This is a genomic window from Clostridium sp. MF28 (assembly GCF_002969175.1).
In the GTDB taxonomy this organism is placed as follows: Bacteria; Bacillota; Clostridia; order Clostridiales; family Clostridiaceae; genus Clostridium; species Clostridium beijerinckii.
In genome coordinates this window covers 3065553-3180895 of sequence record NZ_CP014331.1, presented here as the reverse complement: position 1 = coordinate 3180895, position 115343 = coordinate 3065553, and the positions used below count along the sequence as shown (strand labels likewise).

Genomic DNA, 115343 nt, shown 5'->3' with positions numbered 1-115343 from the left:
ATAACAAAAAGCTTAACTTATCAACAAAGGAATTTCAAATATTGTCCATGCTCATGCATAACCCCAATAATGTATTGACTCGTGAGCGGATATATGAATATGTCTGGGGAGACGAATACGGAGAATTAAATACTGTAACGGTTCATATAAAAAATATCCGTAAGAAACTTGGTCCTGAATATGATTTTATTAAAACAATTTGGGGAATTGGATATAAGTACAAGGAAAGAGAGTGATAATATGAAACTGAAAATAAAGCTTCCTTTACTATTTCTGGTTATGTTTATAGTTTTTATGGCTTCAATTGGAATCTATTTGAAGTTTATCTTTGCAGAATATTCACCTATATCTAGTTCATTACTGGATCCATCATATATAGTATTACTCCTTCCCATATTTGCTATTGCCTGTTTCATCTTTATTATTTTAATTATGTATATCCATTTTTGTATAGAAGAACCAATAAGATTACTTAATTCCAGACTAGAAAGAATAAATATTGTGCATCCATTGCCGCCACTTGCGCTAAGGAGTAATGATGAAATTGGAGACCTTTATAATCATTTTAATAATATGGAAAAGAGGCTCCAACTAGCACATAAAGAGCAAATGGATATGATTGCTGCCATTGCTCATGATCTAAAAGCACCATTAACATCTATTAATGGTTTTGCTGAACTGTTAGCCATGCAAAAGGGTCTACCAGAAAATGAAAAGCAGGAATATTATGAGTTGATTCAAAAAAAGTCAAAATATATGGCTGAACTTATCAACGACTTTGTAAGCTTCATCAAAGAGAAACTGAATTTAGAATCCATGACCGTGAAACCCGTTAATGCATCAAAATTATTTGAGAACATTGCCCTAGAATATGAACATGAGCTATCAGGATTTGACTATGAGCTTATTTACAAACATTTATTTAAGGAAAATATGATGCTTATGGTCAATGAGATTATGATAGGTCGAGTCTTTGGTAATCTATTCAGTAATGTTGTAAGATATGGAGGAAAAAATGAGTTGAAAGTGTATATGACTGGATACTCACAAGGGGCTTATGCCTATTTTGAAATTGAGGATAATGGGATTGGAGTACCGGATAAGGATATATCTTCACTATTTCTTAAATTTTTCACTGTGGATAAATCCAGGCAAATTGAAAATGGTGGGATAGGACTTGGACTAGCAAGCTGTAAATCAATTATTGAATATCATGGTGGAGAAATCTATGCATATTCTTCTGAATATGGTGGCCTGGGTATAAAGTTCAGCCTTCCACTTGTACAATACTAATTTTATTTCTCTAAAATAAATTAAAGGTCACTGTTGGTTGAACGTAGAGAACACCGGCAGTGGCTTTTTTGCTTCCTAATACTTTATAATTTTTTACATTCTCTTTATAAAGATTTATTTTCCTTTTAGGGCAGCTTTATTTTTATATCGTAAAATTTACTTGTAGCTTAAAAACTACAAGTAAATTGATAGGAGGAAATGATATGGTAGAGAATCAAGTTCGTGGCACGGACATAGATAGGTGCCGCTATTTCGAAACATGTACTCTTATGCTTAATCAGAGAAGGATGGAAGTAATAAATATAACTAGAGAAGGAGGATACTGCAATGTCAATTGAATTTAGCCGTTGGCCAAACAACTATATGATGTCATATCAAGTAACTAAAGCTCTAGGTTTGGCAAGTCTTGGTGCTGCTGACGTCACCGAAATTTATGAAGCATGCAAAAAAATAGATCCAAATGATAAGGAAACATGGCATAGGGAATGGCTCATAACAGCAGATGCTTTGGAAAGGCATGGTAAGGAGGCAGAAGCGGTTGGAAACTGGTATACAGCACGTAACTGTTACATTCGTGCTTGCAATTACCACCGAATCGCTGAATATGCTGTGATGGATAATGATGCCGAGAAACTCCGTATATTTAGGAAAGTAAATGAACTCTTTGAAGCTGCTGGAAAGTACTTTGATGTAAAACCAGAGAAAATCCAAGTAGATTATGAGGATGTCAAGTTGGATGGGTACTTTTTCTCACCTCCTTGGATAAAAGGTCCGAAGCCCACAATTTTGGCCCTCAATGGTGGTGATGAGTGGTCAATTGAGAACTATTTCTGGTTAGGACCTGCCTTTATTTCGTGTGGATATAACTTTATGGTCTATGATCAGCCTGGAACTGGTCTTTCAATGTACGAAAAAGGAAAGGGCAGAAGAGCTGACAGCGAGGCTTTTCATTCAAGAGCAATTGACTTTCTTCTAACTAGACCGGAAGTGGATCCTAACAAGATTATTGTTCATGGTGAGAGTTTTGCGGCATATGACTCCCTTAGATTTGCTGCATTCGACAACAGGATTGCTGCCGTCATCTCTGACGGAGGAACCCACGCGTTCGACTGGGAGGCAATGCTAAAATGGATGCCACCAAGTTTAGCTGCTCACGGCATGAGAATTTTGGGTGCAAGAAGCTTGGATGACTTTGCTGGAAATCCTCGTTTTGCCTACAATCTTGAGGGCGTGCTTCACCAGATAGAATGCCCACTTCTTGTGATGCACGGTGCGGAAGAGATATTGGTTCAGCCCAATCCGCTAACACAAGCTCTTAAAAATTACGAGCAGGCTGGTTCGAAAAACAAGACGTTCTTCGCCATAGAGGATAGAAGACTTGGCGGATTAGAACACTGCCAGGTAGACAACATAAATGTGCTGCATGAGGTAGTACTGAATTGGCTTTGTTCTATTGGTCTTGGACCTTCTGCACCTAGACCAAGTGATTTCTAGGATATTTTTAAGTTAATCAGAAGGTGGAGCTTATGAAACTTACATTTATACAGGTGGAACCGTGCTTGTTAGAAAGCATATAGCGAGATATTTTAATTTAAGGATACGGAAGATATTAAAGAAAATTTAGATGATTATTTTAAAGAATTAACTTATGTAGTAGTAGGATAGCCATTTGCCACTGTATTTAAAATATAATGATGATGAAATTCCTGTTAAGATAATTGGAATTAATGGAAAGCCTGGAACTGGAATAAAGAAAGCAATGATCACTTGTTTTTATTTAGTTCATGTTAAGTTAATTATAAATAAGGTATATCATATGCCAATTTTTAAAATTCATGATAAATTAGAAAATATTGATTTAATGGAGTTAAGTAATATCGTTAAGGAGACACGTAACTTTGAGGGCCAGTACATATTTCTAATTCTGAATGATGGAATTGAGAAACTTGGAATAAAAGGAATACTTAGAGTAATAGGAATTTGAGTATTCCTTTTTCTATTTTGAAGAGGTACTAACGATGATGAAATTATATATATAAAAGAATTTGGATCCAGAAATGTAAAAGCGATGAGGAATCAAGAGATAGTGTTTTTCTCTCAAATCTACCAACAAGCTATTTCAATATATGTAATTATTTGTATGGAATAGAAATTAGGTGTATAATTTAATATTATTTACAACAAGAAAGGGGGCTGTCAATAAAAAACGAATGATAACAGAAGATCATTTTTAATTATTATTAAAAGTGGACTTGCAGTGATATCAAAAAAATGAAAAGTTATGTGGGAGGAATAAGATAATGAAAAAAATAAAAGTAGGTTTTCGAAATAAAAAATCTAAAAGTTTACTTATTGGAGCAATTGCACTTATTTCAGTAATTACTGCAGGTAATTGCCAATATTCTAGTGCTGCAGTAGTTAATAATACATCTGCAATTCAAGATGCTAGCGGAAATTCTGTTTCAGAAAAAGAAAATTATTCAATACCTGAAAAATCTAAAATAGTGATTGGAAAAACTGTTGAAGATAAGGGAATTAAGGTTACTCTATCTGATTGTTATGCAGATACTCATATGCTTACTTTTACAACACATTTGGATAGTAGAGAAAGAGGTGATTATGCACAAGAGTTGAAACCAAGTATATCTATTAATGGAAAGATAATGAATAATGAAACAAATGAATTTAAGTACGATTACATCCATAACGATGATGGAACTTGTGATATAGTGACACATATTTACTTAGACAATATAGATACAAGTCAAAATTTAAATATTTTAATAGATTATGATAGGATAGGGGTAACTAGTACATCCAATATTGACTCGTATGTAACAGGGAATTGGAAATTCAATTTTGCAATTGGCGCATCTCAAATAGACAAGCCGATTTTAGCCAAGGATATTAATCAGACTCTAGTAATAGATGGCCATGAACTATATGTGCACAATATAAAAATATTCCCATACAGAATTGAATTTACAGGAGGCAGTGATATCGATAGTTTTAGTGATACTACAGATATGGCATCATGGGAACTTACGGATGATAAAGGAAATAAGATTAAGGAATCAGATGGTCATGGATCTGATAAAAGTATAATGTTAAATTATTTTGTTGACACAACTGATATGAGAAGTGTAACGATAATCCCAAGAACTTCTTTTAACAACCCTGATACAGCATATCCTAGAAAATTTCCTACTATTAGCAATTATGATAAAGCCATTACAATAAATATAAGATAATAAGTAAAAGAAATACTTAAAGTAATAAGAACTTTAAGTATTTCTTTACTTATGTAGGAGAATTATCATGAGAAAAAGATTAAGTATATTATTGAAAATACTTTAGATTTGGATTATATAAATAGACTAATTTCGCAGTGAGGAATATCCAGCGTTCATATAAGTTAATAATATGTTTTTCATATTTTGATACTAAGAATATAAATAAACTTCGAGTAGTATGTTTCTATATCTATAATTACATATAGATTAAGAAGTTATATTCTAAGTAGATAAAATAAAATTTTTGTAAATTAAATGTTGTGTATATTGTATAAACAAGCAATACAGTACATATTTTTCTAGGTAAGATTAAGGATATTTGGACTTTGTATAAGGTAATTGATGTATAAAAACCATACTAATGACATAAAAAAGAATACTGAAATAAGTATTACGTTTGGATAAGCAATTTATAAGTAGATTATATTACAAATGCCATATAAAAGTATTTGAATAGAATATAAGAACAAGAAAGTAGTTATGACAACATATATAATAGTGTGCTAAGATTGAATAATAAGATAGTAATGTATTACAATAATGTTATTGCAACTATTGAAATCGTATAATAATTAGAGGATGATTAAAAATGAAAGTTGATCTAAGCAAAATTGTTAATAATAAAAAAATCACACCGATAGAAGAACAAGTATTAGAATATATAATCAATAATATTGATAGTGTAATGGATCTTGGCGTTAGAGGGGTTGCTGCCGAAAACTACACATCTACATCAACTATTATGAGACTTTCAAAAAAATTAGGTTTTACAGGATTTATAGATATGATTTATAATATAACACCACTAATAGATGGTGGTGGCACGGGAATTATAGAAGAGTCAGAAGCATTAATAGGTACTGATATTAAGTTTTTATCTAAATATACAGATGAGGAAAATGTAAAAAGGTTTATAGAAATATTAGCAAGTGGAACCAAAAAGTATATTTTTATTTATGCAAGAGGCTACTCTGAAATCACTGGAGAATACTTTAACAAAAAGCTGCTTGGGGTAGGGATAAAGAGCATATTAATAGATTCTAAGGGGAGTTTTGAAAATAATCTAGAAGACATGGAAACATTAATAGTAATATCAAAGTCTGGAGAGACTAAAGAAGTATTAGATAAGGTTCAAGTGGCGAAGAAGAAAAATAAAGTAGTAATTTCCTTCACAAAGGAAGTAGAAAACAGTATTTCAGCTCTTTCGGATATTTCATTTAAGATATTTGATATGCATAAATTAGATGACAGTAATGTGCTGCCTAACTCGTTTTTTGCAAATATGCTTATGTTTATGGAATACTTAATCTACAGATATTATCAAGAAACAAGAAAAGAAAATAAATAGTCAAATTAAGAAACCTGTTATCTTTTAAGCTAACAGGTTTCTTAATGCTTGCAATCTATTTCAATTAAATGAAAACGTATATATAATGAGCCTATGGATGACACAATAATTGATAAGAGGTGGAATATATGAAGGATAAAATTATGAATGCTATGCAAAGATTTTCTAAGGCTATGTTTATTCCAGTATTAATACTTCCGATTGTAGGTATATTAATAGCTTTTGGAAATATTCTCACAAATACCAAATTAGCAGAATATGCACCGTTCTTAAAGAATAGTGTGATATTTGGATTTGGAAAAATATTATCAGGATCCTTGGTTCCTATACTATCAAACCTTGGAATAATATTCTGTGTTGGTTTAGCTGTAGGACTTGCGAAAGAGAAAAAAGCAGAATCAGGTTTCACATCAGTATTAGTATATTTAATATTTAATAATGCCATGAATATTTTCTTGAGTTTATCAGGGAAGTTAGTAAATCCAGATAATTTAAGAGGTTCTGGTCAGGCGATTGTACTAGGGACTCAAGTTTTGGATATGGGAGTTTTTTTAGGAATAATTTTAGGTATAGTGGTAGCGTATTTTCATAATAAATATTGCAAGAAAGAATTTAATGGAGCATTTCAAATATATGGGGGTTCAAGATTAGTATTCTTAATATTAATTCCAGTAGTTGTTGTATTAGCTGTTATACTTTCTTATGTTTGGCCATCAGTACAGTGGGGAATATCAAGTTTAGGATATTACATACAAAAGAGTGGTAATTTTGGAGTATTTATGTATGGAACACTAGAAAGACTTTTAATACCAACAGGATTGCATCACTTGGTATATACTCCATTCTTATATAGTCAGCTTGGAGGAATAGAGACTATAGGGGGAAAGGCGATAGAAGGAGCAAGAAACATTTATTTTGCACAAATTGCAGATCCTTCAATTAAAGTTTTATCCAGTACAGTTATATGGGATGCTAGAGGATTATCAAAGATGTTTGGATTAGTAGGAGCGTGTTTAGCACTTTATCACACAGCTGATGCTGATAAGAAAAAGAAGGCTAGAGCGATTCTTATACCAGCAGCAGTAACTTCAATAATAGCAGGTGTTACAGAACCTATAGAATTTTCATTCTTATTTACAGCACCAATATTATTTGGAGTACATGCAGTTTTAAGCGGTCTTGGAATGGTAGCTTTAAATATATTAAACGTAAGGGCTATAGCACCTAATGGATTTATAGATTTCTTACTTTATAATTTACCATTAGGTATAGAGAAAACAGGTTGGCCAATGTTTATTTTAGTAGGTGTAGTGCAATTCACAGTTTACTATGTAATATTTAGATTTCTAATAGTTAAGCTTAACTTAAAGACTACTGGAAGAGAAGAAAGTAATGAAGAAGTTAAACTTTATACTAAGCAAGATTATAAGGATAAAGTAACAGGAGGCCAAGGGTCTGGAGATAAAGAATCAACATCAGGAAATGAAGCACTTGTAATAATAGAGGCCCTAGGAGGAAAGGAAAATATTAAAAAAGTAGATAACTGTTTCACAAGACTAAGATTAATCCTTGATGACACATCAAAAGTTGATGAAGCTACATTAAAGGGAACAGGAGCTACAGGAGTAGTTAAAAAAGGAGAAAATGTTCAAGTAATTTATGGATTACATGTAACTAGAATAAGATCGATAGTGGATGAAGCACTAGGAATTGTAGGAGAATAATAATATAAATCGTAGAAATATTTGAAGAATAGTATAAATTAAAGGAAAGAGGTAATATATATGAAAAAACATTCTATTGTTATTGCAGGAGGCGGAAGTACATTCACTCCAGGAATAGTTATGATGCTATTAGATAATCTACACCGTTTTCCAATTAGAAAATTAAAATTATATGATAATGATGCTGAGCGTCAAGGTGTCATTGGTGAAGCTTTAGAAATTGTATTAAAAGAAAATGCACTAGATATCGAATTTTCTTATACAACAGATCCTAAAGAAGCATTTACAGATGTTGATTTCTGTATGGCCCATATACGTGTTGGAAAATATGAAATGCGTGAGAAGGATGAAAAGATTCCTTTAAAATATGGAGTGATTGGTCAAGAAACTTGTGGAGCAGGAGGAATTGCTTATGGAATGAGAAGTATAGGAGGTATGTTAGAGTTAATAGATTTGATGGAAAAATATTCACCAGACTGTTGGATGTTAAATTACTCTAACCCAGCATCAATTGTTGCTGAAGCCTGTCGTAGATTAAAACCAAATTCGAAGGTATTAAACATTTGCGACATGCCGGTTGGAACACTTCGTCGTATGGCTGGTATTGTGGACTTAGAACCAAGTGATTTGGAAGTTAAATACTTTGGATTAAACCACTTTGGATGGTGGACTAGCGTTAAAGATAAACAAGGTAATGATTTAACAGACAGAATTAAAGCTTATGTTGCAGAAAATGGCTACTTAACAGTAAAAGAAGTAGAAACACAACATACAGATCCAAGCTGGCAGGAAACTCATAAAAAAGCAAAAGATTTATTAGCAGTAGATCCAAGATTTTTACCTAATACTTATTTAAAATACTATCTATATCCTGATTATGTTGTAGAACATTCTAATGCAGAATATTCTAGGGCAAACGAAGTAATGGATGGAAGAGAAAAAGATGTATTTAATGCAGCACGTGCTATTACAAAGGCAGGAACAGCAAAAGGCGGAGAATTCCATATTGATGCTCATGCAACTTTTATAGTAGATTTAGCTAGAGCAATTGCCTATAACACACATGAAAGAATGTTATGTATAGTAGAGAATAAAGGTGCAATATCTAATTTTGATCCAACAGCTATGGTTGAAGTTCCATGCATTGTTGGAAGTGATGGGCCAGAACCTTTAGCACAAGGAGAAATTCCACAATTCCAAAAGGGATTAATGGAGCAACAAGTATCAGTAGAAAAATTAGTTGTTGAGGCATGGATTGAAAATAGCTATTTGAAATTATGGCAGGCACTTACTTTATCTAAGACTGTACCAAGTGCTAGAGTTGCTAAATTATTATTAGATGATCTTATTGAAGTTAATAAGGGCTATTGGCCGGAATTAAAGTAGGAGTATGTATGTTTAAGAATTTGTTTAATAAAAATAAGAATAAAGTATTTTATGCTTTTGCTAATGGTGTAAGTGTTGACCTAAGTGAGGTTAATGATGAAGTGTTCTCACAAAAAATGATGGGGGAAGGAGTTGCGATTAAACCAAGTGAAGGAAAAATATATTCACCTTGTGATGGAACGATAGCGGCAGTTATGAAGGAAAGTAAGCATGCTGTTGGAATAAGGACCAAAGATGGAGTAGAATTTCTAATTCACGTGGGAATTGATACTGTAGCTCTAAACGGAGAAGGTTTTGAACTATATTGCGAAGAAGGAAACGCAGTAAAAAAAGGTGATCTTCTTTTAAGCTTTGACAGAAAATTTATTAAGGAAAAGGGCTTAGACGATATTACTATGCTGGTAATATCAGAACTTAATAATCATAAAATTGTGGATATCCATATTGATTTGGATATGAAGGCAAATGAGATAATCCTACTAGAGTACAACTAGTTTATTAAAGATACAATAAATTAAAATGATAAATTATGAAGGTTGATTTAAATAATCTAGAGTATAATATGCGAATATATGCTCTAGATTATTTTTTATTCTCTAAGATTATAGTTGTTAAATAATCCTTTGTATAAATCAATATACTGGCAAGAGAGTCAAGTCTATATACTGGAGTAACTTACGCAAGTGATAATGTTTATATAATATAAAAAACAAAATACGAAAGAAGTCGAGAGATTTTATAATTTTTATGCTATATTTTTACAAAAAATGTAAAACAAGTGTGATATTGTATGTAATGTATAAATCGTAATTACATTATATACATTACGTAGAATGGGGGGATACGATGAAAGATGCTACCATAATGCTCAGAGTTACAACAGAACAGAAGCTAGCTATAAAAAGAATGGCTAGAAAGCAAGGAATGACTATTACAGAATTTATGCTATTTAATATGATGAAATCGATTAGTGAATCTGAATTATCTGAAATAAACGGAGATATTAATTTGAATTTAGAATCCAAAGAATAGTAAGTTGATCTTGAGTTTTACCTGCTTGTATATAAAGTATAGACAAGCAATACATTGTACAAATACTGTTTAATGGCCTAAGATACTAGCAGTATGATAGCTATATAAACTACATACAAAGGAATATTAATGGAGAAACATTTCATAAGGATAAATAATTTTTAGGTGAACGGTGGTATAAACGCCATAAAAAGATATTCAAATAGAATGTAAAAGTAAAAAAGGGGGATTAAAAAATGAGAATCAGTGCAGACATAGGCTACAATACAACAAATTTTATTGGACATAACATAGAAGGCTCCTTTTCATCGACAGTAAAAGAAAAGATGCACGAGTTAGAGACGGCTAAATATACTGTTGAGTACAATAATAAAACATATTTAATTGGTAATGATGATGGATTTACCAGCATAGAACATTCAAGAGATAAGGATATTATATTTCATATTTGCCTATATACAGCTATAGCAGCTACAATGAGTTCAACAATAGATAACAATGTAAGGGTTATAACAGGACTTCCTGCTCAATTTTTTGCAGAACAAAAGAATTCTCTGATAAAAGCTCTTGAAAATAGACGAGTCTTTATGAAACTTAATGGAGAAAATAGAAGTTTTACAATTACCAAAGTAATTGTATTTCCTCAGTCGGCAGGATTATTTTTATATGATAAATCATTAGTAGAAAAGGATACGCTAGTAGTAGATATAGGTGGTGGTACACTAGATATAGCATATATGAGCAATGGCCAATTTAAAGAAGGTAGAACGTATCCATTGGGAGTGAATCCGACATATGATGTACTTCTACAAGAGTTAACCAAATATGGAGTCAACTACTCTAATCGTATGAAAGCAGAACAAATAATTGCAGATAAAGCTATATTTGTAGAAGGAAAGGAAATAGACGTAAGCAAGGATATTGATAATGTATTAAGTTTGAGAGCAGGAGAAATAATAAATGCCATAAAACAGGCATTTCCAGAGCAATCGAAATATTCGAGATTTGTTTTCATAGGTGGGGGAGCCTTATTGCTTAAAAATTATTTAAAAGACTATAGAGTATTAGATGATGCACAGATGATTAATGTAAAAACTTATGACATAATAGGTAAGAGTAAGAATGTGTAAAAAGTTAAAAACTACAATTACTTTAGCTCCCCATATTAAGGAATTTGCATCTAAAGAAGCTAAATCTCTGGGTTTAGATTTTTCTGCATATATAACTGTACTAATAGGTGAAAAAATGAGAGGCACTATGATACCTTCAACGATTAAAAAAGTTAGTGATGATAAAATTGATGAGGCAGCTATATCCATAGACGAAAAAGAATCTATAAAAATAGATAGTGAGCAGGAAAATGAGATAGATAGATTGCTTCAGTGGTAAAGAACAGATGAAAATTTTCATCTGTTCTTATGCATCTCGTTATTAATAAAAGGATATGAATGTATAGTTGCTGGATTATAGAAATTTATATGAAATCTATGTAATATTTCACAAAAAGTAAAAGAACTAATATAATTAATTGCTATTAGTATGTATAATAGTAATTAAGTAATGATAAAATGAAATTTTCATTGAAATAAATTTTGATTTTATGCTTACTACATGATATAAATTAATTTAAAATATTTACTATAGATATAACTGTTTAAAGGGGGAGTGAGAATATGGAAGTTGTTTTAGAACAGTTTATTCCATCAGATAAGCCTAAGAGAATTAGTAACATACTCCAAAAGATTTCAATTGTTTTTTTTGTAGTTGGATTAATGATTGTTTTTGCATCACCAATAATCGGAATAGCGCTAATAATAGTAGCATTAATATTTTTTGTGGGAAGTTACTTTATGTATATTGATTATGAGTATGAGTTATATAATGGTGATATAACAATAACTAAGGTCTATAATGCAAGTAGAAGAAAGATTGCTCAAAAGATTAGTAGAGATGATGTGAGAAAAGTATACATTACAGAACGGAAAGATGCTCTTAAGAGCGGGGTGGCAGCATATTATAATACTAATATAAATGGACTAAAGATTTATACTTTTGAATTAAACAACAATAAAATAATACAATTAGCCTTAAATGAAGAACTTGAAAAAATAGTTAAGATAATTTATGTTCAAAAAATTACATTTTAAAAATACAGTATAGTTAATAAGTGTATTCCTTAAACTACAAAAAGGAGTACACTTTTTTTATGTTCTAAGAACTAATTGTTTTATATATAAATTTAATTCTTAAAATTAGCAATAATAGTGGGAACAGTACCACATAAGATGAATTATAGTTTTTGAAAATATAAATCATATGAATAGGAAGGCGTAATGGATAATGTATTAGAAACCATGAATTATACATGGGGGAGAAAGGAAATTTATATAATTTATTATTTAGGTAAAAAACGTATTGACACATTATATATGGAACTGGTATCATATGAATATGAAAACGGTTTTCGAGGTTAATTAAATTAGGAGGGGACATTAATGAAGGAACAAATAGTAGCAAAAGAAATTCTAGAAAACATTGGTGGAAAAGAAAATATAAAATCAGTAGAACATTGTGCAACTAGATTAAGACTTATACTTAATGATAAGGAAAAAATAAATGAAAAAGCTATTGAAAACATTGATGGTGTAAAAGGACAATTTTTCTCGGCAGCGCAATACCAAATAATTCTTGGAACAGGATTTGTAAATAAAGTTTATGATGTCATAGTTGGACAAAATTCTGACTTAGTAACTGGAAATAATAAAGAGGAAGCTTATAGCCAAATGACATTAATCCAAAAAATATCTAGAACTTTTGGAGATGTATTTGTACCTATAATACCAGTATTAGTTGCAACAGGTTTGTTTATGGGACTAAGAGGTCTTTTGACAAATCTAGGAGTCCAAATGAATGAGAATTTTATTCTCTTTACTCAAGTATTAACAGATACTGCTTTTGCATTTTTACCAGCATTAGTTGCATGGTCAACAATGAAAAAGTTTGGAGGTACACCAGTAATAGGTATAGTAATAGGATTAATGCTCGTATCACCAAGCTTACCAAATGCTTATGCTGTGGCAGCGGGAACAGCAACTCCAATTAATCTAACTATACTAGGATTAAATATTCCTGTAGTTGGATATCAAGGATCTGTATTGCCAGCATTAGTATTAGGAATTATTGCAGCTAAAACTCAAAAAGCACTTAAGAAAGTAGTTCCAGATGTATTGGATCTAATAGTAACTCCATTTATTACATTATTATTTTCAATGGTACTAGGATTATTAATAGTTGGGCCAATCATGCATAATGCTGAGCAATTAATATTTGGAGCAATCAAAGGATTCATGGGGCTTCCATTTGGATTAGGTGGACTAGTCGTAGGAGGAGTACATCAACTTATAGTTGTTACTGGAGTTCACCATGCATTAAACGCTTTAGAAGTTGAATTACTATCTAGCACAGGAAAAGATGCATTTAATGCAATGATAACTTGTGGTATTGTAGCACAAGGTGCGGCAGCTTTAGCAGTAGCATTCAAAACAAAAGATAAAAAGAAGCGTTCATTATATATTTCATCAGCAATCCCAGCATTTTTAGGTATTACTGAACCAGCAATATTTGGTGTTAACTTGAGATTCATAAAGCCATTTATATTTGGATGTGCAGGAGGAGCAGTTGGAGGGATGCTTTCAGGAATACTTCACCTAGCAGGTACAGGAATGGGAATTACAGCATTACCAGGTATGCTATTATATGTGAACAATCTTGGAAGTTACATTTTAGTTAACGTTGTGGCTATAGCGGTTGCTTTTTGTTTAACATTGTTCTTCTTCAAGCCAGAAGAATAGGAATAATAATAAATATTTAGATGAATTACAGATAGATTTAGTAGGGATAATTTTGCTTGCTAAATCTATCAAGCTATATAAAGCTATATTTTATATATTAATATCCATATAAGTTTATAAGTTATCTTTTCAATAATATGTATTAATGATATATAATAATATTTATATAAAACATATATGGAGGATAATATGGATCGAAAAGTCACAATTCAAGATATTGCTAATATGGTTAATGTTTCAAAGAGTAGTGTTTCTAGATATTTGAATAATGGATATGTGAGCGAAGAAAATGCTAAGAAGATAAAAGAAGCGATTGAAAAGACCGGATTTGAAACTAATTTTTTTGCAAAGAGATTAAAGACTAAAAAAAGTGGATTAGTTGGAATTGTAATTCCTAGAATCGATTCTGTTACAATAGGCAAAGTATTAACTGGTATCAATAAAAAATTAATGGAAAATGATTATCAAGGAATTATTTTGATCAGTGAATTAGATATAGAGAAAGAACTAGCAAACATTAATAGCCTTTATCAGCAAGGGGTTGATGGAATAATCATTAATTCTATGGCTATTACTAAAAAGCATATTCAATTAATTAGTAGGCTTAGTATTCCAACTATATTTACAGGACAAAAAAATGAGTTTACTAATTATATAAAGATAGATGATTATGAAGCAGGAAAAATACTTGGAAGTTATTTTAAATCTAAGGGGCATAAAAATATAGTGTTTTTAGGAGTAAATGAATGGGATATAGCAGTAGGAGTGGATCGTAAAAATGGATTCATTGATGCTGTGAAGAAAGATAATCCAGATTGTAATGTTCAATTTGTTGAAACTGATTTTTCATTTACTAATGCATACAGTAAGGCTAGCCAGATATTAGAATATAAGCCCACAGCAATAGTTTGTGCAACTGATAATATTTGTTTAGGAGTACTTAGATATTTACATGAAAATAATATTAAAGTTCCAGAAGAAATTTCAGTAGCTGGATTTGGAGGATATGATATAGGAAGTGTTTCATACCCTACACTTACAACAGTAGCTTTTGATTATGAATTAATTGGTATAAAAGCAGCTCAAGGAATCCTAGATTTAATAGAGGGAAAAGAGTTAGAAGAGAATAAGGATACTTCCTTGAAGCTAATAGAAAGAGAAAGTGTGGGTGGGATTAATTAAATTAATAGGAGAAGAGGAAAGATGCCAAACCCAAAATCATACCAGGAAATAAACCAAAAATTAAATAATTATTACAGTAATAAAGAAATGAGTATATGGCGAAACAACTTTCACATTGAGATGCCATTTGGTTTGATCAATGACCCAAATGGATTAAGTTATTATGACAATAAGTTTCATATATTCTATCAATGGAATCCATTTGGATGTGAGCATAAAACAAAGCACTGGGGATTAGTAACAACAACCAACTTCATTAACTTTACTAAGCCCCAAATGGCGTTAAAACCTCAAGATTGGTTCGATAGAAATGGATGCTATTCAGGTTGTGGAGTGGTTAAAGATAATGAGTTAAAGTTATACTACACAGGAAACGTAAAAGGTCCAAATGGAGAAAGAGAGTCATATCAGTGCTTAGCCATTTATCATAAAGATGGAATAATAGAGAAACATGGAGTAATTATAGATAAACAGCCAAATGGATATACAGCTCACTTTAGAGATCCATATGTATTTATAGAAGATGACACTTATTACATGATATTAGGGGTTCAAAGTGAAGACTTAAAAGGAAGAGCTTTAATTTATGAATCAATAGATTCAGTTAAATGGAACTTGCTTGGTGAGTTAAAAACCGATATGAAGGACTTTGGATACATGTGGGAATGTCCCAATATAATAAGGATAAGTAAAGGCAAACATGCATTTATATTTTCACCACAAGGTTTAGAAAAAGAAGAATTGAAAAATCAAAATTTATATCAGTCAGGGTATGTAATTGGTGAGCTAGATATAGAGAGCATTGAGTTGAAAAATCATAGTAGATTTAAAGAATTAGATATGGGATTTGATTTTTATGCTCCACAAATATTTAAGCATAATGGTGAAAATATAATGATTGGATGGATCGGAATGCCAGATAGGGACTCTGAATACCCGACATATGAGCATGGATGGATGTATTCATTAACTATGCCTAGAGTTTTAGAGTATAAGAATAATGTCCTTTATCAAAAGCCCATTAATGAAATGAGAAATTTAAGAGAAAATGAATTAATAAATATTAAAGGGCTAACTTTGAATAACTACAATTTAGCTTTAGAGTCTCGTTCAGTAGAAATAATGATAAGTATAGAAGTTGAGGATATTGAATCTACAGAAGTTAAATTTAAATTTAATGACGAATATATTCTGATAACATATGATAATAAAAGACAACTATGTACAGTTGATAGAAGTAATATGAATATTGGCGGAAAAGGCATAAGAAAATTCAAATTAAATTCTTCAAAAGAATTAAAAATGAATGTATTCATTGACAATTCTGTGATGGAAATATATTATCAAGATGGATTAGAAGTAACAACATTAACATATTACCCTAAGAGTGAAGGATTAGAACTTCAAATAAGAAATGATAGCAAAATTACAATTAATGAGCTAAATATGTGGAACTTAAGGAGTGTGAAGTATGAATAATAATGTTTTTTGCATTGGGGAACTTTTAATTGATATGGTTTGTGTAGATAATAAAGGTTTAAAAAATGGAGAGAAATTTGAGAAAAAAGCAGGTGGAGCACCAGCAAATGTAGCGGCGAGTATTTGTAAATTAGAAGGTAATGCTTATTTTTTAGGACAAGTAGGTAATGATTTTTTTGGTAAGCATTTAGTTGAGCTGCTAAAAAGCTTGAATATAAATACTGATATGACTGTAGAAAGAGGAAGTACAACAATTGCATTAGTTGGAATTGATGCAAATGGTGAACGTAACTTTGACTTCCTAAGAGGTAGTGATGGGGAATATTCGTTTGATAATATAGATTTATCAAAGATAAGTAATTCAGATATAATTCATTTTGGGTCTGCAACGGGATTTTTAGATGGAGAGTTAAAAAAGACATATTTTAAACTATTAGAATATGCGAAATCTAATAACATATATGTATCATTTGATCCTAATTACCGCGATGCACTAATCACTCAAGACAAGTTAGAGTTGTTTGTTGAGGATTGTGTTAAATTCTTGAGATACAGTAACTTTACGAAACTAAGTGATGAAGAATTATATTTAATAACAAAAGAAAAAGATATAGAAAGCGCTGTTAACAAGTTACATGAAATTGGAGTTAAGGTTGTAACGGTTACTTTAGGGTCTAAGGGCACATACTTAAGTGTTAATGGAAAAAATGAAGTAATACCATCTATAAAAATTAAGCAAGTAGATTCCACTGGTGCGGGAGATGCATTTGTTGGAGCAGTATTAAGGCAGGTATCCGATATTGATGACAAAGAGAGTATAAGTTTTGATAGATGGAAAGAGATAGTTTCATTTGCAAATAAGGTAGGGGCGATAACATGCACGAACTACGGTGCTATAGCTTCAATGCCAACACTAAATGAATTAAATTAAGACGGGTTAGATGAATTCATATATAGAAGGGAGATATTTTAAGTATATCCCTTCTATATTTTTGGTTTTTTATTTGATTGTTGAATATAAGTTGATAATAATGAGTATGAAACTTATGATTTTATATTTTTATTATATGGTAGAATATTGAGAAAGGAACATATATAATATTAAAAATCTTTAGTCAAGAAAATTTATGATGGGAGCATTACAAATGGTTGATTTTCTAAAAATTGCAAAAGAAGAAGCTAAGATGGCAATGAAAAAAGGGGAGATTCCAGTAGGAGCAGTAATTGTATTGGATGATAAAATAATAGGAAGAGCTCATAATTTAAAAGAAACTTTAAATGATAGTACTGCTCATGCTGAAATTTTAGCGATTAAAGAAGCTTCGAAGTTTATTGGAGATTGGAGATTAAATAGAGCTGAAATGTATGTTACATTAGAACCTTGTCCCATGTGTGCAGGGGCGATAATTCAAAGTAGAATATCTAAAGTATATATAGGAACATTTAATAAAGATATGGGAGCTTGTGGTTCAGTAATTGATGTTACAGATAATAAATGGTTAAATTCTTTTGTAAGTACTAAATGGCTATATGATAAAGAATGTTCTGATATCATGTTGGAGTTTTTTTGCCAGAGAAGAAATAAGTATAAATAAATTATAAAAAATATATATAGTTAAGAATGGAATTAATTTTAAATTTTATTGCAATATAGAAATAAACTATGCACTTTAAATCTTAAAAGTATTAGATTTAAGGTGCTTTTCTTATTTAAAGAGATTAGTAAAGATATAGGTAGTTAGTGAGAGCCAATTGGAAATATGGGGAATAAAATCACATTTTTAGAATATTATGAAGTTGAGATATAAAAATAAATATGATATAGTAATAGCAACTGGTCAGACCACTATACCAATGATTTTTAAACAAGAGGTGATTTTTAGTTGAAGTATTTAAAGCAGTTAATGATTATTCTAGTATCATATTTTTTAGGAACAATAGTACAAGTAGTTTTTAAATTACCTATACCAGGCACAGTTTTAGGTCTCATTTTTCTTTTCTTAGCGTTATATTTTGGAATTGTTAAAGTTGAGATGATTGAAGATATATGTGAGGTATTAATAACTCATATGTCATTCTTATTTATCCCAGCAGGGGTAGGGTTAGTGACATCATTTCAAGCAATTAAAGGCAAGATTATACCTTTCTCCACTATAATTGTTATTTCTACATTTGTAGTTTGGATTGTGACTGCCTACGTTGTTAAATTTTTAAGGAAGGTGACTTCAAAATGAATGATATGATAAATTCACCTGTTTTTGGAGTCTTAATATCTATTATTGCTTATGAAATAGGTCTTTTAATAAAACAAAAACTTAAGCTTTCAATATTTAATCCATTACTTATAGCAATAGTAATTCTAATTACATTTTTATTAAAATTTAATATTAAGTATGATGATTACAACAGCGGGGGACAAATAATTTCTTTCTTTTTGGCTCCAGCAACTATTGCATTAGCATTACCATTATATAAAAAGTTTTCTTTGTTTAAAGAAAATGCTCTGCCTATTTTATCAGGTATTTTATTTGGAGCTGTATCTGGGATGATATCTGTAATTCTGCTTTCGAAGGCATTTAATCTTTCAAGCGAGCTTACAAAATCATTAATTCCTAAATCCATAACAACTCCTATAGGAATGGCGCTATCTAAACAGTTAGGGGGGCTTCCTTCTGTAGCTGTTGTTGCCATTATAATTACTGGAATATTGGGCTCTATCATTGGACCATTTCTATATAAAATATTAAGGATAAATGATAAAGTAGCAATGGGAATTGCCATGGGAAGTTCATCACATGCTGTTGGGACAGCAAAAGCTATGGAAATAGGTGAAATTGAAGGCGCTATGAGTAGTTTAACTATTGCAATTTCTGGGATTGTGACTGTACTGATAGCACCTGTATTATGGAGTTTATTTTCAGTATTTTTAAATTAGTTAGGGGGGATTATCTTTGAATGGAGATAAAAATAACTACAAAAAGGGAGAGAGTCCAATTAATAAGTTATTTAGTTCTATTGATAATTTATTAATTGAAGAGAGAGAACAGAGGCTAAAAGTAAAGTTAGGAAAAGAGATAAAAAATAGCATATTCACAGATGAAATTATAATGAAACTTAATGAAAATGACTTCTCTGGTTTAATTGATGAGGAAGATAATAATATGGCGATGCTTTTTTCAAGTATATTTCCAGTATTTATAAAAAGTAGAGATGTTGTTTTTAGACTGTATAAGCATAAAATAGAAGTTAATTTATCTGATGAAATGAGCGATAGATATATTTATATCTTTTCTGATGGGAGGTTGACCTCTGGATTATTTCAATGTTTTAAACTAAGTGATGATGAATATGTATATGGAATAAAGAGAATAATTGATAGTATTCCTCTTTTTAAAATTGCTATTATGAACACATTGGATAGCTTTAGAAAAAATATTAGTATACATAATCATAAAATAGAGAATTCAAAAAATAAAGAACTGTTAGCAGAAAAAAATTACAACGAATTACTTAACTACTTATCAAAAGCAAACATATAAAGTTTTGAGAGGATGATATCGATGTTAAGTCCTGTGAAGAGTACAAAAATATATGAAATAGTAATAGAGCAAATAAAAGAAATTGTTAAAAGAGGAGAACTAAAGAGTGGAGATAAGTTACCATCTGAGAGAGATTTATGTGAGAAGCTTGAGGTTAGCAGGGCATCTGTTAGAGAAGCACTAAAATCTTTACAAATGCTTGGACTTATAGAATCTAAGCACGGGGAAGGGAATTTTATCAATGAAAATTTTGAAAATAGTCTGCTTGAACCTTTATCTATTGTATTCTTACTTCTAGGAAGCAAAAGTGAGGATGTTCTTGAGCTTAGAAAAATAATTGAACCAGAAACAGCAGCTATCGCTGCTAAAAATATAACTGATGAACAACTTATAGAATTGAAGGAAATAATGGACGAATTAAATAATAATTCAGATATTGAAGCCTGTGCTATATTAGACAAAAAATTTCATTATAAAATAGCGCAAGCTACTGGCAATCACTTAATTTCAACTATAATGTTTTCTATATCTTCTTTGGTTGAAAAATATATTGAAAATTCAAAAGTCCATACTATTAATAAAATACCTGTAAAAAATCATCATGAAGAAATATGGAGAGCTTTAAAAGATCATGATTCTAATGCAGCTTCAATTGCGGCACAAAAACACTTGGAATTAAATCAGATTGTTTAGGATCTGTTTAGAAATTTAATTTGCATATTTCTGTTTAAAGTTCTATATTTAATAATTAATTTTAAATAGGGAGATGATTATCGATGATTATTGATAAAATATTTTACAAAACATTATTTAAGAACTTATTTTCAGATACTTTTGAATTAAAACTTTGGGATGGAAGTTCAGAAATTTATGGGGAAGGGAATCCAGAATTTAAAATAATATTTAATGAGCCTATTCCTAAAGCCGATATTATAAAGGATCCTTCATTAACATTTGGTGAAGCTTATATGACTAAAAAAATAGATATTGAAGGAAGCATTCAAAAGGTTATAGAATCTTTATATAATAATCAGGAAAGTTTTTTGAGTAATAGTGACAAATATGCAAATTTACTAAGGATGGCTACAAATAGTATCAAAAATAGCAAGAAAAATATTGAGTTCCACTACGATATTGGAAATGATTTTTATAAATTATGGTTAGATGATACTATGACATATTCATGTGGATACTTCAAATCAAAAAGTGATTCATTAACTCAAGCACAAAAGAATAAAGTAGAGCATATTCTTAAAAAGTTAAACTTAAAAGAAGGAGAAACACTACTTGATATAGGTTGTGGTTGGGGTGAACTGATAATATCTGCGGCAAAAAAATATAAGGTAAAAGCGATGGGCATAACTTTAAGTTCTGAACAATTAGCAAAAGTTAAAGAAAGAATAAAAAGTGAAGGATTAGAGGATCTTATTGAAGTTGAACTTGTAGATTACAGAGAACTAAAAAATAGAACATTTGATAAAATCGTTAGTGTGGGAATGTTAGAACATGTAGGGCAAGATCATCTTGCAGAGTATTTTTCAAATGTCAATAACTTATTAAATGATAAAGGTGTATCTTTACTTCACTGCATAACATCAACAGAGGTTGGAGGAAATAATACATGGATTGATAAATATATATTTCCAGGTGGATATGTTCCAGCAGTTAGAGAGCTAATCAATTGTATGTCGGATGAAAAGTTCACTTTAATCGATGCAGAAAACTTAAGACTTCATTATGGAAGAACTTTGGAGCATTGGGCAAAGAATTTTGAGAATGCATTGCCAGAGATAAGGAAGACTAAGGATGAAACATTTATAAGAATGTGGAGATTGTATTTAAATGCTTGTGCAGCATCTTTTAACTCCGGAAATATAAGTATTCATCAATTTGTATTCAATAAAGGAGTAAACAACGATTTACCATGGACTAGAGAGTATATGTATAAATAAGTCCATATAAGTACTTTAAGAGATAAATTTGTGGTATTACTAAATTATAGCTAATTAAATAAGAAGTAATTTATAGTAGGCAAAAGTACTTAAATTTTAAGTATTTCTGCCTATTATTTGCATTAATTACGAAAATGGAAGGATGATGGTTTATATTAAATATGAATAAATAGATTCTATTATATTAAATGATAGGATTTCTATATAGAAAATATTCAGTTGAATCGATGACAATTATATGATATTATAATAAAGCATTAAATACTATATGGAGAGATGTCCGAGTGGTCGAAGGAGCACGCCTGGAAAGCGTGTATAGGGGCAACTCTATCAGGGGTTCAAATCCCCTTCTCTCCGCCATATTGCTAAAGTGACTTATACCACCACTTTTTACCTATTTAGTATGAATTTTAGTTAGTTATAAACTATACACGATTTTTTCTTAGAAATAAGAAGGACGTGTATAGTTTTTTTATGTAAAGGTGGTAGATATTTTGAAAAGAAAAATAATAGAAGTTAGCACTAAAGGTATAACCTTTGATAGAGGCTATGACGAGTTTATCTTTAACTGCAGAGCTAAGAATTTAAGGCCTGCAACAATACAATTCTATGATAATTCAATAAAGAGTATTTATAAGTTTATTGATCCTAAGATGCCAATAAGGGATATAACCAAGGCTACGGTAGATAGTTTTATTATTGGTCGCCAGAATGAATTAGATATAAAGGACATAACTATACATACTTATCTCAGAACTCTAAAAGCCATCCTATATTATTTCATGAAAGTAGGATACATGGAGAAGTTTCATATACCTTTAGTGAAATATGATAAGCCAGTAATAGAAACTTATACAAATCAATTTGATGATCTAGTACAGGCTGGAACTGTTGGTTTAATTAATGCGGCTAATAAATATAATAACGAATTAGAGAATAAGGCTGGCTTCATTACTTATGCATTCCAATATATAAAAAGAGAAATATTTTCATGTGTTAATGGAAGAAGTGAAAAAGAAATTAGCAATAATAGGCTTTATAATAGTTGTGTAAGCCTTGATGTACCTATACAGGAGGATAATGATATACAATTAAAAGATACTATTGAAAGCATTGATTATGGCTTTGAGAATGTTGAAGAGACGATTTATATTAAGCAACTAAGAGAAGAGTTAGAAAATGCAATGCTAAATAATAATACTTTAAAGGAAAGAGAAATATTGCAGCTATGCTATGGGTGGGATTATCAAAAGGCATTTACATACAAGGAAGCTGCAGAAGTTTTAAAACTAAATCAAAATAATATTCCTCAAATAGAATTTAATGCACTTAGAAAGCTAAGAAATAGTACCTGGGGCAAAGAAAAAGTTAAAGAATATATGAGAGATAAAGTTGAATCTATAATGGAGAACTCAAGATATAATCAGGATAAAGTTATAGATAAAATTAATCTCATAGATAAGTATTTTAGTGGGGTGATTTAATGGACTATAAGGATATATTTGAACAAACTAAGAAAGACCTAAAGGAATTTAAAACAATAATTGCAAGATTAAAAACCAGTAAATTAACATTAGAAAAAGATATTTTCCTAAGTGATGAAGAAAGAAATTTACTTGAGAGAAAAATAAAATCAGATGAAATTAAGCTTGAAAAAATAAAAGCAGCTTTGGAGTTCTTAGACGATACAAATCTAAAGATAATAACATCTATATTCTTTGAAAGGGTAACTAATAAGGATATGGCTGCTCAATTAAATGTATCTAAAGAGTTTATAAATAGACATAAAAGAGAATCTACAGAAAGAATAGCAGATATAATGTATGGTCATTTAGTGGGAAGTAACTTAAATAGTTCTTATTTACAGGATTAAAATTGAAAATAAAACCGGATGAAGCGGTTTTTATAACTATATAACATGATCGGATCATGACATCTATAGAAATATAGGTGTTTTTGTTATAGCGTAAGATATTATATTACAAAGAATTAGTGGCTTATGAAAGTTAGAGTATAATTTTAGTAGGCAAAGATAATAAAGAATACTATATAAATAATAAAGGAGATGCAAAAGCATCTCCTCAATACATAAATTATCCATTATAATTAAGTTGACGAAACTAAATAGAATAGAGTTAGATTTATGTATGAATTAAGTTTAAATGATAATGGATTTACTTTCAAGGAGTTAGAGAAAAGAATTTATAAATATGCTTGTGATGAAGCTTGCAATGCATTAAAAAGCATATTAGAATCCTTGGATGAAAAACTACTTAATGAAAGAGATAGCAAGGTTTACCGTAATAAAGGCCGTAAGCAAACTTGTTTGAGGACTATTATGGGGAATGTAGAGTATTCTAGGCGTGTTTATGAATTAAAACTTGAGGATGGTAAGAAAGCAACTAAATACCTTTTGGATGAGTATTTAGGAATGGATACTATAGGAAATGTTTCTATAAATCTCGTAGAAACTATTTTGACTAACGTGGCGGATGTTTCTTTTAGAAAGACATCTGAGAATATTAAAACTATGTGTAATCAAGAAATTAGTGCTCAAGGCGTTTGGAACGTAGTTCAAACAGTTGGAGAAAAGATTAAAGAACTAGAAAATCGTAAAATTGAACTAGATGATAAAGGTGTGTTAAAAGGCGAAAAGGAAGTACCAGTATTGTTTCAAGAGCAAGATGGAGTTTGGCTCTATCTTCAAGGTAAAGATAGACCAAAAGGGAAAAATAAAAAGAAAGAGTTAAAACTAGCAGTATCATATACAGGCTGGACTTTACGTCCAGGAAGCAAAAAAGAATATGTAGTTGTTGATAAAACTGCTTGTGCAAGTTTTAGTAATTCTAGCCACTTTAAAAAGCTTGCTAGCGCAACAATTTCAGAAAAATACAATGTAGACGAAATTCAAACTAGAATATTAAACGGTGATGGAGCAAAGTGGATTAAGGCAACTTGTGAGGATCAAGACATTCATTTTCAACTAGATCCATTTCATGTAGGTCAAGCAATTATGCGTAAGGTAAGTGATAAAAGAACCCAAAAGCAATTATTAAAACTATTTAGAGAAGGTAAAATTGATGAAGGTCTAGAAGCTATTGTAAATATGATGACACTTACAAATGAAGAAGATGTTTCATTTAAGAAGCTTACTGAGTTATATGATTACTTAGCTCACAATAGAGATGGATTAACACCATATAAATTAAGAGGTAACATAGACATGCCTACGGCGCCGGAAGGCATAGAATACAGGAATTTAGGTACAATGGAACATAATATTTGTGATGTATTAGCTCAAAGGATGAAGGGCAGAAAAATGAGCTGGTCTATTAATGGTGCAGATAATTTATCTAAAATATTATCTGAAAAATTTAGTAATAGGTTGTTTGATACTGTGGATAAAATCTATAGAAATATTATTCCTGATAATGTTATTGATACAATAGTTACAAAACTACCATTAACAGTATTTCAAGCAAATAAAGAATCTAATAAATGTAAGGTATATAAGTGTAATAGCGCACAAATTCCGTACAGCGGAGCTGCCACAACGCTAGGTAGAAAAATAGTGCGTGATTTATGTGGATTAAAATCATTTAGTGATATTAGTTATAGTTAAGTATAAAGCGTGTGTAGGGAAATTCTAAAAATATGATGTAAAATAATGGATAATAAATTAAATAAAATTCTTGCCAACTTTTACTTGACTCAAACCTTATGAAATAAAGTCTTAAATTATTGGTCATTCTCTGATATAATAATCTAATGGTGGCTAACATTACCACCTTGGGCTATTAGCAATAGTAGTCTAAAGGGGAGATTGGATAGTGATTAAAAAATTTAATATAGTTTTAATGTTTTTTTTATTAATGCTGCTGATGTTTAGTGCTTTATATAGTTATAAAGATTGCAGTATAAAAATCAAAGCGAGTATTGAATCCTTTGAATTTAATTTTAATACAAAAGAAAAGAACGCTCACTCATACCAAGATTAAGCGTTCATAGTCTTGAAAAATCAATTATCTAATAGCCCTAAAACAAAAATGTTAAAAGTTATAGAATTGCTTAGTGTTCTCAGCACTAAGCTTTTCTTTTTATATTAGATAAATTATAAGCAATTTATCAGCTATTAAGCTTGTAAAAAAGTATTGCTTTCCAATACATTATATCAAAGATGAAATAAAATATAAATAACTTGTTTTTCTAATTATTTATATTTTATTTGCATGTAGCTTTAACAGAGAAACTTAATTAAGAATTTTTATAGGAATTTTAATATTTTTTACTGTATATTTGTAATTTTTAGAAGGAATATACCAGCTTTTGTATAATTGCATTATATGGAAGGGGTGAAATTAATGAAAGATGAAAGTATAAATATAGATGAGATTTATCACTATATAAAAAATTCAAATCCGGACATGATAAATATGTTAAATCAACAAAAAGATATTTCACAGTATTATACAAAACCTAATCACTATAGCTCAATGCCTGATTATATAAGACAAGCAGAAGAAGGTTTGTATGAGAAATTTAGAAAAGAAGAAGAATATAAACAGAATATATTAACTACATTAATGTCAATAGAAAAGAATACAGCAAGCTTACAAAACATTGTTGAATTAGTAAAAGATAGTAATGAAAACCAAGAAAAAATACTTGCTATTGTTAATGATTTATTATTGCTCTCAAAAGAAAAAGACAAAGAAGTTGTTGAAAATAAATATACAGCAATAATGAAGAAAATATCTAATATTGGAGAAAATGCAGATACAATGAATAAATTATATACATTTGGAACTACAATATATACAATTATAAATTCATTTGGAATAGGACAATAAAATATAATGAACTCCAGAAATGGGGTTCTTTTAGTTTAATAAAATTTTATATAATAGTAGCAAGAGCTAATCCAATTACAGTATATTTTAAATTTAATTGGATAGGAGTAATGTATTTGACAAATTTTACAGATAATATACAATAATATTATAATTGTAAAATTAAAGGGGGATAAAAATGAAAAAAGTCATAGGTATTATTAGTATTGTTTTATTTTTAATAGTGGAGTTTCAATCGTGTGCAGCTGGATTGGCTAATGCTATAGGTGGATCAAAAGATGCAGGTGGTAGCGCAGGATTGCTTGTAGGGTTTGCAATGTTGATAGCAGGTATAATAATATTAGCATCTAGAAAAAGCAAAGGTATGGTAATAACTTCCATAGTTTTTTATGTGTTAAGTGGATTAATAGGTCTAGGAAATGCAGCAGTATATAAAGATTTAGCTATTTGGGGTGGATTAAATATAGTATTTGCGATATTATTAATTGTACATCTTAAGAGAAACAAAGAATTATATATTAAGAAATAATTTTTTTCTAAAGGCTAGGATTAATTTCCTAGCTTATTTTTTGTCTAATAATGCAATAGAAATTATATTATTTACTTCAAAATGTTGACATTAGTATCACAAAAGTGTAGTATTTTATTCATTAACAACGTGAGGATATTTAAGAATAGAAGTCGTGTGAAGGCTTAGAAATACTACGTTTTAAACTTATATTTTTGAAATTTGCGCCTGGAAAGCGTGTATAGGGGCAACTCTATCAGGGGTTCAAATCCCCTTCTCTCCGCCATGAAATAAGATGTGAAGAATGCCTGAGTGCTAAGTAAAACTAAGCACTCAGGCATTTTTTAATATTTTTAAGTTGTCCAAATCATACCTCAAACTACCGTATAAGACGTTAATTTTCCAGCTATATTCTAATCAAAATAGGGTGATGCAACCAACGCTTTATGCGAGCGTGGATGGGAGATAATACTACAATAGGTTGATTAGTCAACTTGACGATGATAAAGTATTGTTGACTAATCAATTATATTGCAATATGATAAGATGATAAATTTTAAAAGTATAAATTTGATAATGTTTATAAGTAAATATGGACAATGAGCTGTTATATTATCACTTTGTAGTAAGAGATCAATTATCATGTTTTCAATAATTAAAAAGATTATTCAAAAGTAATTTATATAAGTCTGTTGTGAGAACGGGTTGTATGATGATCAAGATTATGTGAATATAAATAGAATATTTATATTCTATTTAGTAAAAATGTTCCATTATAAAAGTTGACAAGTCAACATAGTGTAAATATAATATAGTAGACTAATCAATTATATTATAAGGAGAGAATGATTATGGATGTTGAAAGCATGAACCTCATAATGATTACAAGTAAAATTTTTAGATATAAGCAAATGTATTTAGAAAAGGCCTTAAAAAAATATGGATTAAGTAGTGGTTCCAGCCCATATTTATTTAATCTTGAAGGAAATGAAGGTATAAGCCAAAACCGCTTAAGCAGAGAACTTGGTAATGATAAGGCAATGTCTGCAAGAACAATTACAAAATTAGTAGATCTTGGTTATGTCTATAAAAAGCAAGATGAAAAAGATAGTAGATCTTATAAATTATATTTAACAGAGAAAGCTAAAGAAGTATTGCCAAAAATTCATGAAGATGTTCAAACGTTGATGAGTTTAATAACAGAAGATGTATCAGAAGCAGAAATGTTAATTACAATGCAGTCTTTAAAAAAAATTCTAATCAATATTCGAAGATTAAACGAATTTGAGAATTAAGGTAATATGGTTATGTAAGTTAAATAGTGACAAGTAACAAGGGAGGAAAATTTATGGAAAATGTAAAAAATAGAAGCAAATGGTCCATATTAGTAATAGTTTTAATGTTTACAGTTATGTCTGCCCTAGACGGTAGCATTGTAAATGTAGCATTACCTAAAATGGCTACTGCTTTAAATGTAACAACATCTAGTATACAATTAGTTGCAACAAGTTATTTAATAGTAATTGCTGGGACAGTATTGATTTTTGGAAGACTTGGAGACATGCTTGGAAAATCCAAGATGTTTACATTCGGATTAGGATTATTTACCCTTGGATCGTTACTATGTGGTATAACAAATTCTTTTCCAATACTTATTTTAGCAAGAATAGTACAAGCTATAGGTGCTGCTGGAACTATGGCTAATAATCAAGGGATTATTACAGAAACATTCCCTCCACATGAAAGAGGAAAAGCTCTTGGATTTTTAGGTACCTCTGTAGCTTTAGGATCTCTAATAGGACCAGGACTTGGAGGACTAATAGTAGGTGCAGCAAGTTGGGAATATATTTTTTTAATAAATGTACCTATTGGAGTAATAGCATTATTTTATGCTATTAAATTGTTACCGAAGGGGAATAAAACAGTTAAGGGAAAATTAGATATCTTAGGAGCTGTATTATTTATGTTTGCAATAGTTCCACTCTTTGGAGCTTTAGATGAAGGTTTGAACATTGGCTTTTCAGATCCAATGATTTTATTGAGCTTTGCCATCGCAATTATCTCATTTATAATGTTTATTTTTGTGGAAAAGAAAAAAGAAGATCCTCTATTACAATTAAATATATTTAGCAATAAATTATTTTCTTTAAGTATATTTTGTGCATTTGTAACTTTTGTGGCAATCTTCTGTAACAATATTATTCTGCCATTTTACCTTCAAGATGTAATGAATTATACGCCAGAACATACTGGATTAATAATGATGGTTTATCCATTACTCTTAACTGTAGTAGCACCTCTTAGTGGAAGCTTATCAGATAAAATTGGTTCAGAGCTTTTAACCTTCATAGGTTTGATACTTATAAGCCTAGGTTTAATATTAATGTCCACTTTAAATGTAAATTCAACTGTAATAATCACAATAATATTCATAGGAATTATGTCTATTGTTATGGGATTATTTCAATCGCCTAATAATTCTTTGATAATGTCAACAGTACCGAAAGAGAAACTTGGAATTGCAGGAAGCGTAAATGCTCTTGTAAGAAACTTGGGAATGGTATGTGGGATAGCTTTAGCTACAACGCTTTTATATAGCATGATGAGTTCTATAATTGGATATCGTGTTACAGATTTTGTAGCAGGGAGAAATGATGCTTTTATATATGCTATGAGAACTGTATATATAGCGGCTGCAGTAATAAGCTTAATTGGTGCTGCCTTGACTTTTTTAAGACTAAGAAGTAAAAAGCTGAAAAGCTCTAATATGCATTTGAAGCACCAGTTTAAAGTTTAATATGAACAAAGGTAAATATATACCTTTATTCATAGAAACATATTTAAAAAGATAACTATATTCCTATGTAACTATAAATATATGTAAATATTTATAGGACACATAAGAACTTCAGACATCATTGTGTAAAATAAGAGTTTATGAAATATAAGCTCTTATTTTTTTGGTGTGCCCAGCATGGGCACGTACTAATCGGTGAAAGTCCGCAATGGGGGCTGATAGTGCCAGAATCATAATTGTAAGGAATATACGAACATATGTTTGAAATTAATGCATTTTTATTGTATAATATGGATAAAGTATAAATTTAAGGAATAAGGAAGAACGAAAGCTATGGGTATAAAGAGTGAACTTGAAAGAACTAGAGAGGAATTAAATATATTAATTAAGAATAAGGAAATAATTACAAATGATAAGGAATTATTAGAGCTTAGTATAAAATTAGATAAGTTGATTAATGAATATATGAATAGTATTAATAAAAGTATTTAGGTATTTTTTTTATCGCAAAAATTCGAACTGATGTTTTTATATTATCTGTAGATTAGTATTTCTAAATCATATAGTTTTATGAATATATAAAAACAATGATATTAGCCAGAAAATAATAAAACATGTTCTTACCATTTGCACTTAAGTGAAAATAGCAAGGCATGTTTTTCTCTTACAAGGGTAATATTAGAAATAAAGGCTTTACAAATTTATAATTTTAATAGTTCATATAAAGATAAAATAAAGTAAAATAGTCCAAGTATTAACCCCAGAGAAGAATAACTTTTAATTTTTATATCAGTTTTTTTAGATTTTATTAGGGATATCAAACTAATTATTATAGTAACAGTTGGGATAATTATTATATAACGATTTAGGATGGTATTCAATAATCCACCCATAGTGAATAATGTTAAGCCTAGCAATGCCCCGACTAAAGAAAGTCTAGTGTTTATTTTATTAGATTCCATTTGAATACCTCCTATTACAATTATATCCATTGTGATAGGATTTTCAATGCTAATTTATGAAATTTATTATGAAAGGTGAATGTGGAAGTTACGAGCCATTGATTGAGCATTAACTAGTGCATATAAATTAATATGATGAAAAAAATTATAAGCTTTTTAATGGAATGAATAATATCATATGGGATATATGGCTTTATATTCTAGTATATTTAATTTTATATTACACACAATAATAACTGAAAGAGGTGGTTCTCATGGACATTGATTTTAACAATAATATTTTAGGATTAGTCCGAAAATGATTTTAAAGTCCCCATAAGTACACTTGTTTCGAAACAGACCAGGGTTTAAAAATAAACCCTGGTTTTATATTTTTTGATACTCTTGATTTTAATTATTTATAACCAAGAATATCAATATGAATAAGTTGAAATTCATACAATGGACAAAATAGTAATCGCATTTATGGACGTTTGGGAATACTGGAATTGCTATTGTAGTGGTATTTAATTAACTGTAGATTAAAAGTTTCTATAAGTTTTTGGAGTCATATTCATAATCTTAAGAAAGTTTCTATTAAATGAACGGATGCTTGAGTAGCCACATTTATAAGTAATATCAGTAATCGGGTCCTCTGTATTTTTTAATAAATATGCCGCGTAATTAATTCTATTCTGATTAACAAAATCAACAAACGATATTCCGAGTACATTATTTAAATACTTGGATAGATAATTGTAACTGTAGCAAAATTCATCTGCAATGCTTTTTAATGAGATATCTTTAGTAAAATTATTTTGAATATAGTTAAGTATTTTATGTAATAATTCATAATCATTTTTCACGCTTATAAGTACTTGCGTATGTTCCATAACTTCAGAACAAAGCAAATAAAGACAAGCTTTCATCTCGAGAACATTGACATTATCTCTGAAAATTTTGTCTAGTATAAGAGCTCGCGCGTTATGTGATAAATTAAAGACTGGATTTTCGAGAAATTTACCATAGATCATGCTGTCAAATGTTTTTACATATTCGGGGGAAAATATGCAAATACGAGCATCAGAGTACTTTTTAGTTGAGAGAGAGTGGATTTCGTAAGGCAAAATTAATATACATTCATCCTTTTTTACTTCAAGATTTCTATTATTAACAGAAATTTGAAGATCTCCATCAATAACAGATATGAACTCGAAGCTTCGATGTAGATGAACAGGGTAATTAAGATTAATTGGATGGTAGTGGGAAAAAAGAGTGTTTTCTCCAAAGTGGTGCGACTCGTATTTTAACATAGAATACCTCCAAGAGAGTAAATTTTGTCTACAATTATATAAATACTTTCTTGTTAAGTCAACCATAAATTTTATATTATTAAATTACAAATTGAATATTGTATTATAGATTTTAATCTCCATAAATATTTAAGGAATAGAGGGATATAGATGAATGGTGAGCAAGAAAATACTCATGAATTTGCAGTAAAGGCAGCAAAAGAATTAGTATCTAAGATGACATTACAAGAAAAAGCGGAGCAATTAACTTATCAATCACCAGCAATAAAGCACTTAAATGTACCTGAGTATAATTGGTGGAATGAAGGTCTTCATGGGGTAGCTAGAGCTGGAACAGCAACTGTGTTTCCTCAAGCGATTGGTTTAGCCGCTATATTTGATGATGAATTCCTGGGAAAGGTTGCAAATATTATTGCTACAGAGGGACGTGCTAAATACAATGAATACAGCAAAAAAGACGACAGAGGCATATATAAGGGATTAACTTATTGGTCTCCTAATATAAATATTTTTAGAGATCCTAGATGGGGACGTGGACATGAAACTTACGGGGAAGACCCTTATTTAACATCTAGATTAGGGGTTGCATTCATAAAAGGATTGCAAGGAGAAGGAAAATATTTAAAGTTAGCTGCTTGTGCAAAACATTTTGCAGTTCATAGCGGACCAGAAGGGTTAAGGCATGAATTTAATGCGGTAGTTAACAAGAAGGATCTATATGAGACATATTTACCAGCATTTGAGGCATGTGTAAAAGAGGCAAATGTTGAAAGTGTAATGGGAGCATATAACCGTACAAATGGGGAGCCATGTTGTGGTAGTAAGACTTTGTTGAAAGATATCTTAAGAGGCAAATGGGGATTTAAAGGACATGTAGTATCTGACTGCTGGGCTCTTGCAGATTTTCATTTACACCATATGGTTACAAGTACTGCAACTGAATCAGTAGCATTGGCTATAGAAAATGGCTGTGATCTTAACTGCGGAAATATGTATCTTAATTTGCTATTAGCTTATAAAGAAGGTTTAGTAACTGAAGAACAAATAACTACAGCAGCAGAAAGATTAATGACAACAAGATTTAAATTAGGTATGTTTGATGAAGAGTGTGAATATAACAAGATACCATATGAAGTAAACGATTCTAGAGAACATAATGAAGTTGCGTTGATAGCATCTAGAAAATCCATGGTATTACTAAAAAATAATGGAACGCTTCCATTAGATAAATCAAATTTAAAATCAATTGCAGTAATTGGTCCGAACGCAAACAGCGAAATAATGTTGAAGGGAAATTACTCTGGAACAGCATCTAAGTATACAACAATATTGGAAGGAATTCATGATGCAGTTGGTAATGATGTGAGAGTATATTACTCTGAAGGGTGTCACTTATTTAAAGATAAAGTGGAGGACTTAGCAAGACCAGATGATAGATTATCTGAAGCGATTTCAGTAGCAGAAAGATCTGATGTAGTTGTATTATGCCTAGGATTGGACTCTACGATTGAAGGAGAGCAAGGGGATGCGGGGAATAGCTACGGGGCAGGAGACAAAGAGAATTTGAACTTGCCAGGAAGGCAACAAAATTTACTCGAAAAAGTACTTGAGGTTGGAAAGCCAGTTATTGTTGTCCTTGGAGCTGGAAGTGCTTTAACACTAAATGGTGCAGAAGAAAAATGTGCAGCCATTTTAAATGCATGGTATCCAGGTAGCCACGGAGGAACTGCTGTAGCGGATATATTATTTGGAAAATGCTCACCGAGTGGGAAATTACCAGTAACTTTTTATAAAGACACAGCTAAGCTTCCTGAGTTTACTGATTATTCAATGAAGGGAAGAACTTATAGATATTTAGAACATGAGAGTTTATATCCATTTGGGTATGGTTTAACTTATTCAACAGTAGAATTATCTAATTTACAAGTGCCTTCTGTTAAGCCTAGCTTTGAGAGTTTTGATATTAGCATAGAGATTAAAAATACTGGGGAATATGATATTGAAGAAGTAGTTCAATGTTATGTAAAAGATATAGAATCAAAATATGCTGTATTAAATCATAGTCTAGCAGGATTCAAACGTGTTTCATTGAAAAAAGAAGAAAGCAAAACTGTAACAATAAAATTGGATAAGAAATCATTCGAAGTTGTAAATGATGACGGAGAAAGGCTTCTTGATAGTAAGAAATTCAAATTATTTGTAGGGGTATCACAACCAGATAAGAGAAGCTTTGAGCTTACCTCAGTAGCGCCATTGGAAGCAAATATTGAATTAATATAGAGATTTAAATTATATATTAAACAGACAAATTATAATTACAAAAATGTAAGTTAGTATGGAAATAAATATTCAAAGAAAAGATAGGAGAGAATCATATGAAAAATATTGCAAAACAAAACGAGCCTCTAGTAACTCATATTTATACGGCAGATCCTTCTGCTCATGTGTTTGAAGGTAAGATCTACATCTATCCTTCTCATGATCTTGACCAAGTACAGATTTCAAACGATAATGGTGACCAATATAACATGGAAGATTACCATATTCTGTCTCTTGATGATACTAATTCACCTTGTATCGACAACGGAGAAGCACTGCACTTAAAAGATATTCCATGGGCAAGTAAACAATTATGGGCTCCAGATGCTGCTTATAAGAATGGAACTTATTACTTGTTTTTCCCAGCAAGAGATAAAGAAGATATCTTTAGACTTGGAGTAGCTACTAGTGAATCTCCTTCTGGACCATTCAAAGCGCAAGAAAGTTATATACCTGGCAGCTATAGCATTGATCCTGCTGTTTTAATGGATGACGATAATAGATCATATGTTTATTTTGGAGGTCTTTGGGGAGGACAGCTAGAAAAATGGCAAACTGGCACTTTTAATCCAGATGGAGAAGGTCCTGCTGCTACAGCACCTGCTATAGGACCAAGAGTAGCTGAATTAAATGATGATATGCTTACATTTAAAGAAGCTCCAGAGGAGATATCAATTGTTGATGAAGATGGAAATCCTATACTTGCTGGTGATGAAGAAAGAAGATATTTTGAAGGACCATGGGTTCATAAATATGATGGAAATTATTATCTTTCATACTCTACTGGTAGCACACATTGCATAGTATATGCTATGAGTAAGAATCCAAAGGGACCTTATACATTTAAAGGAAAAATACTTGATCCTGTAATTGGTTGGACAACTCATCACTCAATTGTTGAGTTCCAAGATAAATGGTATTTATTCTATCATGATAGTTCTTTATCAGGTGGAGCAGACAACAAACGTTGTGTAAAATACACTGAAATAAAGTACAATGATGATGGTACTTTACAAAAAGTAGAGTTATCTCAATAATCTAAATTATAATAAATATGTATCTTGAAAGTTTATAGAAAGGTACTTCATATTTGAAATTCACCCTGTCAAGTAGACAGGAGAAATAATGAAAAATTATGATGCTAAGGTCTGATTTCAATAGTCCATTGGAGTCAGGCCTTTTAATATTTTAGATAGTCTGTTTATGTATAAAATTCTTAACTTAGGAGGAGAATTATGTTAAAAATTAAAAACCCAATCTTAAAGGGCTTTAATCCAGATCCATCTATATGTAAAGCTGAGGACAACTACTATATTGCAACCTCTACTTTTGAATGGTTTCCAGGAGTTCAAATTCATCATTCCAAAGATCTAGTGAATTGGGAGCTTATAGCACATCCATTGAATAGAGTCTCTCAGCTAAATATGTTAGGAACCCCTGATTCAGGTGGAATTTGGGCGCCATGTTTGTCCTATAATAAAGGTATCTTTTACTTAATATATACAATAGTAAACAACAATGGACATATTAAAGATACCCATAATTATCTGGTAACCTCAAGTGATATTTGTGGTGAGTGGTCAGAGCCTGTTTATCTTAATTCGAGTGGTTTTGATCCATCTCTATTCCATGACGATGACGGAAAAAAGTGGCTTATAAACATGAAATGGGATAATCGTATAGGAAAGAATAATTTTGCTGGTCACCTTTTACAAGAATATGATGAAAAAAACAAATGCCTTACTGGCCCTGTAATTAATATTTTTAAAGGGACAGATTTGGGTTGCTCTGAGGGTCCTCATATATATAAGCATAATGATTACTATTATTTGATGGCGGCTGAAGGAGGCACTAGTTATGAACATGCAGTAACACTTGCTCGTTCGAGAAAACTTACGGGTCCCTATAAGGTTCATCCACAAAATCCAATTCTTACTTCTGTGGGAAGTGATATGCATAAAGTTCTTCAAAAAGCAGGACATGCAAGCATTGTGGAAGGTCCTAATAATGAATGGTTTATGGTTCATCTTTGTGGAAGGCCTCTTCCTGAAACAGATCGCTGCATTCTAGGAAGAGAAACGGCTATACAAAAGGTGGAATGGCGTGAAGATGATTGGCTTTATCTATGTTCTGACACAGATAACTTACCTTCTTGGGAAATAGAAATTAACAATGACAGTGAAAGTGAATCAAATAATGAAGAAGATGTCTTAGTTTCACAGTATGACGATTTTAATAATACTTTATTAAATATAAATTTTCAGTCCTTAAGAGTTCCAGCAGATACCTTTATGTCACTTACTGAAAGGCCAGGATTTTTAAGGTTATATGGAAAAGAATCAATGTTTTCCAAGTTTACACAAAGTATGATAGCAAGACGTCAGCAGAACTTTGTTTATTCTGCCGAAACCTGTGTTGAATTTGAACCTGAAACAACGTTGCAGCTTGCAGGATTAATTTGCTATTACAACACAGAAAACTATTATTATTTGAGGATAAGCATGGATGAAGAATTAGGAGGCAAATGCATAGGGGTTCTAGCTAGCATAAATAATGATTTATCAGAGTCCATGACTCAGGATGATAACATCTTGATAACTGATGTAGAACGTATTTATCTAAAAGTGGAAGTGAATTTTGGGCAACTTAGATTTTTCTTTGCTACCAATAAGAACGAGTGGAGGCCTATAGGCAAAGTTTATGACGCAAGTACATTGTCAGATGATGCTATCAAAGGTTCATGGGCTTTCACCGGTGCTTTTATAGGAATTGCGTGTCAGGACTTATCGGGTATGAATAAGTATGCAGATTTTGATTATTTTTCATATGTAGAGGGGAGATAAGTTAAAATTCCAATTGCATTATCATAAATGGTTCACATGTCAAAACAGGTGGTTTCAATATAGATTTAAACCACCTGTTAATATATAATATACGGAGATAAATAAGAAGTATTTTAAAAATTTATTTATCAAGTTTAAGTTGATCTTCGCCCCATACATATAATTCCTTTAATGTAGGAAGTAAGGCTTTTCCTCTTTCTGTCAAAGAATATTCAACCCTAGGGGGAATAGTTTCATATTGAGTTCTAACAATTAGCTTATGTTCTTCTAATTCCTTTAAGGACTTTGTAAGCATCATGTTAGTAATACCTTTAACTTTTCGTTTTAATTCATTATATCTAGTAGAATCTTTACTTGATAAATACCACATGATAGGTAATTTCCATTTTTGACCTAAAATATCAAGTGCATATATAACAGGACACTCTGTTTCATAGATATTATCATCAGGGAATTCTTTATTATAACGCATATAATCACTCATAAGTATAGCTCCTTTGAATCTTATAGTATACTTTTTATACTGACACAGAAAAAACTGCATACTTGTATATTTATACCTTTATGTTATATTGATTATAACAGAAAAATAAAACATTAAAAAGAGGAGTGTTATTTGTGAAGGTTTATGCTATCAATGGAAGCCCAAGAAAAAATAAAAATACGGCTACATTACTTCAAAAAGCTTTAAATGGAGTGAAAGAAGCGGCGAAAGATAAAGAAATTGAAACTGAAATAATTAATTTATATGATTATAACTATACTGGATGCAAAAGCTGCTTTGCTTGTAAGAGACTTGAAGGGAAAAGTTATGGGAAATGCGCAGTAAAAGATGATATTCAAGAAGTTTTAGAAAAAGTGTCTCAAGCTGATGGAATTATTTTTGGATCTCCAGTATATTTTTTAGATATAACAGGTCAATTGCGATCATTCATCGAAAGATTATTATTTCCTTATTTAGTGTATGATAAAAATTATTCTTCACTGGCACCAAAAAAAATGCCAACAGCAATAATTTATACAATGAATGTAACAGAAGAGATAATGAATAAGTCTGGTTACTTATCAACTTTTAATAATGTAGAAGGAGCGATTGAAAGAATATTCACAAAACCATTAGTTATGTATTCAAATGATACTTATCAATTTAATGATTACTCAAAATACAAAATGGAAGTATTCTCTGAGGAATCAAAAGCGGCACATAGAAAAATTCAATTTCCTATAGATTGCCAAAATGCATTTGAAATAGGGGCTAGTCTAATAAAGTAATATATATAAGTTTAATCATAAAACATTTTACAAAGTCATAATAGATGAGGTATAAAGATATTAACTTAAATGAATGGAGATGTATATATGAAATTTATAGAATTAGCTGCCAAAAGATATTCTGTAAGAAGTTTTGATACAAAGAAAATCAGTCAGGAGGATTTAAATTTAATTTTAAAAGCAGGACAATTAGCTCCGACTGCTGCAAATCGTCAACCACAAAGAATTTTGGTACTTGAAAGTGAGGATGCTCTTGCCAAACTACAAACTTGCACAATTTATCATTTTAATGCACCGGTAGCCTTACTTATATGCGCCGATAAAAATGAAGCATGGGAACGCAGCTATGACGGAAAAGTCCACACTGATATTGATGGAAGCATTATTGCTACGCATATGATGTTACAAGCTGCTGAACTTGGAGTAGGTTCAACATGGGTTGGTCATTTTGATCCTGCGGCTATACGTGAGGCTTTTAATATACCAACAAATCTTGAACCTGTATGTCTTTTACCAATTGGTTATCCAAGTAGCAAGGCTAAGCCAAATCCTAACCACGAAAAAAGAAAGGATATTTCCAAAACTGTCTTTTACAATAATTTTTAATGTATGATTTATTTATTAGGATAATTTAATTGTATAGGAAATTATAGAATTTTTAAGAGTTTAAAGCTAGATGAAATCTGGCTTTAGGCTCTTCGGTATGTTAAGAAGTAACTATAAAATTAAGAGGTATACAAATGAAAAAGGATAAAATAAATAAGATACTAGAAGACTATTGGAATAGTTTTGTGAAATTGTATGGTAAAAGCAAAAATAAAGAAAGCCCGACGTGCAAGCCGGGCTTTAAATATGTGCAAAAAATGAGCTACTACAAACTTAGTTAATTACTTTTGTAGCAGCTCTTTTTATTTTAATTTAGTAAATAAGTACTTTTTAAAACTTATTTAAGAAGTAAAGATTTCAAATGTAGAGGTAAAGATATTACATATAATTAATTAATGCATTACTGTAAAATAACAAATGTAAACGATGTTAAACACTTTGAAGATGAGAGTTTAGCAAACGTATTCTTAGAGATTTAATAACTTTTTAATCATTATTTAAAAAGTAAAAATTTCAAATGTAGAAGTAAAGATATTAAATATAACTAACTAATATACTATTGTAAAATGTTCATGAAAACGATTAGTGAAAGTTGAGGTGGTTAGAATTGAGTAATGTATTTTTAGAAATGAAAAATATACATAAAAGATTTCCAGGAGTTTATGCTCTTAAGGGAGCACAGTTGGAAATTAAAAAAGGTGAAGTACATGCTTTATTAGGAGAAAACGGTGCTGGAAAATCAACTTTAATGAAAATACTTGGGGGAGTTCATACACAGGATGAAGGTCAAATATTTGTTGAAGGAGTTGATTGTGGAGTTATTAATCCAACTAAAGCTGCACAATTAGGTATTGGATTTGTTCATCAGGAGCTAAATCTAGCAGAGACATTGACGGTTGCAGAAAATGTTTATATGGGAAGACTACCATATAAAAATGAAGCCTTGGGTATTGTTGACTACAAGAAATTACACGAAGATACAGATTCCATAATAAAAAAATTAGGAATAGATATAAAAGCTACTGACCTAGTTATGCAGCTTCCAACTGCAAAGAAACAGATGGTAGAAATAGCAAAGGCAATAAGTTTAAATGCAAAAGCGATTATTTTTGATGAACCGACAACATCGTTATCTCAGAAGGACGTTGAAAACCTTTTTAAAGTTATAAAAACACTAAAAAATGAAGGTGTTGCAGCAATATATATATCACATAGATTAAAAGAGGTTTTTGATATTTGTGATAGAGCTACAGTACTCAGAGATGGTACTTATATTGAAAGCTGTGAACTAGAAGGGATAACTCAGGAAAGACTTATAAATATGATGGTAGGAAGAGATTTGACAGAGCTATTTCCTAAGGAGATTTTTGAGCCTAAAGAATACGTTTTAGAAGTAGAAAATATTAGTGATAATGTTGGCAGAGTTAAGAATGTTAGTTTGAAAGCAAGAAAAGGTGAAATTTTAGGACTAGCTGGTTTAGTTGGATCAGGTAGAACAGAACTTATGAGGCTTGTATTTGGCGCTGATAAAATAAGTGAAGGTAAGATAAGAATCAATGGGAAGGAAGTTAAGATTAATTCACCTATGGATGCAATCAATAATGGTATCTGCCTTTTAACAGAAGATAGGAAGAGCCAAGGATTATCTCTAGTAATGAGTGTGCTTGATAATATAACTTTAACTAACTTAAAAGATTTTGTGTTAAATCATAAAAAGTTAAGGGAAACTGGAGAAAGATTTAAGGACGCACTTGAGATTAAAACAGCAAATCTTGATGTTATGGCAGGAACATTATCAGGTGGAAATCAACAAAAATTAATACTAGCTAAGTGGTTAAATACTGACTCGGAAATATTTATTTTTGATGAGCCAACTAAAGGAATAGACGTTGGTACTAAAGCTGAAATATATCACATAATGAATGATCTAGTTAGAAAGGGCAAAGTAGTTATAATGGTGTCTTCTGAATTACCTGAATTATTAGGCATGTCAGATAGGATATATGTTATGTGTGAAGGAAAACTCACTGGAGAACTTAGCAGAGAAGAAGCGACACAAGAAAAGATTATGAAATTAGCTACGCTTGGAGGGATTAATAAAGATGAATCAAACAATTAATAATAAAATTGTACAAGAAGAAGGTATTAAGATGAAAAAGGAAGGGTTTAATATTAAAAACTTATTTCTCAAATATTCAATCTATCTAGTACTTGTAGTGCTTATTTTAGTATTCTCAATAGCAAGCCCGGACTTTTTGGGAGCAGCAAATGCTTCAAATTTCTTAAGACAGATTCCTACAGTGGGAATTTTAACTGTTGCTATTACTATGGTAATAATAACTGGAGGTGTTGATCTTTCCATTGGTGCAATAGCTGCATTTTCTGGATGTACAGTAGCCTATCTATCTGTAAAAGGGGTTAGCGTACCAGTTTCTTTACTTGCTGGGTTATTAGTAGGTGCAGTTTGGGGATTATTTAATGGAGTATTAATTACAAAATTTAAATTAGAATCTTTTATACTTACTATGGGTACAAGTTATTTAATAAGAGGATTAATACTATTTTTTACAAATGGGATTTATATCAAGGGTGTTCCGGATTGGTTCTATAATATTTCTAACACAGAAGTTGGAATATCAATAATACACACTAACACTATAGTATTCATCATAATAGTATTAGTAATGGCTTACTTAATGAAAAACACAAGATTTGGTAGATACTGCTATGTGGTTGGATCAAACAAGGAAGCAGGAAGATTATCAGGAATAAATGTAAACAAGCATGTTATAAAGGTATATGCAATAGAAGGTGTTTTAGCTGCAATAGCTGGTATATTACTAATGTCTAGCATAAATGTTGGTGCTCCAAGTGAAATAAATGGTCCAGATCTATTTGCAATGGCTGGTGCAATCATGGGTGGAGTACAATTCGGTGGAGGAGTAGGAACTATCGGTGGAGCTATGGTAGGAATATTTACTATACAAGTATTCCAAAGTGGATTAGCAATCCTTGGAATTAACTCATTCTTACAACAAGCTGTAACAGGAGCTGTTATTGTACTTGCTATAGTTGTTGACTTCTACAGAAAAGGAAGTTTATTTAAGAAAAAAGGCTAATCATAAAAAGTCGTTTGAGCGTAATTTGGTAGACTTGAGGCTTAAGTGTTTACTACTGAATAAGGCTTAAAATATAAAAACATATCTAAAAAATTGGAATTACGGAAGGGGAAAAATTATGAAGAAGAAAATAATTGCTTTATTATCAACAGTGCTTATTGTTGGTAGCTTAGCAGGGTGTGGAACAAAGACACAAGCAGGGGGAACAGCAAGTACAAGTGGAAAAAAGGTTATTTATTTTATTCCAATAGTTGATACAGGAGCTTACTGGTCACCTATGAAGAAAGCAGCCGAGGATGAGGCTAAGGCATTAGGATATGATTTAGTAGTTAAAACTTCACCACCAAATGAAACACAAAAGAACGAAAAGCATATAGGATTCCTTGACGAAGCTATAAAGAATAAAGCAGCAGGAATAGCTATTGCTCCAATGGATCCAGATATGTTTGATAAGAAGGTTAAGGAAGCAAATGATAAGGGAATTCCAGTAGTAACTTTTGATGCTGATGTAAAGACAAAAGAAAATAGAACATCTTATATAGGAACAGACAATAAGCTAGCAGGAGAACAACTTGGTGAAAATGGTGCTAAAGCTTTAAAGGAAAAGGGCATCACAAAAGGTAAAATTGCGATGGCAGCAGTAAACTTAACTCAAACCACTATGACATATAGACAAGATGGAATAAAATCTGGATTTGAAAAAGTTATGGGAGCAGATGCTAAGAATTTTGAGTGGTTAGAACCAATCCAAGATAATGACCAATCAGCAGAATCTAAAAGACAATTAGAAGGACAAATAACTTCAAATTCTGATATGGTAGCTGTATTCTCATTAGGATCAGAAGGACCAGATACAGGTGTAATGGAAGCAATAAAATCTCAAGGTAAATCAGGAAGTATCTATCACTTTGGTTTTGACTATACTCCAACTTGGGAAAATGGTGTAAGTAGCAATTTAATATCAGGAATTGTTGACCAAGACTCTTATGCAATAGGTAAAACTATAATTGATACTTTAGATAAGAAAATAAAAGGTGAAAAAGTTGATGATGTTTATCCAGTACCAGTTAAATGGGTAACTCCAGATAAAATTGTTGAATACGGAAAAGAAAAACAAAAGCAATTTACAACAGAAACTAAATAATAATTAAATACAGATAAAATTAATAAGGGCTAACTCAAATGATTAATGTATTCAAATTTACTTTAGTATATTTTCAAATTGAGTTGCCCTTTTTATTGCTATTTAATTAAATAACGATACATATTAATTGGTAATAGGGAATGATTTATAAGTGATTTAAGATACATATGAAAATCAAGCTTTGAACTAAAGGTTACAAGGAGGTTTAGAGGATGAATTTTGGGAATAATTTTAGTGTAGGCAAAAGATTGGTAATTTCATACACGCTATTATTCATAATTATAACATCGGTAGGAGTCATAGGTTTAAAGAGTTTAAGTAAAGTTAATAATGCATCAGATAGTATGTACAATACAGATCTTGTATCTATAGATGTTTTACATAGATTAAACGCAAATTCATTGGAAATAAATAATAACATATTAAGCTTAATTTATGATAGAGATGAATTAATGATGAAAAAATTAAATGATGACATTTCAAAAGGATTTGAACAAGGAAATATACTTATAGATGAATATAGAGGGTTAAATTTAGATGAATATCAAGAGAATGAGCTCGCAAATTATAATGAAATTTATAAGGATTATAAGGAAAAAAGTGATTTGTTACTAAAGCTTGTAAAGGAAAATAATTATGATGAAGCTATACTTGATTATCGAAATTTATCAGTATCGCGAAGCAAGGTTGCAGCATCACTAACTAAATTATTAGAGTATAGCTCGATTAAGGCAAAGAATGAGAATATTAACAATGCTGATTTATACAGTAAGGTAGCGATACAAATATTAACTTTTATAATAGCAGGGTTGATGCTTACTATAGTTTTAGGATATGCAATGACTAGAAATATGATAGTACCTTTAAAGAAGATAAAGAATTATGCGAATAATCTTGCGCAGTATAATTTTTCAGAGGAAATTATACTTAAGGGAAAAGATGAATTTGCACAAACAGGAGACGCTCTTAATATAGCATTGAAAAATGTAAGGGAACTTATTAGGACAATCCTAGATAACTCAACAGAACTATCAGCATCATCTGAGGAATTAGCTGCATCTGTTCATGAAATAAGCTCAAAGCTTTCTTTTATAAATGAATCGACAGATGAAATAGCAGTAGGAGCTGAGCAGACGAGTTCATCAACCGAGAAATTTGTTTTATCTATTCAAAAGATTAATGAAAATATAAATAATCTAGCTGGAATAGTAAATCAAGAGCTTAAAAAATCAGTAGATATAAAAACTAAATCAAGTAGCATGATGGAAAAAAGCGAAGATTCCATACAATTATCCAGAAAGATATATGAGGAGAAAAATAAAAAAATTAAAGATGCTATAGAGAGGGGAAAGGTAGTTAAAGAAATAGAAGTTTTAAGTGAATCTATAGTAAGCATTGCTTCAGAGACTAACCTTTTAGCCTTAAATGCAAGAATAGAGGCAGCAAGAGCGGGAGAAATGGGAAAAGGTTTCTCAGTTGTTGCAGATGAAGTTGGAAAGCTAGCAGAAGAATCTATTACTACTGTAAGTGGTATTCATGGAATTATAGAAGAAATAAAAAATGTATTTGAATATTTATCAGAAAATTCAAAAGGAATTTTAAAGTATATAGAACAAAACGTAAACGATGATTATGAGTTTATGATAGAATCTAGTAAAAGTTATGAAAATGATGCTAGATTTATAAATGAAATGTCTGAGGAAATTGCTATCATGGTAAAGGCAATAAATTCAAATATTGATAATGTAGATAGTACAATGAGAGAGTTTTCAAGTAATATAGAGAAATCTAAAAATAATTCTAATGAAATATTAGATAGTATAAATGAAGTAACCAAAGAAGTAGAGCAAATTTCCTTTAATACGCAGAATCAAAGTGAATTAACAGTAAAATTGAATGAGGTCATTAATAGATTCACTATATAGATGAGTTGTGTTAAAAGAGAGTTTTGGTTTTATTAAAATATAAAGTATATTTATATTTTAAGAGGAATTTGAAGACTTGCAGTAAAAGCATAATACAGATATAGTTAAAGAAGGAAAATTTAAATGATTGATCATCATCGACCTAATTATCAGTTTTTTTGGGGAGGGATAATTATTAAAAAAGTAATTTTATTTCCTATAATTTTAATATTTTTAGTTAGTTTAAATGGCTGTTCTTTAGATAAAAAAAATGACACAGAAAATAAAGAAAAAATAACATTAACAATGTGGCATATATGGTCACAAACTACAATGGATGCTAATGGAAGGATAATTCAGGATACGGTGGAAGAATGGAATAAGGCTAATCCTAATGTCCAAATTAAAGTTGAGGCTGTAGAAAATGAAAGATATAAAGCAAAAATAAAGACAGCATTTGCCGTAAACGAGTTACCTGATATATTTTATTCTTGGGGAGGTGGCTTTAGTAAGCCATTCATAGAATCTGGAAAGGTATTAAATCTTAATGAATATATAGATGAAGATACAAAAGATAAGATTAATAAAGATATGCTTAATAATGTAACCTATAATAACAACATATATGGATTACCAATGACTTTATCAGTTGGAACATTTTATTGTAATACAAAGCTCTTTTCACAAGCAAATATTAAAGTACCAGAAAATTATGATGAATTCCTAGATGCAGTAAAAGCTTTTAGGAATAAAGGTATAACACCTCTTTTAGTAGGTGAAAAAGACAATTGGACAGGAATTCTCTATTATGATATCTTAGCGTTACGGGAAGGTGGAATAGGTGGAGTCAGTGATCCGCATGTAGGTGCCAATAAAAGTGATACAATATTAAAAGCTGCATATAGATTAAAGGAATTAATAGATTCAAAAGCTTTTAATGAATCAAATATGGAGCTTACAAGAGATGAATCTGAGATCTTATTTAAACAAGGAAAAATTCCTATGTATTATACAGGAAACTGGTTCATTGGTGAGATAGGGAATATGGATCCGTCTATAAAGGACAATGTAATCGTTAAGAAATTCCCGGTAGTTAAAGAGGGAGATGGGAATGATAAAGAATTTTTGGGTGGAGCAGTGGATCACTTAATGGTAAGTAATAATACAAAATATAAAAAAGAAGCTGTTGATGCGGCAAAATTTATAGCTGAAAGAATATCAAAAAGATATTTTGAATTTGGTTCAGGGCTTCCAGCGTGGAAATACACTGATGATAAGAGCAATGTAAATAAATTATCTAAGGAATTAGAGACATTAACAGAGAATGCATCATATAGCTTATACGGAGATATTTACTTAGGAGAAGAAAAGGGAAACAAAGAGAAGGAGCTAGTTAGTAAGCTATTTAAAGGACAAATAAGTCCAGAAGACTTCACAAAGGAAATGGTGAAAATAGAATGATGAGGATATGATTAAATGTATAATAAATTTTTTATATTAAAGAATTTGAAGGATAAATATTTAAATTCAAAAATAAGTATAAAGATTATTGTATATTTTTCAATAATTTTTGTGCTTTCAACAGTCATACTTACCTTTGCATATAAGAAAATAAATTCTATTTATAATATAGAAAAAATGAAACAAAGTTCAGTTGAGGTTTTGGAAAGTGCAGAAACTAATACGAGCATGATAATTGATAATGTTAATAACGTATCAAAGATGATTATATCAAGTGACAATGTTCAAAATACATTAAAGAGAGTTCAGGAAGAAGGGATTGCCTATGATAATATTAGTAATTATCTGATACAATTCACTAATTTTAGCTCTAATATATCTTCAATATATGTATTAGATAACTATGGCAATAAGTATTATTCTGAAAATGTCTTTTATAAGGATTTTCAGATGGATAAGATTAAAAATTCTGAATGGTATAATGAATTACTAGAGGGTAAGGGTAAATATATACTAAGATTAAATGGCGGAGGATTTTTTGAGGGTTATGGTAATAATTATGTATCCCTCATAAGAGAAATAAATGATATAAATACTGGTGAAAAAATTGGTTTGATAATTATAAACATGAACGAGAATGCATTCTATAATTTAAGTTTGAAGCTAAATAATCAATATGGAACAAAATTGATTATAAAGAATGATAAAGATGAATTGATAACAGGTTCAGAGGTTGACTCTAAAATACTAAGTAGAATAAAAAATTATAATGATTCTAAATCAAAAGTGTTTTTTTTAGAGGAAAAAATACAAGATAAAGATTATATAATATCAAATCTTAAAAATTCAGACTATAACTGGAATCTGACGACTGTGGCAGAATACAATGAATCTCCGGAGCAAACAAAGTATACTAATTATTTTCTTTTGTGTTTTAGTATAATAAATTTCCTATTAATTATTATTGGGTCTATAGTAATATCTAAATTTATAACAATGCCTTTAAAGAAGCTTAGTGAATCAATGAAGGGGATTCAAAGTGGAGAGTTTAATATTGTTAATATAAAAACGTACAACGACGAAGTAGGAGAATTAAAAAAGGGATATAACATTGCAATTTCTCAAATTAATTTACTTTTGGATAAAATACGTAAAGATGAAAAGATAAAAAGGCAAAATGAATTGAATTTGTTAATGTCACAAATAAAGCCTCACTTTCTATACAATACGTTTGATACTATTAATTCTTTAGCTCTACTCGGAAAAAATAAAACAATATATGAAATGATAAAAGCCTTGGGTAAATTCTATAGAACAAGCTTAAATAATGGAAAAGATATTATTACTGTAAAAGAAGAAATAAATACGGTAAAAAGCTATCTGATAATTCAAAATATAAGATATGAGGATATGTTTGAGGTTGAATATGATTTAGATCCACGATGCGACGATTTTAAGATAATAAAATTAGTATTACAACCGCTAGTTGAAAATGCTATTTATCATGGAATTAGAAGCAGCAAGAATAAAGGAAAGATAAGAATATCTACCTTTCAAGAGGAAGAAAAAGTTATATTAATGCTAGAAGATAATGGGAATGGCATGGAGGAATCACAAGTTAGAAATATAAACGAAAATAAAACTACTGGCATTGGAGTAAGAACTACAAAGGAAAGATTAAGAGTGTTCTATGGAGACGAGCACGAATTTATTGTTGAAAGCAAAAAAAATGTTGGTACCAGAATAACTATTAAGATGCCTAGAATTAAGAAATAGATTAAGTTTTCTAACGAATATTCTAAAGGGAAGTGGATTATTTTATGGATAACATTATAAAAGTTATGATAATTGATGATGAACATCTTATAAGGGATCTAATAAAAAATTGCATTGATTGGAATGAAATTGGAATGGAGATAGTAGCTGAAGCTTCTAATGCGGTTGAGGGATTGAATCTAATAAATAAAGAAAAGCCAGATATTATTTTAACAGATATAAATATGCCTGTAACAGATGGATTGGATATGAGTAAAAGCATATTAGAAAGGTATCCAGATATAAAAGTTATTGTAATTACAGGTTACAATGAATTTGAATATGCTAAAAGAAGTATAAAAATTGGTGTGAATGATTTTATTCTTAAGCCTATAGATGAAGATGAATTAAGAAATTCAGTTTTAAAGCTAAAAGACGAGATTCAAGATGAATATCTAAAGAAAAAAGAATACAAGGATATTAAAGAAAAGATGGTTGTATATAATAATATAATAAATCTAAATGATGCTAATGAAACTGAGGATAAAAATTTAAGTATAGAACAAATTAAAAAATTTATAGTGAAAAATATATCTAATCGAGATTTATCTTTAAAACTGGTAGCTGAATATTTTTATGTTAATCCAAGTTACCTAAGCAGAATTTTTAAGGAAAAAACTGATGAGACTTTTTCAGAATATATTGTAAATACTAAAGTAAAGATAGTTACTGAAATGCTCAAGAACCCTAATGCGAAGGCTTATGAAATCTCAAAAAAAATTGGTATCGATGATCCTAACTATTTTAGTAATTGGTTTAAGAAGTGTACTGGTCTATCAATCAAAGAATATAAAAAACAAAAGTCATGAATTTACAAGAGTATAGGGATATGAAGTAGAAATGTAGGAATATGTAGTTTGTAAAAACTGGATATTATTACATTTCTTTTTTTGGTATATTTAAGTTTCAATAGCCTGAAATCAACACATAGATAATAAAGAATAGAAGTAGAAAGTTATAATTTTCACGATAATGTTCATGTTCATTAATTAATGAATATAAAATAATTCACAAGAATAAAAAATTTAAAGTCACAGATAATAAAATAAGTTATGAATGATTAGTCTATGTTTAATGCAGTTACGCATTTAAACAATAAAGCAAGAAAAAGGAGAATAAAAATGTTTAAGGAATTCAAAGAATTTGCTATGAAAGGAAACATGGTTAGTCTAGCGATAGGTGTTGTTATTGGTGGAGCTTTTAGCAAAATTGTTACATCTTTAGTTAATGATATTATAATGCCACTAGTTGGCTTATTGATGGGAAGAGTTGATTTCTCTAATTTATTTTTTACTTTAGGAAGTGGAAATTTTAAAACTGTTCAAGAAGCTAAAGATGCAGGAGTGGCTACAGTTAACTATGGAATATTTATAAATAACATAATAGATTTTCTGATTGTAGCATTCTCAATTTTTATTATTATACAGCAAATAAGCAAACTTACTAAGAAAAAGGGAGAAAATATTGTTCCTGATAAGAAAAAATGTAAATACTGCTACACCGAAATTAATTCGCAGGCAACAAGATGTCCTAATTGTACGTCAGAATTGAAAGAAAATTAGATAAATGAGATGGTGTATAAATACAGAAAAATGAAAGAAAAATTTTTTTATATTTCATATTTGTGAAAAAAAATAGCTTGCAGGCATAGTGAGAATTATGTAAAGATTCATAGAAAAGATAAATAATATGTATCATTTAACGTCAAATATGTTATAATCAATATATTAATTTTTTAATGAACAAAATTTGTATTATGACAACTTATGAGTTATAAAAATTGCATAATTGGTTTCTAACAACTAACACATGCATTAAAAGATAATTCATATGAAATAAAAATAATAAGCATTGAAGGAGTTGTATTTTAATTGGGGAAAAAATTTAAAAGAGTACTGGTTGCAAACAGAGGCGAAATAGCAATAAGAATTTTCAGAGCTTGTCATGAACTTGGAATAAGAACTGTGGCTATATACACAGAAGAAGATAAGTTTGCTCTTTTTAGAACTAAGGCTCATGAAGCATATCAAATTGGAAAGAATAAGGGGCCAGTTGAAGCTTATTTAAACATTGACGAAATAATAAATCTTGCATTAAAAAAACATGTAGACGCTATCCATCCAGGATATGGATTTTTATCTGAAAATCCAGACTTTGCTAGAAGATGTGAAGAAGCTGGTATAGAATTCATAGGTCCAAAATCAGAAATGATGGAAAAATTGGGGGATAAAATTAAATCAAAAATAGTAGCTAAAGAAGTTGGCGTTCCAGTAATACCAGGGGTAGAAAAACCTATATCTTCTGAAGAAGAAGCAATTGAAATTGCAAAAATATGTGGTTTTCCTGTAATGATAAAAGCTGCTGCCGGTGGTGGTGGTAGAGGAATGAGAATAGTAAGAAGCGAAAATGAGCTTCTACCTTCTTTTAGAAATGCTAAGAATGAAGCAAAAAAAGCTTTTGGTAATGATGATATGTTCATTGAGAAATATATAGAAGGACCAAAGCATATTGAAATACAAGTGCTTGGAGATAAGTATGGTAATATAGTACATCTTTATGAAAGAGACTGCTCTATTCAAAGAAGACACCAAAAGGTTATCGAAATTGCTCCAGCATTATCATTAACACAAGAAAAAAGAGAAGAAATCTGCGTAGATGCACTTAAAATAGCTAAATCTGTAGGTTATAGAAGTGCAGGAACTCTAGAGTTCTTAGTTGATATGCACGGAAATCATTACTTTATAGAAATGAATCCAAGAATCCAGGTTGAACATACAATTACTGAAATGGTCACTGGAATTGATATAGTTCAAAGCCAGATTTTAATAGCAGAAGGCTATGAGTTAGGCTCTGCAGAAGTAGGTATACACTCTCAAGACGATATACAGCCAAGAGGATATGCAATCCAATGTAGAATAACTACAGAAGATCCTGCAAATAATTTTTCACCAGACACAGGTAAAATTGATGTTTACAGAACAGGATCAGGTTTTGGTATCAGACTTGATGGAGGAAATGGATATAGTGGCGCAGTAATAAGCCCATATTATGACAGTTTACTTGTAAAGAGTACTGCATATGCAAGAACTTTTGATGATGCTGTTAGAAAATCCATACGTGCAATCAAGGAGCTTACAATTTCAGGGGTTAAAACTAATGTAGACTTTTTAATTAATGTGTTAAATAATGAAACCTTCAAAAGAGGTGAATGTGATACTAACTTTATATCAAATAATCCACAATTATTTGATATAAGGCCTAGAAGTGATGAAGAATACAGAGTATTAAAGTTCATTGGTGAAAAGATCGTAAATGAAACTAAGGGTACTAAGAAAGAATATGACGTGCCAGATATTCCAGCTATAGCATCTTTAGAAGGCTTAAGCGGAACTAAGCAGATTTTAGATGCAGAAGGTCCAGAAGGTGTAGTTAAATGGATAAAAAATCAAAATAAGCTGCTTCTTACAGACACAACTATGAGAGATGCTCAGCAGTCTTTAATGGCTACTCGTGTTAGAACTCAGGACATGAAGAATATTGCAAAGGCAACAGCAGTTTTTGGAAATGATTTATTCTCACTTGAAATGTGGGGAGGAGCTACTTTTGATACTGCTTATAGATTCTTAAAGGAATCTCCATGGAAGAGACTTGAATCGTTAAGAAAGAGAATTCCAAACGTAATGTTCCAAATGCTTGTTAGAGGAGCAAATGGTGTAGGTTATAAGAATTATCCAGATAATGTTATAAGAGAATTTATAAAAGAATCAGCTGACAGCGGAATAGATGTATTTAGAATTTTTGATTCTCTTAACTGGTTAAAGGGCATAGAGGTATCTTTAGAGGAAGTATTAAAATGCAATAAGGTAGCTGAAGTTGCGTTATGCTATACTGGAGATATTTTAGATGAAAAAAGAGATAAATATAGCTTAGAGTACTATGTAAATAAAGCTAAGGAAATTGAAAAAATGGGAGCTCATATTCTTGCAATAAAGGATATGTCAGCACTACTTAAACCTTATGCAGCTAAGAAGCTTATAACTGCGTTAAAGAATGAAGTTTCGATCCCTATTCATCTTCATACTCATGATACTACTGGTAATGGTGTTGCTACAGTATTAATGGCAGCAGATGCAGGAGTTGATATTGTTGATACAACTTTCAATGGAATGTCAGGACTTACAAGTCAGCCGGCTTTAAACTCAGTTGTTGCTGCTCTTCGTAATACAGATAGAGATACAGGTATTAATTTAAGCGGAATTCAAAAGATATCTGATTATTGGGATACAGTAAGACCAGTATACAGCCAGTTTGAATCAGACTTAAAATCAGGAAGTGCTGAAATTTATAAATTTGAAATACCTGGTGGACAATATTCAAACTTAAAGCCACAAGTTGAGAGCTTTGGTCTTGGACATAGATTTAATGATGTAAAATACATGTATAAAGATGTAAATGATATGCTTGGAGACATAATCAAGGTTACTCCATCATCAAAAATGGTTGGAGATTTAGCTATCTTCATGGTTAAGAATGATTTAACTCCTGAAAATATAGTTGAAAAAGCTAAGAATATGGCCTTTCCAGATTCTGTAGTTTCATATTTCAAAGGAATGATGGGTCAGCCAGAAGGCGGTTTCCCTAAGGATTTACAAGAAATTGTATTAAAAGGAGAAGAGGCTATAACTGTTAGACCAGGTGAATTATTACCACCAGAAGACTTTGGAAAGATTGAAGCATACTTAAAAGAAAAGTATAAGTTCACACCATGCAAAAAAGACGTAATAAGTTATGCATTATATCCAGATGTATTTGAAGCATATATAAAATCTATATTAGAGTACGGTGACGTAAGTCGTATGGGCAGTGATGTATTCTTCCATGGACTTGCAGAGGGAGAAACTAGTGAAATTGAAATAGCAGAAGGAAAGACCATGATTGTCCAACTGGTTAAAATCGGAGATCTTGATGCTGAAGGAAATAGAACCTTAGATTTCGAAATCAATGGAAATAGAAGAGAAATTAAAATAAAAGATAAAACTGAGAGAATTATCAGTAATTCAGGTAAGGATGATTCATCTAAGATGGCTGATCCTGATAATAAGCTAGAAGTTGGAGCTAGTATCCCAGGAACCATAATCAAGGTGCTTGTAAAAGAAGGAGACGGTGTAAAAGAAGGAGATAGTTTACTTGTGGTAGAAGCAATGAAGATGGAAACAAATATTGTTGCATCTAGTGCAGGAACTATTGAATCTGTTTTAGTAAGTGAAGGACAACAAGTTAAAACAGGTGAATTATTAGTAAAACTTAAATAATAAGCATATATAAAGGGAGTGTCGCAAAATGATTAAATTTTAATCAGGAGCGATGCTCCTTTTCGGTTTAAGCCAGCAAATCTCCAAATATTTGAAATACAATATTAATTATTTAAAGAATTCTGATTTTTAAGCACACTAAAATAAGCCTAGTTAATTTATTCCATAATTAGGCAGTAGGTTTCAATTCATGAAGATGATTCTGAGTTTTTTCATTTTGTATTTTTGAATGTAATTTGTTAATATTATAACCAAAACAAAGCAAAATAAATTCAGTTTGAACGCTATTTTTTCCACGTGTTAAAAATCTATTGAATTCATAATCACTTTTTAGAACTCCAAATGCTCCTTCGACCTGAATAGATCTATTCATTCTTAATTTAGTTCCAAATTCAGTTGTAATATTTTTATAGGATATTTCACGCTTTTCCACAAAAGTTTTTGAAACCTGCATTTTTCTATTTCCTTTTGCTTTTGTGCATTTTACTTTGTAATCGCAATTATCACAGTTTTCGCATTCATACACAGTTACTTCTGATTTGTATCCACTTGCGGATTTTCTATAAATAATAGAGGTAGGTATTAATTTTCTATTGTTATGACAAATATAAAAATCCGATTCAGCATCATATTTCATATTTTCGCGCTTACTTATATCATTTTTAAAACTTCTTTTTTTCCACTTCTCATAAGTTTGTGGTTTTATATAAGGAGTTTGCTTATTTGATTCTAAGAATAAATAGTTTTCTTCGCTTTCATAACCTGAGTCTGCAATTATATTAAGATATTTACGACCGATTTTTTCTTTCATATTATTAAGCATAGGTATTAATGTTGCTATATCATTTCTATCATCAAATATTCCGACGCCGGTTACGTATTCACTTTCAACTGCGATTTGCACATTATATGCAGGTTTTAATTGACTATTTCTCATATGATCATCTTTCATATGCATGAAAGTTGCGTCTGGATCAGTTTTAGAATAACTATTTCTTTTTGAAAATATTTTTTTACTCAAATTATATTTTTCTTCTCTCTCTTTATATTCAGATAGTTGCTCTGTCCACTTTTGAATTTTGGTTTTTCTTTTACCAATTCCATGAACAAACTCTATGTTTCTTTTCTTTTTTTCATATTCAAGCCATTGAAGAATTTTATCAATATCATCTATTAATGTTTCTTTCTGAACAGTAAATTTTTTTAATTCTCCAAGGTTAATATTTTCTAAAAGAACAAGAATTTTATCAAACATTTTTTCTTCATTTTTTAAAATAGTTTTTTTCCAAACAAATGTATAACGATTAGCATTCGCTTCGATTTTAGTACCATCAATAAATGCATTTTCAAATAGTATTTCATTTTGATTTGCTAAATAATTAACTTGTTGATAAAATAAATCTTCAATTACCTCATTTGAAATATAGTCTTTACGAAATCTACTGATTGTAGCATGATCCGGTGCCTTATAACATTGAAGTAACCACTTAAAATTTATATCTCTTTTGCATGCTTTTTCGATTTTCCTGCTTGAATAAATATTTTGAGAATAAGCATATGATATTATTTTGAACATAATTTTAGGTTCCACTGCCGGTTTTCTTCCAACGGAAGAGTACGCCTTATACAACTTCGTGTAATCTAATCCCTCCAATACATGGCTTAGCAAGCGGACTGAATCATCTGATGGTATTAAATTTTCTAGATTTAATGGTAATATAAGTTGAAAATTATCATTAATCTCAGTATAATCTTTATTGTGTAATTTGGTTTTTAGCATAAGTAAATTATACAATGAATGTGAGTTCTTCGGAATTCACATTTTTTATATCTAAAAAAATGAGCCGCTACAAAACTAACTATGTTAGTTTTGCAACAGCCCCTTTATAGTGGATGGAATATTAATTATACAGAAAGTGACAAGCTCAAAATATAATATAAATATGAAATAAAAAATAGGGTGATTTACTGATTTTTATCTTAACTAGAATGTGTATTAATATGATAAATTTATTATATTATGTAGAAATTTCGTTGAGTATTAGTAGAATTTAAAATATAATGATAATATGATTAACTTACAAAGCATATTAAATTTAATGGTTATTTTAAGAAGGAGAATTGTGAGACAGATTGATATTAAAGTTAGGTAGGTTGATTGTATTTATAAATAAAGGGGTAGGTGGTGTAATTATGAAAAATGTGAATATTGTTATAGTGGATGACTCGCCTTTTCAAATTGCTTTATTGAGAGATTTATTGACAGAAAGTGGATTTAATGTTGTGGGTGAAGCAGGTTCCTTAGAGGAAACTATTGAGGTTGTTACAAATATGAAGCCGGATTTAGTAACAATGGATATGACTATGCCAGGAACTGATGGATTTGAATGTACAAGGGAAATACATAAAATTGATCCTAATATTAAAGTTATAATTGTTAGTTCTATGATGGATGATGAAATAGTAAGAAAAGCGAAAAAGAATCACGTATGTGGGTACGCACAAAAGCCAGTAGATGCAGAAGAATTAACATTATTAATAAATAGAGTTATGGCAGATGAAGAATTGTTTTTAGAATTGGAAGGTCTATATTCATCAGTGTTTAGAGAGGCTCTATTAGATGTCTTTAATAAGCTTACTAAAACAGTGCCGGTGATTACACATGAAAGTAATGAAAATGTTGAGAAAATTAGTAAGGGAATTTCAATTGTCATGGGGGTTATAGGAAAGTATTCAGGAAGAATAATTTTCGATATGTCATTTGAAACTGCTAATAGCATAGGAAAAGCATTGCTTAAGAGAGAGGTAAAGAATACTGAAGAAATGCTTAATGTTATGTCTGAGATAACAAATATGGCGGCAGGAAATGCATGTTCAATGATAAATAAAAGAAATAGGATATTTGGATTAAGGGTTGCTCCGCCAACCACATTCCATGGAGAATCAATTAGTATATCGAAAGCAGAATTAGAAACTACTTATTCTGCGAATGCAAAAACTCAGTTCGGAGATTTATCAATTAGTATAGGCTTTGGAAGAGGTGAAGGAGAATGGATGTCAATTATATAAATCCAATATTAAATTCTTTTGCAAGTGTATTGCCACAGTTAGGGTTACCTGATGTAGAGAAAAAGGGAATAAGTCTAAGAGGTAGATTCATAGAGAGTCCTGGAGTTGTCATTATTGTTGGTATTATAGGTGACATTAAAGGTAATGTTATTTATGGGTTAAGCTTAGATGATGCAAAACGAATAGCATCTACAATGATGATGGGAATGCCGGTTGAACAATTTGATGAATTGGCTCAAAGTGCAATTTCAGAACTTACAAATATGTTAACTGCAACTGTAGCAACTAATTTTTCAAAAGAAGATATTAATATAAATATATCTACACCAACTCTTGTACATGGAAACTTTACTGCAAATGCGAGTTCAGATAAAGTTGTATGTGTGCAAATGGGTGTTGGAGATATGAATATTGAGGTTAACATTTCAATGGAGAAAAACACAATTTAGAATATTTATAATTTTTATAATAAAACCATTTGTGATTTTGGATCATAAGTGGTTTTATTAAAGGTGAATTAGATTATTTAAGGAAGTGAATTCATATAAATAAGAGTATATTTTCAAAATTTTTAAGAATAGCTTTGGGGATTTCTAGAGATATATTTTATGCGATATCAATTATATCCATTATAGTTTTAAGTGTTTTAAATACAACTAGTATATATGGTTATGCAATACAAAGATATAAATTAAATGAATACACTGGATTATCAACAGAAATATTAATGGATAACTATAAAAGAGTAATTTATTATGTTCAGAATCCGTTTATTAAGGAATTAAAGTTTAATAGTATACCTATGAGTGAATTCGGAAGGATACACTTTTTTGAGGTGAAGAGAATATTTATAGCGCTATATGTATTTAGTATAATATTTATTGGCGTTATAATCTTTAAAGCATTGGCTAATAAATCAAATGATTTAAAAAAGAGGCTTATAGCAAATTTCAATAGTGGTGTAAATATGATGGCAGTAATATTCATATTTGTTGGTGCAATATCAGCAAAGGATTTTTCCAAAGCATTTATTTATTTTCATAAAATATTCTTTAGAAATAATTACTGGATATTTGATCCTAGAACTGATCCTATAATAAATGCATTACCAGAAGAATTTTTTATGCTTGAATTAATGAGTATAATAATTTTGTTGATAGTAGTTACTGTCGTTATAAAGTTACTTTATATTAGAAACAAGTTAGGTTCGAAAAGTTAATTATAATTTACTTTTGAAACTCTCTGGTATATAATAACATTTATAAGAAAAACTGATTAAATATAGCGAGGTTAATACTACATACGCTATGTTAAAAGACTCTTGCTTTAAAAGGCGGGAGTTTTTTTATTATTAAGGAGGAGATTATTTTGCAAAAGATTATTTATGTTGGAATAGGCGGTTGCATTGGAGCTGTAATGAGATACCTAGTGACCATGCAATCGGCAAAAATGATAAATTCTAATATTCCATTAGGAACATTAATAGTAAACGTAGTCGGAGGTTTCCTTATAGGAATGATAATGGAACTAAGTGTTTCAACAGATTTGATATCGCCCAATTTAAAGCTTTTTTTGACAACAGGTGTTATGGGTGGGTTAACAACATTTTCAACATTTAGCTATGAAACAATAAATTTAATTAGCGACGGAAGATACTTATTTGGAATTGCTAACATTTTATTAAATGTATTTTTAAGCATAGGGGGAGTCGCCTTGGCTAGATTAGTATGTAGTATATCAATTTAGAAAAAAATAGTTATTTTAAAAAACTAAAAAAAGATGAAATTAAAGCAATGAGTCTACGAAAAGTATGTTAAAATATATATGAAATTTAAGGGGGATGGACTATTTGAAGTGTAAAATATGTGGTATGGAAATAAATGAAAGAAATTTTAATTTTAATGAAGAAGCTTTTATTAATAAGAATTCGATAGACAATATTATTCATTGTCCATTTTGTGGTGTAGGTAAGGAGTATTTGAGTGAAAGTAACGAAATAATTACAGTACAAAGTGACTCGTTTGATGAAAATACTTTGAAGATTTTAGATCATGCTGTTAAGCTTGAGCTCTTTAATGGTGACTTTTATAATACGGCAGCTATGAGAGCTAAAAATGATAAAGTCAAAAAAGTATTTGGAGCATTATCAAAAATAGAAATATGTCATTCAAAAATACATCAAAGACTAGGTGATTTTATAAAGGCTCCTAATTTAAGTAAAGTCAGCTATGATAGATATGATAGTGATAGTGCACTTTTACAATTAGCAAAACAAAAAGAAGAACATGCTGTTGGATATTATGAAAAATATAAAAATCAGGTTAATGACAGCAATTTATTTGAAATATTTGCAGCTTTAGCTGGCGTAGAGAAAGAGCATGTCATTCTTGTTGAAGAATAGACAATCTTTAATTTGAAAAGATTTAAAGCTTATTTAAATAAAAAATATGAGGGAAGAATTGATGTAAAGTTAATTTTGTTATTGTATTATGGTATGTATGGAATAAATTTAACATAAAGACAGTAATAATGTTCTTGAATTTAGACTTTTTATGTGTTATCATTAACAAGTATCGAAAATGACCTTTAATAAATTAATAATAATTTTAAAAATGTGTTTTTGATAAAAGCAATGATTAACATGGTTTGACGTCTGAGAAGAGACGATTTTCTCAATAGGAGAAATTAAGGTGCAAACCCTTATCATTCCACCATTGCCATGCTAGATGGGGAGTTAGCGGTGCCCTGTAACCTGCAATCCGCTATAGCAGGATTGAATTCCTCGCTTAGGTATTAGCGATTTATAGTCTGACTTTTGTAAGTGGTGTTGATGACTGGGTCCCACGCAATGGAAGCCCATGAACCTCGTCAGATCTGGAAGGAAGCAGCGATAAGTGGTTCCTTCCATGTGCCGTGGATCAATCTGGTCTGAGCTAACTGCATTAGTAACGTATAGAAAACTAATAGCGAAGCGAGGTGCATGGTTTATTTTAATGTTTAATTATAGCATGGAAATGAAAAATTAATTAGGTTATTCTTCAATAGGATTAACATAGGACACAATAGGATAAGAAAGTGAGGGCATTTCAGCAATGAAATACCCTCATTTTCTTATCCTATTTAATTTAAATTTACTATTTACTTTACAATATTTTTAAGACAGCCTATACCTTCAATTTCGCATTCAACTATATCGCCAGGCTTTAGGAATTTAGGTGGTATGAATCCCATGCCCACACCAGCTGGAGTTCCCATTGCAATAATAGTTCCAGCCTTTAAAGTAATTCCCTGAGACAATTCATGAATTACGTCTTGTATTGAAGTAATCATAAGATCAGTAGTACTATTTTGTCTTAGCTCTCCGTTAACTCTAGAGCATATCCTTAATACTGGAGGATTAACAAATTCATCTTTAGTGACGATACAAGGCCCCATTGGAGTAAAGCCATCTAAACTTTTACCAAAATACCATTGTTTATGTCTTGTCTGAAGGTTTCTTGCACTCACATCATTTATTATAGTATAACCAAAAACATAATCAAAAGCTTTTTCTTTAGGTACATCTTTAGCGTCTTTTCCAATGATCAACGCTAATTCAGCCTCATAATCTAGACTATCAACTATTTGTGGATAACTAGGGATATAATCACCATCAGCAGTCGCAGTATTAACTCTTTTAGAAAAATATACTGCATATGGTCTATCCCCACCAAAGGCTTCGTTTTTATATCGAGCAGATTCAACTGCATGTTCCATATAGTTGATACCTAAACAAATAATATCTTGATTAGGATTAGGTATTGGAGGCATTTTAGAAATATCCTCTAAGGAGATATATTCTTTATCATTATTAGTTAATGATTTTTGTAAAAGATCCATTTCATGATCTGTTATGTTTTCTATTAAACTGATCATGCTATCATAATTAATGCCAAGAGATTTTATAGGATAAACTCCTTGCTCATTGAGAGCTAGTATTCCTACTTGCTCTATACCTTCGTGCTTAAAAGTTACAAATTTCATAATACATTCCCCAATTCTAAAGATTTTTTATTTTAAAGTTGTATTGTAGCCCATTTCTAAAATAGAATGTAATTCTTCGTAATTATGATATAGTAATATGAATTTAAAACTGATATTACCGTATATTTATGCCTGTATTAAATTTACAAAAGTATAATGCAATCTATTCTTTTCATCAATAAATTTCTCTGATGTGTATTCAATATTATAATTTGAATAATTAATTCCAGGGAAATATGTATCGCCTTCAAATTCTTCATCTACTTTTGTTAAGTATAATTTCTTTGCATAAGGGAGAAATTGTTTATAAATTTCAGCACCTCCAATTACAAAGACTTCATCTTCACACTTCAAATATCTTTGAAGTACTGAATTAAAATCGTGCTCTATTGTCACCTTATCTGAATCTACATTAAAATTATTATCTCTAGTTAGAACTATATGTTCTCTATTTGGTAAAATTCCAGGCAATGATTCAAAAGTTTTTCTGCCCATAATCATTTTTTTGCCTGTAGTTATTTTTTTAAATCTCTTTAAATCCTCTGAAATATGCCATAATAATTTGTTATCTTTTCCGATTACATTATCTTTAGCAATAGCAACAATTATTGAAATCATTTATTATCCCACCTATCTTAGGCACAATCAAAAAGTATATTATTTTCTTTCATATGCCTTAAATTTAATTATACTGATACGTCCATTTTTATAGATTCATGATGCTTATAATCTTCTAATTTTATGTCGTCAGGAGTAAAATCATAGAAATTTGTAATTTCTGGATTGATCCAAAGTTTTGGAGCATTATATGCATCATTTTTTCTTGTAAGTTGAAGTTTCAAACCATCTACTTGATTTTCGTATATATGAGCATTATTTATTACATGAGTAAATAATCCTGGCTTAAGTCCAGTAACTTGAGCTAACAGATGAACTAATACAGCATACTGAGATGTATTAAATGGAACACCAAGTCCCCAATCTCCGCTTCGTTGAACAAGCATACAGTTGAGCTTCCCATCTGTTACATCCCACATTGTAAGAAAGCAGCAAGGATATAAAGGAGCGCTATCTAGGTATGGAATCTGCCATAAATTAATCATCATTCTTCTATCTTGTGGGTTATTTTTCAATGCATCTATTAATTTATCCATTTGATCGAACTTTTTCACTATCCAACCATAAGAAGTTCCGATAGTTCCGTCTTCCATCATCCATTCATCCCATATTTTTACGTTTTGAGATTGAAGTTCTTTTACACTGTTTGATTGATCTTTAAAGATCCAAAGAAGTTCTTTAACGGCAGTTTTAAATGCCACAAATTTTGTTGTTAGTATTGGAAATTCTTTTTCTAAATTAAATTGCATAATTTGATGAGGTAGTTTATAAGTCTTGACTCCAGTTCTGTTATTATCGAAGTAACCATTTTCTAATATATCATTAGCAATGGCTAAATATTTATCATCGTATAAACTCATTATAGATATGCCTCCTTATATTTAAAAACTATTTTTATAATAAAATTATTCAATATACATTTTAACCTAAAGTATTTAACAAGTCATCCAATATATTTTATATAAAAGCATATTAAAAGTATATGGCCTTCAGAAGGAGTTCAAATTGAAGAAACTATTAGTAATTATTTTTAAAGATTTTTGTATTATAAATATTTATTCAAATATATGTAATATAAGACTAATTGTGTATTTTGCATTGCATAAGCAATAGTGTATAATAATGTTATATTTAAGAGAAATGGCGAGGTGGTATCCCGTGGGTTATACAGCACTATATAGAGAGTGGAGACCAAAGAATTTTGAAGACGTTGTTGGACAGGAACATATAACTACAACGCTAAAAAATGAAATTTTAAACGATAGAATTGCACATGCTTATCTTTTTTGTGGAACTAGAGGAACAGGAAAAACATCAACTGCAAAAGTAATGGCAAAGGCATTAAATTGTCTAGATTTACAAAATGGAGAACCATGCAACGAGTGTGAGATGTGTAGAAAAATAAATGAGGGATTAGCAATTGATGTAACAGAACTTGATGCCGCTTCTAATAATGGTATAGATAAAATTAGAGACATTATAGATGATACAAAATATCCGCCCCAGGAAGCTAGGTATAAAATATATATAATGGATGAGGTTCATATGCTTTCAGTAGGAGCAGTTAATGCGTTCTTAAAAACTTTAGAAGAGCCTCCTAAGAGAGTAATATTTATATTAGCAACAACAGATCCGCAAAAGTTACCTATAACTATTCTATCTAGATGTCAAAGATTTGATTTTAAGAGAATAAGCCAAAAAGAAATATCTAGCAGACTTAAAAAGATAACAGATTCTCAGGGAATAACTTATGAGCAAAAAAGTTTGGATTTAATTTCAAGAGTCTGCGATGGTGCAATGAGAGATGCATTAAGTATATTAGATCAAGCGATTGCTATGGGTGAAGATAAAATTAACTACGAAGATTTAGTTAGTATATTGGGACTTGTGACAAATGAATATTTGTTTGACATAACTTATGCCATTATAGATAGAAGTATTGAAAAATCCATGATTATAATTGATAAGCTTGTTTATTCTGGTAAGGATATGCAATTGTTCATTAAAGATTTAATAGCACATTTTAGAAATTTACTTATGGTAAAGGTTACAAATAATCCAGAAGAAGTTTTAGACATGTCTCTTGAAAATATTCATTTAATTAAAGAGCAGGGAAGAAAGATTAGAGTAGAAGAAATAATGAGAGCTATTAGAATACTTCAGGATTCGGAAACAAATTCAAAAGCTAGCAAGCAAAGTAGATTATATTTAGAGCTTGCTATTATAAAGATGTGTAAAATTGAGTATGATACTTCAAATGAGGTTATTTTATCAAGAATAAACAAGTTGGAGGAATCATTAAAAACTGGCAAGATTCGAATGGTTCAATCAGAAAATATTAATGAAGAATTAAAATCTGCACATAATAATATAGGAACTAATTCAAATAATAATCAAAGTAGAAATGCTATTAATAAGGGTAACATAAATAGTAACAGTGTTAATTTAGAAGCTAATCCAAATTCATCGTTAACAGTAGATGATGTTGGGAGAGTATGGACAGAAATATTAGAAAAGTTCAAGGCAAAGAGGGCAATGATTGTTTATGCTTCAATCGTTACAGCAAAGCCATATAGCTTAAAAAATGGTATAGTTACACTTGAATATGATTCAATGTATGCATTTAATAAAGAAAGGCTACAGAAGGCAGAATACAGAGAAATTGTGAATACCGTATTTTCAGAAGTTCTAAAGGAAAAAGTAATTGTAGATTATGTAGTAAAAAATGATAATGAAGTAAAAGATCAAGAAGAGCTATTAAAAGAAACAATAGAAGGAATACCATTTGAAATATATGATGAATAGGAAGTTACTTATTCATTAAACTTGAGTATTAATAAAAGATGTTTTATAATTAATGAATGAGATTCAAGAAAGAGGAGGATTTTTTATGGCAAAAGGTGGATTTCCAGGAGGCTTTGGTGGCGGAAATATGAATAACCTTATGAAGCAAGCACAAAAGCTTCAAAAGCAAATGGAAGATATGCAAAAGGAACTTGAGACAAAGGAATTTGAAGCATCAGTAGGTGGTGGTGCTGTAGTTGTAAAAGTAACTGGTAAAAAAGAAGTATCATCAATTAACATAAAACCAGAAGTTGTAGATGCAGATGACGTTGAAATGCTTGAAGACCTAGTAATGAGTGCTGTTAATGAAGCACTAAGAAAAGCAGAAGAGGAAACTTCAAGCAAAATGGGTAAACTAACAGGCGGAATGCCAGGCGGGTTATTCTAAGAATTTCAATAGTTATTAATAAGTTAGCATACAGGATTGTAGAAGAAACTTCAGCCTGTATGCTTTTTATAATAGGCTAAAAATATAGATAAAGGAGAATTATAAATTATGATGGAGTTTTATCCAGTAGCCATAGAAAAGTTGATAGAAGAATTCGCTAAGCTACCAAGTATTGGACAAAAGACGGCTCAAAGATTAACATTACATATATTAAATCTTCCGGATGATGAAGTTAAGGAATTTGCGGATGCATTAGTTAAGGCAAAAGGAACGGTTAAGTATTGCTCGGTATGTGGAAACTTTACAGATAAAGATCCTTGTGCATTATGTGGGAATCCTAATAGAGATAAGGGTACAATATGTGTTGTAGAGCAGCCAAAGGATATTATGACAATGGAAAAGGTTAAAGAATACAATGGAGTATATCATGTATTACATGGAAATATATCTCCAATGCAAGGAAGAGGTCCTCAAGATATAAGAATTAGAGAGCTTGTTTCTAGAATGAACGAAGATGTAAAGGAAGTAATATTAGCAACGAATCCTAATATAGAAGGAGAGGCAACTGCAATGTACATATCTAAGATACTTAAACCTCTTGATGTTAAAGTTACTAGGATTGCTTCAGGTATACCTGTTGGTGGTGATTTAGATTATGCAGATGAAGTTACATTATCTAAGGCACTAGAGGGAAGAAAAGAGATATAAAATAAAGGAACCTAAATAAAATTAGGTTCCTAAAAAGTGTTACATAGATGGGAGTTAGAAGTTTCTATCTGCATGAGTGAAAAGCTTCTTAAGCATAATATATATAAATTTGAAAAAGTGTTACAGTATTAAAATAAATTATGAAATCAAATTATGTATATTTTTACCATTGAATGGATAAAATGGTAGTAAGAAGTTTTTTGGAGGGATTTACATGAATAAAAAAAATATTGTAGAGTACCTGATGAACAAGACTAATGACTCAACTATGTATGCTAAGTTATTACATGATATGGAAATTGCAAAAATGGAAATAAATGTGGCTCGTAGCATGTTTAATAATGTTAACGATGACAAATTAATAGAAGTAGCTATTTATTCAGAAAATGTTGCAAGAAAAAGATATGATTACTTATTATCAATAGCAAGAGAAAAGGGGATAAGAGTAGAACATAATTATGTAGTAGAAAATAATGTACGAATTGTTGAATAAATAAAGTGGGGGAGCTAAATATGGAGGGACAATATTTAATATACGGATTAGCAGGGATAATATTATTATTTTTAATGATAAGATTATTAAAATGGCCGATAAAAATACTTATAAATGGTATCATAGGGGTTGTAATATTATATTTAGCTAATTTTATAATTGCAAATCTCGGATTAATAGGCATAAATGTTAATTTTTCGCTGGCGATTAATCCAATTACCGCTTTGATAGCAGGTTTTTTTGGAGTTCCTGGTGTTATTGTTTTGATTATAATAAGGTTATTTCTTTAATTGAGTTTTAGAATTTTCATTTTAGAGGATTTTGACATTGCAAAATTTAATAATTGTTTAAAGATTGTCTGTATTTAGAAATATAAAAAGTTCATTATGTTTCTAAATACAGATTTTGTTATTTTTAATTATAATTATGTTTGTTAATTAAGTGATTTTGAGTTAATATTTAATGTATAAGGATTAAAATTCCTAGAGTATTATTTATTTTCCAAGGAAGGACTCTTTTAACTTATTGAGATTAGTTTTATATTGAAATTAATGTAGTAATTTTTATGTATAAACAATAAAAGAGTATATTATGAGTTACGTATAAGAAATAATTTATGAAGGGGAAAAGAAAGTGAACAAAGAATTTCTTAAAAAGATTATAATAACGGGAATGACAACTCTAATGGTAACAAACATGTGTTATATCTCAGCATCAGCTAAATGGATTAATGATAAGAACAATGGTTGGAGCTGGTTAGATGGAGATATTAAAACTACTGGTTGGAAAGAAATTGATGAAAAGTGGTATTATTTTAATACAGATGGAATAATGAAAACAGGATGGCTTAGTGATAATGGAAAATGGTACAACCTATCTAATAGTGGAGAGATGACTATAGGTTGGAAAAAGGTTGGTGAAAAGTGGTATCACTTTAATAATGATGGGGTAATGAGCATAGGATGGGTAAATGACAATGGCACTTGGTATTATACTAATTTTAGTGGAGAAATGGAAACTGGAACATTAGGCATAAGTGGCAAAGTTTATACTTTCTCTGATAGCGGAGAAATGCTAAATGGTAATACTGAGCAAATAGAAAGTGGATCAGAGAATGTAAATGGTGTAAAGGATGACACGAATTCTCGTATTGCATATGTTGCGACAAATAATGATTCATTAAACGTTCGATCAGATGCATCAACTTCGTCAGATATAATTGATAATATATACAGAGGTGCACAGGTTAAAATTGTTGATGATGAAAAGAATGGATTCTATCCCATAATAATAAATGGAAAAAGGGGATGGGTAAGCTCTAAATGGGTCACGTTTAATAAACCTGAAGATGAGACAACAAAGAGTCCAATCTCTTCTAATATACCTAATTCTAGTGTAGATACTCCATCAGTAGATAATAAAAATTCTAATGCGATCAGTGGTTCTCTTAGTGATATAAGGAATACACAGCCAAGTACAGATAATAAGTATTACTATTCTGATGATAATCTTTTTTATAAAGTTAAACTTTCGCCACCATTTTATAGTGGAGGAAAACCGATTAAAGGAAATTGTACATGGTATGCTTGGGGACGCGCTTGGGAAATTACAGGAGTAAAGCCAAGTGATGCAGGATTTATAGGAAATGCCTATGAATGGTGGGACGCAAATCAAAAAAGCGGTAAATACCAGTATGGTTCTCAACCTAGAGTAGGAGCTATTGCAGTTTGGAAATCTAACATGCCTAATTCTGGAGGCGATGGACATGTAGCAATAGTTGAAAAAATAGATGGTGGTAAAATTTATATATCAGAATCAACTTGGAATGGTGTAACTTTTAGGTATAGAGAAATATATGATACCAATTATTTATATGGATATATTTATCTGGACAAGGCAAATCACTAAGAATTTCATAAGCTAAAGGGGCTAGGGAGTAGTTTTTATTAGTGAAACATAATAAATATTATTGCACATGTAATATAAACAGAGGTTAATAGTAAGTTATAAACGCTAATTATAAAAAGCTATCCTGAAAGAGAGGTGTAGTAATGAAAAAAATTAAAAAGTTAAGTATAGTAGCAAGTATAGTAGCATTTATGCTGGTTGTATCTAATGGATCACATAATGTTGCAATGGCAGAAGAATCATCAGTAACAAACAATAGTCAAGGAGTAAGATTAAATGATGATTTTTATGATGCAGTAAATAGTGATTGGATTAAAAATGCTAAAATTGAAGATGGAAAATCTACTGCGTCTACTTTTGATGATGTTGAGAATAAAGTAACAGAACAAATCAAAGATATAATTAACAATTTGTTGATTAATAAGGATGCGTATAAAGAAAATAGTGATGAGAAGAAATAATAAATATTTACAATAATACTTTAAATATAGAAGCAAGAAATAGAGAAGGGATAAAACCAGTAAAGGAAAATTTAGATGAAATTAAATCAATTGGAACAATAGATGATATTACTAAGCTCTGGAAGGATAAGAGGATATTAAACTCAACAATAAAGTTTTCTGTAGAAAAAGATATAAAAGATGTGAAAACAAATATACTTTATATAAGTCCTACTGCGCTTAGTTTAGGGGATTCAGATGAATATACTAATCCAACAGAGAATAGCAAAAAAGAGCGTAAGTTAACGGAAGATTATTATAATAAAATATTGATGTTAAGTGGATATACTCAACAAGAATCTCAGAAAAAAGTTGATGATATGTTTAAATTTGAAGAAATGGTAGCTCCGTATATTAAAGGAAAAAAGGAAAAGGCTACAACTAAGAATTTGATTGATGAACAATATAATGTATATACAGTAGCAGAATTAAATAATTTAGCTCCTAATTTAAATCCATCAGAAATTATGAATTATATGGGAATAGACAAAGCTAATAAGATTATTTTAGAAGATCCAGAATGGTTGAAAGCATTTAATAAATTATATAATCAAGAAAATTTACCTCTCATTAAAAATTATATTGAAATAGTTAATTTACTATATGCATCAAATTATTTAAGTGAGGATTTTGAAAATGCCAATAAAGAATACGCAAGTAATATGCTAGGCATAACTGGTAATGTATCAAAAGAGGAAGAGGCCGTTGATAATGTAAATTCTATGATGGGAATGGCTATTGGAAGACTTTATTCTGAAAAATACGTTCCTGAAAAGACTAAAAAAGATGTAGAGTCTATAACAAAGGATATTATAGCAGTTTACAAAAAGAGAATTGATAATCTTGATTGGATGAGTAGTCAAACTAAAAAGAATGCTATTGATAAGTTAGATAAGTTAAAGATAAAGATAGCATATCCTGATAGTTGGAATGATTATTCAAAGTTAGATATTAAATCATACGAAGAAGGTGGATCACTTTTCCAAAATGCAATGACACTTAGAATATTTGAGCGTGATAAGATGTTTAATAAAATAAACAAACTAGTGGATAAAGATGAAGATCAGTTTAAACCTCAAACAGTCAATGCTTTTTATAGTGCAACAGAAAATTCGATTATTATACCAGGCGGAATAATTCAAGGCCATTTTTATGATGTAAATGCACCTAAGGAAGTTAATTTAGGTGGAATTGGAGTTATTATTGGTCATGAAATTAGCCATGCTTTTGATAATACTGGGGCCCAATATGATTCTGATGGTAACCTTAATAATTGGTGGACCGAAGAGGATTATAAAGAATTTATGCAAAAGACTCAAAAGGTTGCAAATTTTTATAGTCAGATTGAAGCAATGCCTGGTGAAAAGTTAGATGGCAATCTTACTGTGGGAGAAAATATTGCAGATATAGGTGGAGTATCCTGTCTTTTAGATATACTAGGCGAAATGAATAATGCAAATTATAAAGCGTTTTTTGAAAGTTATGCAGTTACTTGGAGGCAAATAACAACAAAAGAATATGCAACATATGCATTAATCATAGATGTTCACTCTCCTAATAAGGTTAGAGTAAATGCAGTCCTACCACAATTTCAAAAGTTCTATGACACATATGGAATTACTGAAAAAGATGGTATGTATGTTAAGCCGGGGGATAGAATAGGAATTTGGTAAATGATATCTTATATGTTTTAAGTGAAAAATAGGTAGCTTTTCAAAAAAGCTATCTATTTATTTATTAATGGCTTATAATTTGACATTCATTAATTTTGAGTTAATAATAATGTAAGTATAAAATTAAAGGAGTAGTGATGCTATTATGCCAGCAGGAAATGGAGTAAATTGCGGAGATTGTGGAGAACTAAAGCAAGGAAGATGTAATGGAAAGGATCTGACTTGTTTATGTTATAAATGTCCAAGAAAATTGGCACAGTGTATGTGCGTTAAATATTGTAGAGAAACTGAATCAGTATTATATTTTGATGAAGACAATTAAAATATAACTTTATAATTACTTTAAATGTACTCCTAAAGGAGTATGTTTTGTATAAAAAATAATCAAATGATAATGTTGAAAGGCGAATAGTGAAAGAGTAAAATAATGTATAAGTAAATTGATATGTGCAAAGAGGCATATGTAAATATCTCATTAAGAGAATTACATATGCCTCTTATTTTATATTATTCAATACTTTAGGAAAGGAAGTTTTAGCAAATGCGTAGTTTAGAAACAAATGATTGGATGGTTATTAACAATATAGTATATCAGATTAATTCTATTGAGAATTCTACTACTATGCGAAAAAATTTCCTTACTCAGATGGCTTTAGTTTTAGATTTTGATAGTGCTGATTTTTATATTGCATCAGAATTAAATAGTCATACATTGGTTAAACCAGTATTTTACAATTACAAGCCTAGAGCAGATGAAAATTACATGGACAAGTATGACAGTATAGATTATAGCAGGGGATTAATGTTTGGTGGTAAAAGTAAAGTATATAGAGAAAGTGATATTATTTCAGAGAAAAAGAGAGTAGAGACGGAATACTATAAAAAGTACTTTGAACCTAACAATTGGCATCATACACTAAATATGATATTGGCACACAAAAATCAGTTTGTTGGTGTAGTATGTTTCTTTAGAATAAAAGGAAAAGAAGATTTTATATATGAGGATTCTTTTGTACTTGATATTATTAAAGAACATTTAGCCTTTAGGCTATATCAGGATCTAAATAATAATTCCATGGGTGGAGAAAAAATATCTATTTCCCAGTGTGTAGATACTTATGGATTAACCAAAAGGGAAGAAGCTGTGTTATGTGAACTAATGAATGGATTAGAGAACAGTGAGATTAGCAATAAATTATGCATTACAAATAATACATTAAAGAAACATGTACTTAATATATATAGAAAGCTAGGTATTAAGAATAGAGTTCAGCTATTTAAGATGGTTAAAGAAAGAGGATGAGAATACTACTTTAGGGGTATCTATATATTAAAAAGGATAATTAAAATGGTGTTTTTGGTGAATTGTTATAAAAAGATTTTGATAGTATATTATTCACAAGAAGTAGTGAAATAGTTGTTTAGATGGAAGTTTGTATATAATTTTGCAATTAGGGAGGAGAGAGGTTATGAAAGAAATAGTATTAATTATAAGGCCGGAAAAATTAGAAATTATTAAAAGTATTTTGGATGAATACCACTGTGGTGGAATGACAATATCAACCGCAATGGGATGCGGAACTCAAAGAGGCTCGCTAGAAGGTGTAAATGAGATTAAGGGTTTAAAAACAAATATAAATTTATTACCCAAAATTAAAGTCGAGGCAGTAGTAGAGGACAATATAATAGAAGATATTATTTTATCAGTAATAGACAAGGTAGGAACTGGCAATGTTGGAGATGGAAAAATTTTTGTTAGAAATATAGAACAAGTTGTTCGTATTAGGACAGGTGAAAGAGGAAGTAAGGCTTTATAATTATAAATATTTAGATGCAAGGGTGCATAAAGGTATGAATATCTTTATGCACTTTTTTGTTTTAGCTCACGATAGAAGAGTTAGGAAATTATAAGCATAAAAGCTATTTTTATTTAGAGGAGTGATTTAGATGATAAAAGGTATATTAAAGAAACTTATATTAAGTATAACAATAGGATGTATGGTAACAATGAGTTTATCTGGCTGTGGTTCAAATACTCAATCAACTTCTAATGGAAGTACAGGTGAAAATTCTGGTGAAAGTAAGGAATTAAATGTTATCTGCTGGTCCGAATATCTACCAGATGACGTCCTAAAAGGTTTTGAAGAAAAGTATGGAGTTACAGTTAATATGACTACATTTACTGATCCAGATGAAATGCTTGCAAAAGTTAAGTCAGGAAGCAAAGGGACATATGATATGATTATTGGCCCGGCTCAAGATATTAATATACTAAAATCTCAAGATTTGATTCAAAAATTAGATACAAGTAAAATAGAGAACTTCAAAAATATTGATGAGCAATATTTACATGAAGCAAATGATCCTAAAAATGAATACAGTATTCCTTATTTAGGTACAAGCATATTAATCGCAGTTAATACAGATAAAATTAAGGATAATATAAAATCATATAAAGATTTATTGAATCCTAAGTATAAAGATACTATGGTTGTTGTTGAGGATGCCAGACCAATAGTCGGGATTGGATTAATGACAAATGGATATAAGATAAATGATACAAGCGATGAAGGATTAAAGAAAGCAGAGGACTTTTTAACACAATTGAAACCAAATATTCATGCATTCAACGGTGATAGTCCAAAAACATTATTATTAAATGGTGAGTGTTCATTAGGCCTTGTTTATGGAGGGGAATGCGCTTTAGCAGCTAAGGAGAATCCGGCAATTAAAGTAGTTTATCCAGAAGAAGGCATTTATTTCACATTTGATATGATGATGAAAGTTAACGGAGCTAAGAATTCTGAGAATGCAGACTTACTAATGAACTATATATTAGATCCAGAAGTAAGTGCTACTATTTCAAAGACTTTCCCATATGTAAATCCAAACAAAGCAGCTAAAGATATTCTAGGAGACGACTTTAAAAATAATAATATTATGAATATCCCAGAGGCTGAAATGAAGAAAAGTCAAGGTTTACAAGATATTGGAGAAAATGTATCAAAAATAACTGACTTATGGACTAAGTTTAAAGGATAAGGGTGAAAAATAAGACTTTGGAGGGGATTAAATGTCTGAGGTTATCGTGAAAATAGATAATATAAATAAAAAATACGGAGATAATCATGTAGTTAGAGATCTATTTATTGACATAAAAAAAGGTGAATTTTTAACTATGCTTGGCCCCTCAGGTTGTGGTAAAACAACAACCTTGAGAATGATAGCAGGCTTCGAAACACCTACTAGTGGAAGCATTTATATTGAGGGGGAAGAGGTTCAAAACTCTGAACCCTATGAGAGAGAAGTAAATACAGTTTTCCAAAACTATGCACTATTTCCCCATATGACTATTTATGATAATTTAGCTTTTGGATTATCAGTCAAGAAAGTTAACAAAGCAGAAATTAAACAGCGTGTTACAGAAATTCTCGAGCTAGTGCAGCTAGTGGGATTTGAAAATAGAAAACCAGATCAATTATCAGGTGGACAAAAACAAAGGGTTGCAATAGGAAGAGCCCTTATAAATAGACCAAAGGTTTTGCTGCTAGATGAACCTTTAGGAGCTTTGGATTTAAAATTAAGAAAGCAAATGCAATTTGAATTGAAGCGTCTTCAAAAGAAGTTGGGAATTACATTTGTTTATGTCACTCATGATCAAGAGGAAGCACTTACAATGAGTGATAGAATTGCAATTATGTATGGAGGAGATTTAGAGCAAATAGGAACACCAAAGGAAATATATGAAAGGCCAAAATCTAAATTTGTGGCAGACTTTATTGGAGAGTCAAATATCTTTTATGGAGTTGCGAATAAGCTAGGAAATGATGTACTAAAAGTAAAGTTAGAAAATGGAGATGGTATAGTATTAGATTCTCAGGTTATCGATAATGAAATAATTTATGTTCTAGTAAGGCCAGAAAATATAAAATTATCTAAAGAGCCAGTAGATGGGTTTACCCTTGTAGGAAAGATAAAAGAACATGTTTATATTGGAAATGTTAATAAAACAATAATTATGCTTCCAACAGGAATGGAGATAAAGATGAATACTACTCCAAAAGTGGAATTACTACCAATAGGTTCAGAAGTATATGTGTATTGGGAAAAGGAAGATGCAGTTGTTATTAAATCACAAAGCCAAGAAGTCTTCAATGTTGTAGATAATCCCGTATTTACAGTAGATAATCAAACAAAATAAGGAGGTGCTTAAATGAAAAGTAAAAAGAAAATAAACATGCCTCTTATAACCACAGTTGGTCCAGTTTCAGCATGGATGATTTTGCTAGTAGCTATTCCATTTATTTATGTCTTCGTTATGAGTTTTATGAATAAGGGGGCTTACGGTGGAGTTGTCATTGGATTTACATTAAATAATTTTGTACAAGTATTTGATCCATTATATTTAAAGGTTTTTGGTGAATCACTTTTGATTTCGGCTTTTACGACTATAATTTGTATAGTAATTGCATATCCATTTACTTACTTTATAGCCCAAAAAACTACTATAAAGAAGACTGTTTTTATGGCTATGGTAATAGTCCCTTTCTTAGTAAGTTCATTAATTAGACTTTTTGGATGGATAAATTTACTACGTAAGGATGGGATTATTAATTCACTATTGTTGAAATTAGGATTGATTAATGAACCACTTCAATTAGTATACAATACAACTGGCGTTATGATAGGCCTAGTATATATGTTACTGCCATTTATGATCTTGCCTTTATACAGCTCAATTGAAAAATTAGATAAATCGCTATTAGAAGCTTGTAGTGATTTAGGATCAAAACCTATTACTTCTTTTATAAAAGTTACCTTACCACTTACGATGCCGGGAATATTTGCAGGCAGTATTCTAGTATTTATTCCTTCGCTAGGATATTTCTTTGTTACTGACTTACTTGGAGGAAGTAAAACTCAAGTAATTGGTAATGTTATTAGAACTCAATTTATAACCGCCAGGAATTGGCCACTCGGATCAGCAATTTCAATATTTTTAATTGTAATTACTCTGGTACTTGTATGGTTATACCAAAAATCAGGTGGTAATATGGACGACTTAGGAGGTATGTAAAATGACAAAGATGCAGAAAAAGAATATATCTAGAATATTTAAAAATATTTATATTTATCTTGTTTTCTTATTTTTATATCTTCCTATCTTTTATGTAATTATTTTTTCATTTAATACTTCAAAGTTAAATATTACTTTCGAAAATTTCACTTTTCAATGGTATGGGACCTTCTTCAAAAATAGAACTTTAATGGAGGCGCTTTCAAATACTTTGATTATTGGGATTATAAGTACTATTATTTCAACTATTATAGGAACTATTGGTGCTATAGGGCTAAGTAAATACAGATTTAGAGGAAGAGATGTAATAGATAAATTATTATACATCCCTATAGTAATTCCAGAAGTAGTGCTTGGTATTGCTCTACTTTCAATATATTCAGTTCTTAGTATTCCTTTAGGATTAATTAGTATTACTTTATCGCACATTACTTTCAGTATTCCTTTTGTTGTAATAACAGTAAGAGCAAGACTTGCCGGATTTGATAAATATCTTGAAGAAGCAGCTATGGATTTAGGTGCAAATAGGATTGTGACTTTCTGGAGAGTAACGTTACCGCTCATAATGCCAGGAGTTTTGTCTGGTGCTATGCTGGCATTTTCATTATCTATTGATGATGTTGTAATTAGCTTCTTTACAGCTGGACCAGGAAGTACAACACTTCCACTTAAAATTTTCTCTATGGTAAAGACTGGAGTAACACCAGAAGTAAATGCTTTATCCACAGTAATAATGGTTATAACTATTATAATTATAGCTTTAAATACTGCATTTCAAGTTAGGAAGCTTAAGTCACAATAAGAGAATAGTGGAACAGAATGTTTGTCTGTTATTTATTTTCATGTTCATAAAGATAATAAGGCATAAAGGTTTACTAACTTGAATAAGAGGGTGAGTTAATGATTAAATACGATGTTGTTATTAAGAATGGAACCATAATAGATCCAGAGCGAAAAAAGAGCACTATTGCTAATATTGGAATCCTGAATGGAAAAATAAAAGCTATAACAAGAGAAGATATGGAAGGTAACATTGAATTAGATGTAAGAGGTAAAATAGTATGTCCAGGTATTATAGATATTCATGCTCATGTAGAGGGGGATTTAGATTGTGCTAGAGTGCTAGCAGCCATGGGAGTTACTACAGTATACAATGGTAATTGTGGAATGTCTCCAGAAAATATTAAGGAATTCTACAATAAGTATGATAGTTTTTTAATCAATCAAATAGAACAAATTGGACATACTACTCTGAGAGAACAAGTTGGGGTTACTGATAGATATAAATCATCCAGTGATGAAGAAATTGAAAAGATGAAGGTTATCCTTGAAGAAGCATTTGAATTTGGAGTCAGCGGATTATCATTCGGACTTGAATATGTTCCTGGAAGCTCAAGGAAGGAAGTATTAGAACTAGCAAAAGTTGCAGCCCAATATGGAAAGTTAGTATCAATTCATACAAGGTCAGACTCCTATGGTGGCCTTTCTAGCTTAAGAGAAGCTATTGATATAACTAGAAAAACAGGTGCAGCTGTAAATATATCTCATCTAACTTACCAGTTTGGAATGGGAATGGCAACAGAAGCTCTTCATATGATAGAAGAAGCTTTAGCTGAAGGGCTAGATATATCTGTAGATAGCGGAATGTATAGTGGATTTGCGACTTCCATTGGAAGTGCTGTTTTTGATGAAGGCTGCATAGAAAAGTGGGGATGCGATTATAGCAGCTTAATAGCTGGGACTGGTAAATATAAGGGTAAGAGATTAACCAAAGAAATGTATGAAGAACTTAGACGAAATTATCCGGATGATACGGTCATAGGCATGGTAGGAGAGGAATATGAAGTATTTGAAATACTAGAAAAACCTTATGTAATGGTCTCTACAGATGCGGGAACATTATACGATGCTGGAGTTCCAGGTCATCCCCAAGATGCAGGGACATATCCTAAATTTTTTAAAACTATGGTAAGAGAGCAGCATAGAATCACTTTAATAGATGCTATAAGACGATGCACATATATGCCGGCAAAACGCTTAGGATTAATAAATAAAGGATTTATTGGAGTTGGAGCTGATGCAGATATTTTAATATTTGATGCAAAAATAATAGAAGATAGAGCAGATTATCCATGCTTTGGAGCCACAGACACAAGGCCAGAAGGCATTGAATATGTTTTTGTAAATGGAGTTATGACAGTAAAAGGGAAAGAAGTATTGGATATAAGTGCAGGGAAAACTATTAAAGATAAGTGTCTTATGTGGAATTGGGAGCAATGAGAAGTATGGAATAAACTAATAAGGTCAAACACAAATATTCTTGAGAATATTAGAATATATATTCTTCGGAATATTACCATAGATATTCTTAAGAATAAGTATTCTTTACCATATATATTCTTCAGAATATGTTTAAGAAATCAGGCCTTACAGATATTTATTAGACTTTGAAATTAATTGTTAATAGAAATTAATGTGTGAAATTCACAGCAAAATAAATTGTTGGCAAAAATAAGTTGAGAGATCTTATATTAATTAAATGAGAGGAAGAGATAATATGGAAATTAAAAAGATGTACATCAATGGTGAATGGGTAGAAGCTATTTCTAAAAAAACGAGAGATGTAATAAATCCGGCTAATGGACAAGTAATTGCAAAGACAACAGAAGGCGGGATTGAGGATACTAAGCTAGCAATTGCAGCTGCAAAAGAATCTTTTTATGGAAAAGGTGAATGGAGGAGAATGAATGCACAAGCTCGTGCTGATATTCTTTTACAAATTGCAGATAAGATAGCAGAAAAAAGAGATAAATTTGCAATGCTCGATACAATAGATAATGGAAAGCCTCTTCGTGAGGCTGAGGGGGACGTTGATGATGGAATTCACTGCTTTAGATATTATGCAGGATTAATTACTAAACCATATGGTGGAGTCTATGATGTAAATGATGGCTTTGGACAAATGCATTCATATACAGTGCATGAACCAGTGGGAGTTTGCGGACAGATTACTCCTTGGAACTATCCATTTTTAATGGCTGTTTGGAAGATTGCACCAGCAATCGCAGCAGGAAACAGTATCGTATTTAAACCTAGTTCAAACACTCCTCTATCAACAATTGCATTATTTGAAATCTTTGATGAAATAGGACTACAAAAAGGATGTGTTAATTTAGTATTAGGTTCAGGTGGAACTGTAGGGCAGGAAATAGCTGAAAGTAATGATGTAGACATGGTTACTTTCACAGGAAGCACAGAAGTAGGACAAAGTATTGCAAGAGCTGCTATAGGAAATCTTAAAAAAGTTGGGCTAGAACTTGGGGGGAAATCTCCAAATATTATTTTCGCTGATGCTGACTTTGAAGGAGCAGTTGAATGGGCCATGGTCGGTATATTCTTTAATCAAGGAGAAGTTTGTTCAGCAGGTTCACGTATTATTATTGAAGAATCAATTAAAGATAAATTTATTGCACGTCTTTCAGAAAAGGCTAATGCAATGACTATAGGTAATCCGGTAAATAATCCTGACATGGGGCCATTAGTTTCGAAAGAGCATATGGAAACAGTATTAAAATATATTGAGATAGGTAAAAAAGAAGGTGCAACTCTAGTTTGTGGTGGTAAAAGATACACAGAAGGGGAATGTGCAGAAGGCTATTATGTGAGACCAACTATCTTTGATAACTGTACTTCAGATATGACAATTGTAAAAGAAGAAATCTTTGGACCAGTTGTAACAATTCAAACATTTAAAACAGAAGAGGAAGCTATAGCCTTAGCTAATGATACAATCTACGGTTTAGCAGGAGCAGTATTTACATCAGATGGAACCAGAGCATTAAAAGTAATAAAGGAAATTAGAGCAGGTATCACGTGGATTAATTGTTATAATCCAACTTTCAACGAAGCACCATGGGGAGGATATAAAATGAGTGGATATGGTAGAGAACTAGGTATCCACGGTTTAGAAGAATACCAAGAAATAAAACAAATAAACATCAATTTAACCCCAGGACCAATTGGCTGGTACGAACATTAAAATTGGTTTTGTGAAGAATATAAAGTGAAGTGCGAACAACCGAAATAGAATACATATATGTTCCTCGGGACTGTGAAAAATTTCGCTGAGAATATCTAAATGGAAAGTTGCGCCACTTCTGCATGCTCCTGTGACAAGCGCAGGACAAGCAAAAGCGGAACAACTTCCCATTAAGATATTACGGCAGCTTATTTTTCAATGCCTGCTCCACATATATGTATTCTATTTCTTTGTGTGGTTATCACTTTACATACTTCTTCACATAGAGACATCTAATTTAGTGAAAATATGATAGTATAGTATGAAATATTATTATAAGTATTCTTAAAATTATGGATGTATTTCATTAGAGACGAAATATTCAGCAAATAATTATTAATGAGCTGAACATGACAATGTGTAATGCTAAATTATAATAAATGATAGAAAATAAGACTTATTAAGAGGTTACTAATTACAGAAATATAAAAATACTTGCTAAATATGATTTAATTTAAACTTACACTAAACAAAGAAATAGAATATATGTTTTTACGGAGTGTTCATCAGAAGATTTTGCTGGCTTTGATTCTAGATTATAAGTTGTCCCAAATGTGCTTGTTCAAAGCGAAGTCTTTGAAGCAAGCATTTTGGGCACAACTTATAATCATAGAATCTCCCAGCAAAATCTTCTAAGAACCGGAGTAAACACATATATTCTATTTCGGCTTTTTGTAGTAAATTTAAAATATTTCTGCACTGCAAGTATTTTTACATTTCGGTTACTTTGTAGCGTCCTTAAAGTAAGGTTATTCTCTAAATTTTAACAAGTTCCATTTTGTAGACACATCGAATTTTCGGTATAAATTCTGAATGTGTTTTTTTAGTGTATATCCACTTATATAAAGTTTGTTAGCAATTTCATCATTATTCATGTCCTGAAAAATTAATTGTAAAACTTCTACTTCACGATTAGTTAAATTATACTTCGAGGCTAGATTTGCCATAGAGAAAGATATATTGGAAGAATTTTTTGAATCCTTTGTATAATATTCATAAAAGCGAAGATTGAGATGATCGCTAAAGGCCTTTACAATGAACATCTCATCGGAGGTAAAATCTCCTTCTTCTCGTTTACGATAAATTGTGAGAACTCCTAAAAATAAATCATTATATACGAGATTTAATTGTAACGAGTAATGAAGCCTAAATGGCTCGTAGCATTTCTTATATAGTACTGTTTTCACTCTCTCTTCTTCAGGCATTAAATCGCTTTCACGAATAAGTAGACACTGTCCACTTAACATTACCCAACGAGTATAATCTTCATCTTCATTTAAAAGGTAATTTTTTTCAGTATCTGAGTAAACCTCAGGGACACAGATGGGATCACATACCAAGTTCTTCGAATTAGTATGGTCAGCCATTAAAATACTGGAGGCCGTATTAGGAATTAACATTTTTAATAGGTTCAAAAATGTTATTTTCATTGTGTCAAAATCCGGAATGCTATATATCTGATAAATTATATTATTTATTAATAGAAATTCATTATTTTGCATATAGATACCTCTCCATAACTATAGATTACGAATATTTATATCTGCATAAATATTCTATAAATATGCGAGATTATTAAAGGTATTTTACCATAAATTACATAAATTGTACATGTAGTTATAATACTTAAATATTATTGTAAGTATATACTAACAAGGAAAGAAGATACTTATAAAGTAGTATACGTACTTCTAAAATAATGCAATAACCATACATTGAGAGAATTGTTTTAACTAGGGCATTTGATTTATAATAATATCAATAAAGAAAATAGATTAAATACAACGACGTATTACTGATTTAAAATCATTGTAATGCGTCGTTTTGATTTTAGAAAGGGAGTAATTATTATGGCACAAAGAGAACAAATTGTTGAAGATTTAAACAGAGTTATAGGATATATAAAAAGCGATGGATTAACAAACGAGGAAAAAGAATCAATTACAAAGGATACAATAAATTATTTTGATAACTATGTAAGTCCAGGATGGCTTAAATACAGAAAATCAGTATCAACAAATGCAGCAGTTGTAGAATGGACAGATCAGGGAGCATATTGCACAGGATTATATGGAGAAGAATTTATAGATTGTCTAGGTGGATTTGGAATTTATACATGTGGGCATAGAAATGAGGAAATACTTGATGTTGTAAAAGCACAGCTCGATCATCAAGCATTACATTCACAAGAATTATTAGATCCATTAAGAGGATATCTTGCAAAAGCAGTTGCTGAAATTACGCCGGGAGATTTAGAATATTGCTTTTTCACTAATGGAGGAGCAGAAGCAGTAGAAATGGCATTAAAGCTTGCAAGAATTGCAACAGGTGGAAGATGGTACATTTCAACAGTAGGAGCGTTTCATGGTAAATCAATGGGGGCTATTTCAATGGGGGGGAAGAGCACATACAGAGTGCCGTATACACCAATGGTACAGCAAGTTCAACACGTTGAATATGGAAATGCAGAAGATATAAGGAAAGCTATAAGTAATCTATATGCAGTAGGCGAGAAAGTTGCAGCTGTTATATTAGAGCCAATACAAGGTGAAGCAGGGATTATCATTCCACCAGAAGGTTATTTACAAGAAGTTCGTGAAATATGCGATGAATATGGAGTTGCTCTAATATTTGATGAAATTCAAACTGGAATGGGTAGGACTGGAACAATGTGGAGGTGTGAAGCAGAAGGTGTAACTCCTGATATCATGACTTTTGGTAAGGCGTTTGGTGGAGGAATAATGCCAATAACAGGTATTATATGCAGACCTAAAATGTGGACAGAAGAATTAGTGGACAATCCATGGCTTTTAGGATCACCAACTTTTGGAGGAAATCCAGTTTGCTGTTCAGCAGCGCTTGCTACAATAAAATATATGCTAGAAAATGATGTTCCAGGACAATGTAAAGAAAAAGGTGAATATTTAAAGTCAGGGTTAGAAATGTTATGGAAGAAGTACCCTACAGTTATAAATGAGGTAAGAGGTACTGGACTTATGTTAGCTGTAGAGTTTCGTGAAAGTGATATAGGATACTCTGTTGCTAAGGGGTTATTTAAAAGAGGCGTTATGACTGCAGGAACTTTAGTAAATGCTAAATGCATCCGTTTTGAACCAGCAGCTGTTATTTCAAAAAAAGATATGGATAATGTTATTGAGAGAATGGATGCAGCATTGGAAGATACAAAAAAGGAATTTAATATTTAGAAGTAAAGATGCTATATATCAATGTATATAGCATTTTTTTCATGATAAGGAGATATGTGCTTATGAGACAATTAATGCTAGGTCCTGTGATATATAAATATAATGATTGTAAAACTTTTTGTAAGGAATTTCACATAGGCAAAGATGATTTGATAATTACAGAAAAAGAAATATATAATAATTGCTTGAAATTTAATGTAAATGAGGCAGCAGTTCTGTTTAAAGAGAACTATGGAATTGGAAATATGTCTGAGGATATCGTTGAGAGTATGTATGAACATGTTAGAAGAATATCTCATGAAAGGATTATTGCTATTGGCGAGAAATGTATTTTAGAGATCGGAAAAATATTTTCCTTAACAAATATTTCTCCAGTTGTAGATTTATACAATAATAAGATAGAAATAATTAAAGAAAAAGAATTAGTATTAGTCCCAACTAAACTTGGTATCGGAAGTGAAGTAAATAATGTTTCTGAATTAGAATTAAAAGAAAATAATATGAAAGTAAGCCTTGTTGCAGATGAATTATATGCTGATAGTACAGTTATGATAACAGAATTACTAAGCAAATTACCACTAGACCTGCTTATAAGTAGCTCTATGAATGCATTAATTCATGCCCTTGAATCGTATTTATCTCCCAGAGCAACTGAATATACTAGGCTTTTTTCTTTAAAAGCTGTTGAAATAATATTTAGAAGCTATAAAAATATTATAAACAAGGAAATGGTTATGAGTAGTCAGACAGTAGATGATTTTCTTTTAGCAGGCAATTATTCAGAAATTGCTTTTGCAAATACAGGCGGGGATGATTTAGATGTAATTAAGCAGGAATTAAGAAAAAAAGATAATACAGTTACGTATGGAGAAGCTAATTATATTACGTTTATGGAAATGCTTAAATCTTATCAGGGTATATATCCTGATAGTGACATCATAATATTGAGTGGATTTTTTGCAAATTTGTTAGAGTGCGATACTAGCGAAGTGTTTGAACAAGTAGAAAATATATTATGCAAACTAATTATAAAAAGTTCACCAAGTAAGAGGCGATAGATTAAATATAGAAGAAACAAATATAAATTATAGAAATTTATAAAATTAAGTAAAAGACAAAAGGTCCTAATGATAATAACAATTTAAATCTATAAATAAATTAGGATAATCATATGAATACTATTTTACATCAGATTATGATATCAAAAAAATATGGAGTTTAGTAAAAATGCTCTATATTTTCAAAGATATAAAGAAATTATAATTGGAATAATAAGTTATAGCTTTGCGCTAGAAAGAATATAATATTGATCATTAGAAACTAGTTAAAATCACGAATATTTAGATTTATAATGCATATATTTAGTTCATCATAATGGTAATATTTTATGAAATTTACATAGAGTTGATATTATCTATTTCAAATATAATGTTGACATTTTTAGAGAATGAGATTATTATTATAGTATTATATTGAGAATAAATTAAATTTTATGGAGTAAAAATTAAATATTGATAAATAGATAACAACGGAGTTATTAGACATTTAAGTTTTGTTTAATGACTCCATTGCCATAATATATTGAAATTTTTAAGCGAATGTGGAAGCGCTTCCAAGAAAACAGAAAATATTTAAAATTTTATTAAAAATTTTAAATATTCATACAGAATTTCCAAATATTAAAAAATAAATTATATAAAATAGAAAAGAAGGAGAGAAATACATGTTAAAATATATTGGAAAAAGATTTCTTATAAGCCTTGTAACGATATGGGCTATAATCACAATAGTATTTTTTCTAATGAGACTTATGCCAGGGGGACCATTTGATGGTGAAAAGTTAACACCACAAATTAAGGCAAATATGGAAGCTAAATATGGAATGGATAGGCCAGTATTAGAGCAATATGGGATGTACATGAAGAATTTAGTTCAAGGAGATTTTGGCGAATCAATGACTTTTAAGGGAAGAGGCGTTACAGATACTATAGCTAAATCTTTTCCAGCATCTGCAAAAATTGGAGGCGTAGCAGTAGGAATGGCTGTGATAACAGGTATAATTCTTGGAGTGCTTGCAGCTCTTAAAAATGGAAAATGGCCGGATAAATTAATAGTGTTCATTTCTACATTATGCATAACTATACCAAGTTTTGTAATAGGTGCGGTTTTAATATATGTACTAGCAGTTCAGTTAGGGTTATTACCAGCGACTGGATTCGGAGAATGGGATAATTATGTAATGCCATGTATGGCACTAGCAGCAGCACCATTATCATTTATCACAAGACTTACAAGAAGTAAATTAATAGATGTATTGAAAGCTGATTATATAAGAACTGCGAAAGCAAAAGGCTTAAGCAAAACTACAATTATATTCAAACATGCATTGAGAAATTCTTTGATACCAATAGTTACATATATTGGACCATTAATAGCAAGCATATTAACAGGAAGTTTTGTAACAGAAAAGATTTTTGCGATTCCAGGGCTTGGAAATGAATTCGTACAATCAGTTACAAATAGAGATTACAGTATGCTACTTGGAGTAACTATATTCTATGGAACAATGTTAGTATTTTTTGCTTTCTTTGTAGATGTAATATACGTATTAATTGATCCAAGAATAAAACTACAAGATGCAGAAGTTTAGGGAGGAAGAGAAGATGGAAAATGGATTAAAAGTTAAAAAGGATTTATTCACTCCTCTAAGCGAAGAAGAAAAGAAAATTGAGGTATCAGTAAGACCAAGTATTAGTTATTGGAAAGATGCTTGGATGAGATTGAAAAAAGATAAGTTTGCTATAATATCACTTGTTGTAATAGTAGCTGTAATCCTTGGAGCCATCTTTGTTCCATGGTTATCTAAATATGATTATGCGGCAAATGATTTATCATCAACATATTTGAAACCTTCAGCAGAACATTGGTTTGGAACAGACAATCTTGGAAGAGATTTGTTCGTTAGAAACTTTTATGGAGCAAGATATTCACTTCTTATTGCGGTTTTAGCGGCAGTTATTAATTTAGTAATAGGAGTATTTTATGGTGGAATAGCTGGTTTCTTTGGTGGAAAAGTAGATGCTATATTAATGAGAATAGTTGATATCATATATGCAATTCCGTTAACTATATATGTAATAATATTTATGGCCATTTTAAACAAGCCAGGTTCAGGCGGAAGTGGGCTTCTTACAATAGTAATAGCACTTTCTATATCGTATTGGATTGGAATGGCTAGAATAGTTAGAGGTGATATACTTCAATTAAAGCAACAAGAATTTGTTCTTGCAGCAAAGTCATTAGGTGCATCAAATGCAAGAATATTAATAAGGCATTTAATACCTAACTGTATAGGGTCAATAATGGTTACATTAACACTATTAATTCCTGAAGCAGTATTTACTGAAGCATTTTTGAGTTTTATCGGTCTTGGAATAGCTGCTCCAAGAGCATCTCTTGGAACTTTAGCAAATGAAGCAATGGTTGGTATTTATACATATCCATATCAATTAATATTTCCAGCAGCGATGATTTGTATAATTATATTAGCGTTTAACCTTTTCGGTGATGGATTGAGCCAAGCATTAGATCCTAAGAACAAGAGATAGGAGGAAGAAAGAATATATGGAAAGATTATTGGATGTAAAAGACCTACAAACTTCCTTTAAAACTAGTGCTGGTGAAGTACACTCAGTAAGAGGAGTATCCTTCTACTTAGAAAAAGGAGAGGCATTGGGAATAGTTGGGGAATCAGGTTGCGGCAAAAGTGTTACTATGATGTCTATCATGAGACTCCTAGCTGACAATGGAAAAATTGTTGGTGGAGAAATACATTTTAATGGAAAAGATATCTCTAGTATTAGAGAATCTGAAATGGAAACTATAAGAGGTAATGATATAGGAATGATTTTTCAGGATCCTATGACATCATTAAATCCAGTATATACAATAGGTGAGCAATTAATGGAGCCTCTTTTAAAACATAGAAAAATTAGTAGAGCAGAAGCAAAAAAAGAAGCTATAAAGATGCTTGGATTAGTTGGAATTCCAAGTCCTGAAAAGAGAATGAAACAATATCCGCATGAATTTTCAGGTGGTATGAGGCAGAGAGCAATGATTGCTATGAGTCTAATTTGTGAGCCAAAGCTTATTATTGCAGATGAACCAACAACAGCATTAGATGTTACTATTCAAGCACAAATTTTAGATTTAATGAAGGATTTAAGAGAAAAGCTTAATACTGCAATTATATTAATAACTCATGACTTGGGAGTTGTTGCAGATGTATGTAGTAGAATAAATGTAATGTACGGTGGAATAATAGTAGAGACTGGAACAACAGAAGATATATTCTACAGAGGGAAACATCCTTATACATGGGGACTTTTAAGAAGCGTTCCAAATCCTAAAGAAGATATAAAGGAAAAGCTTATTCCAATTGAAGGTCAACCGCCAGATTTATTAAATCCACCAGTTGGATGCCCTTTTGCAGCTAGATGTGACTATGCAATGAAGATATGTATTCAAAAGCAGCCTCCATTATTTGAAGTAGGGGAAAAACATAAAGCGGCATGTTGGTTATGCCATGAGGATGCACCGGAAGTTGAATCACCTATAAGGAGGATAAAGTAGTGGAAGCTAATAAAGATATAATTTTAGAAGTTAAAGACTTATGTAAATACTTCCCTGCAAAGAAGGGCTTATTTAAGGGTAATAGCTATGTTAAGGCTGTAGATAGAGTTTCATTTGCAATTAAAAAGGGAGAAACTTTAGGACTTGTAGGTGAATCTGGTTGTGGTAAGACAACTACAGGAAGAACAATACTGAAGCTTTATGAGCCAACATCAGGACAAATAATATTTAATGGAAAAGATATAACAAAGAATTCAGTAAAAGAAATGGTTCCGTTAAGAAAAGAAATGCAGATGATATTTCAAGATCCATATGCATCTTTAAATCCAAGAATGACTGTTGGGGACATAATTGGGGAAGCTATAGATATTCATAAGTTGCTAACAGGTGAAGCAAGAACAGAAAGAATAAGAAGTTTATTATCAAAAGTTGGGCTTGCTAGTGATCATATAAATAGATATCCACATGAATTTTCAGGTGGGCAAAGACAAAGAATTGGTATTGCAAGGGCATTAGCTGTTGAACCATCACTAATAGTTTGTGATGAACCTATATCAGCGCTGGATGTTTCTATTCAAGCTCAAGTTATAAATATGCTTGAAGAGCTTCAAGAGGAACTTGGGTTAACTTATCTATTCATAGCGCATGATCTTTCAATGGTTAAGCATATATCAACTCATATTGGAGTTATGTATCTTGGAAGAATGGTTGAAAAGGGAGAAAGTAATAAAGTTTATTCAGAAGGATTACATCCATATACACAAGCATTGCTTTCAGCAGTACCAATACCAGATCCAGATGTGGCTAAGAATAGCAAAAGAATAGTGCTTGAAGGAGATATTCCATCGCCAATAGATCCACCGCCAGGATGTAGATTTAAGGGTAGATGTAAATATGCAAAGCCAATTTGCTCAGAAGTTGATCCAGAGTTAAAGGAAGTAAAACCAGGTCATTTCGTGGCATGCCACTTATATGATAACTAATGTTTATCAAGAAAAGTAATTAGTTAAAATTTAATAATAATTAAGAAATAAAAAAAAATTAGATATTTAGCATACTGTTAAAGAATTTTGGGAAAAATGATTTAAACAGATATAAATAATAAATAATAAATTAAGGGGGAATATAAATGAAAACAAGCAAAGTAAAACAACTTTGTGCAGTAGCTTTAGCAGCAACACTTGGAATGTCAATCTTAGTTGGTTGTGGTTCAAATAAAGGTGGAGATAAAGCAGCTGCAAGTAAACAAGAAATAACTTATAATTTAGGAGCAGATCCAAGAACTTTAGATCCAGCATTGTGCACGGACACTACAGGAACTACCGTATTAGCAAATGCTTTTTCAGGTTTAGCTGAATTGGATGAGAATGAAAAGGCGATTCCAGGTCAAGCTGAATGGGAAGTATCTAATGATAAACTAACATATACTTTTCACTTAAAAAAGGATCTAAAATGGTCAAATGGAGATCCAGTTAAAGCAAGTGATTATGAATATGAGTGGAAGAGATTATTAAATCCTGAAACTGCTTCAGAATACGCTTATGCATTATACTATCTTAAAGGTGGAGAAGCTTATAACAAAGGAAAAGGAAATGCGGATGCTGTTGGGGTAAAGGCAACTGATGATAATACACTAGTTGTTACTTTAGAAGCTCCATGTCCATATTTCTTAGAGTTAACAGCACAATCATACTACTTCCCAGTAGACCAAAAGGTTGTTGAAAGTAATAAAGATTGGGCAAATGATGCAAAGACATTAGTTTCTAATGGTCCATTCAAAATCACAAATTATACAATAAAAGACTCAGTAGTTTTAGAAAAGAACGAAAATTACTATGATAAAGATAAAGTTAAACTTGATAAGTTAAACTTAAAATTTGTTGCAGAAGAAACATCAGCATGGGCAAGTTATAAATCAGGTCAATTCGATGTAGTTGATACAGTTCCAAAATCTGATGTACAAGGTGCTTTAAAAGATGGAAGCGCTAAGTCATTCCCTAATTTAGCAACATATTTCTTATCAATAAATGTTTCAGATAAGGCAAAAGCTGTAGATCCAAATGCTGCTAAGGTTTTAAGTGATCCAAAGGTAAGAAAGGCTTTAAATCTTGCAATTGATAGACAATCAATTGTTGATAATGTTACTAAGGCTGGCCAAATTCCTGCTCATGGTATTGTAGGAAAAGGAATTATAGGTCCAGATGGAAAAGACTATACAGAAAAAACTACTTATTTTGATCCAAAGGGAAATGTAGAAGAAGCTAAAAAATTATTAGCTGAAGCTGGATATCCAGATGGTCAAGGATTACCAACACTTCAACTACTTTATAACCCAGAGTCCGGTCACGGTGATACAATGCAAGCAATTCAAGATATGTGGAAAAAGATAGGCGTGAATGCTGAACTTCAAAGCCAAGAATGGAAAGTATTCTTAACAACAAGAGTTCAAAAGCAATTTGAGCTTGCAAGAGATGGGTGGAATGCTGATTATGTTGATCCTATGACTTTCTTAGATATGTTCCAATCAACATCAGATCAAAATAATTGTGGATATAACAACCCATCATACGATGCTTTAATTGATGCTGCAAAGAAAGAATTAGATCCACAAAAGAGATTTGATATAATGCATCAAGCAGAAGATATGTTAATGAATGATATGCCAGTTATTCCTTTATACTATTACACTAGAACAATAGGTATAAAAGATTATGTTAAAGGCGCTAGAGTATCTGTAATGAACACTATCTACTTTAAAAATGCTTATGTAGAAGGTAAAAAATAATAAACTTTAGTTAAATAAATTGAAAGAACTACTTTAAAATATGCTTATATTTTAAAGTAGTTCTTTCAATTTTTAGGAAGATATAATTAAGTTAAATCCGAAGATAGCTCTTAAAAATAATAGAAATACGCAATCTCAAAAGTGGAGCATGTCCATATAAAGAAAACTATTTAATATATTCTGCTGCAAGCGAGTTTTTAAGTTTCCAGCTGAATTAAGTATAAGTACTCGATTACTAGGATTTTGAAAATATATACTTTAAAATTTATATTAAGCAATTTTTAAGACATATTTACATAGATTTAACAGTATAAAAGCATCAATATTAAAATCATAATTTGGCCCATAAAGTATTGAATTAAAGCCAAATAAGTAGTAAAATAAAAAAGATAGGATTTAAGAAGTGAAATAAATATTCAAAGTCCAAGGATAAAATTTAAAGTTTATTATAGAGTAATTTATATGGTGCAGAAGCTTAGAATTATATAGAAATATAAAGAATTTAAGTCTATGCAATTTTTTTAGCTCTACAATTCAGATAAGTTTAATAGGATATGGAAATTGGATATTGTTTATGGAACTTTAGTAGTGGAATTATAATTAATTGTGTGAATTTATGTTAGCTATTATGAAAAGGGGGATAATTTATCTGACTAATAATATTAGTAGTTAATAACTATGATATAGCAATTAGTTATTGTTTGAAGCTTATAAATTTTATTAGAAATATTAGCAATAAGCGTATTTAAATTAAGGGGGATTTTAAACATGATCAAAGTATTAACAAACGACGGATTAGAAAATGCGTCAATTGAGGCATTGAATGGATTGGGAGTAGAAGTTGTCAATGAACACTTTAACCAAGATATATTGGGGGCGAAATTAAAGGAATTTGATGCAGTTGTTATTAGATCAGCTACTAAGCTTACAGCTGATGTATTTGAAGCAGAAGCAGGCGGAAATTTAAAATTGGCTATTAGAGCTGGTGTTGGAATAGATAACATAGATATTCCTGCTGCACAAGGAAAAGGAGTAACAGTAAGAAATACTCCATCAGCAAGCTCAGATTCAGTTGCAGAACTTGCAATTGGTCATATGTTTGCACTTGCAAGATTTATTGCGATATCTAACTACACTATGAGAAATGGTGAATGGAATAAAAAGAAATATGAAGGAACTGAAATTGCGGGTAAAACACTTGGAATCGTTGGAATGGGAAGAATAGGTCAATCTTTAGCTAAAAAGGCAACTGCTTTGGGTATGAAGGTTGTATATTATACAATTGAAGGAAAACATGATGATTTAGATTATGATTTTGTATCTTTAGAAGAAGTATTAAAGGTTTCAGATTTTATTTCACTTCATGTACCTTATGATAAAGCGGCTGGTTCACTAATAGGAAAAAAAGAATTGGAATTAATGAAGAATACGGCATATCTTATTAATTGTGCTAGAGGTAAGGTTGTTGATGAAGCAGCATTAATAGAAGCACTTAATAAAGGTGAAATTGCTGGAGCTGGTATTGATGTATTTGAAGAGGAGCCAACTAAGAATGAAGAATTAATTAACCATCCAAAAGTTAGTGCTACCCCACACATTGGAGCTGCAACTAAAGAAGCTCAAACAAGAATAGGTGAAGAAGTAGTTTCAGTAATAAAGGAATTCTTTAATCTATAATTTAGGAGGAATTTTTGATGGCGATAGTTAAAGCTTTTAGAGGAATTAGACCAGTTAAGGAATTAGCTTCAAAAATAGCAGCTTTACCATATGATGTAATGAGTAGTGATGAAGCAAGAGAAATGGTGGTTGGAAATCAACACTCATTTCTCCATGTTGATAGACCAGAAATAGATTTAGATCCAGAAATAGATGTACATGATCCTAAAGTATATGCAAAGGCTAAAGAAAATCTTGATAGAATGATAAGAGATGGTGAGTTTGTTCAAGATGAAGAACCTTGTTTATACATATATAGGCAAATAATGAATGGAAGATCTCAAACAGGAATTGTATTCTGTGCATCTATAGATGATTATATGAATAATATAATTAAAAAACACGAGTTTACAAGGGCGGATAAGGAACAGGATAGAATTAATCATGTTGATTATTGTGATGCAAATACTGGGCCAATTTTCTTAACATACAAGGAAGATCAAATTGCATCAGAAATAATAGATGCTTGGATTCAGAATGAAAGTAAAAGAAAACCTATATATAATTTCGTAGCCGAAGATGGTATAACGCACATTGTATGGGTTGTAGATAATGAAATTATTATAGACGAAATAGTTGACCTATTTAAGGAAATAGATTATTTATATATTGCAGATGGTCATCATAGATCGGCTTCCGCTGTAAAAGTTGGGCTTAAGAGAAGAGCCGAAAATCCAAATTATACTGGTGAGGAAGAGTTTAACTATTTCTTAGCGGTTGCATTCCCTGATAATGATCTAATGGTTATGGATTATAACAGAGTTGTTAAAGATTTAAATGGAATGACTAAAGAAGAATTGATTACGAAGTTAGAGGAAAACTTTATTGTAACTAAATCTGAAAATAATGTGCCTGTAAAGCCCGCTAAGAAGCATACATTTGGGATGGATGTTGAAGGAGAATGGTATTTATTAGAGGCAAAAGATGGGACGTTTGATGAAAATAATCCTATAGCGCAACTTGATGTTGCAATTCTTCAAAGTAATGTACTAACACCAATCTTAGGAATTGAAGATGTCAGAACATCAGATAGAATCGACTTTATAGGCGGTATCAGAGGAATCAAAGAGCTTGAAAAAAGAGTTAATTCAGATATGAAGATTGCTTTTTCTATGTATCCAACAGAGGTTCATGACATTATGGATGTTGCTGATATTGGAGAGGTAATGCCACCAAAATCAACATGGTTTGAGCCTAAATTAAGAAGTGGATTATTTATTCATGAATTAAAATAGTTGTCCCCGTCAAAAAAAGATTAACTAAGAAATAAAAAAGATTGACTACGTGGCGGAGCAGTAAAAAAACAGAATAAAATAGAGAGCATAAAAGCGAGTAGAACACAGCCTTCGGGTCGGTTTTCTTAATTCGAATTTATGCTCTTTTTTTCGTTCATTTTATAGGCTCTTTTTAGTTTTTATTCAATTTTCCTTCATTATATATAGTCATACTTTTTTTAACGGCTCCTTCCTGGCTACTGCCTTTGTAGTAGTAAAGGTGAGCCTTCAGAGTCATATTACCAGTTTCTTGCTTTATGCAATCTTTTTTTACGGGAACAATAATTGCCCACGTCAAATAATCTTTGACGACATCATAAAAAGTTTGATTACTTAACAATAAGGATTGGCGAAGTCAGGATTAAGAGATAAGAAAAAAGAATCAATAATATTGATTTTTATATTGAAATTTAAATAGAAAAAAATTAGAGGTATAAGATTAAAGTATTGATTTCCAAGGCTTGAGAGAGTATTGAAATAAGATATTGATAAATCTTATCCCTCTTCTTATATCCTTTTCTGTTCAGTTTTCTGCAAACTTTATTATAAAAAAACTGTGATTAGTGTGGATATATTAAAAGCAAAAAGGAAGGTTTTGTGGACAATTTTTCTCCAGACTTTATTATAAAGTGTGTATGATTTGAAGATTTGATGGCAGAGAGAATGGTAGGGATAGATGGTACTGGAAAATTTCAGGTGTAGTAAATCATTTTTATAAAGCCCTACTAAGAGTGATGTTTCCAGTTTACTAATTTATTCAATCTTTTTTATGGGAATATAGTTAGGATTTGATTTATGAATTTAAAAATTATTAGAAATAATAAAAATTAATTTATAGTATTACTAAAGGAATTTAAGTGGAAAAGATCAGTAAAACAAATATAATTTTTTATAAATCAAAAGTAAGCATAAGCAATATATAGATAATCATACCATGTTAAGATATAATTTAGATAAGGATATTCATAGCTAATTAGATTATATATATTTATAATTCATGATACAGCTCTGTGCACAAAAGCTATTGGGATATATGGAAGAGCGGATAAAATATATAAATTAGGTACAAGACATAAAATATGGATAGCATACTTATTCGTTATTTGGGGATCTGCATAAAAAATAATAGGAGTGGAGTTATGTACGTTGCAATAATCACTAGTTTTATATTATTTATAGATTTTGCATACATCGATTTATTGCTTAATAGGAAAAGGAGCATTAAATATTCTATATTTATATTTGTAATTAATTATTTGATAATAATATTTGGATGTTTTATTTTATCTACTTTTTTTGAAGATAGTATTTATTATAAATATGCTTCGGTATTTTTGGGGGCTACTATGTTTATAACCATTTATTTGGTTTTTGAAGAATCTATTTTAAAAAAAATATTTACTATGTTTACTGTATGGATACTATCACATATCATATTAATAATATCATCTTATATAATAAGTTTAGTTTATATTGAGGATTATAATTTATACACATCTTATTTAATGTCATTAAGAATTTTTATTCAATCAGCATTTCTTCCATTGATATATTTGTATATTCGGCATCCATATAAAAAAATGTTGGAATCAGCATCTAATGACATAATAAAGATAATATCTTTTTACAGTATAATAATTTTTTTGTTTCTAAATAATTATTACGATTTTTATAATGATCGTGTAGATTTATATTCGGGGGTTAATAGTTTATTAAATGTAATCATCATTATATTATCATATATAGTAGTGTTTATTGCTATTAGGTCAATAAACAAAAATATGGAGTTGGAATATAAATTTAAAATTATAGATACTCAAGTAGAACTACAGAAACAAAATTACAAAAGTTTAAATAAAGCTATTGAAAGTTATTATGAACTGAAACATGAAATAAGGCATCATATGTTAGTGGTAAAATCAATGATAGATGCAAAAAATTATATAGCAGCTTCAGAATATATGGAAAAACTTACTGAAAGTGAAATAAGTAAAAATGTAGGTATATTATGCAAAAATTTTACCGTGGATTCAATTTTGAAATATTATATGAGTATTGCAGGGAAGAACGATATTGATTTTAAGGTGAATTTAAATATACCTGAAGATATTAACATAGATAAGCTTGACTTGTCTATTGTTATAGGTAATTGTGTGAAGAATGCAATTGAAGCTTGTGATAATATTAAAGATAAAGGAAAGAAGTATATTAATATAAGAGCTGAAATTAAGGGTTTTCAATTAATAGTTAAGATCAAGAATAGCTTTAATGGACAGATCATAAAAGAGGGAAATATCATAAAGACAAGTAAAACTGAAGATGGACATGGTATTGGGTTGATTAATATTAGAAATATAGTCGAAAAATATAATGGTTATTTAAATATTAAATATGATTATAATGAATTTGAAGTAGATATTATTATGAATTATAACTAATGCAAATGGGTGATGATAGATATGATAAATATAGCAATTTGTGATGATATTATAGAAGAACTTGAGATGGTATCTTCCTATGTATCAAAAAATATTAAAGACTTAGATATACCTTTTAAAATAAGTTCCTTTAGGGAGGGACAAGATCTTATTGAAAATATAAATTCATCGAAGCAGAACTTTGATATAATATTTTTAGATATTTATATGAAATTTTCTAATGGAATTGATATTGCAAGGAGAATAAGAGACTCTGATAAAGAATGTAAGATTATATTTATAACATCATCAAAAGAGCATGCTATAGATAGCTATGATGTACGTGCTTTGTATTATATTTTAAAGCCTATAAATGAAGAAAAACTTACCAATGCAATTAAAATAGCTGTGGAAAGCTTAAATAAAGAGAATAAACAAGTTATTATAATGAATAAAAAGGGGAACTATAGAATTCCATATAAAGATATTATATATGCAGAAAGTAAAGCAAGAGTTGTAAATATATATATGAAATCAAGTGAGGTCATTAGTTTCTATTCAAAACTTGAGGATTTTTTTCAAAGCCTTAAAGATGAAAGGTTTCTCAGATGTCATAAGAGCTTTGTTGTAAATATGGATTTTATTTTAAAGATAGAAAATAGTTGTGCTTTTATGCTCAATAACATAATTATACCTATAACCAATTCTAAGATAGCCTTAATAAGGGAGAAGTACTATGATTATTTACTAAAATAATCATAAGGCACAGTCAAGATAATAATAAGTCAATTTGCCAATAGATTTTCTATTATTTCTATGTCGGCAAGTAGACATATATATGTTATAAAAATAATTCTTCGTCATTATTACTCAAATATCGCAAGAATTTTAGGCGTAATTATGAATTGTTATTTTTTTCAGAAGCGTGAAAAGATAAGCATACATGAATGGTAAAAAATCATGTATGCTTTTTTGCAAGTTTTTACATTTTAAGCCTTAATTTTTACATTAATGATTTATATGATGAAATATGTGATATATATATTAATAAATGATGTACATAGTTTTTTTAATGAGTAGGGGGGATTTGCTTAGAAAAAGATTAGATTTTGGCCATAAATTTCAAATAAAGATTTAATAATATTATGTTTATTAAATCTTTATTTGAAATTGAATCAATTGATTTAATTAAATTTTATATGAAGGAGATGTATTTTTATGGTTAGTAAGATTGTTTGTAGATTATCAATTCGTCAAGCTAATATAATTTACAAGTTTTTTAAAGTTGGCTTTATATTTCATAATGGACAAGGTTCTCCATTTATAGATGTTTAGATTCAAAGTTTTTGGATTTTTTTGGAGGTTATTCTTTTTAATCTTCTTATTTTCTTCTGAGTTTTTTGCAAACTTTATTATAAAAAAATGTGATAAATGTGGATATATTGAAGGAAAAAAAGAAGGTTTTGTGGATAGATTTATACAGACTTTAAATGAGATAAAAGGATTCAGAATTTAATAGATAGAAAATTAGAATTGATAAAGGAACTGAAGGATGTTAGCAAAGTGGAATTCCACTAATGCAACAACCCTTTAATTTAGGAAAGTTTCTCTTCTATAATTTCTGGTTCTTCAGAATTATCTATAAAAACATAATAGGAGTATATCAATAAAAGCAAAATTATAAAAATAGCAGAAAATCTATACATAATTGCATAACTTTTATGCTCAGCAATGAAACTTAGAAGAATTGATCCAAGTGTATAGGATAAATCCATGGAAGATAAGAAAGTTCCGTTAGCAGCTCCCTGCCTATTAGAAGGAGATCGGTTTACAGCCCAAGCTTGAAGAGAAGGCTGAACGGCACCATACCCAAGTCCGTAGAATAAGGAGGAGAGTATAAGCATTATAATAGAGTTTGCATAGGAGAGCATTATGAGACCTATTATTAAGCAAATTGAGCCGGGTAATATTACTACAGCATGTCCTTTTTCGTCAAATATTTTTCCAACAAGAGGCCGTGTTATTAAAATCATTGCAACAAATCCAATAAAATAAATCCAAATAGAGGATATTTTTAGCTCCTGCCCGTATAACATTATATAACTCATAATTCCACATAATGTGATTACAAGAAAAAAGCATAATAAAGAAGGCAAGGCTGCTTTTTTTTCAAAGGAATCTTTTAATGAGCATTTGGAAATCGTATTAGATGTTGAAGAGATTTTTATAGTTGATTTAACTTGACTGAGGAATATAATACCAATACCTACTAAAGTTATTGAAATAAGAACAATATTTTTAAAACTGTATAAATTCATTATTACTATTGCAACCATAGGCGATAATGCCATGGATATTATCATTGAAAGAGAATAGTAGCCCATGCCCTCACCGCGTTTCTCTTTTGGCACAATATTAGAAAAAATTGCAGCAGCACCAGTAGAAGCAAGTCCCCAACCTATGCCTTGAATGACGCGAACCAATATTATTGCATCTATTGGAAGCCAGATATATGATAGTGTGCTTCCAGCAAGTATTAGAGCGCCTAAAAGCAGTAGAGGTTTGATTTCGATCCTATCCATAATATTGCCTATGAATAATCTAACAAGTAAAGAAGTTATTGAAAATGTACTTACAACTAGGCTGGCTTCTAAATTATTACCGCCACATAGCTTCGCATATGCAGGAAGAGTTGGAGTTAACATATAAAAAGCTAAGTATATAAATAAATTTGAAAGTAGCATAAATATATAATTTTTGGTCCAAAGTTTTGATGAATTAAAATGATTTTTTATTTCCACATTGATTCCTCCTTTTGTATTATAAACTATTTATATTTTTATCAATTTTTAAAAGAACTGCATTATATACTTCCAGTTTTTCAAGAGATATGTCTTTAAGTAATTTATTAAATAAATCTTCTAAAAAAGGAGAAACCTCTCCAATAATATTTAAACCACTATCTGTTATATGGATTTCAAAGGAACGTCTATCCTCTTTGCTTGGATGTCTTTCAATGAAAGCCTTTCTTTCAAGTATATCAAGTATTCTAGCTAAAGTGGATTGGTCTTTGCCTGAAACTTCAGCTAAAAGTTTCTGACTTATTTTATTTTGTTTAGAGAGTTTTAATAGTACTGTCCATTGCTCGGTTGTAATATTAAATTTTTCTAACTTATTATTTAGATAAGATGTTAATTTTTTAGAAACTTTATTTGTTAACATTCCAATATCTTGATCGTAGGATTCAAACATATAATTACCTCCAATAAATAAAGTTGTTGTAAATATAATTGTTTTGCAAATAATTGCTACAACAACTAATTATAAGTATATTTCAAAAAAAATCAAGACTAATTTGATTATAGAATAAAAACTATAATGAAAAAAAATTTATTAATAATAAAAAGATCCACATTATAAACAAAGTTATCAACAGATTCTGTTGATAACTTTGTTTATAATGTGTGAACAATAACATAAATATTTAATACTTATGCCATTTTTATATTTAATTGATAAAGATATGTTCGACTAATCAATCGAGAGATATATTTAGACGGAATTAATTTAACTGTCTTGTCTATTTTGAGTTATAAATTACTTAAAATTAAATGAATTTAAATGTTGCTGAAGGATTTTAAGAAGTTTATATAGTGATTTGATTCTCTAAGAACATGATCAGCAAAGAGTGGTAGAATTATTGATTTTATTTTGCAAGTTAAAAGGCCTTCAGTACCCTGGGCTTTGAAGTTTCTTAGATTAGTGGCTGCACTTAAGGTGGTCTCGGTAAGTTCGGACAAATCTTCTGCTGATTTATCCATATCAGAAGCCTCATCTCTCAATGCCTCGAATTCTTTTCCAAAGTTATTAGCTATATTGAATAATTCTACTTCGGTAGGATCTAGCATTCCTCTAATAGTAAATGAATGTTCTGCTAACTTATCATCCCAAAAGTTTTCAAGTATTAGTATATCTCTCTTAGTACCAATTCCGACACCACTTTGCAATCGTGTTAGAAGTTCTGTAAATATTATTGCTTCACTAAGCACATGGTTTAGAACTGCAGGATATAAAGTCGTAAATACCTTACAAGATAGGACATCATTTCTAAGTTTTGTTTTAAATTTAATAATCATATTAGTTGCAGCTATAGACTGGTGGTTAAGCATATATACATTATCGGTTAACATAGATGTATCACTATTTCTCATGCCAGATATTAATGACTTTTCCATAGAAGTTATATTAGAGTCTATAAAGATTCCAGTAGCAAATTGAGTAGCCTTTTCGGCATCAATTGTATATTTTGTGATTATTTCATTGGAATCTAATGTTTCGAAAGGGATAACTCCATCTGATAGTAATATGGCACGAGAGAGTAAAGTTGTAAACTCATTTTTAAAGGCATCAGCTTGACTTATAAGATCTTTGTTCTTTGGTGGTAGGGCTGCTTCAATAAATATCGAGTGTTCCCGCATAATTCTTAGAAAGAATAAGTTTAATTCTAAAGATTGGTTAATAAACTCTTGCTTTGATAGCATTTTCTACTCCTGAATATATTCTTTATATCTTTATTAATATATTCAAAAATAAAAATTAAGTGATATATTAATTTTTATCAATTCGCATTATTATGGAAGCTGGGTGGTAAATAATATATAATAAAATAAAAGTTATATATACTTTAGGATGAGGTAGATAATGAATAAAGAAATATTAACTAAAGGCTTTGATGAATTAGAGCTAGAAAAAGATATTAAAGAAAAAGATGATTTTATATTGATTGATAAAGATGGAGTTATATTGGAATATAGAGTCATTTTTACAGAGAAAGAGCTATTGGAATATCTTAATGACCATAAAGGTCATACAGAAAATAGAAGTGGCTTATTAGTGACATTTGAATGTAATAATATTTTAGGAGAATTTTATAATACTATATTTTTAAAGAAATTTAGATTTGATAGCTATTCTAATCTCAAAATGGATAGTCATTTACGACTGATACTTAATAATTGTGAATTTGTTGAGGATATAGAATTATTAGGGGGAGATTATAAAAGAATAAAAATCAATAATTGCATAATAAGAAATAACATGTTTGTAAGGTTCATAAACTGTGATAAGTTAAGAATAAGTGAAACTGTGGTTAAAGAAAGCATAATAGTGGAGAATTCTGAGGTTGGAAAATTCTATGGAAATGCATCTATATTTAAAGAAAATTTGCTTTTCCAAGAAGTTAACATACTGAATGATTTTATCCTTGACAAAATTAAAGGAGAAAAGGAATTATGCTTTGTTGATTGTAGATTTGAAGGATTAAGCAAGTTGGAGTTAGATATAAATGGGGAATTAAGTTTTTTGCAGTGTTCTTTTTATAAAAAATCAGAAATTAATTTTGATGATATTAAAGGTAAGTTTAGTCTGTATAAAACTAATTTCTCAGATAAATGTTATCTGGAATATGAACTATTGGAAAACAAAAAGTACAAGCCTCTGATTTTTGACAATGACTTTAAGAAAACAAAATGGAACTTTTTGATCGTATCAGATATATATAAATCTAGTGGAAGGATAGATCAATACCTTGAAACGCTTTATTATTTTAAGAAGTATGAGAGATTAGAGAGAAAAAGTAAAAATAAAGGTAATTTTAATTTGCTGTATTATTTAATTGGCATAACTACAAAGTACTATACAAGTTGGGAGAGAACATTATTGTCTATGGTAGTAGTGATTGTTTCATTTTTTCTACTATACTGTTTCTTTCCTAATTTGCTGATGTGTAAGGATGTTCAATTGAATTCAAAAAATTTATTCATAACAGTATTTGAAATGCTTAAGAATTCGAATTTTGTGCTAATTTTTTAATTAGTAAGTTTGGTAATACATTATATTTTACAATAATAACATTTACAACCGTTGGATATGGTGATATAATCCCGCTAAACTGGATGAAGATGGCTGTTAGTTTAGAGTCATTCTTGGGAGTGTTTTTTACATCGAGCTTTGTAGTATCTCTATCAAGAAGATTTATGTAATGAAAGTAAATATGTTAATTTCAAAGTTAAAGTCTTAAAATTAACTCTTGAGAACTTATGAATATCAATAAAAAAATCACTGCATTTTTGCGGTGATTTTTATTTATCAAAGTTCATTAGCTTGACAAATAGTTATTGAATAGTATACTGTATGTTATACAGTATGGTGTTCAATATGCAGAGCCTATAATAATAGGAGGTGAAAACATGGGAGAAAATGATGCTAAAGAAAAGTTGATAGATGTTACTATACATATGATATGTGAAGGCAAAAAGCCTAGTGAAATTACCGTAAAAGATATTACCGAGAAGGCAGGACTTGGTAATGGAATGGTAAACTATCATTTCCAGAGTAAAGATAATTTAATTCGTCTAGCAGTAAAAAAGGTTATGAGTTGTGCAACGAGATCTTTAAGTGAGAAAATGAAATCAAAGAGTAATGAATCATCAATTTATAGACTCACCTTCATATTAAAAGAAGTTGCAAACTTTATTGCAGATAATTCTGAAATTTCTAAGATTGCGATTTTAGATGACTTAGAGAATAATCAGATGACAGCACATTTACTAGGGTCAGAAGAGGAATACAATAAGTGCCTTAGGGAACTTTATGGAGATGACACGCATAAATTTTGGGTTAAGAACTACTTAATTGCAGGATATTTAAATTACATATTCTTAAAGGCAGAAAATATAAAGAATGAAATGGGATTTGATTTCTATAAAAAAGAGGATAGAGAAAAAGCAATTGAGAATTTAGTTAATGAATTAGCCAATTGTAATATGTCTAAGATGAAATAGGTAGGCAAATTTATATAAATATATTGTGGATACTTAAAAATAATAATAGATAAATTTAATATAAAAGGAGTAATTATACTATGATGATTGTAGATAAAGAAAAGTGTGTGGGATGTGGACTTTGTGTTAAAGATTGTTTTCCTAATGATATTGAGATAAATGGAAACAAGGCAGAAATCAAAAATGTTAGATGTATGAAGTGTGGACACTGTATTGCAGTTTGCCCTAAAGGAGCAGTATCTACAGATGAATATAATATGGAAGATGTAAAAGATTATAATGAGTCTGAGTTTAAGATAGAATCGGAGAAACTTCTTAATTTTATTAAATTTAGGAGAACTACAAGACAATTTAAAGATAAAGAAGTAGAAAAAGAAAAGATATTAAAAATTATTGAGGCTGGTAGATTCACTCAAACTGGAACTAATAGTCAAAATGTTTCATATGTAGTTGTGGAAGATAATATTGAATTATTGAAGGAATTGGCTTTAAAAAACTTAAAAACTAGAGGGGAGGAAATACTTAAAAATCTAAATCCACAAACTTTACCTTTCAAGAGATACGCACAAATGTGGATTAAAATGTATAATGATTATAAAGAGGATTCTAAGAAGAATGATAAATTATTTTTTAATGCACCTGCATTAATTCTTGCAGTTTCAGATTCAACTGTAAATGCTTCTTTAGCGTCATCTAATATGGAGCTTATGACTAATGCTTTAGGCCTTGGAACATTTTTTAGTGGATTCTTTACAATGGCAGCACAGGGAAATGATGAAATAAGAGACTTACTTGGTTTAAAAGGTAAAGAAGAAATTGTAACATGTATGGTTGTTGGATATCCTAATGTGAAATATGTTAGAACTGTTCCAAGAAGAGATGCAAATATCTCTTGGAAATAGGAATTAATATTATATAGTAAAAATAGAGTTATCTTAGATTGGGTTTCCGGTATAAGATGACTCTATTTTTATTGATAAAAAATTAAAGATCTTTGTAATCCAGCCTAATTATTTATGATAATAAAATAATTAGGCTAGATTAAATATTAAATTAGCTTAACATTTATCTTTGCAAGTAAAAGTGAATATTAAAATCAAGGATATTCAATTAGCTTATTTTCGACTACTTGAATATAGTAAAATACAATGTTATCATGAAAATATTATATTTAGCCTATTAAGTTATATTATTACAGATAAGTTGTGTTTATATTTGCTATTTGTAGTATTATGTATATTAATGTAGTTAATTCTAGAGAAAGATAAAGTTTATAGGAGTGTTAATGAAATGAATAGGAATAGTAAACTGTTTAGAAAGATAGTGATTGGAATTATCATTATGCTTCTACTCCCAACTGTAACTGTTGGATTAGTAGCAATTTTTAAGTCTGATGTTGTTTTGGAGAATAATTTGAAGACTACAAGTGTTCAAACTATTAAAGAAGTTGATAAAGGTTTTTCGCAATATCTAGAAATTTTGAATACTCAATTGAGAGTAATATCGAAAAATGCCGATATCAAAGATTTATCAAATCCGCAAGTAGATCATGCACTAATATCTAAATATGTACAAGGTATGTTTAAAGATACTAAGGATTCAATAAATGGAATTATTAATGCAGGATATGCAACTGAATATGGAGAGCTTGTATTAGATAGTGGAACGATGAATATTAATGATTTCAATTATAAAGAAAGGGAATGGTATAAGAAAGCTAAGGAAGCTGATGGAAAGGTTGTATACATAAAACCATATAAAGATAGCGTAACAGGAAAGCAAGTAATGACAGTTGCTCAAGCTGTTAAAGATAATAATGGACAAATCACCGGGGTAATAGTAATAGATATGTCTTTAGATTCTATGCAAGAATATATTAGTAACATAAAACTACTGAATACGGGATTCATAGTACTAGTCGATAACGATGGAGATGTTGTAGCAAATAACAATAATAATAAAGAGATAGATGATAATATTAGTAAATTACCATTTTGGGAATCAGCTAAGGATGAAGAAAGAGGAGTATATAATTGGAAAAATAATGGGAAAGAATTTTATGCCTGTCAAGAAACAGATGCTTTAACAGGGTGGAAAATGGTAGGTATAATTGATGGCAAAGAAGTAACAAATAATGTTTTAACAATGAAGGTAACAGTTATTACTGCTAATTTATTATGTGTAATTATAGGAATAATTATATCAATGATTTCAGCATCGTATATTGTGAAAGAAATACATAAATTAAAAGAAGCGTTTAGTACAGTAGCTGAAGGAGACTTCAGTAAAAGAATAATTGTAACGGCTAAAGATGAATTCGCTGAACTTGGAGATAACTTTAATTTTATGGTAGAGAATATCTCGAAGTTATTGAAAGGAATTCAAAATACATCATCTGATTTATTGGAGGCATCAGGAAATATATCTAGTATGTCTGAGGAAACAACTGCATCAGTATCAGAAGTTTCAAATGCAATACAAGAAGTCGCAAATGGAGCTACAAATCAAGCGCAATCAGCAACAGAGGTTGCAACGAGTACTGAAGAATTATCAAATAGGATAGATGAAGTTGATGGAGAGACTAATCATATTAATGAGTTAGCTGGTGAAGCTGAGAAATTAGGTACTCAAGGATTATCTATACTTAATGACTTGATATTTAAAGCTGAAAAGTCTAAAGAGAATGCAATTAAGTCTGGCGGCATGGTTCATGAAATGGGAGAAAGTATAAATAAAATAAATTATATATCGGATGTAATAGCAGGAATAACTGAACAAACTAATCTTTTAGCTTTAAATGCAAGTATAGAAGCTGCAAGAGCTGGAGATGCGGGAAAAGGCTTTGCGGTGGTTGCAGAAGAAATCAGAAAACTAGCAGAAGAATCAAAAAAATCTACAGATGAAATAAAATCAATTGTTTCAGAAATAAATAATAAGAGCGATTCTACCAAAATAGCCATGAAAGAAAGTAGAGAAATGTCACAAAAACAAGGAGAGGCAATAAAGAAAACAGAAGGTATATTTAATGAAATAGTTGATTCTATAATTCCTTTAACAGGCGCAATAGAAAATATTAAGGTCTTAAATGAAAAAATGAAGTTAAATAAAGAGGAAGTTAAGACACAAATTGAAAATATAGCAGCGGTTTCAGAGGAATCAGCATCAATATCTGAAGAGGTTACAGCATCAGCTCAGGAAGTAAATGCAACAATGTCAGAATTAACAGAGTATGCTGGCAATTTACAACAAATATCATATAAATTGCAAGAGGAATTAAAGATGTTTACTGTAGAATAGTATTTTAAATAGGAAGACATTAATATAAAGAAAGCCATCTTTTGTAAGTGTATATAAATATGTTTAGACACTTTCAAGAGATGGCCTTTATATATAAGATATTATTTTTACTACATCATTTCTAACATTTGTTTTATTATTCTAGTAGAATTTTTAACTGCGATTGGTATAAATTTCTCATAATCCATATGAGCACCATTATTTGCGTTATCAGAAATAGATCTTATAACTACAAAAGGAATTGCGTTTAGATAGCAAACTTGAGCTATACTAGCGCCTTCCATTTCACAAGATATTGCTCCAAACTCCTGATCAAGCCAATGAATTTTTTCTATATTTGCTATGAATTGGTCACCAGAAGCGATTCTTCCTGTAAAACTATTTAATTCTGCAATTTTCTCGCATGCATTCTTAGCTATAGAAACCATTTCTTTATCACATTTAAAGTCAAATGTATCGAGTCTTGGAATCTGCCCAACCTTATCTCCGAAAGCTGTAGTATCCATGTCATGTTGAACTAAATTTTCAGCAACAACAATATCACCAGGATAAATTTCTTTTCCTATTCCACCAGCAACTCCTACATTGATAATTTTATCTACTTTGTATTCAGATGCTAATATTTGAGTGCAAATAGCTGAATTAACTTTACCGATACCGCAAACTACAGCTACAACATCTTTTCCATATAATTTTCCTTTGTGGAAAGTCATATTAGCCTTATCTTTTTTTTCTTCAATAGTTAAATCATTTAGTAATAGTTCTAATTCTTCTGCCATAGCAGCAATTATTCCAATAATCATATATAAAGTGAGCCTCCTAAAATAATTAATTAATAAATATGATATAACCTATGTATATATTTAATTATTATGTAAATTTATTGAGTAATATATAGAAACTAAAAATGAACAAGTTCTTAATATGAACGAAAGCAGTAAATTTCATCATATCCCTATTAAATTCAATAAATTGCAGTAAAATAAATATTTTGGTTAAACATAGATGATACTTAATATATATTATAATCATTAGTTTGACAATTTAATAGATAAATTTGTAAAATTATTTGTGCACTCCGTGTGAGGGTAAAAGAAAGGCTTTGGTATTAATTAACATATATATGTAAATAATCATTATTAAGGCTATAATATATAATAATTATACTGCCAATTTTCGATTGTTTTTGTGTTATAATATCAATTAAAAGTATAAGATAATAAGGAGAGAAAATTTATGACAGCACAACATTCTTTATCAAGAACTGAACTTTTGATAGGTAAAGATGGATTAGATAAATTAAAAAATAGTAAAGTTATTGTTTTTGGAGTAGGTGGAGTTGGGAGCTATACTATAGAGGCTCTTGCAAGAGCAGGAGTAGGTGAATTAATCATTGTTGATGATGATACTGTTTGCTTAACAAATTTAAATAGACAAGTGCATGCTACATATAAGACAATAAGTCAACCTAAAGTAGAAGTGATGAAAGAAAGAATATTATCTATAAATAGAACATGCAATGTTATAACACATCAAATTTTTGTTACACAAGAAAATATAGAGTCTATAATTCCTGATGATGTAGATTATGTAGTTGATGCAATAGATACAGTGTCAGCTAAATTAGGTTTAGTAGAATATTGTTATAAAAAGGGCATAAGAATAATGAGTTCTATGGGAACTGGTAATAAATTAGATCCTACACAATTTAAAGTTACAGATATATTTAAGACAAAAATCTGTCCTTTGGCTAAGGTTATGAGATCTGAGTTACGTAAAAGAGGAATAGAAAAATTAAAGGTAGTATATTCAGAAGAAGTTCCGATAAAACCTAACTATGATGATGTTGTTACATGTAAAACAGGATGTGTTTGTACTGGTGGTACTAAGAAGTGCGCTATTAAAAGACAAATACCGGGAAGTATATCATTCGTTCCTCCGGTTGCAGGAATGATAATTGGTGGAGAGGTTATAAAAGATATATTAGAAATAAAGTAATACTAGATTCAGGTATTGGTCTAAAAGCTTCAAGTATATAGTAAATTTATAGTGATTGATTTTAACTGACTCTTTTGGTGAAGTATATTGTATTTTTTTTAGTAAAAGGATACTATATATTTACTTGAAAGAGTTAGTTTTTTTATTAATTATAGACAAATCTAAAAGAAGGTGAGCATCATGAAGCGTATTGATAGAATTTACAATTATATCGAAAATAACTCGAAAAAATTTACAAAGAATAAGCTCTTAGAAGTTAAAGGATTTAGCGCGCAAGAAATAGGAGAATATCTTGAAATATTAAGAAGTAACGTATCAAGGGAACTTAATACACTATGTAGAGATTCCAAAATTATCAAGATTAAAAATAGACCCGTTCTTTATTTCGATAGAAAAAGCTTTGAGGAAATATTATCTATAAAGTTACCAGACGATTTGGAAGAGATATCAGATATAATGGAATTTGCCTCAAGTGAAGATGTGGTAAGAGATGAAGAAAAATCTCCTTTTAACTATTTAATTGGAGCTAATACCAGCCTAAAAAATCAAATCGAACAAGCAAAGGCTGCGCTCTTATATCCTCCTAATGGACTTCACACATTGATAATTGGAAGTACAGGAGTTGGGAAAAGCTTATTTGTTAATATAATGTACCAGTATTCAAAATATATAAAAAAATTACCTGAAGATGCGCCTTTTGTTGTTTTCAATTGTGCGGATTATGCTAATAATCCACAATTACTTTTATCGTATATTTTTGGACATATTAAGGGTGCTTTTACAGGGGCTGATAAGGAAAAAGAGGGAATTGTTGAAAAGGCTGATGGAGGAATATTATTTTTAGATGAGATACATAGATTACCACCAGAAGGGCAAGAAATGATTTTCTATTTTATGGATACAGGAACCTATAATAAGCTTGGAGAAACAGATAGGCAGCGCAAAGCTAACGTATTGTTAATAGGTGCTACAACAGAAGATCCTAATTCTACATTACTAAATACTTTTATTAGAAGAATTCCTATAACCATAGTTATTCCTAACTTTGAAGAGAGATCATTACAAGATAAATTGGAACTTATACACTACTTACTTTCTAAGGAAGCTCAACGGGTAAATAAGACTATTAAAATTTCATCGGAATCGATAAAAGCATTAATTGGAAGTACAACATATGGAAATGTGGGTCAATTAAAGTCAAATATACAGCTAGTTTGTGCCACAGGATTTCTAAATTGCATGAATACAGATAAATGTATTGAGATAAATTTAGATTTACTACCAGAAAGTATGAGAAATGGGATACTTAATTTTGAAGGTAAAATAAAAGATGATTCCAATTTTTGGGGAAGGGTTCCTAGTACATTAGTGGTTAAACCTGATGGTAACAAAACTTTTTTAGAGACTGACGCTTATGAGCCACCATTTAATATTTACAATATTATAGAGGACAAGGCATTTGTTTTACAAGAAGAAGGTATGAGTGACCAGGATATTAAAAATTATATAACAACAGATATAAATGTTCATTTAAAGCAATTTTATGCTAGATTCAAGAATGATGCGTATCGTAGAGAAGGTTTATTGAAAATTGTTGATAAAGATATTGTTGATTTTGCTGAAGAAATAAAAATGTTAGCTGAAAATAGATTGAGCAGAAAGTTAAGTGATAGATTTATATATGCCATAAGCCTACATTTCAGCGCGTTATTTAATCGTATAAAGAAAAACACAGTATCATTTTCAACAAATATTGAGTTAACATTATCATCTAATAGTAAAGAATATGGAGTAGCTAAAGAGATTCATAAGTTAATAGAGGATAGATATAACTTAATAATTCCAGAAGTTGAAATAGAATATTTAGCTTTACTTCTAAGCTCAATACAAGAATTATCACATCAAGAAAGAGTTGGAATAGTAGTTGCATCTCATGGTACAAGCACTGCTACAAGCATGGTGGCGGTGGCTAAAAAACTTTTTGATGCAGATAATATTGCAGCAGTTGATATGCCGCTTGAAAGAAAACCTTCTGATATTATAGATAGTGTTATTGAAAAAGTTAAGCAAGTAGATGAAGGGAAAGGTGTATTACTTTTAGTAGATATGGGATCTTTAAATAGTTTTGGTGAAACTATAACGAAAAAGACCAAGATAAATATTAAGAGTATTGATATGGTATCAACGGCTCTAGTACTAGAAGCAGTCAGAAAATGCTCAATTTTTGATGCTGATCTAAATTCAGTATATTCATATTTAATTACTGATTTTAGAGGATATACTAATAATATGATGACAGAAGGTAAAATGGGAGAAGAGAATGCTATAATTACAATTTGCTCCACAGGTAAGGGCGCTGCGATTAAACTCAAAGAGTTAGTTGAAGCTGTAGCAAAGAATATCTCAATTAACGATAATGTTAGAATAATCCCAGTAGGATTAAATAATCTAAATGAGTCAATAAAACAGATTTCGCGGAAAAATAAAATTTTAGCACTTGTGGGAATAGCAAATCCTAATATGGGAATTCCCTTTATATCGATTGAAGAACTAATTGATGGATCTGGAGAAAATATTTTAAGAAATATAATTGAAGGAAAGGATATTAATCCGGTTATAAAAGGAGAAAATCAGATTGTTTTAAAAAATCTTTGTAAGCAAACTTTAACAGAGATTTTAACCTTTCTTAATCCTGAAAAGATATATTCGTTATTAGATGATTTTATAAAATCTATCGAAAAATCTTTGAATGTACATTATGAGAATCCAACTAAACTAAGAATTATGTTTCATGTTGCATGTGCATTAGAAAGGATGCTTTTAAATAATGGACTGGTATATGATTCATCTGATTCAGAATTAAATCCAAGATATCTGGAAGTGTTAAGAAGAGCAAATTTAATATTTAAAGAAGCTTTATCAATAGAGCTGACGGATGATGAGCTATACTATATGATTGATGTTATAGATGTGTGTTAAATTTAGTTTATATAAGAAAAATAATGTGTCAAAATACAATTAAAAGTGTGTCAAATAATACTTTAGAGTGTCAAGGTGAAAACTTATCCGCATTGTATGCGTTTAGAATTCATGTTTGGAGAAAGGTATTTGTTGACACACTTTTTTTGGCATGGGAATTGCTAGGTATATTGGTATAGAAATAATATATGTAGCAGGAAAGGATGATGAAATAATGATAGCAGTAATCATAGGTACTCATGGTATATTCTCGGAAGAAATCCTTAAATCAGCTGAAATGATTTTTGGAGTCCAAGAAAATGTGAGAAGTGTTACTTTTCAGCCAGGCGAGGGTATAGATGCTCTAGTTGAAAAATACAATTCACTTATAGAAAAAATGAATTCAACAGATGGCGTATTGTTCATGGTAGACCTTTTTGGAGGAAGTCCATTTAATGCAGCGAGCATAATTGCAATGAAGCATGAGAATATGGAAATTGTGACAGGTGTTAATCTCCCAATGATATTAGAGGTTCTAGGAAGTAGAGATTTTTCAAGTGTGTCAGAACTTTTATCAATTGCAGAAAATTCGGGAAAGGAGGCTATAAGAACTTTATCTAAAAATATTGCAGAGGATCTAGATGATGAGATAATATAGCAACCTATGATTAGTTAGTATAAGAATTACATGAATTTAATTATAATATGAAATTTGAAAGGTGAGATATAAAGATGGAAATTAGTTTTGTAAGAATAGATGACAGATTAATACATGGACAAGTTGCAACAGTTTGGACAAAGTATAGTGGATGCAATAGAATATTTGCCTGCAGTGATGAAGTTGCAGCAGATGACTTAAGAAAACAATTAGTAATTCAAGTAGCGCCTCCAGGGATAAAAGCATATGTGCTTCCAATAGCAAAGGCAATTGAAGCATATAATAATCCTAAATTTGACAGTTTTAAAACTTTATTCTTATTTACAAACCCTACAGATGTATTAAGAATGGTTGAAGGTGGAGTACCTATTAAATCTGTAAACGTTGGAGGAATGTGCTATAAGGCTGGAGATAAACAGGTTACAAATGCATTATGCATGAATGATGTTGATATTGAGGCATTTAAAAAGCTTAATGAAAAAGGCATCGAATTAGAGGTGAGGAAACTAGCAAAAGATCCTAAAGTAAATTTGATGGACAAATTTAAAGAATTACAACTTATATAGACATAAATTTTACCTAAAACCAAAGATAAGATCCTTTAAAAACTCTTAGATTTTGATAGAAGGAATAATAAATCCTGTTAAAAGATTAGATATATAAAATTTAAAAAAGTTTTTATATATAAATTAAAAGAAAGAGGGGAATTTACAAATGAGCACTTTACAATTAATTTTATTAGTAATAGTTGCAGCAATTACTGGTATGGCAAGTGTACTTGATGAGGCACAATTTCATAGACCAATAATTGCATGTACATTGGTTGGACTTGTACTAGGGGATATTAAAACAGGAATTATACTAGGTGGAACACTTGAAATGCTAGCATTAGGATGGATGAATGTTGGTGCAGCTATGGCACCAGATGCGGCGCTTGCAAGTGTAATTTCAGCAATACTTGTTATAATCGGTAAACAATCAATTGGAGCAGGTATAGCAGTAGCAGTACCAATTGCAGCTGCAGGACAAGTTCTTACTATATTTGTGAGAACAATAACTGTATTTTTCCAACACTTAGCTGATAAATATGCTGAAAAGGGTAACACAAGAGGAATAGAAATGTGTCATATACTAGGGCTATCACTTCAAGCAATACGTGTAGCGATACCAGCAGCCATAGTAGGAGTACTTGCAGGAACAGATGCAGTAAATGCAGCACTTGCAGCTATACCACAAGTTATTACAAGAGGACTTCAAGTGTCAGGTGGATTTATAGTAGTTGTTGGTTATGCAATGGTAATGAATATGATGAATAGTAAATCATTACTACCATTCTTCTTCATTGGATTTCTACTAGCAGCATTTACAAACTTCAATTTAATTGGTTTTGGTGCTGTAGGTGTTATTGCAGCAATATTCCATATAAAATCAATAGCTAATGAAGGTAAAGTAGCAGTAGCTGGAACAGGAAGTATTGATGATATTGATGATTCAGAGTTAATGTAAGTACGGAAAGGAGATAAAATAATGAGTGAAAAGAAATTAAATAAAAGTGATATAGTAAAAATGTTTATCCGTTCAAATTTCTTATTGGGATCATTTAATTTTGAAAGAATGCAAGCAATAGGTTTTTGTGTTACATTAATTCCAGCTTTGAAGAAATTATATAAAGGTGACGAATTAAGTGCAGCACTTAAAAGACATTTGGAATTCTTTAATACACAACCATTTATGGCAACGCCAATTATGGGAATAACAGCAGCTATGGAAGAACAAAAGGCAAATGGGGCAGATATAGATGAGGCATCAATAAGTGGTGTTAAGATTGGTCTTATGGGACCACTTGCCGGAGTTGGAGACCCAATATTCTGGGGAACACTAAGACCTGTGCTTGCAGCATTAGGGGCAGGACTTGCACTTACAGGAAGTATAATTGGACCATTAATTTTCTTCATAGGATTCAATGCAATAAGACTTGCAACAAACTGGTATGGAATGTTCTATGGATATGAAAAAGGAACTCAATTAGTTGCTGATATGGGAGGAAATAAACTTAGATATCTTACAGAAGGTGCTTCAGTACTTGGATTACTTGTTATAGGTGGTCTTGTTTCAAAATGGACAACTGTTAATATACCTTTTGTTCTCTCTAAATATACACAAGCTGATGGAAAAGAAGTAGTTACAACTATTCAAAGTGTACTAGACAGCTTAATGCCAGGATTAGTTCCGCTTTTACTAACATTTTTATGTATGTATCTATTAAAGAAGAACGTGAATCCATTAATAATAATCTTTGGATTATTTGCAGTAGGTATTTTGGGCGTAGCTTGTGGAATATTACAGTAGATATATAAATATCAAATAAATAAACGGTTAAATTAGATAATATAGTAAACTTCCTTAAAAATAGAACCCGCAATATATTAGCATGGTATGTAGAAATATCAACAATATATTGTGGGTTTTGTGTATAAGTATGTACTAAATCCGACTTTTGTGGATAAAATTTATGCATTAGGTCTAAGTATATAGCTACAATAGTAAATTTGCATTTGATATCTGAATAATGTAAGTTCACAATCAAGATTAAATCTAGAAAACCAATATTAGTATATATGGTACTATAAAAATATGAAATATATAATCTCTTATATATTTTAAAAAGAGAGGGTTATTTATGAAACTAGAGTATAATTATATTGCTTTTCTAATTATCAATTTTTAGTTAGTGTAAGAAGGGCGTATAGGGTTATGAGGTGGCACTTATGTAACCAGTAATAATCTTCTATATAGAATTTAGGGAAATATAATTGATAAGAGTAACTAAGATTACAGCAAAAAGGAAAATTAAAATAAGTGTTGAATGATTATATAGGAATGTTGAATAGTGAAATTGAAAATAATAAATAATGGATTAAGAATCGAGAAGACAGATTTTCATAATTGTAGAGGGGAATTATATGGAATCAAACATGAAAGTAAAGATACAAGGAAATAGATCGAATAAAACAGAATATTTAATAAGAGATATAGATGATATTATCATTGGTAGATTCAGTACTGATGAATTAACTGACAGAAGCAAAACATGCAACGTCAATCTTAAGTTCTATAGAGAATATAATTATGAATTATTAAGTGATACACTATCGCTTATATTAAAGGGAATATTTAAAGATTCGAATATTTTTAAGGTTAACATAAAAGTTCTTGAAAAAATAGACTTAACTGCATTTTTAGATCTAGGTTTTACTCTAGAAGGAATATTTAATGAAAATGAATATTTTCAAGGTGAATATCTTGATGAACTGTCATTTGGTATAACTAGAATTGAATATGACCAAATGTGCAGGTATTCATTAGTGGAATTAAAAGGGGAAAATATAATTCTTAGAAATCTGACTCCTAGCAATGCTCAAGAAATGTTGGATTATTATAAAAGAAATAAAAATTACTTGGCTCCTTTCGAACCAAGTAGAGATAGTGATTTCTACACAGTTGAGACACAAAGAAAATTGTTAAATAAGAGTTATAAGGAATTTTTAAATGGAACAAGTGTAGATTTGGGTATTTTTAAAGAAGAAAAATTGATTGGAAAGATAAAACTTTCACGAATTATATATGGATCGTTGAAGAATGGCATATTAGGTTATTCAATAGATGAAAATGAGCAGGGGAATGGCTATATGCAAGAGAGTGTAAAACTGCTACTAAATTATGCGTTTAAAGAATGTGGTCTTCATAGAATAGAAGCATCAGCTTTGATAAATAACAAAAAATCCAAAAATGTATTAACTAAATGTGGATTCAGATTAATTGGAGTAAATGAAAAATATCTATTAATTAATGGAAAGTGGGAGGATCATGAGACCTATTATATATTAGAAGAATACTT

The 115343-nt window shown here is 30.3% G+C and carries 101 protein-coding genes, 1 tRNA gene, 1 other RNA gene and 1 pseudogene (2 of these 104 cut by a window edge); 92 read left to right on the top strand and 12 right to left on the bottom strand.

Going from position 1 to position 115343, the window contains the following annotated elements; all coding sequences use genetic code 11:
- The 33 genes from AXY43_RS13530 to AXY43_RS13370 form a co-directional block, all read left to right on the top strand.
- Window positions 1-236, top strand: partial view of a response regulator transcription factor gene (locus tag AXY43_RS13530; RefSeq protein WP_023974945.1) — the 3' end only. Its footprint begins 457 nt before the window's first position; 236 of the gene's 693 nt are visible here — the last part of the coding sequence; its start codon lies off the left edge, out of view; it ends in the stop codon at window positions 234-236.
- 4 nt (window positions 237-240) lie between these two features.
- Window positions 241-1293 (top strand): HAMP domain-containing sensor histidine kinase, encoded by a 1053-nt coding sequence (locus AXY43_RS13525; protein WP_023974944.1) that lies wholly within the window; start codon window positions 241-243, stop codon window positions 1291-1293.
- 203 nt (window positions 1294-1496) lie between these two features.
- Window positions 1497-1631 carry a hypothetical protein gene (locus tag AXY43_RS13520; protein ID WP_017212322.1) on the top strand — a complete coding sequence of 45 codons (135 nt, stop codon included), beginning with the start codon at window positions 1497-1499 and terminating at the stop codon, window positions 1629-1631.
- Window positions 1621-2787: an alpha/beta hydrolase family protein gene (locus tag AXY43_RS13515; protein ID WP_039773956.1), complete on the top strand. Its 1167-nt coding sequence runs from the start codon at window positions 1621-1623 to the stop codon at window positions 2785-2787. Before AXY43_RS13520 ends, AXY43_RS13515 begins: the two co-directional genes overlap by 11 nt.
- A 175-nt stretch (window positions 2788-2962) precedes the next feature.
- Complete coding sequence (locus AXY43_RS13510) at window positions 2963-3277, top strand: DUF2326 domain-containing protein (RefSeq protein WP_105411664.1); 315 nt, start codon at window positions 2963-2965, stop codon at window positions 3275-3277.
- A 316-nt stretch (window positions 3278-3593) separates the two neighbouring features.
- Entirely contained in the window at window positions 3594-4544 is a 951-nt protein-coding gene (locus tag AXY43_RS13505) for a DUF4179 domain-containing protein (RefSeq protein ID WP_077830645.1), read from the top strand.
- A gap of 631 nt (window positions 4545-5175) precedes the next feature.
- On the top strand, window positions 5176-5934 hold the full coding sequence (locus AXY43_RS13500) for a MurR/RpiR family transcriptional regulator (RefSeq protein WP_012061169.1): 759 nt from the start codon (window positions 5176-5178) through the stop codon (window positions 5932-5934).
- Window positions 5935-6062: 128 nt separating this feature from the next.
- Complete coding sequence (locus tag AXY43_RS13495) at window positions 6063-7658, top strand: PTS transporter subunit EIIC (protein ID WP_023974938.1); 1596 nt, start codon at window positions 6063-6065, stop codon at window positions 7656-7658.
- A gap of 60 nt (window positions 7659-7718) precedes the next feature.
- Complete coding sequence (locus AXY43_RS13490) at window positions 7719-9044, top strand: 6-phospho-alpha-glucosidase (RefSeq protein WP_023974937.1); 1326 nt, start codon at window positions 7719-7721, stop codon at window positions 9042-9044.
- 8 nt (window positions 9045-9052) lie between these two features.
- Window positions 9053-9538 carry a PTS sugar transporter subunit IIA gene (locus tag AXY43_RS13485; RefSeq protein WP_105411663.1) on the top strand — a complete coding sequence of 162 codons (486 nt, stop codon included), beginning with the start codon at window positions 9053-9055 and terminating at the stop codon, window positions 9536-9538.
- A 352-nt stretch (window positions 9539-9890) separates the two neighbouring features.
- Window positions 9891-10076, top strand: coding sequence for a DUF1778 domain-containing protein (locus AXY43_RS13480; RefSeq protein WP_023974936.1), 186 nt, complete (start codon window positions 9891-9893; stop codon window positions 10074-10076).
- A gap of 236 nt (window positions 10077-10312) precedes the next feature.
- The gene (locus AXY43_RS13475; protein WP_012061164.1) at window positions 10313-11206 is read left to right on the top strand and encodes a ParM/StbA family protein; all 894 of its coding nucleotides are present in this window, start codon (window positions 10313-10315) and stop codon (window positions 11204-11206) included.
- Window positions 11199-11465: a hypothetical protein gene (locus AXY43_RS13470; RefSeq protein WP_012061163.1), complete on the top strand. Its 267-nt coding sequence runs from the start codon at window positions 11199-11201 to the stop codon at window positions 11463-11465. The genes AXY43_RS13475 and AXY43_RS13470 overlap by 8 nt, the downstream gene beginning before the upstream one ends.
- A 284-nt stretch (window positions 11466-11749) precedes the next feature.
- Complete coding sequence (locus AXY43_RS13465) at window positions 11750-12223, top strand: hypothetical protein (protein WP_017212314.1); 474 nt, start codon at window positions 11750-11752, stop codon at window positions 12221-12223.
- A gap of 348 nt (window positions 12224-12571) precedes the next feature.
- Window positions 12572-13927 (top strand): sucrose-specific PTS transporter subunit IIBC, encoded by a 1356-nt coding sequence (locus tag AXY43_RS13460; RefSeq protein WP_105411662.1) that lies wholly within the window; start codon window positions 12572-12574, stop codon window positions 13925-13927.
- A gap of 189 nt (window positions 13928-14116) precedes the next feature.
- The gene (locus AXY43_RS13455) at window positions 14117-15109 is read left to right on the top strand and encodes a LacI family DNA-binding transcriptional regulator (RefSeq protein ID WP_012061160.1); all 993 of its coding nucleotides are present in this window, start codon (window positions 14117-14119) and stop codon (window positions 15107-15109) included.
- Between the two features lie 21 nt (window positions 15110-15130).
- On the top strand, window positions 15131-16588 hold the full coding sequence (locus AXY43_RS13450; protein WP_105411661.1) for a glycoside hydrolase family 32 protein: 1458 nt from the start codon (window positions 15131-15133) through the stop codon (window positions 16586-16588).
- Window positions 16581-17519: a carbohydrate kinase family protein gene (locus AXY43_RS13445; protein ID WP_041900614.1), complete on the top strand. Its 939-nt coding sequence runs from the start codon at window positions 16581-16583 to the stop codon at window positions 17517-17519. Before AXY43_RS13450 ends, AXY43_RS13445 begins: the two co-directional genes overlap by 8 nt.
- A gap of 214 nt (window positions 17520-17733) precedes the next feature.
- On the top strand, window positions 17734-18183 hold the full coding sequence (locus AXY43_RS13440; RefSeq protein WP_012061157.1) for a nucleoside deaminase: 450 nt from the start codon (window positions 17734-17736) through the stop codon (window positions 18181-18183).
- Between the two features lie 288 nt (window positions 18184-18471).
- Window positions 18472-18822 (top strand): CidA/LrgA family protein, encoded by a 351-nt coding sequence (locus tag AXY43_RS13435; protein ID WP_017212307.1) that lies wholly within the window; start codon window positions 18472-18474, stop codon window positions 18820-18822.
- On the top strand, window positions 18819-19523 hold the full coding sequence (locus AXY43_RS13430; protein WP_017212306.1) for an LrgB family protein: 705 nt from the start codon (window positions 18819-18821) through the stop codon (window positions 19521-19523). The genes AXY43_RS13435 and AXY43_RS13430 overlap by 4 nt, the downstream gene beginning before the upstream one ends.
- A gap of 16 nt (window positions 19524-19539) precedes the next feature.
- Window positions 19540-20127, top strand: coding sequence for a hypothetical protein (locus tag AXY43_RS13425; protein ID WP_012061154.1), 588 nt, complete (start codon window positions 19540-19542; stop codon window positions 20125-20127).
- A 21-nt stretch (window positions 20128-20148) separates the two neighbouring features.
- Window positions 20149-20820, top strand: a complete 672-nt coding sequence (locus tag AXY43_RS13420; RefSeq protein ID WP_105411660.1) for a FadR/GntR family transcriptional regulator — start codon at window positions 20149-20151, stop codon at window positions 20818-20820.
- An 83-nt stretch (window positions 20821-20903) separates the two neighbouring features.
- On the top strand, window positions 20904-22079 hold the full coding sequence (locus AXY43_RS13415) for an SAM-dependent methyltransferase (RefSeq protein ID WP_065417902.1): 1176 nt from the start codon (window positions 20904-20906) through the stop codon (window positions 22077-22079).
- 270 nt (window positions 22080-22349) lie between these two features.
- Window positions 22350-22439, top strand: a tRNA-Ser gene (locus AXY43_RS13410).
- Window positions 22440-22573: 134 nt separating this feature from the next.
- A complete protein-coding gene (locus AXY43_RS13405) occupies window positions 22574-23563 on the top strand; it encodes a sigma-70 family RNA polymerase sigma factor (RefSeq protein WP_078117544.1) in 990 nt (329 codons plus the stop codon).
- Window positions 23563-23952 (top strand): hypothetical protein, encoded by a 390-nt coding sequence (locus AXY43_RS13400; RefSeq protein WP_078117543.1) that lies wholly within the window; start codon window positions 23563-23565, stop codon window positions 23950-23952. Before AXY43_RS13405 ends, AXY43_RS13400 begins: the two co-directional genes overlap by 1 nt.
- A 270-nt stretch (window positions 23953-24222) precedes the next feature.
- A complete protein-coding gene (locus AXY43_RS13395; RefSeq protein WP_077870071.1) occupies window positions 24223-25701 on the top strand; it encodes an ISLre2 family transposase in 1479 nt (492 codons plus the stop codon).
- A gap of 739 nt (window positions 25702-26440) precedes the next feature.
- The gene (locus tag AXY43_RS13390) at window positions 26441-26929 is read left to right on the top strand and encodes a hypothetical protein (protein ID WP_087702656.1); all 489 of its coding nucleotides are present in this window, start codon (window positions 26441-26443) and stop codon (window positions 26927-26929) included.
- A 178-nt stretch (window positions 26930-27107) separates the two neighbouring features.
- Window positions 27108-27458, top strand: coding sequence for a hypothetical protein (locus AXY43_RS13385; protein WP_087702657.1), 351 nt, complete (start codon window positions 27108-27110; stop codon window positions 27456-27458).
- An 830-nt stretch (window positions 27459-28288) separates the two neighbouring features.
- Window positions 28289-28732, top strand: coding sequence for a MarR family winged helix-turn-helix transcriptional regulator (locus tag AXY43_RS13380; protein ID WP_077844424.1), 444 nt, complete (start codon window positions 28289-28291; stop codon window positions 28730-28732).
- Window positions 28733-28785: 53 nt separating this feature from the next.
- Window positions 28786-30234 (top strand): MFS transporter, encoded by a 1449-nt coding sequence (locus AXY43_RS13375; RefSeq protein ID WP_105411659.1) that lies wholly within the window; start codon window positions 28786-28788, stop codon window positions 30232-30234.
- Window positions 30235-30567: 333 nt separating this feature from the next.
- Window positions 30568-30726 carry an aspartyl-phosphate phosphatase Spo0E family protein gene (locus AXY43_RS13370; protein WP_023974926.1) on the top strand — a complete coding sequence of 53 codons (159 nt, stop codon included), beginning with the start codon at window positions 30568-30570 and terminating at the stop codon, window positions 30724-30726.
- A gap of 209 nt (window positions 30727-30935) precedes the next feature.
- Here the strand turns inward: AXY43_RS13370 and AXY43_RS13365 are convergent, their stop codons facing one another.
- A complete protein-coding gene (locus AXY43_RS13365; RefSeq protein ID WP_023974925.1) occupies window positions 30936-31196 on the bottom strand; it encodes a hypothetical protein in 261 nt (86 codons plus the stop codon).
- Window positions 31197-31717: 521 nt separating this feature from the next.
- A complete protein-coding gene (locus tag AXY43_RS13360; protein ID WP_105411658.1) occupies window positions 31718-32488 on the bottom strand; it encodes an AraC family transcriptional regulator in 771 nt (256 codons plus the stop codon).
- A gap of 150 nt (window positions 32489-32638) precedes the next feature.
- On the opposite strand from AXY43_RS13360, the gene AXY43_RS13355 reads away from it, so the two are divergent.
- The 3 genes from AXY43_RS13355 (at window position 32639) to AXY43_RS13345 (ending at window position 37650) form a co-directional block, all read left to right on the top strand.
- Window positions 32639-34768, top strand: coding sequence for a glycoside hydrolase family 3 C-terminal domain-containing protein (locus tag AXY43_RS13355; RefSeq protein ID WP_105411657.1), 2130 nt, complete (start codon window positions 32639-32641; stop codon window positions 34766-34768).
- Between the two features lie 95 nt (window positions 34769-34863).
- Window positions 34864-35844, top strand: a complete 981-nt coding sequence (locus AXY43_RS13350) for a glycoside hydrolase family 43 protein (RefSeq protein WP_105411656.1) — start codon at window positions 34864-34866, stop codon at window positions 35842-35844.
- A 198-nt stretch (window positions 35845-36042) separates the two neighbouring features.
- Complete coding sequence (locus AXY43_RS13345; RefSeq protein WP_023974921.1) at window positions 36043-37650, top strand: glycoside hydrolase family 43 protein; 1608 nt, start codon at window positions 36043-36045, stop codon at window positions 37648-37650.
- A gap of 121 nt (window positions 37651-37771) precedes the next feature.
- Here the strand turns inward: AXY43_RS13345 and AXY43_RS13340 are convergent, their stop codons facing one another.
- Window positions 37772-38134 carry a winged helix-turn-helix transcriptional regulator gene (locus tag AXY43_RS13340; protein ID WP_023974920.1) on the bottom strand — a complete coding sequence of 121 codons (363 nt, stop codon included), beginning with the start codon at window positions 38132-38134 and terminating at the stop codon, window positions 37772-37774.
- Between the two features lie 134 nt (window positions 38135-38268).
- Between AXY43_RS13340 and AXY43_RS13335 the strand changes: the two genes are divergently transcribed.
- The 11 genes from AXY43_RS13335 (at window position 38269) to AXY43_RS13285 (ending at window position 54283) form a co-directional block, all read left to right on the top strand.
- Window positions 38269-38922, top strand: a complete 654-nt coding sequence (locus tag AXY43_RS13335; protein ID WP_023974919.1) for a flavodoxin family protein — start codon at window positions 38269-38271, stop codon at window positions 38920-38922.
- An 87-nt stretch (window positions 38923-39009) separates the two neighbouring features.
- Complete coding sequence (locus AXY43_RS13330; protein WP_105411655.1) at window positions 39010-39528, top strand: nitroreductase family protein; 519 nt, start codon at window positions 39010-39012, stop codon at window positions 39526-39528.
- 607 nt (window positions 39529-40135) lie between these two features.
- Entirely contained in the window at window positions 40136-41647 is a 1512-nt protein-coding gene (locus tag AXY43_RS13325; protein ID WP_012061118.1) for a sugar ABC transporter ATP-binding protein, read from the top strand.
- Window positions 41631-42647 carry an ABC transporter permease gene (locus tag AXY43_RS13320; RefSeq protein WP_012061117.1) on the top strand — a complete coding sequence of 339 codons (1017 nt, stop codon included), beginning with the start codon at window positions 41631-41633 and terminating at the stop codon, window positions 42645-42647. The genes AXY43_RS13325 and AXY43_RS13320 overlap by 17 nt, the downstream gene beginning before the upstream one ends.
- Window positions 42648-42765: 118 nt before the next feature.
- Window positions 42766-43791, top strand: a complete 1026-nt coding sequence (locus AXY43_RS13315) for a sugar ABC transporter substrate-binding protein (protein WP_012061116.1) — start codon at window positions 42766-42768, stop codon at window positions 43789-43791.
- 212 nt (window positions 43792-44003) lie between these two features.
- On the top strand, window positions 44004-45716 hold the full coding sequence (locus AXY43_RS13310) for a methyl-accepting chemotaxis protein (protein ID WP_105411654.1): 1713 nt from the start codon (window positions 44004-44006) through the stop codon (window positions 45714-45716).
- Between the two features lie 123 nt (window positions 45717-45839).
- Window positions 45840-47156 carry an extracellular solute-binding protein gene (locus AXY43_RS13305; RefSeq protein WP_023974913.1) on the top strand — a complete coding sequence of 439 codons (1317 nt, stop codon included), beginning with the start codon at window positions 45840-45842 and terminating at the stop codon, window positions 47154-47156.
- Between the two features lie 15 nt (window positions 47157-47171).
- Complete coding sequence (locus AXY43_RS13300) at window positions 47172-48932, top strand: sensor histidine kinase (RefSeq protein ID WP_105411653.1); 1761 nt, start codon at window positions 47172-47174, stop codon at window positions 48930-48932.
- A 44-nt stretch (window positions 48933-48976) separates the two neighbouring features.
- The gene (locus tag AXY43_RS13295) at window positions 48977-49780 is read left to right on the top strand and encodes a response regulator transcription factor (RefSeq protein ID WP_012061112.1); all 804 of its coding nucleotides are present in this window, start codon (window positions 48977-48979) and stop codon (window positions 49778-49780) included.
- 312 nt (window positions 49781-50092) lie between these two features.
- A complete protein-coding gene (gene mscL, locus AXY43_RS13290) occupies window positions 50093-50533 on the top strand; it encodes a large conductance mechanosensitive channel protein MscL (RefSeq protein ID WP_012061111.1) in 441 nt (146 codons plus the stop codon).
- Between the two features lie 309 nt (window positions 50534-50842).
- A complete protein-coding gene (locus AXY43_RS13285) occupies window positions 50843-54283 on the top strand; it encodes a pyruvate carboxylase (RefSeq protein WP_105411652.1) in 3441 nt (1146 codons plus the stop codon).
- A 169-nt stretch (window positions 54284-54452) separates the two neighbouring features.
- Here AXY43_RS13285 and AXY43_RS13280 read toward each other — a convergent pair whose 3' ends face one another.
- Window positions 54453-56063 (bottom strand): IS1182 family transposase, encoded by a 1611-nt coding sequence (locus tag AXY43_RS13280; RefSeq protein WP_031276413.1) that lies wholly within the window; start codon window positions 56061-56063, stop codon window positions 54453-54455.
- A gap of 413 nt (window positions 56064-56476) precedes the next feature.
- Between AXY43_RS13280 and AXY43_RS13275 the strand changes: the two genes are divergently transcribed.
- The 6 genes from AXY43_RS13275 to ffs all read left to right on the top strand — a co-directional run bounded on the left by AXY43_RS13275 (window position 56477) and on the right by ffs (window position 60336).
- Window positions 56477-57352 (top strand): response regulator, encoded by an 876-nt coding sequence (locus AXY43_RS13275; RefSeq protein WP_023974910.1) that lies wholly within the window; start codon window positions 56477-56479, stop codon window positions 57350-57352.
- The gene (locus AXY43_RS13270) at window positions 57334-57801 is read left to right on the top strand and encodes a chemotaxis protein CheX (RefSeq protein ID WP_012061108.1); all 468 of its coding nucleotides are present in this window, start codon (window positions 57334-57336) and stop codon (window positions 57799-57801) included. Before AXY43_RS13275 ends, AXY43_RS13270 begins: the two co-directional genes overlap by 19 nt.
- Before the next feature lie 134 nt (window positions 57802-57935).
- On the top strand, window positions 57936-58571 hold the full coding sequence (locus AXY43_RS13265; protein ID WP_077854797.1) for a TIGR01906 family membrane protein: 636 nt from the start codon (window positions 57936-57938) through the stop codon (window positions 58569-58571).
- A gap of 149 nt (window positions 58572-58720) precedes the next feature.
- A complete protein-coding gene (gene crcB / locus AXY43_RS13260) occupies window positions 58721-59098 on the top strand; it encodes a fluoride efflux transporter CrcB (RefSeq protein WP_023974908.1) in 378 nt (125 codons plus the stop codon).
- A 103-nt stretch (window positions 59099-59201) separates the two neighbouring features.
- Window positions 59202-59753, top strand: coding sequence for a ferritin-like domain-containing protein (locus AXY43_RS13255; RefSeq protein WP_052483046.1), 552 nt, complete (start codon window positions 59202-59204; stop codon window positions 59751-59753).
- A 316-nt stretch (window positions 59754-60069) separates the two neighbouring features.
- Window positions 60070-60336: signal recognition particle sRNA large type (ffs, locus tag AXY43_RS13250), an RNA gene on the top strand.
- A 154-nt stretch (window positions 60337-60490) separates the two neighbouring features.
- On the opposite strand, the gene AXY43_RS13245 is transcribed toward ffs, so the two are convergent.
- From AXY43_RS13245 to AXY43_RS13235, 3 genes are all read right to left on the bottom strand, one after another.
- Window positions 60491-61375: a fumarylacetoacetate hydrolase family protein gene (locus AXY43_RS13245; RefSeq protein WP_077309916.1), complete on the bottom strand. Its 885-nt coding sequence runs from the start codon at window positions 61373-61375 to the stop codon at window positions 60491-60493.
- Window positions 61376-61501: 126 nt separating this feature from the next.
- Window positions 61502-61993 (bottom strand): dihydrofolate reductase, encoded by a 492-nt coding sequence (locus tag AXY43_RS13240; protein WP_105411651.1) that lies wholly within the window; start codon window positions 61991-61993, stop codon window positions 61502-61504.
- Window positions 61994-62061: 68 nt separating this feature from the next.
- Window positions 62062-62853 carry a thymidylate synthase gene (locus tag AXY43_RS13235; RefSeq protein WP_017212280.1) on the bottom strand — a complete coding sequence of 264 codons (792 nt, stop codon included), beginning with the start codon at window positions 62851-62853 and terminating at the stop codon, window positions 62062-62064.
- A 298-nt stretch (window positions 62854-63151) separates the two neighbouring features.
- Here AXY43_RS13235 and dnaX point away from each other — a divergent pair, with 298 nt between their 5' ends.
- From dnaX to AXY43_RS13160, 16 genes and pseudogenes are all read left to right on the top strand, one after another.
- A complete protein-coding gene (gene dnaX, locus AXY43_RS13230) occupies window positions 63152-64798 on the top strand; it encodes a DNA polymerase III subunit gamma/tau (protein WP_105411650.1) in 1647 nt (548 codons plus the stop codon).
- Between the two features lie 85 nt (window positions 64799-64883).
- Entirely contained in the window at window positions 64884-65225 is a 342-nt protein-coding gene (locus AXY43_RS13225; protein WP_023974902.1) for a YbaB/EbfC family nucleoid-associated protein, read from the top strand.
- 111 nt (window positions 65226-65336) lie between these two features.
- Window positions 65337-65933 carry a recombination mediator RecR gene (gene recR / locus AXY43_RS13220; RefSeq protein WP_023974901.1) on the top strand — a complete coding sequence of 199 codons (597 nt, stop codon included), beginning with the start codon at window positions 65337-65339 and terminating at the stop codon, window positions 65931-65933.
- A 214-nt stretch (window positions 65934-66147) separates the two neighbouring features.
- On the top strand, window positions 66148-66426 hold the full coding sequence (locus tag AXY43_RS13215) for a YaaL family protein (RefSeq protein WP_012061098.1): 279 nt from the start codon (window positions 66148-66150) through the stop codon (window positions 66424-66426).
- Between the two features lie 20 nt (window positions 66427-66446).
- Complete coding sequence (locus AXY43_RS13210; protein ID WP_023974900.1) at window positions 66447-66716, top strand: pro-sigmaK processing inhibitor BofA family protein; 270 nt, start codon at window positions 66447-66449, stop codon at window positions 66714-66716.
- A 343-nt stretch (window positions 66717-67059) separates the two neighbouring features.
- Window positions 67060-68334, top strand: coding sequence for a CHAP domain-containing protein (locus tag AXY43_RS13205; protein WP_017212278.1), 1275 nt, complete (start codon window positions 67060-67062; stop codon window positions 68332-68334).
- 143 nt (window positions 68335-68477) lie between these two features.
- Window positions 68478-70507: pseudogene (locus AXY43_RS28470) on the top strand (M13-type metalloendopeptidase).
- A gap of 145 nt (window positions 70508-70652) precedes the next feature.
- The gene (locus tag AXY43_RS27955) at window positions 70653-70829 is read left to right on the top strand and encodes a hypothetical protein (protein WP_017212276.1); all 177 of its coding nucleotides are present in this window, start codon (window positions 70653-70655) and stop codon (window positions 70827-70829) included.
- A 219-nt stretch (window positions 70830-71048) separates the two neighbouring features.
- Window positions 71049-71810 carry a helix-turn-helix domain-containing protein gene (locus tag AXY43_RS13195; protein WP_012061093.1) on the top strand — a complete coding sequence of 254 codons (762 nt, stop codon included), beginning with the start codon at window positions 71049-71051 and terminating at the stop codon, window positions 71808-71810.
- 166 nt (window positions 71811-71976) lie between these two features.
- Window positions 71977-72324 carry a P-II family nitrogen regulator gene (locus tag AXY43_RS13190; RefSeq protein WP_012061092.1) on the top strand — a complete coding sequence of 116 codons (348 nt, stop codon included), beginning with the start codon at window positions 71977-71979 and terminating at the stop codon, window positions 72322-72324.
- 130 nt (window positions 72325-72454) lie between these two features.
- Window positions 72455-73549: a polyamine ABC transporter substrate-binding protein gene (locus tag AXY43_RS13185; RefSeq protein WP_017212274.1), complete on the top strand. Its 1095-nt coding sequence runs from the start codon at window positions 72455-72457 to the stop codon at window positions 73547-73549.
- A gap of 31 nt (window positions 73550-73580) precedes the next feature.
- Window positions 73581-74708 (top strand): ABC transporter ATP-binding protein, encoded by a 1128-nt coding sequence (locus AXY43_RS13180; RefSeq protein ID WP_105411649.1) that lies wholly within the window; start codon window positions 73581-73583, stop codon window positions 74706-74708.
- A 12-nt stretch (window positions 74709-74720) separates the two neighbouring features.
- Window positions 74721-75584: an ABC transporter permease gene (locus AXY43_RS13175; protein WP_105411648.1), complete on the top strand. Its 864-nt coding sequence runs from the start codon at window positions 74721-74723 to the stop codon at window positions 75582-75584.
- Between the two features lies 1 nt (window position 75585).
- Window positions 75586-76386, top strand: coding sequence for an ABC transporter permease (locus AXY43_RS13170; protein WP_039772956.1), 801 nt, complete (start codon window positions 75586-75588; stop codon window positions 76384-76386).
- 101 nt (window positions 76387-76487) lie between these two features.
- Window positions 76488-77864, top strand: coding sequence for an amidohydrolase family protein (locus AXY43_RS13165; protein WP_181246103.1), 1377 nt, complete (start codon window positions 76488-76490; stop codon window positions 77862-77864).
- Window positions 77865-78141: 277 nt separating this feature from the next.
- Entirely contained in the window at window positions 78142-79623 is a 1482-nt protein-coding gene (locus AXY43_RS13160) for an aldehyde dehydrogenase family protein (protein ID WP_105411646.1), read from the top strand.
- A gap of 788 nt (window positions 79624-80411) precedes the next feature.
- On the opposite strand, the gene AXY43_RS13155 is transcribed toward AXY43_RS13160, so the two are convergent.
- Window positions 80412-81164: a helix-turn-helix transcriptional regulator gene (locus tag AXY43_RS13155; protein ID WP_105411645.1), complete on the bottom strand. Its 753-nt coding sequence runs from the start codon at window positions 81162-81164 to the stop codon at window positions 80412-80414.
- A gap of 348 nt (window positions 81165-81512) precedes the next feature.
- Here AXY43_RS13155 and AXY43_RS13150 point away from each other — a divergent pair, with 348 nt between their 5' ends.
- The 11 genes from AXY43_RS13150 to AXY43_RS13100 all read left to right on the top strand — a co-directional run bounded on the left by AXY43_RS13150 (window position 81513) and on the right by AXY43_RS13100 (window position 96448).
- Window positions 81513-82868, top strand: coding sequence for a putrescine aminotransferase (locus AXY43_RS13150; protein WP_105411644.1), 1356 nt, complete (start codon window positions 81513-81515; stop codon window positions 82866-82868).
- Between the two features lie 62 nt (window positions 82869-82930).
- Entirely contained in the window at window positions 82931-83926 is a 996-nt protein-coding gene (locus AXY43_RS13145) for an iron-containing alcohol dehydrogenase (protein WP_105411643.1), read from the top strand.
- 665 nt (window positions 83927-84591) lie between these two features.
- Window positions 84592-85518, top strand: coding sequence for an ABC transporter permease (locus tag AXY43_RS13140; protein WP_105411642.1), 927 nt, complete (start codon window positions 84592-84594; stop codon window positions 85516-85518).
- Between the two features lie 13 nt (window positions 85519-85531).
- The gene (locus tag AXY43_RS13135) at window positions 85532-86476 is read left to right on the top strand and encodes an ABC transporter permease (RefSeq protein ID WP_017212266.1); all 945 of its coding nucleotides are present in this window, start codon (window positions 85532-85534) and stop codon (window positions 86474-86476) included.
- A 16-nt stretch (window positions 86477-86492) separates the two neighbouring features.
- A complete protein-coding gene (locus AXY43_RS13130) occupies window positions 86493-87500 on the top strand; it encodes an ABC transporter ATP-binding protein (protein WP_105411641.1) in 1008 nt (335 codons plus the stop codon).
- Window positions 87500-88483, top strand: coding sequence for an ABC transporter ATP-binding protein (locus tag AXY43_RS13125; protein WP_041900539.1), 984 nt, complete (start codon window positions 87500-87502; stop codon window positions 88481-88483). Before AXY43_RS13130 ends, AXY43_RS13125 begins: the two co-directional genes overlap by 1 nt.
- Window positions 88484-88629: 146 nt before the next feature.
- Complete coding sequence (locus AXY43_RS13120) at window positions 88630-90285, top strand: peptide ABC transporter substrate-binding protein (RefSeq protein ID WP_105411640.1); 1656 nt, start codon at window positions 88630-88632, stop codon at window positions 90283-90285.
- Between the two features lie 768 nt (window positions 90286-91053).
- The gene (locus AXY43_RS13115) at window positions 91054-91962 is read left to right on the top strand and encodes a D-2-hydroxyacid dehydrogenase (protein ID WP_012061077.1); all 909 of its coding nucleotides are present in this window, start codon (window positions 91054-91056) and stop codon (window positions 91960-91962) included.
- 17 nt (window positions 91963-91979) lie between these two features.
- Window positions 91980-93236, top strand: a complete 1257-nt coding sequence (locus AXY43_RS13110) for a DUF1015 domain-containing protein (RefSeq protein WP_012061076.1) — start codon at window positions 91980-91982, stop codon at window positions 93234-93236.
- A 1820-nt stretch (window positions 93237-95056) separates the two neighbouring features.
- Complete coding sequence (locus AXY43_RS27950) at window positions 95057-95713, top strand: sensor histidine kinase (RefSeq protein ID WP_206608171.1); 657 nt, start codon at window positions 95057-95059, stop codon at window positions 95711-95713.
- Window positions 95714-95734: 21 nt separating this feature from the next.
- Window positions 95735-96448, top strand: a complete 714-nt coding sequence (locus tag AXY43_RS13100; protein WP_023976860.1) for a LytR/AlgR family response regulator transcription factor — start codon at window positions 95735-95737, stop codon at window positions 96446-96448.
- A gap of 839 nt (window positions 96449-97287) precedes the next feature.
- Here AXY43_RS13100 and AXY43_RS13090 read toward each other — a convergent pair.
- The 3 genes from AXY43_RS13090 to AXY43_RS13080 form a co-directional block, all read right to left on the bottom strand.
- Window positions 97288-98493: an MFS transporter gene (locus tag AXY43_RS13090; RefSeq protein ID WP_105411639.1), complete on the bottom strand. Its 1206-nt coding sequence runs from the start codon at window positions 98491-98493 to the stop codon at window positions 97288-97290.
- A gap of 19 nt (window positions 98494-98512) precedes the next feature.
- Window positions 98513-98944, bottom strand: coding sequence for a MarR family winged helix-turn-helix transcriptional regulator (locus tag AXY43_RS13085; RefSeq protein WP_105411638.1), 432 nt, complete (start codon window positions 98942-98944; stop codon window positions 98513-98515).
- 365 nt (window positions 98945-99309) lie between these two features.
- Window positions 99310-100233 carry a DUF2935 domain-containing protein gene (locus AXY43_RS13080; RefSeq protein WP_105411637.1) on the bottom strand — a complete coding sequence of 308 codons (924 nt, stop codon included), beginning with the start codon at window positions 100231-100233 and terminating at the stop codon, window positions 99310-99312.
- Window positions 100234-100393: 160 nt separating this feature from the next.
- On the opposite strand from AXY43_RS13080, the gene AXY43_RS13075 reads away from it, so the two are divergent.
- The 5 genes from AXY43_RS13075 (at window position 100394) to AXY43_RS13060 (ending at window position 105831) form a co-directional block, all read left to right on the top strand.
- Window positions 100394-101563, top strand: a complete 1170-nt coding sequence (locus AXY43_RS13075; RefSeq protein ID WP_243099087.1) for a two pore domain potassium channel family protein — start codon at window positions 100394-100396, stop codon at window positions 101561-101563.
- A complete protein-coding gene (locus tag AXY43_RS27945; RefSeq protein ID WP_347501440.1) occupies window positions 101563-101733 on the top strand; it encodes an ion channel in 171 nt (56 codons plus the stop codon). The genes AXY43_RS13075 and AXY43_RS27945 overlap by 1 nt, the downstream gene beginning before the upstream one ends.
- A gap of 207 nt (window positions 101734-101940) precedes the next feature.
- Window positions 101941-102534: a TetR/AcrR family transcriptional regulator gene (locus AXY43_RS13070; protein ID WP_038458100.1), complete on the top strand. Its 594-nt coding sequence runs from the start codon at window positions 101941-101943 to the stop codon at window positions 102532-102534.
- Window positions 102535-102614: 80 nt separating this feature from the next.
- Window positions 102615-103436 (top strand): nitroreductase family protein, encoded by an 822-nt coding sequence (locus tag AXY43_RS13065; protein ID WP_077869675.1) that lies wholly within the window; start codon window positions 102615-102617, stop codon window positions 103434-103436.
- 388 nt (window positions 103437-103824) lie between these two features.
- Complete coding sequence (locus AXY43_RS13060; RefSeq protein ID WP_087702681.1) at window positions 103825-105831, top strand: methyl-accepting chemotaxis protein; 2007 nt, start codon at window positions 103825-103827, stop codon at window positions 105829-105831.
- A 110-nt stretch (window positions 105832-105941) separates the two neighbouring features.
- On the opposite strand, the gene AXY43_RS13055 is transcribed toward AXY43_RS13060, so the two are convergent.
- The gene (locus AXY43_RS13055) at window positions 105942-106634 is read right to left on the bottom strand and encodes a 5'-methylthioadenosine/adenosylhomocysteine nucleosidase (protein WP_087702682.1); all 693 of its coding nucleotides are present in this window, start codon (window positions 106632-106634) and stop codon (window positions 105942-105944) included.
- A 433-nt stretch (window positions 106635-107067) separates the two neighbouring features.
- Here AXY43_RS13055 and AXY43_RS13050 point away from each other — a divergent pair, with 433 nt between their 5' ends.
- The 7 genes from AXY43_RS13050 to AXY43_RS13020 form a co-directional block, all read left to right on the top strand.
- Window positions 107068-107829 (top strand): tRNA threonylcarbamoyladenosine dehydratase, encoded by a 762-nt coding sequence (locus AXY43_RS13050; RefSeq protein WP_012061066.1) that lies wholly within the window; start codon window positions 107068-107070, stop codon window positions 107827-107829.
- A 180-nt stretch (window positions 107830-108009) separates the two neighbouring features.
- Window positions 108010-110808: a sigma 54-interacting transcriptional regulator gene (locus tag AXY43_RS13045; RefSeq protein WP_087702684.1), complete on the top strand. Its 2799-nt coding sequence runs from the start codon at window positions 108010-108012 to the stop codon at window positions 110806-110808.
- A 214-nt stretch (window positions 110809-111022) separates the two neighbouring features.
- Window positions 111023-111445, top strand: a complete 423-nt coding sequence (locus AXY43_RS13040) for a PTS sugar transporter subunit IIA (RefSeq protein WP_087702687.1) — start codon at window positions 111023-111025, stop codon at window positions 111443-111445.
- Between the two features lie 74 nt (window positions 111446-111519).
- Window positions 111520-112011: a mannose/fructose/sorbose PTS transporter subunit IIB gene (locus AXY43_RS13035; protein ID WP_023976850.1), complete on the top strand. Its 492-nt coding sequence runs from the start codon at window positions 111520-111522 to the stop codon at window positions 112009-112011.
- A gap of 148 nt (window positions 112012-112159) precedes the next feature.
- Entirely contained in the window at window positions 112160-112951 is a 792-nt protein-coding gene (locus AXY43_RS13030; protein WP_012061062.1) for a PTS mannose/fructose/sorbose transporter subunit IIC, read from the top strand.
- A 21-nt stretch (window positions 112952-112972) separates the two neighbouring features.
- Window positions 112973-113794 carry a PTS system mannose/fructose/sorbose family transporter subunit IID gene (locus tag AXY43_RS13025; RefSeq protein WP_012061061.1) on the top strand — a complete coding sequence of 274 codons (822 nt, stop codon included), beginning with the start codon at window positions 112973-112975 and terminating at the stop codon, window positions 113792-113794.
- Between the two features lie 614 nt (window positions 113795-114408).
- Window positions 114409-115343: the 5' portion of a GNAT family N-acetyltransferase gene (locus AXY43_RS13020; protein WP_023977094.1), read on the top strand. It continues 13 nt past the right edge of the window; 935 of the gene's 948 nt are visible here — the first part of the coding sequence; the start codon lies at window positions 114409-114411; its stop codon lies off the right edge, out of view.

Bases quoted from the DNA above. Each gene is read 5' to 3' on its own strand.
- AXY43_RS13440 (WP_012061157.1), top strand. From the start codon at position 17,734: ATGGTTGATTTTCTAAAAATTGCAAAAGAAGAAGCTAAGATGGCAATG.
- AXY43_RS13445 (WP_041900614.1), top strand. From the start codon at position 16,581: ATGAATAATAATGTTTTTTGCATTGGGGAACTTTTAATTGATATGGTT.
- AXY43_RS13495 (WP_023974938.1), top strand. From the start codon at position 6,063: ATGAAGGATAAAATTATGAATGCTATGCAAAGATTTTCTAAGGCTATG.
- AXY43_RS13245 (WP_077309916.1), bottom strand. From the start codon at position 61,375: ATGAAATTTGTAACTTTTAAGCACGAAGGTATAGAGCAAGTAGGAATA.
- AXY43_RS13420 (WP_105411660.1), top strand. From the start codon at position 20,149: ATGTTAAGTCCTGTGAAGAGTACAAAAATATATGAAATAGTAATAGAG.
- AXY43_RS13460 (WP_105411662.1), top strand. From the start codon at position 12,572: ATGAAGGAACAAATAGTAGCAAAAGAAATTCTAGAAAACATTGGTGGA.
- AXY43_RS13120 (WP_105411640.1), top strand. From the start codon at position 88,630: ATGAAAACAAGCAAAGTAAAACAACTTTGTGCAGTAGCTTTAGCAGCA.
- AXY43_RS13130 (WP_105411641.1), top strand. From the start codon at position 86,493: ATGGAAAGATTATTGGATGTAAAAGACCTACAAACTTCCTTTAAAACT.
- recR (WP_023974901.1), top strand. From the start codon at position 65,337: ATGGAGTTTTATCCAGTAGCCATAGAAAAGTTGATAGAAGAATTCGCT.
- AXY43_RS13045 (WP_087702684.1), top strand. From the start codon at position 108,010: ATGAAGCGTATTGATAGAATTTACAATTATATCGAAAATAACTCGAAA.
- AXY43_RS13400 (WP_078117543.1), top strand. From the start codon at position 23,563: ATGGACTATAAGGATATATTTGAACAAACTAAGAAAGACCTAAAGGAA.
- AXY43_RS13195 (WP_012061093.1), top strand. From the start codon at position 71,049: ATGCGTAGTTTAGAAACAAATGATTGGATGGTTATTAACAATATAGTA.
- AXY43_RS13235 (WP_017212280.1), bottom strand. From the start codon at position 62,853: ATGAGTTTATACGATGATAAATATTTAGCCATTGCTAATGATATATTA.
- AXY43_RS13395 (WP_077870071.1), top strand. From the start codon at position 24,223: ATGTATGAATTAAGTTTAAATGATAATGGATTTACTTTCAAGGAGTTA.
- AXY43_RS13040 (WP_087702687.1), top strand. From the start codon at position 111,023: ATGATAGCAGTAATCATAGGTACTCATGGTATATTCTCGGAAGAAATC.
- AXY43_RS13100 (WP_023976860.1), top strand. From the start codon at position 95,735: ATGATAAATATAGCAATTTGTGATGATATTATAGAAGAACTTGAGATG.
- AXY43_RS13050 (WP_012061066.1), top strand. From the start codon at position 107,068: ATGACAGCACAACATTCTTTATCAAGAACTGAACTTTTGATAGGTAAA.
- AXY43_RS13135 (WP_017212266.1), top strand. From the start codon at position 85,532: ATGGAAAATGGATTAAAAGTTAAAAAGGATTTATTCACTCCTCTAAGC.
- AXY43_RS13275 (WP_023974910.1), top strand. From the start codon at position 56,477: ATGAAAAATGTGAATATTGTTATAGTGGATGACTCGCCTTTTCAAATT.
- AXY43_RS13025 (WP_012061061.1), top strand. From the start codon at position 112,973: ATGAGTGAAAAGAAATTAAATAAAAGTGATATAGTAAAAATGTTTATC.
- AXY43_RS13240 (WP_105411651.1), bottom strand. From the start codon at position 61,993: ATGATTTCAATAATTGTTGCTATTGCTAAAGATAATGTAATCGGAAAA.
- AXY43_RS13340 (WP_023974920.1), bottom strand. From the start codon at position 38,134: ATGAGTGATTATATGCGTTATAATAAAGAATTCCCTGATGATAATATC.
- AXY43_RS13060 (WP_087702681.1), top strand. From the start codon at position 103,825: ATGAATAGGAATAGTAAACTGTTTAGAAAGATAGTGATTGGAATTATC.
- AXY43_RS13450 (WP_105411661.1), top strand. From the start codon at position 15,131: ATGCCAAACCCAAAATCATACCAGGAAATAAACCAAAAATTAAATAAT.
- AXY43_RS13355 (WP_105411657.1), top strand. From the start codon at position 32,639: ATGAATGGTGAGCAAGAAAATACTCATGAATTTGCAGTAAAGGCAGCA.
- AXY43_RS13110 (WP_012061076.1), top strand. From the start codon at position 91,980: ATGGCGATAGTTAAAGCTTTTAGAGGAATTAGACCAGTTAAGGAATTA.
- AXY43_RS13490 (WP_023974937.1), top strand. From the start codon at position 7,719: ATGAAAAAACATTCTATTGTTATTGCAGGAGGCGGAAGTACATTCACT.
- AXY43_RS13330 (WP_105411655.1), top strand. From the start codon at position 39,010: ATGAAATTTATAGAATTAGCTGCCAAAAGATATTCTGTAAGAAGTTTT.
- AXY43_RS13515 (WP_039773956.1), top strand. From the start codon at position 1,621: ATGTCAATTGAATTTAGCCGTTGGCCAAACAACTATATGATGTCATAT.
- AXY43_RS13475 (WP_012061164.1), top strand. From the start codon at position 10,313: ATGAGAATCAGTGCAGACATAGGCTACAATACAACAAATTTTATTGGA.
- AXY43_RS13175 (WP_105411648.1), top strand. From the start codon at position 74,721: ATGAAAAGTAAAAAGAAAATAAACATGCCTCTTATAACCACAGTTGGT.
- AXY43_RS13345 (WP_023974921.1), top strand. From the start codon at position 36,043: ATGTTAAAAATTAAAAACCCAATCTTAAAGGGCTTTAATCCAGATCCA.
- AXY43_RS13370 (WP_023974926.1), top strand. From the start codon at position 30,568: ATGGGTATAAAGAGTGAACTTGAAAGAACTAGAGAGGAATTAAATATA.
- AXY43_RS13415 (WP_065417902.1), top strand. From the start codon at position 20,904: ATGATTATTGATAAAATATTTTACAAAACATTATTTAAGAACTTATTT.
- AXY43_RS13225 (WP_023974902.1), top strand. From the start codon at position 64,884: ATGGCAAAAGGTGGATTTCCAGGAGGCTTTGGTGGCGGAAATATGAAT.
- AXY43_RS13375 (WP_105411659.1), top strand. From the start codon at position 28,786: ATGGAAAATGTAAAAAATAGAAGCAAATGGTCCATATTAGTAATAGTT.
- AXY43_RS13500 (WP_012061169.1), top strand. From the start codon at position 5,176: ATGAAAGTTGATCTAAGCAAAATTGTTAATAATAAAAAAATCACACCG.
- AXY43_RS13350 (WP_105411656.1), top strand. From the start codon at position 34,864: ATGAAAAATATTGCAAAACAAAACGAGCCTCTAGTAACTCATATTTAT.
- AXY43_RS13480 (WP_023974936.1), top strand. From the start codon at position 9,891: ATGAAAGATGCTACCATAATGCTCAGAGTTACAACAGAACAGAAGCTA.
- AXY43_RS13190 (WP_012061092.1), top strand. From the start codon at position 71,977: ATGAAAGAAATAGTATTAATTATAAGGCCGGAAAAATTAGAAATTATT.
- AXY43_RS13360 (WP_105411658.1), bottom strand. From the start codon at position 32,488: ATGTTAAAATACGAGTCGCACCACTTTGGAGAAAACACTCTTTTTTCC.
- AXY43_RS13140 (WP_105411642.1), top strand. From the start codon at position 84,592: ATGTTAAAATATATTGGAAAAAGATTTCTTATAAGCCTTGTAACGATA.
- AXY43_RS13145 (WP_105411643.1), top strand. From the start codon at position 82,931: ATGAGACAATTAATGCTAGGTCCTGTGATATATAAATATAATGATTGT.
- AXY43_RS13470 (WP_012061163.1), top strand. From the start codon at position 11,199: ATGTGTAAAAAGTTAAAAACTACAATTACTTTAGCTCCCCATATTAAG.
- AXY43_RS13505 (WP_077830645.1), top strand. From the start codon at position 3,594: ATGAAAAAAATAAAAGTAGGTTTTCGAAATAAAAAATCTAAAAGTTTA.
- AXY43_RS13280 (WP_031276413.1), bottom strand. From the start codon at position 56,063: ATGCTAAAAACCAAATTACACAATAAAGATTATACTGAGATTAATGAT.
- AXY43_RS13380 (WP_077844424.1), top strand. From the start codon at position 28,289: ATGGATGTTGAAAGCATGAACCTCATAATGATTACAAGTAAAATTTTT.
- AXY43_RS13155 (WP_105411645.1), bottom strand. From the start codon at position 81,164: ATGCAAAATAATGAATTTCTATTAATAAATAATATAATTTATCAGATA.
- AXY43_RS13365 (WP_023974925.1), bottom strand. From the start codon at position 31,196: ATGGAATCTAATAAAATAAACACTAGACTTTCTTTAGTCGGGGCATTG.
- AXY43_RS13085 (WP_105411638.1), bottom strand. From the start codon at position 98,944: ATGTTTGAATCCTACGATCAAGATATTGGAATGTTAACAAATAAAGTT.
- AXY43_RS13300 (WP_105411653.1), top strand. From the start codon at position 47,172: ATGTATAATAAATTTTTTATATTAAAGAATTTGAAGGATAAATATTTA.
- AXY43_RS13485 (WP_105411663.1), top strand. From the start codon at position 9,053: ATGTTTAAGAATTTGTTTAATAAAAATAAGAATAAAGTATTTTATGCT.
- AXY43_RS13170 (WP_039772956.1), top strand. From the start codon at position 75,586: ATGACAAAGATGCAGAAAAAGAATATATCTAGAATATTTAAAAATATT.
- AXY43_RS13270 (WP_012061108.1), top strand. From the start codon at position 57,334: ATGGATGTCAATTATATAAATCCAATATTAAATTCTTTTGCAAGTGTA.
- AXY43_RS13080 (WP_105411637.1), bottom strand. From the start codon at position 100,233: ATGCTATCAAAGCAAGAGTTTATTAACCAATCTTTAGAATTAAACTTA.
- AXY43_RS13180 (WP_105411649.1), top strand. From the start codon at position 73,581: ATGTCTGAGGTTATCGTGAAAATAGATAATATAAATAAAAAATACGGA.
- AXY43_RS13185 (WP_017212274.1), top strand. From the start codon at position 72,455: ATGATAAAAGGTATATTAAAGAAACTTATATTAAGTATAACAATAGGA.
- AXY43_RS13035 (WP_023976850.1), top strand. From the start codon at position 111,520: ATGGAAATTAGTTTTGTAAGAATAGATGACAGATTAATACATGGACAA.
- AXY43_RS13520 (WP_017212322.1), top strand. From the start codon at position 1,497: ATGGTAGAGAATCAAGTTCGTGGCACGGACATAGATAGGTGCCGCTAT.
- AXY43_RS13215 (WP_012061098.1), top strand. From the start codon at position 66,148: ATGAATAAAAAAAATATTGTAGAGTACCTGATGAACAAGACTAATGAC.
- AXY43_RS27955 (WP_017212276.1), top strand. From the start codon at position 70,653: ATGCCAGCAGGAAATGGAGTAAATTGCGGAGATTGTGGAGAACTAAAG.
- AXY43_RS13210 (WP_023974900.1), top strand. From the start codon at position 66,447: ATGGAGGGACAATATTTAATATACGGATTAGCAGGGATAATATTATTA.
- AXY43_RS13525 (WP_023974944.1), top strand. From the start codon at position 241: ATGAAACTGAAAATAAAGCTTCCTTTACTATTTCTGGTTATGTTTATA.
- AXY43_RS13430 (WP_017212306.1), top strand. From the start codon at position 18,819: ATGAATGATATGATAAATTCACCTGTTTTTGGAGTCTTAATATCTATT.
- AXY43_RS13315 (WP_012061116.1), top strand. From the start codon at position 42,766: ATGAAGAAGAAAATAATTGCTTTATTATCAACAGTGCTTATTGTTGGT.
- mscL (WP_012061111.1), top strand. From the start codon at position 50,093: ATGTTTAAGGAATTCAAAGAATTTGCTATGAAAGGAAACATGGTTAGT.
- AXY43_RS13455 (WP_012061160.1), top strand. From the start codon at position 14,117: ATGGATCGAAAAGTCACAATTCAAGATATTGCTAATATGGTTAATGTT.
- AXY43_RS13310 (WP_105411654.1), top strand. From the start codon at position 44,004: ATGAATTTTGGGAATAATTTTAGTGTAGGCAAAAGATTGGTAATTTCA.
- AXY43_RS13070 (WP_038458100.1), top strand. From the start codon at position 101,941: ATGGGAGAAAATGATGCTAAAGAAAAGTTGATAGATGTTACTATACAT.
- AXY43_RS13160 (WP_105411646.1), top strand. From the start codon at position 78,142: ATGGAAATTAAAAAGATGTACATCAATGGTGAATGGGTAGAAGCTATT.
- AXY43_RS13075 (WP_243099087.1), top strand. From the start codon at position 100,394: ATGAATAAAGAAATATTAACTAAAGGCTTTGATGAATTAGAGCTAGAA.
- AXY43_RS13055 (WP_087702682.1), bottom strand. From the start codon at position 106,634: ATGATTATTGGAATAATTGCTGCTATGGCAGAAGAATTAGAACTATTA.
- AXY43_RS13385 (WP_087702657.1), top strand. From the start codon at position 27,108: ATGAAAAAAGTCATAGGTATTATTAGTATTGTTTTATTTTTAATAGTG.
- AXY43_RS13305 (WP_023974913.1), top strand. From the start codon at position 45,840: ATGATTGATCATCATCGACCTAATTATCAGTTTTTTTGGGGAGGGATA.
- AXY43_RS13390 (WP_087702656.1), top strand. From the start codon at position 26,441: ATGAAAGATGAAAGTATAAATATAGATGAGATTTATCACTATATAAAA.
- AXY43_RS13320 (WP_012061117.1), top strand. From the start codon at position 41,631: ATGAATCAAACAATTAATAATAAAATTGTACAAGAAGAAGGTATTAAG.
- AXY43_RS13295 (WP_012061112.1), top strand. From the start codon at position 48,977: ATGGATAACATTATAAAAGTTATGATAATTGATGATGAACATCTTATA.
- AXY43_RS13030 (WP_012061062.1), top strand. From the start codon at position 112,160: ATGAGCACTTTACAATTAATTTTATTAGTAATAGTTGCAGCAATTACT.
- AXY43_RS13065 (WP_077869675.1), top strand. From the start codon at position 102,615: ATGATGATTGTAGATAAAGAAAAGTGTGTGGGATGTGGACTTTGTGTT.
- AXY43_RS13465 (WP_017212314.1), top strand. From the start codon at position 11,750: ATGGAAGTTGTTTTAGAACAGTTTATTCCATCAGATAAGCCTAAGAGA.
- AXY43_RS13150 (WP_105411644.1), top strand. From the start codon at position 81,513: ATGGCACAAAGAGAACAAATTGTTGAAGATTTAAACAGAGTTATAGGA.
- AXY43_RS27950 (WP_206608171.1), top strand. From the start codon at position 95,057: ATGGAGTTGGAATATAAATTTAAAATTATAGATACTCAAGTAGAACTA.
- AXY43_RS13115 (WP_012061077.1), top strand. From the start codon at position 91,054: ATGATCAAAGTATTAACAAACGACGGATTAGAAAATGCGTCAATTGAG.